Origin of the sequence: Sphingobacterium phlebotomi, assembly GCF_008180195.1 — a bacterium.
Classification (GTDB): domain Bacteria; phylum Bacteroidota; class Bacteroidia; order Sphingobacteriales; family Sphingobacteriaceae; genus Sphingobacterium; species Sphingobacterium phlebotomi.
The window spans coordinates 922743-1038085 of record NZ_VTAV01000001.1; the positions used below are offsets into that span (position 1 = coordinate 922743).

Consider the following 115343-nt stretch of genomic DNA (forward strand, 5'->3'; position numbering starts at 1 on the left):
AGGTGGCCAGCACTACGGATGAGTTTATTGTGGTTGGGATTAAAGATCAACTTTCTTATCAATATCGGATAAACCAGGAAAACAGACCTTTCAACTTTGTCTTGCAGGAAGTGGGGGGTACAAACAATCTCGAAGCTTTTTATGGAGATTATGCTAAAACCGAAGGGTATAATTTTCCACAGAATATAGCGTTAAATATCATAGGGGGGGAAGTTTCGTTAAAAGCACAATTGGGATATAACCGTGTATCTTTTAATGAAAATGTAGACATGCCCTTTTCTGTTTCTAGCAGATACAAAGTAATAAATTAGTGATTATCACAATAAAAGCACAAAATAATCTTTATTTTTGTAGGCTTATTATTGCCGAAATATAGAGAAAAACGGTTCATGGATATAAAAAAAATACTATTTAGTTTCTTGTTTATTTGCAGTGTTGGGATAGGGGTTGTCTCTGCTCAGAGCAGTGCTGAATTAAAAAAGCAACGAGAAAAGATAGATGCAGAGATTGCGGAGTTGATGAAGATTGTGCGGGCGAAAACACAAGAAAAATTACTTTCTCAAAAAGAGGTGAATGCGTTAAGCCGACAGCTAAATCTACGGGAAGATAAAATAAAAACGATAAGTTCAGAATTACGTATCATCAATAATAATATCCAAAAAAATACAAAAGCCGTTAACGAATTAAAGGCCGAATTGGAAAAGATGCGGAAAGATTACGAGAAAATGGTTCTCTTTGCTTTTCGGAATAAAAACGGGTATAATAAACTGATGTTTATTTTCGCTTCGAAAGATTTTAATCAAGCTTTTAAGCGCGTGAAATATTTACAACAGTTTAATGATGCGCGTAAGATAAAAGCGGCTGAAATTGAAGCTACAAAAAAAGAAATAGAACTGAAAATTGCGCAATTGGAGAGAGACAGGGAAATGCAAAATAAACTGTTAAAAGAACAGGAGACAGAGAAAGCCATCATTGCCAAAGACCGGTCTGCACATGCGCAAGAACTCAGCCAGTTGAAAAAGGAAGAATCTGCATATAGAGGCCAACTCAGCCAGAAACAACAAGAAAAGAAACGTATCGATGCGATGATTCAAGCGGCAATCCGTCGGGAAATCGAAGCGCAACGCAGACTCGCGGAAGAAGCGCGAAGAAAAGCTGCTGAAGCAGAAGCCAAACGAACAGGTAAAACGGTAGAAGAGGTCGAAAAATCGACGCCTCGGAAATCAGATAGCGAAGTCCTGCGTTCTACACCAGAAGCAGCGAAGCTGTCAGCGGATTTCAAATCCAATCGCGGACGTCTGCCTTGGCCGGTGTCGCAGGGAAATGTCGTGCGTAACTTTGGTTTCGAAACGGTGGAGCGTAATGTACGTATCGACAATTCTGATGTAGCCATTCGTACAGCTGACAATGCTTCGGTAAAAGCGGTCTTCGAAGGGGATGTTGTACAGGTGATCGGAAGTTTTGTGGTTATCAAGCATGGGGAATATTTTACTTCATATTCCAACCTGAAGAGCGTATCTGTGAGACGAGGTCAAAAAGTAGGGAGAGGACAACAGATCGGTATAGCGGGTGAAGATCCGGATGCGGGGTATTCTATTGTGAACTTTGGGGTCTTTCAGGGACAGACTGCTATGAATCCGGTTTCGTGGTTAGCAAAATAGTTACAGGAAATTCAGAATTTTAATTATATATTTGTAATGCGTTGATAATGAAAGCAACGCTAAGAATTTTAAAACTATGTATACATCGGGATTATTATTTATTGGGACGCAAGAGATTATTATCATAGTGGTTTTGGTTTTGTTACTTTTTGGAGGTAAAAAGATTCCAGAATTGATGCGCGGTTTAGGTCGTGGAGTTAAGGAGTTTAAGGATGGACAACGTGAAGAGCCTAGCGAAAACCAAAGCAACACAAATAACAATAATAACAGCAACAATCCCCAGAACTAACTAGAAGGGTAAAGGAAGAAATAAGAGTTTCGCGGGTAACCCCCCCCCACGGGACTCTTAAACACCAAATACCGTATGATTAAAAACCGTTTGTGGTTAATACCTTTTTGTGTATTCGGATTACAACCATTATTGCATGCACAGGACATGGCCGGTGTAGATACGGAACCTATTCCGTTACATTTGATAGAAGCAGCATCTAACCAGCGGGAAATCATTATTTCCGGATTGGATTCTCTCAAAACGTTGTCTTATTACGATCCATTGCACACGGCTGAAGATTCCTTGGTATTCAATCGTATGCGTAAAATACAGCGCACTATTCCATTAGCCCTAAACGAAAAAATAAAATCTTATATCGATAAATACATCTCACGCAATTACAATCCCTATATGAGTAAGTTGCAGGGGCTAGCGCAGTATTATTTTCCGATATATGAAAAAATATTTTCTGAAAACCAGTTGCCCGATGAAATAAAATACATATCGGTTATTGAATCTTCATTAGATCCACATTTGGTATCCCGTTCAGGGGCGGTAGGCTTATGGCAATTTATGTATCCCACAGCGAAAATCTATGATCTAACGATGGATAGCTATATGGATGAACGTAAAGATCCATACGCAGCTTGTTATGCCGCAAGCCGTTATTTCCTTGACGCTTACGATGAGTTTAATGATTGGCTGTTAGCATTGGCTTCCTATAATTGTGGAAGGGGATGTGTGCGCCGTGCTATTCAACGATCTGGTCTGCAAAACCCGGATTTTTGGCAACTCTCTCCTTACTTACCAAAGGAAACACAAGATTATATACCAAAATTTATTGCGATGACGTACGCGTTGAAACACGCAGATGAATATGGTATATCGGTAGCGGCTACTGATCTCGCTTGGGAAGCAACGCCGATTATGGTTGAAAAACCAGTCAACTTGCAACAAATTGCCCATGCCGTCAATCTACCTGTGGAAACGATTAAAAAATTCAACCCGGCATATAAACGTTCTGTTATAAATGCGAGTACCGAAAAACCCAAACGGTTGATTCTGCCAGATACTGAACATCTGAATGATAGCTTATTATACGCAGCTTTGAATAACCAGTTGGAAGTTTCGACTAGTATGTTAGCAAATGTGGATGATACATCTGCTCCCACCACGCCCAAACGTCCATCAGACAGCGCTACAAGACTGGCTTCGGCTTCTGGGAAATCGACGACAAAGCGTACAGTAACATATACCACTTATACCGTAAGAAAAGGGGATACGTTGTCACATATTGCGGCGCGATATAAAGGCGCTACCGTATCCCAAATAAAAACCGATAACAATTTGAGCACTACCCGGCTTAAAATAGGACAGAAGCTAAAAATTAAAAAGTCTTAACAATCTAAGATAACCAAGCAGCATCTTCTTTTTGGTCAAATTCCTTCAGTTCAACTTCGACGTGTTCCTTTAATATCGTAGAGAGTTTAAGTCCATAATAATCGCTGAATAACGGAAATTGATGATGGGAGCGGTCAATTAATACAGCAGTGCGCATTTTTTTGAGGGGAACATTGAGAAACAAACCTAAGCCATACGCTAACGTTCGACCGCTATTGAGTACGTCATCAATCAAAATAATCACCTTATCTTTTGCTGTCTCAACAGATACGTCAGTAGTGGCTTCCAAACTTCTTTTCGTTTTCAAAATAGAGACTTTGATTAGCTCAATTGTTTTATCTGGAGCGATCTCTTGTAAATGCTGCTGAAGTCTTTTTGCGAACACATAACCCCGATCTGCAACACCCACCAATACCAATGACTTTTCTTCAAAATTGTCTTCAAGAATCTGGTATGCGATACGAATAGATTTTTGATGGATCTGCTCTTTATCGAGAATGAGTGTTCGTTTGTTAGACATATTATACGCTTTGATTACTGCGTATCAAAAATACAAAAAAGGTTCGGATATCTATACATCCGAACCTTTTCTATCATATCATGAGAAAAATTAGTGTAAATTTTTATCTTCATCGTCAGCGCCTGCGTCGGCTAGCATAGCTTCATTTATTTCTGACGGTCTGCCTCCGTTATAGTAATATCGTTTCCAATAAGCTTCGTTAAGGTTGCTGATCATTACCCCTCTGCTAGATGCGGCATGAGCAAACTTGTCATCACCTAGATAAATGCCTACATGCGTAATCTGTCTGCTGCGAATCTTAAAAAAGACAAGGTCACCTGGTTGCAGATCGTTTTTGCGAATAGGTTTTACATTTGCATATTGATTACGGCTGTTGTAGCCTATTGTGGTGTTAAATACATTTTCATAAACAGCAAGTGAAAATTTAGAACAGTCTATCCCTTTTTTAGAATCTCCACCCAAACGGTAAGGCGTACCTAACCACTCGTATACGAACTGATAAAGTTTTGTGTTTGCCATGGCATTAGATGCAACACCCATTATCTGTGAAAAATATTCTTTGGCTAGGTTATCAGGGTCAGAAGAGGTTGATTTTGCTGTTTGTGCCTGAGACACCGCACATAAGCCTACGAAAAGCATGCCTGCTATTAGTTTTTTTGTATTCATTATGTTCGCCTATTTCACTTGATTTACGATACGTTCTAAGTTCTGTCTTATATTTTCTACAGGACTGAAGCAAATCTAATACATAATGTCTAGGCTTCCAAGCATATTCGTCATTATTTTACTGTATTTTAACGAATTTTAACATATTTTTTATTGCTTTTCAGTAATATTGCTTTTTTTTGCCATGTAGCTATGTAGCTACTTTTTATCACAATTCGTTATTAAAATTTTAATGAAAATGAAAAAATATTTGATGGTTTCAAATTAAAACTCCTATATTTAGATCGTTTTTCAAAAATATGGAAAGTTTACACCTTATTATTACAACGATTATTATTACCACCGGCACAATTCATCGGAGGAAGTAATTCTATTGTATAAGAAAGTGTACAGAAAATATAGAGCCTTCCTCCAAATGGGAAGGCTTTTTTGGTTAGTATACACATTATTTTAAATTATAATTAAACTGAAATGAAAGTATTAAAGTTTGGAGGGACATCAGTTGGCAATGTCGAGAGCGTAAAAGCTGTATTAGGCATTGTTAAGAGCTCTTACGACGAGGGAGAAAAACCTTTGGTCGTATTGTCCGCTATGGCTGGCGTAACGAACTTACTGATGAGAATGGCGGAAAATGCAGCTGAGCGTGTCCCTTTTGACGAAGATTTGAAATTATTGGAAGAACGCCATTTCGAAGTGGTAAAAAAGCTCATCGCAGTAAAATACCAAAATCCGGTATTTACGAGATTAAAGCTGATGCTCAATGAATTAGAAGATATCTTACAAGGCATCAGTGCACTTAGGGAACTGAGCTTGCAAAGTAAAGATTTGATCGTTTCTTTTGGTGAGCGATTGTCGAACTATATGGTCTCCAAAATCATGGAACAATATGTTGAACAAGTTGAGTTCATTGATGCTTCTCATTATATAAAGACGGATTCCAATTTTGGACATGCGCATATAAACGAAGAGGTTACGAACCAACTTATTCAGTCGCTTGCACATACCCATGCGGATAAGCTTTTATTTGTCACTGGTTTTATCGGTTCAAATGAGAACGGTCGTATCACCACGTTGGGAAGAGGAGGATCCGATTATACCGCAGCAATTTTTGGTTCGGTGTTGCGGGCTTCTGCCATTGAGATATGGACGGATGTCAATGGCATGTTGACCGCTGATCCACGCATTGTAAAGAAAGCATTCTCGCAACCAACCTTGTCGTATAATGAGGCGATGGAACTTTCTTATTTTGGAGCGAAAGTAATATATCCACCGACGATGATTCCTGCTTTTTTAAAGAAGATTCCGATTGTAATTCGGAATACATTTGAGCCGGAATTTGCAGGTACCGTAATTCAGTTTGAAAGTGGGAAATCTGTTTACCCGATTAAAGGGATTTCCTCTATTGCTGATATTTCTGTTATCAATGTTTCTGGAAGCGGAATGATAGGAAAATCTGGGTTTAGTGGCCGTCTATTTACATTGTTGGCGAGAGAGCAGATTAATGTCGTATTGATAACCCAATCATCTTCCGAACATAGTATTACTTTTGCAGTTCATCCAGACGATGCAACGAAAGCTGTACAGCTCATTAAAACAGAATTCGAGCTCGAATTGGAAGCGAATAAACTGGTTTTGCCTACCGTAGAAAATGAGCTTTCAGTATTGGCAATTGTTGGGGAAAATATGAAACGTACACCAGGTATGTCTGGTCGTCTATTCCATGCATTGGGGAGAAACGGTATCAATGTGCGTGCTATTGCACAAGGCTCTTCGGAACTCAATATATCCGTTATTATTGAGAAAGAAAATATGGCGAAAGCATTGAATACCGTGCATGACGCATTCTTCGCAGAGCTAAAGAAGACCTTGTATGTATTTAATGTGGGGACGGGTAACATCGGTGCGACGTTATTCAAGCAGATTCATGAACAATATGACTTTTTGGTAGAGAACAACGACCTGGAAATTAAAATAGCCGGCATTTCAAATTCGAGGAAAATGCTGTTTAATCCAGAAGGTATAGATTTGACGGATTGGCGTACAACATTGGAGAATCAGGGAGAAGTCGCAGATTTGTCCAACTTTGTGGAACGGATGAAAGCAATGAATTTGCCTAATTGTGTTTTTATAGATAATACAGCGAGTCCACTTCCATCCACGTATTATATAGATATATTTAAATCGAATATTTCGGTTGTCACCTGTAATAAAATAGCCAATTCTGGCGACTATAAGCAATACAAATCACTCCATGACACGGCTCGTAAATATGGGGTCGACTTTTTCTATGAAACCAATGTTGGGGCTGGCTTGCCTATTGTGCGGGTATTGAAAGACTTGATGTTGAGTGGCGACCGTATTGTGCGGATCGAAGCCATTCTTTCCGGAACTATTTCCTATATATTCAATAACTTTACCGGAGATGCTTCGTTTTACGAAGTTGTGAAACGTGCTCAAGAATTAGGGTATACAGAACCTGATCCACGTGATGATTTGGGTGGTATTGACTTCATGCGGAAGATGTTGATTTTGGCGCGTGATGCAGGGCATGTGATTGAACCGTCTGACGTCGATTTAGGTGCTATTCTCCCCCAAGCCTGTTTAGAAGCGACATCTGTAGATGATTTCTATGCAGCGTTACTGAAAGCCGATCAATATTTCAATGCATTAAAAGAAGAAGCGGAAAGCCAAAAGAAAGTAATCCGATATATTGGCAAGCTGGAAGATGGTAAAGTGTCCATTGCATTGGAAATGGTAGACGAAAACCATCCCTTCTACGCTTTGTCAGGAAGTGATAATATTATTTCATTTACAACAGAACGTTATAAGGAGCGTCCTTTAGTCGTAAAAGGTCCTGGGGCCGGAGCGGAAGTGACCGCGGCGGGTGTATTTGCTGATTTGGTCAATGTGGGAGCATAATTAGTTGATAGAATAATGAATCAAAATAAAACAGATAAAAAAATAGATTTCGATAAAATCGCGGATACCGTGCGTGTGTTTGCGCCTGCCACTGTAGCCAATATGATATGTGGATTTGACATATTGGGGTTCGCAGTGGACTATCCGGGAGATGAAGTCCTTATGCACCGCGTTGCAACGCCTGGTGTACGGATCAGATCTATAGTTGGAGACGATGGTAGGCTGCCGTTAGATGCCGATAAAAATACTGTAAGTGCTTGCGTGAAAATGTTATTAGCGCATCTAGCAGTTTCTAAAGAGATCGGTGTAGAGATAGAACTCATCAAGCACATGCCCATTGGTAGTGGTTTAGGTTCGAGTTCCGCCAGTACAGTAGCGGGATTATTTGCTATCAATAGCCTCTTGGGAAATCCGTTGACGAAAGAAGAACTGCTGCCTTTCTGTGTGGAGGGTGAGCGCCTTGCTTGTGGTCATGGGCACGCTGATAATGTAGCCCCGGCATTAATGGGGGGCATTACGTTAATTCGAGGACACAATCCTTTGGATATAATTAAATTGCCAGTACCGGAAGAGCTATATGCGGGAATCGTGTTTCCAAAGGTCGATGTACCTACACGTGATGCTCGACAGCTCATCAAAGAAAAAGTCTTCTTGAAAGATGCAGTGACACAGTGGGGCAATATTGCAGGGTTAATTGCAGGTCTCTATGAAAGCGATTACGAGTTAATTAGCCGGAGTATGCACGATGTGCTCATCGAACCTACTCGTGCCATTTTGATTCCGGAGTTTTACACGATGAAGCAAATAGCATTAGATGCAGGGGCACTTAGTTTTGGTATTTCTGGCTCGGGTCCGTCGGTAGTTGCTATTTCGCGTGGAAAAGAAACCGCCGAAAAAGCGGCTAATCTCATTCAGCAACACTTGACAGATTGTGAGATAGATAGTTTTAAATATGTGTCCCCTGTCAATATAGACGGACCGAAGATCATATAAGTTGAAGAGTGAAAAAAATAAAAACAATGAAACTATATAGTACAAATAATAAAGATCTACGGGTTTCTTTTCAAGAAGCTGTTTTTAATTCATTGCCGGCGGACAAAGGCTTATATATGCCAGAGGATATCCCATCGTTAGATGCCGCTTTTATCCGCAATATTCAACAATATTCTTTGCGGGAGATTGCTTTTGAAGTAGCGCATACGTTAATTGGCGATGATATTCCAGATCATGATTTAAAGGCAATTATTGCGGATGCGATTAATTTTGATGCCCCAGTTCGGTTTTTGGATGCGGAAACAGCCGTATTAGAATTATTCCACGGGCCATCGTATGCTTTTAAGGATTTTGGTGCGCGATTTATGAGTCGTGTGATGGGCTATTTCTCGAAACAAGGGGATCAATTGCTAGATGTTTTGGTAGCCACTTCTGGAGATACTGGCGGAGCTGTAGCGTCGGGATTTTTAGGCGTCGAGGGTACACGTGTAACCATACTTTATCCCAAAGGGAAAGTTTCTAAAGTGCAGGAAGAACAGTTGACAACAAATGGAAAAAATATACGGGCGTTAGAAGTTGATGGAACGTTTGACGATTGTCAGGCGCTGGTGAAAACTGCATTCAATGATGTCGATCTTAATAAAGCGTTAAGATTAACTTCTGCTAACTCCATTAATATCGCTCGGTTGATACCACAAACATTCTATTATTTTTGGGCATACGCACAACTGAAGTCACAAGGCTCTTCCGAAGTAGTCTTTACTGTGCCTAGTGGCAACTTTGGTAATATCGGTGCGGGTTTGTTAGCTTATAAAATGGGTTTGCCTGTGACGCATTTCGTAGCGGGAACTAACGTCAACGACACCGTTCCACGTTTCTTGCAATCGGGTAGCTATGACCCAAAGCCATCTGTACAGACATTGGCAAATGCCATGGATGTTGGTAATCCGAGCAATTGGGTGCGTATTCAGGATATGTTTCACAACAATCTGGAAGAGCTTCGTAGCATGATTTCATCTTACACTTATGATGATGAGCAGACGGTAAAAGCGATGGAAGAACTGTATGATAAATATCAGTATATCGCTTGTCCGCATACGGCTATTGCCTATCTCGCGTCTAATCAATACCGTCAAGATTATCCGGGAACGTATGCTTCTGTGTTTTTATCAACAGCCCATCCATGTAAGTTTCCAGATGCTATTTCTCAAGAAGTGTTTGCAAAAATCGAATTACCCAAAGGAGCAGAAGAATTGGCGGGGAAGCAGAAGCTAGTGACAGAAATACCCGTGGATTACGAAATTTTTAAATCCTATTTGTTGGTCAATAATTAGGAATGTAAGGTTACTTCTTTTTCAAAAACGTAACGTTGATTTAACAAAAAACTGCCGATATTTGTACCCAAATTAATTTGAGTAGACAGGAGAAGATTGCTATATTGTCTCGGCAATATAGCAATCTTAAACGTAAAAATTCCGGCCCTTCGTTATAGAGGCTGGCTATAAGTAATATGACGAATCATTCACATATAGCGTATTGGCAATGTTTTATTCGAGGAGACGAAGACGCGTTTAAGGCCTTATACGACGTGTATGTCAATGCACTTTTTGCCTATGGGATTCGATATTGTTCAGACGAAGAAATTGTAAAAGATAGTATACATGATTTATTCGTTGATTTACATCGATACCGTTCAAGACTGAGTCCTAACGTGAATGTTAAGGCGTATCTGTTTGGTTCTCTTCGTCGGAAAGTAGTGGAAAGTAAAAAAAGGAATATAAGCCGTTCTATTTATGCCGAAAACTATCGTTTTCGATTGGAATTGGAAACGGAAGATTATATTACGTTATCCGATGACAAAGAAGATGAGGTCTTGACAAAACTTCGCGCTGAAATGGAGAAATTGCCCCATCGTCAAAAAGAGGCCCTTTATTTGCGTTTTACCTGCGAAATGTCCTATGAGCAGGTTGCCCAAATTATGGATATTTCTATTGCTTCCTGCCGTACTTTTATATATAGAGCTGTAAAAGATCTGCGTCAGCGGATGGAAAATAACAAAATTTCGCAATTACTATTCATTGCATTTTTACCTGTAGATGCAGAGAAAAGTAATATTTAATCTTTTGCTTTCTTCCGGTATTTTCCGATTTCTTTCTATTATTTTCATTTTTTTTTAATTCCCTGTCTATAAAATGGCAATCTCGTCCTCTATTATATATAGATATAAAAAGGGAATTATTATTATAAATCCAAAAATTGCTAATCGATATACATGGAACGCAAGATAGAAGATATTTTAAGTGGCGAATCTCCTCGTAAAGATCTGGAAAAAGAGGCTGTCAATGACACTAGAAAGATGGGGGAACGCATTTTAAACATACTGAAATTGTCAAAATCCCATAGATTGTCATCGGAGGCGCACGTGGCGGTATGGACACGTATCGAAGAAACAACACAGAAAGCCAGTAAGCGGAATCGTCAAATTAAAATCTTAAGGTATAGTGCAGTTGCCTGTGCCGTTATAGCATTATCATTCTTTTTTTGGAATAAGCAAGACCCTGATATTTCCTATAATTCCTTATTGTATAACGCCATGAATAACCAAAATTTAATAACGGAGGAAGAAGAGGTATCCATGAAACGAGGCGATGGACAACAGGTACGTATTTCCGACGGACAAGAGGTTATTGATTTAAGCTCGGATCAGAAGTATGAGGATGAAAGAAAGAACGCGTCTACATTCAATACACTGACGGTACCTTATGGAAAACGTATCGAAGTCATATTGCCGGATAACTCGAAGGTATGGTTGAATGCGGGGTCGCAATTAACGTTTCCAACCATATTTGATGCTGCTGAAAGACGAGTATATTTAGAAGGCGAAGGGTACTTTGATGTAGAGGGCGATGTAAAACGACCTTTCTACGTTCATACAGCGAATATGATGGTTAAAGTATTGGGGACGACATTTAACATTAGTTCTTATAAAGATGATTCCTTTGCATCAACCGTGTTGCTTAGCGGAGAAATAGAATTGCAAGGAGCAGGGGAAATATCATTTGAACCTCAGGTTCTAAAACCGGGAACTGCTGCGGTATTACGTAAGAATAGTAAACATTTGTCTATTTCACAAGAAGCTGTTGAGAACCATATTTCCTGGACGCGAAAGCAGCTTATCTTGAAAAATACACCGTTAGCGGAAGTTATCGCGCGGCTAGAACGCGTCTATAATACGGATATTACGGTAGAATCTACATCTGGGTCTAATGAAACCTTTTCAGGGAGGTTAGATTTAACGCAACCTTTAACGAGTTTACTGACAACATTATATAACCCACTTGAATACCAACTTCAAAAAGAGGAAAGGAGGATTACAATCCAGAAAAAATAACACGATGTTTAACTGAAATACTAAAAAAAGTCGATAAAAGAAATAGGCAGATGCGGTAACATCTACCTATTTACAGATGTATTAATTAACAAAAGCATTAATTTATAACAATTGTAAATCTATGAAGTTTCTTTACAATAGACAAGCCTTTCTTGTTAAAGAAAGACATAAAAGTCTATACCAAAAAGTAATCCGTATGATAAAGTTAACAGCTCTTTTTTTGTGTTTAGGAATGGTTGCCGTTCATGCAGATACCTACTCACAAAATGTCAGTGTTGATATCAGAAACGGTAAATTGATCGATTTATTCGAAGAAATCGAAGGGCAAAGCGAGTACGTATTCCTGTATAGGGATAAATTGGTTGCCGATAAAAAGATCAATATCACTGCTAAAAATGAAAATTTACAACGTCTACTTAAAAAGACGTTAAACGCTGAAAATTTGGATTACACCATTACGGGTAATCAAATTACCATTATGCCAAGGAAAGAGGCTCAGCAACGCGTTGTTTCTGGTACCGTCACAGATGAAGATGGCAGCCCGCTTTCAGCAGCTAACGTGTTAATTAAGGGCTCTACGGTAGGTACGGTGACGGATGACGCGGGACGGTATCAGATCACTATAAATGGTGAGGTTACCTTGATGTTTAGTATGATGGGCTATCAAGATGTTGAAGAAAGCACGCAGAATCGTACGCGTATAGACGTGGTGTTGCGTTCCGATACAAGGGATATAGATGAAGTGGTGGTGACGGGGTACAGCCAAATCGAAAGAAGGCACGTAGCTTCTTCAGTATCCGATGTGAATATGGACCGGGTCACCAATCGACCGATGTTTAAATTACAGGAAGCCTTCAGTGGTACTGTGCCCGGTGTGATGATGATGCAGAGCAGCAATATGCCGGGAGAAACGCCTGGTGACATATCGATTCGGGGCGTCAGTACATTAAAAGGACAGGCCCCGCTGGTTATCGTCGATGGAATGGAACAGACACTTACCGATATCGATCCCAATCAGGTAAAGAGTATTTCCGTGCTGAAAGATGCCGCATCCGCGTCACTTTATGGTTCTAAAGGAGCAAACGGAGTGATCATCATCGAGACACACCGCGGACAACCGGGGCAGTTTAAAGTAGATCTGCACCACTGGTCGGGTATCAGTTCACAGATCGATAAACCTGATTTCGTAGGTGCTGCAGATTATATGCGTCTGAATAATGAAGCACGCGGCTTGCAGGGACAATCGCATCTTTTTTCGGATGACGATATTGCCAAAGCTGAATCAGGAGAAACACCTTCGGTGGATTGGTTGGATGCCATCGCGGAACGTACCCCATTTAAGCAGAACACCAGTGCCAACATCTCTGGCGGCGGAGGTGTCGGAACGTTTAATCTGATGCTTGGCTATATGGCTGATAAAGGATTGAACAATATTGAAGGATCTGATAAATTCAGTGCACGTTTTAACACCAATATCAATATGGCGGACAAGTTTGTATTGTTGGCTGATTTTTATGCACATCGCTTACAAAATGATCGCCTTATGGCGAATACCAACGGGCACGGGTTGTACCAGGATGCTTGGAAGATGAATCCAGCACAGTCGATATTTTACGATACGGATAGGCCAGATCACTATGCGCTATACAATAACCTTAATCCTGTGGCATCGATTCACCACGGTGGGACACGAAGCAGTATGTATGATCGGAGTACCATAAACTTAAGACCACGCTATTTTATTACTGAAAACTTCTCCATTGATGGAAATGTCTCCTATATGATTAATAAATCTGCATGGAAGCAAGAGCGTTTAACGTACCGTTTTTATGACGAAGAGGGCAAACCTGCCTTGATATGGGGGAACAATGTGGATGCAACCCAGGACGTGAGTTCAAGCCAATTAACAGCCAGGGCCAATATCAATTATCAAGCATCTTTGTTTAATAATAGGGATAAGATTTACCTGATTGCCGGTACCGAAACGATGTCGCATGTTTATACGGACTATCGAGAAATCAATAAAGCTTCGTTCTTCGGAAAGCTAAACTATTCTTTTGATGAACGCTATCTTTTAGAAGTGACAGCAAGAGCCGATGGTAGCAGTAAATTTGCACCGGGTCATCGCTGGGGATTCTTCCCCTCGGCAGCCTTGGCATGGAATGCGCATAACGAAAAATTTATGCAGGGCTTGAAAACTAGTGGTGCTATCAATAACTTAAAATTACGTTTCTCTTATGGTAAAATCGGTAACGAAAATGTAGATCCTTACCTTTGGCAGGAGGTGGTGAATAACTGGGGCTGGTTTATGCGTGTACCAAATCCTGAATTTTCTTGGGAAAAGCAAAACCAGTGGAATATCGGGATGGATTTAACAGCACTGAAAAACCGCTTGAACATAACGGCGGAAGTGTATCATAAACATTCCTACGATTTGATTTACGACAACTTCCCTATTCCTCCGCTGATCGGGGCAAATATCTTGGAATCTAGTGTTAATATTGGTGAAGTAGAAAATAAAGGTTGGGAAATCGGCGCGAGCTGGAGTGATAAAGTAGGTGATTTTTCCTATTCTGTTGGCGGGATGTTGTTTGACAACATAAACCGTGTTTTAAAAGCAGGATATACGACCGCAGACAGTTTGGTATTCAAAGGCAATGAGGATAAAATATGGTACCGAGGCATCGCGATAGATAACTATTATGGATATCAAAGTGATGGTTATTATCAAAATCAGGCAGAATTGGATGCTAATGGAGCGAAACTGGCGAACACGCAGATCGGTGATATTCGTTATGTAGATCAAAATGGAGATGGTATCATCAACGAAAATGACCGAGTAAACCTAGGTGATCCCTTTCCGCATATGAACTATGCTGTTAATGTAGATTTGCGCTATAAAAACTGGGATTTTAGTATGTTGGGGCAAGGTGTAGGTCGTCGGACACAACGTATACGTGGGCTTGAAGCTTATCCGGTATTGATGGACGGAAATGAGAATAGCTTAGGTACACCAAGACAGTACTATATGGATAACCGCTGGACACCCGACAATCCGAACAGCCGCTTTCCGAGGGTATGGACGGGTGCTTCGCCGAATGCCAACCTCAGTGATGTATGGCTGGGTAATGCCTCTTACTTCCGTATCAAGACCATACAATTGGGCTATACCTTTAAGAATATTGGTAAATCGATTCGTAATGTACGCGTTTATGTGAATGCGCAAGATGCTCTTACTTTCACCAAGTGGGAAGGCTTAGAGCCGGAAATTGAAGAGAAAGATTCACCTCGCTTTCAAGGTAACGGTGCCTATCCGCGGATGGCGACATATAGTATCGGTGTTAAAGCAACAATATTGTAGTCTATAAACATGAATAAGATGAAAATGAAATTTGTATATATGATTTCCTTGGTGTTAGTCTTAACGAGTTGTGAAAGTTTTCTGGATAAGCGCGACCCAACAGCGACCACATTTGAGGAGTTTTTTAATACGGAAGCCGATTTGCAACGTGTGACCTATAGCTCCTATTTAGATTTTTTTACACCCCGGGACAATCGTCGTCTTCTCTTCTACATGAAAGACGGACGATCGGATGATGCATATGCCCGGGTGGAAGGTGATCACCATTTGCGTATCGCGAACGGTAATATCAACGCCAATACACGCGCATTTGAATACTATTATACGCTGCATATGAAACATGTGGGGCGTATCAATATGTATATTGCCAATATTGATAAACCTTATTTGGAAAATGAGGCGGTACGGCAAAAATATAAAGCGATCCTCGAAGGATTACGGGTGTGGCATTATTTTGAGGCAACGACACGTTGGGGAGATATTCCATTTCTGCTGGAACCGGCTACCGTAGAGGAGGCGAAGCAACCGCCTTTGCCGCAAACCGAGGTATTAGACAGACTGTTTGAAATGTCGGATGATATCATTAGCCGTTTACCTTCGGGAGAATATTCGACGGATAAGCACTTTTTTAATAAAGAATCGTTCAAGACCCTTGTGATGCGTTATGCTTTATATCACGGACGTTATGAACGCGCAGCCCGTCTGGCACAAGAAGTTATGGAAAGCGGAAGGTACGAGCTTTATCCGAATTATGGTGATTTGTTCCAGTATGCAGGAGCCTCCTCCAATAAGGAATTTATCCAACACCATAACTTGGAAGCCGTGGGAGCGAACAATACCTGGTCGTTTAGGGACTTAGGTCCGCATTTCCGTACCGGGACCGGTCAATCTTACAGTGTACCTACCAAGGCATTGGTCGATGCATATTGGACGCTACAAGGACGTCCTATCGACAATTGTCCCGAGCATACCAAAGAAGAATACGAACTGGATCCCAAGCTGAACCGTGATCCACGTTATACGGCGAGCATCATGGGGCATGGGGATATTTTTTATGGAGAGGAAATAGATATTTATAATACACAAAGTCCGATGTATTACCAAAATGTGCGCGCTAGTAAATCGGGCTATTGGTACCGGAAGTTTGTACCCGAAGAGGATGCCTTTCGTAATGGTAATTTAGTTTTTGGCTTGTCTCGTTATGCCGAAGTACTGTTGACTTATGCCGAAGCTAAGATCATGCAAAACGATATTGATGAACTAGCAAAAGACTGTATCAATCAGGTGCGAAGACGAGCGGGACTGGATATGGATTATGCCGATGTCAAACTATCGGCATACAGTGCTTATACCCAGCAGCAGTGGATTGATTTAATCCGTAACGAACGCCGAACCGAATTTGCAGGAGAAGGGTTTCGGTATGATGATATCATTCGCTGGCGCATTGCCGCGGATGTATTGAGCAAACCGGCATTAGGCCACACACGCGTAATGAGCAACGGGCAAAAACAAAGTCTGCATATTGAAAACAGAACGTTTGCACCACACAACTATTTATGGCCACACCATGCGCTACAGTTGAAAATAGAGCCAGATTTGGTACAGAATCCAGGATACTAATCTGCAGCTATACAGGCGGAAGTTTTTATACTTCCGCCTGTTTTTTTGTTATCTAATAAAATAAAGGTTGTTTTATTAAATGTTTTGCTTCGTTAACGTGTATTTTTGCAGATATGAAGAAAATAACGCTACATCGAGGGAAAGATAAGGCCGCATGGCAGTTGCATCCTTGGGTCTTTTCCGGCGCTATCCAAGAAGTGGATGACAAACCTCGCAACGGTGATATCGTAAAGGTTTTTAATAACGACCGCGAATTTATAGCGTACGGTGTTTACAATGCGCATTCAAGGGTAGCAGTCCGGTTATTGGAATGGAATCAACAATATCCAATAGACGAAGCATGGTGGCGCAATCGGATACGGCGTGCCGCAGAACTGAAAATCCATTTGCTAACGGGTCAGAACAATACCGTGCGGCTGATTTTTGCGGAAGCTGATTTTTTGCCTGGGCTTATTGTCGATAAATTTGGTGATTTCTTATCGGTACAAATACATTCTTCTGGTATAGAAGCGGTAAAGACCATCATTGTGGATGAACTGGTGCAGCTTTTAAAACCCAAAGGGATCTACGAGCGAAGCGACTTAAATGCGCGTCAACACGAAGGGTTGCCTGACACGAATGGCTTGTTGTACGGCGATATGCCATCCGAATTTGTCGATGTCATAGAAAATGATATTCGTTATCAAATCAATATTATTGAAGGACAGAAATCGGGTTTTTATTGTGATCAACGGGATAATCGTTCATTAACGGCGCAGTATGTCAAAGGGAAACGTGTGTTAGACTGTTTCTGTTACTCCGGTGGGTTTACATTGAATGCTTTTAAAGCAGGTGCTTCTTCCGTTGTTTCTGTGGATAGTTCTGCTTTAGCTATAGAAACTTTGCATAAAAATATAGGATTAAATGGTTTTAATCCCACTATGCATAGAGCAATACAGGCCGACGTCAATAAATATCTTCGCCAACTGGGAGAGGAGGGTGAGAAGTTTGATGTTATTATTTTAGATCCTCCAAAGTATGCACCGTCTCGTTCTGCGCTAGATAAGGCGGCTAGGGCATATAAAGATTTGAATAGACGCGCATTGCTCCTGTTGGAAAGCGATGGATTATTGGCTACGTTTTCTTGTTCGGGAGCGATGGATATCGATACCTTTAAGCAAGTTGTCGCTTGGGCTGCATTGGATGCCGGAAAGGAAATTCAGTTTATTAGACAATTTAATCAGCCGGAGGATCATCCTGTTCGGGCATCATTTCCAGAAGGTGAATATTTAAAAGGATTATTGGTTCGGGTAGTATAGAGGAAATGGATATTTGACAAAAACATGAAAATGTTCAAAAAGTAAAGCTTTGATAAGACAGTAATACATGGTAACTTTGTTTGCTATCAAAACTATTTCTTATGGCAAAGAAGTTATATGTTTCTAACGCTACCGAATCTTCTCGGATGTTTAAAAATAATTTTTTGGAATCCTTGACCAAGGTACATTATAGTGTACCTTTGATATTTTGGATTCCGGTAATAGGTTATTTTATCTATAAGGCCTATGCAAAAGGAGAGATGTCTGTCGGAGATATCGCTTTGTATTATTTCGCTGGCTTGGCTTTTTGGACATTAGCAGAATATGTATTGCACCGTTGGATATTTCATTATGAACCAACTTCCAATTGGGGTAAACGTATACACTTTATTTTTCATGGTGTACATCACGATTATCCAAAAGACCGTTTGCGGCTGGTGATGCCGTTATCGGCGAGTATTCCACTAGCCGCTATTATCTATTTTATTTTCAGTCTATTCCTGCCGGAATTTATATTGGCATCTTTTTTCGCTGGATTTCTATTAGGATACCTGATCTATGATGAATGCCATTACGCCATGCACCATGCAAATTTTAAATCGGGTTTATTCAAGAAAATAAAGGATCACCATATGTTACATCACTATTCCGATCCAGAACATGGGTTCGGCGTTAGTTCAGCGATATGGGATGTTATATTCAACTCTGGTTTTAAGAAAAAAAAGAAGAGTACGAGTCTACCACCGTATCAACGCCGATCCCCACGTAAATCCAGCGCCAAAGGCGGCTAAGCAAATAAGATCACCATCTTTGATTTTTCCCTCTTCCCATGCTTCGCATAAAGCAATGGGAACCGAAGCGGCGGTGGTATTGCCGTATTTTTGGATATTGTTAAAAACCTGATCGTCACCCAATCCTAATGTTTTCTGCACAAATTGAGCAATGCGTAGATTGGCTTGATGCGGTATAAGTAAATCGATATCAGTCGATTGTAGATTATTTTTTGCCAGCGCTTCTTGTATAACTTCCGGAAACTTGACGACCGCTTTTTTGAATACTGCTTGCCCATCCATATATGGAAAAGCAGAATCATCTTCCAACATTTCTTTTGTAAAGAGCATGCCACCGAGTTCCTGCTCTGGCCAGTTTGGCTGTTTGTCCAACCACATTCCACCGGAAGTTCCAGGATAATACATAGCAAGTTTTTCAGCCTCAGCACCGTCCGAGTGTAAATGGGTGCTGAGAATACCTTTTCCAGCTTCGGTGGTCGGCTGTACCACAACGGCGCCGGCACCATCGCCAAAGATAACCGAAACTGCACGCCCGCGGGTGGAATAATCCAACGCAAAAGAATGTTTTTCAGAGCCGACAACCAAGATGTTTTTGTACATCCCTGTTTTGATGAACTGGTCAGCAATAGAGAGTGCGTACACGAAGCCCGAACACTGATTTCTAATATCAAGTGCGCCTACCTCTTTCATGCCCATTTCGCGTTGTAATAACACCCCGCAACCCGGAAAATAATAGTCGGGAGAAAGAGTTGCGAATATGATGAAATCAATATCTTCTGCTGTTGTATCTGCCCGTTCGATCGCAATCTTAGCCGCTTCGATCCCCATCGTGGTAGTCGTTTCTCCGATGCGGTCAGCATAGCGTCGCTCTTTAATGCCTGTTCGCTCTTGGATCCATTCATCGCTGGTATCCATAAACCGGGTAAGGTCATGATTTGTATATACATTTTTAGGCACGTAATATCCTATGCCGATAATTTTTGATTGAAACATCTTACTTCCTTTCCTCATGATTAGTCTGTAAAGCTACATATTTTTTAAAATATTAGTTATTTTTGTAGCATGGGTGTACAAACAGAGCAAGAAGCGTTTACGCTGGAAGAGATATTAGCAGCTGTCCAATCTTCAAACCGTCTGATTCTGTGGAATGACGAAATCAATACATTTGATCATGTCATTGATTGCCTAATGAAGCATTTGCAATATTCGGAAGCCCAAGCCGAACAAATCGCATGGAAAGTGCATACAGAAGGTAAATGCGCTGTACTCGAGGGCTCTTTAACCGAGATGGAAGTATACCGGAAAATCCTTAAATCCGAAGGATTGACTGTCTCCGTTGAGTAATTTTTTTGTTTCTTTTTTTGAGGTAATAAAAGAAAACCACATCGTAATAATGCGGTTACGATAGAACGATAGCAGCTTTTATTTTGTTTTTTTGTAGAAAGGACATTTTTTCACATGATATTTACTCGAAACTTGAAGCTGATTTTCTTTATTATTTTTTGCCCGCTATTTCTTTTTGCACAACAAGGGACGATAGAAACGATTATTATTGATGAGGAGACAGACGAGCCTATCATAGGCGCCAGTGCTTCTCTTCTCCAACAATCCAATCAAAGTTATATCCAAGGAGCACAGAGCGACGTCGACGGAAAACTGGTATTTTCTGATGTTGATTTTGGCACCTATGCGATCCGGATTACTTACGTTGGAAAAGAAAATGTTCTTATTGAAAATGTACGCGTGGCGAATCCACAAGCTGTAAAACTGGCTCGGGTATCCATGATGGATGATGGTAAGCTGATTGAAGAGGTCGTCGTGGAGGGACGTGTGCCCGATATGCGTCTGGGAATTGATAAAAAGGTATTTGATGTCTCGCAAAGTCTGGTCAGCGTGGGTGGTTCAGCCAGTGATTTGTTGCAGAATGTGCCCACGCTTGACGTCGATGCCGATGGGAATGTTTCTCTCCGAGGTTCCAACAGCGTGAAGATTTTGATTGATGGAAGAGAGTCCGCGATGGCCGGATCGGATATCAATGCATTGTTACAATCCTTGCCTGCCAATAGCATAGAAAAGGTTGAACTTATTACAAACCCGTCTGCCAAATATGATGCGGAGGGCCAATCGGGTATCATTAATATTATTTTAAAAAAGAACGTGAGAACCGGGTTGAATGGTAGTGCGACGGTATCGGGTGGTTCTTATGATAACTACAATGCTGGGGTGGACTTGAATTACCGAGATCGCAAGTTTAATTTCTTTGGCGGATATAATTATGCGAATAGAGTTCGTCCGGGTGATGATTTTAATGATAATACACAACTCATCGATGGCGTAATTCAGGATAATAGTCCCCGTACCATTAGCACGAGTGAAAATAACCGGAAAGGTAAGAACCATACTTTTCGGTTTGGTACGGATTGGTACGCCGCACCGAAAACTACGTTTAGCTTGGGAGCGAATGTCAGCGTTCGCGATAATGATAGACGTTCGGATATTGATTATCGTTATTTTCATGTCCCAAATCTAGGGGATCGATCTTCTCGAATTTCACAACAGTACGAAGAAGATCTAGGTGTGGATGTAACCTTTGACGTTAAGCAGGAGTTCAAAAGAGAAGGAGAGGAAATTACCGCCAATATTACTTATGGAAATGACACGGAAGATGGGACGAATGATTTTTATCAAACTTATGCAAATGGGCGTGCACCATTCGAGCGTCAGAATGTGACGAGTGAGGCTGGTAAGAATTGGAATTTTCAAGTGGATTATGTCCTGCCGTTCGAGGAAGACCATAAATTTGAAGCAGGTTACCGTACTATTGTGCGCAACAGTGAAGATTCCCAATGGTCGGAAGTATTGGATACCTTGACCGGAAGATTTATGCCGGATTTTGGTGTCAGCAACGATTTTGATCTGACGAATAGTGTGCATGCATTATATGCGAATTATCAACGAAAGCTGACAGAGAAATTAGGTATGCAAGTAGGGCTGCGTGGAGAGCAAACCTATTTAAGGTCTACTTACTATAATTTAGATCCAGACGCACCCGAAGATGAAAAAAGAAATGACGGAAATCAAGATTTCTTTCGTCTTTACCCGAGTGCTTTTTTGTCGTATGAAGTGGGTGATTCCGGTGACAAAGTACAGCTTTCTTATACACGCAGAGTGCAACGCCCACGAGGGTGGCAGGTGAACCCCTTCGTCAACGTAAATGATGAAATCAATTATCGACAAGGTAATCCAAACTTATTGCCCGAAGATATACATTCCTTTGAATTGAGCTTTGCGAAATTTTATGACAAGTGGAACTTTATTAGTTCCGCGTATTATCGTCGCTCAAGTGATATGATGAGTCCGTTTTTGAGGGATCCCGAAGAAATAGCGGATATTGTCGGCGACAGAAGTAACGTGACGTATAGTCGCTGGGAAAACGTTTCGAAACAAAATGCGATGGGACTAGAACTGATATCAAAAGTGAACTTTCTGCGGTGGTGGGATGCAACGGCAAATGTTAACTTGTTTTATGATAAAACCATGCCTTATGCAGAATTCAACACGGGAGATGTAGAGAACTTCAGCTGGAACGGAAACATCAATACCAATGTGAAATTTGCAAAATCTACCACTTTGCAGGCTCGTGGTTTCTACCGTGCTCCCCGAAAATGGGTACAGGGACGGATGCGTTCGATGACGGGGCTCGATGTGGCGGTACGTCAAGATGTGTTGGCCGGTAAAGGGAGCGTGATGTTTAATGTGCGTGATGTATTCAACAGCCAACGGTTCCGTATGGAAAATAACTTGCCTACCCAGTTCAACCAAAGGGAAAGTCGATGGATGCGTCGCATGTTCTCGTTGTCCTTTACTTACCGCTTCGGTATTCAGGATTTGACCAAGAAACGGGAAGATCGTGGAGGAGATAGTGGTATGGATGAAGGCATGGAGGGAGGCTTTTAAAAATTCATATATTTTTCTACCTTTAGCGAACAACTAAAAAGATGCGTTTTAATATGAAGAAAAAATTTATGTATATGGTAGGAATGGTCGTATTGTTGTCCACTACTATTTGTCAGGCACAAGACGCCACTACTGGCGACAATGTTCCGCCGTATGAATTGAATAACCTTCCGAAAGTTGATATTAACAAATTTCAGAAAAATTCGGATGGTGCCTATGTACTGTTTAACGGCACATCGTTGGAAGGTTGGCGAGGGTACAACAAAGAGAAAGTTCCCGGAAAATGGATGATCGAAAACGGTACGTTGAAATTCTCCAGTAAAGGATCTGGATTGACTAAAGAAGATGGTGGAGACATTATCTTTGCGCACGATTTTCAAAATTTTGAACTGGAATTTGAATGGAAGATTTCCCATGCAGGTAATTCAGGCGTATTTTTCTTAGCAAAAGAAGTAAAAGGACAAGCTATATATATATCGAGTCCGGAGTACCAATTGTTGGATAATGAGAATCACCCTGATGCTAAACAAGGGGTCGATGGCAATCGAAAATCGGGATCCCTTTATGATATGATTCCGGCAAAACCACAAAATGGTAAACCAGCGGGAGAATGGAATAAAGCGAAGATCGTTGTAAACAATGGAAAAGTAACACACTATCAAAATGGTAAGAAAGTCGTGGAATACACCATACGGACGCCAGAGTGGACAGCATTACTACAAAACAGCAAGTTTAGCAAAGAAAAATGGCCATTGGCATTTGAATTATTGAAGAATGTCGGTGGAGAATCCAACTCGGGTGTTATCGGGTTTCAGGATCATGGCGATGATGTGTGGTTGAAGAATATTACCGTAAAGGTGTTGTAATATAATAGTTGCAGAGACGCATGCAAATGCGTCTCTACAATTTTAAAAAACCTGTTGCAATTCTCCCAAATCACGAATCATGTGACGGACATCCCTTGGCTGTTCGAGACCAATTGTGTTAAAAAAGATAGCTTCGAGCCCGGCGTTTTGTGCACCTCGAACATCAGCATCAAGGTTATCTCCAATCATGACAGATGTCTTTCTCTCCGCTTCTCCATTCTGCAAGGCATGTTCGAAGATTCTCGGATCTGGTTTATTAACACCGAATAATTCTGAAATAACGACTGTTTTAAAATAGGGTTTTAATTTGCTGTGCTCTAGTTTCTTTTCGCAAGCTTCTTTGAAACCATTCGATATTAGATGTAATTTATATTTGCTCTGCAGATATTCTAATGTTTCGATGGCATTTGGGAAGAGATTAGTCTTGGTCGGACAGATGTTCAGATATTCTTCCTCAAACGCTCCGGGAAACAACTTCGGGTTAACGCCTAGTTGGGTAAAGGTATCGGCAAACCGTAGCCTCCGCAAGGTGGGTTTATCAATTTTTCCATGGTGGTAAAGTGCCCAAAGACGATGATTATTTACGGTGTATGTTTCTATAAAGAGGTCAGAGTCAGCCTTTCCAGTCAATTTATCAAAATGATATTTGTAGTAAAGTTCGTGTAGCGTTTCTTGTGCATTCTTGTCAAAATCCCAAATAGTGTGGTCTAAATCGAAGAAAATATCTTTTTTGTCGAAAAACATAGTACAAAGATAGCACCTTTCTTAACCTATTGTCATAATGCGCCGACTATTTCCTTTGAGGTTAACAAATGGTTATTTTTGCATGACATTAATTTATTGTATGAAGAGAGCTCTCGTACTGTTTTATTTTTTGGTGTTTTATGCCATTACCCAATTGCTTTGGTGGGGATATCTTCTGGTCAATTACGAACCGGAACGCAAAGGAATGATTATTGGTGAGGGAATTTTTTTCTTATTGATTTTTATATGGGGGGCGATGCGGCTGAAAAAACTGTTCAGTGGTGAACATAAACAACAACAGCAGCAACAGAATTTTTTATTGGCCGTGACCCATGAATTGAAATCACCTTTGGCTTCTGTAAAGCTGTATATACAGACTATTCTAAAACGTGATTTAGACAGAGAGCAGCAAAAAGTTTTCCTTTCCAATTCCTTGAAGGATATCGAACGATTGGACGATCTCGTCGAAAATGTGTTGTTGACGACCAAATTGGAGAACCGAAGTTTTAATTTTCCGAAAGAAAATTTTAATTTGACGGAATTGGTGGATAATGTGGTGGATAGGTTGCAGAAAAATGCCTGCAGCTCTCAGGTTATAAGACCGGAACTGGATGAAGAAATTGTTATCCATGCGGATAAATTTGCCATCACCAATGTGGTAAACAACCTCATAGAAAACGCAATAAAATATTCGCCTCCTTGTGCGACGGTGGAAGTGCAATTAAAAGAAAGAGAAGACAAGAAGATTGTTTTTTCTGTAGCAGACCACGGACAAGGTATACCGGAAGAAGAGAAAAAGAATATATTCAATAAGTTTTACCGAATAGGCAATGAGTCTACGCGTAAAACTAAAGGCACGGGTTTAGGGTTGTATATAGTGAAGACAGTATTGCAAAAACACAACGCCTCTATTAAGGTAAAAGATAACGCTCCATCTGGGAGTATTTTTGAAGTAACATTTGAAAATTATGCAAACTAAGCAACGTATACTATTGGTAGAAGACGAGGAGCACTTGTTGGAAGCCATCAAATTAAATTTGGAATTAGAGGGCTATCGCGTAACGACAGCTACAGATGGAAAGAAAGCTTTGAAAATATTTAAGGAAGAGCGCTTCAATCTAATTGTTTTGGATGTGATGATTCCCGAAATCGATGGCTTTCAGGTTGCCGAAACCATCCGTTTACAGAACACGGAGGTACCTATTATGTTCTTAACGGCTAAGAACAGTAGCGAAGATCGCATCACTGGCTTAAAAAAAGGCGCGGATGATTATTTAGTGAAACCTTTCAATCTGGAAGAGCTTATTCTTCGTGTGGGCAATCTAATCCGCAGAGGACTTAAATCAGACGATCTAAAAGAATTTAACTCGTATACTATCGGTGATAAAACGATTTATTTCAACTCATACGAACTTCATCATGCAGACGGAACAGTAACTTCGTTGACGAAAAAAGAAACGATGCTGTTGAAACTGTTGATTGAACGGAAAAATGACGCCGTTTCTCGGGAACAGATATTAGAAACGGTGTGGAATTATGACGTCTATCCATCGACGCGTACGATAGATAATTTTATTTTGACGTTCCGTAAATATTTTGAACCCGACCAAAAACATCCCGTGTATTTTCATTCAATCCGTGGGGTCGGATATAAGTTTACGGATACACCAACATAGCATATAAATGAACACACGATCAAGGATGATTGTCATTGGTATCGCGGTGACATTTCTTCTTTATGCAATTTTCGAGAAGCACTATAATTTCATTGTTTATATTTTAGGGCTGATCGGTTACTTTATATGGAGCCATTACCGGGAAGGTACTGTTTTCTTAGCCACGCAAGCATTTCACAAGCAAGACTATGAGAAAACAAAAGCGTTGTTAGCGGAAATTAAGGATCCTGACAAGCTACGGAAGAAACGCCGGAATTATTATGAATTTATGATGGGAAATATCGCTCTCAAAGAAGAGCGGATTGACGAGGCCGAATATCACTTTCAATTAGCATCCCGCTTACCTTGGAAGCGCGATGCAGAAAAAGGCTTTGTGTTTATTAATCTAGCAAATATCAACTTGCGCAAACGCAATTACGACCGCGTTCCCGTCTATATCGAGCTCGCATCTAAGCTGAAACTTACGGAACGCCAGAAAGCGATTATAGAAAAAATAGAAAAAGAACTAAATAAACAAACCTAGTGAACAAAACTTTACAGAACGATTTATTGATTAGAGCTGCATTATCGCAGTCGACGGAGAGACCTCCTGTTTGGATGATGCGTCAAGCTGGACGTTTTATGCCCGAGTATTGGGAAATAAAGAATAAATACAGCTTTTTGGAAATGTGCAAAACACCGGAAATTGCGGCGGATGTGACCATGTTGCCCGTTGATCTGTTGGATATAGACGCGGCAATCCTATTTTCCGATATTCTCGTAACAGCAGAGGCAATGGGAGGAGAATTGTCGTTCGAACAAGGTGTAGGACCTCGATTCAGTAATCCCGTGCGTACACAAACTGATGTGGATAGACTGGAAGTAGATTGTGTAGGTAAGTTACAGTATGTCGCGGATGCTATCCGTGTGGTACAGGAGCGTTTGGCGGGACGAATCCCCTTGATCGGTTTTGCGGGTGCACCGTTCACGATATTGAGTTACCTCGTGGAAGGAGGATCGTCTAAAGATTTTAAACGAACCAAGTTGTTACTCAATAACGAACCGGCTTTAGCGCACCAGCTTTTGCAAAAAATTGCCGATGTAACGATAAATTATCTGAATATGCAAATCGAAGCGGGTGTGAATGCAGTACAATTATTTGATAGTTGGGCTTTAGCGTTATCCTGGAACGATTATCGTGATTTCTCACATTATTATAACAAATATATTCTCGCCAATATTAAACGCTCTGTTCCCGTGATTTCTTTCTGCAAAGGTTCTTCGGTATTTGCACCGATGATGGCGGAGGCAAACCCGGACGTGATATCCATCGATTGGAATGCTGACTTAAAGAACGTGAAGCAAATGCTTCCGGAGGGAATTGCAGTACAGGGGAATTTAGATCCTTTTGTATTGTATGCGGATAAGCATGTCATTAAGGATAAAATTCTGCAATTGTTTGAGCGTATGCGTGGTGAGAAAGGATTTATCTTTAATTTGGGACATGGTATTATGCCGGACATTCCTTTTGATAACGTGAAGTATGCTATCGACGTAGTGAAGGAGTTCCGTTATTAAAAACGAACAACGAACAAACACATGATATACCTCTACGCAAAAGCGCTGCATATTATCTTTATGGTCTGCTGGATGGCGGGGTTGTTCTACATGCCTCGTTTGTTCATCTATCATACAGAAGCAAAGCAGAAATCGGATATAGAATATCAGGTGTTGCATGAACAATTCGCGATTATGGAACGGAGGCTCTGGTGGATGATTACTACACCGGCGATGTGTATCACAGTTGCTTCTGCATTGACGATGCTTTATCTATCACCTGGTTTGGTAAGTCAGGGATGGATGCATGTGAAACTCACGTTTGTTGCAGCTTTGCTGGTTTATCATTTTAAGAGCCAGCATATTATGAAGCAATTGGCAATAGGTAAATCGACATGGACTTCCTCCCAATTGCGCCTATGGAACGAAGTATCCACCATTATTCTTTTCGCCATTGTTTTTTTAGTTATCTTTAGGTCAACCATCGATTGGATTTATGGTGTGTTAGGTCTGTTAGGTCTTGCTGTGTTGTTAATGATTTTAATTAAGCTGTATAGACGGTATCGAAAATCGAATAAATGAAGAATATATTTTTATTACTAATCCTATCTGTAGTTATTCTGCAAGGAAAAGCACAAGATCACGCATGGGCATTTGGTTTCTATGGTGATGTGCAATTGGAGTCTCCGGGTTATCAAGGAGCTTTTGGTATTCAAGGGAAGTATGATTTTGCGACACACTCAGCAGTACAAGCACAGGTATATGGTCGAAATGGATATGTGGCAGTCGGCGGAGACTACATACTGTCTTTATTAGATAGGACGAAAAGTAATTTTAACGTTTTTCTTGGAGGCGGAATAAGCCAGGATTTTTATCGTTATCAAGAACTTTCTGAAGAGCAGGCTTGGCCGGAAAAGCGTGAGAATTTTACGATGGTCAACGGACAGGTTGGTGCTAGTTATTATTTTCCGACTGTGAATTTATCGTTGTATACCGGATATAAATTGAAATACAATTTTGAGTGGGAAGAAATTGATCCTAATTATCTCATGTTGGGTGTGCGTTACCATTTATGGTAAAACGTCTAGTACCATTTCGGACTAGACGTTTTTTTGTAAAAGGGAGAGGAAAGATTTCTTATTTAACTATTCTTAATTCTTTCGACTGAACATGTGTTTTACCAAACATATCCGTAGCCCGAACTTGTACCGTGTGATTTCCTGCAGGCAATTTTTGTAATTTGGCTTGCCAAAGGTGAGCGGATGGGACCGCATTGGAAGGACGGCGACCTTCAACCAATTTGTCAGCGTTATCAAACTTTAACACTTCATAGAGATAACTGGGATCTTCTGTCGTCACCTGTTCCATTTTTTGCCATTTTTTTCCGTCAAGGCTGTATTCTACTATATCGTCTGCCTTACCCATAAAAAAATTGGTATATAGCGTATACCGTCTCAACTCTTTCTGTTTCAGCTCTGCAGGATAAATAATTTTCAATTGGTAATCTTCCGGCTGACCGGCTACTTTGTAGTCAAATGTATAGGTGTTGCCACTTATATTCAAGATGGCGTAGCCTTTGGGTGTCCCGTCGCGCATCGTTGATGTAGGCACACCTTGTTCATTTTTCAATCCGGAGTACCAATCGCCGGAAGTAGTACCCACATTATATTCATGATGCGGTTTATCTTGTTTCCAACCGTCCGTTTTTGAATAAAAATTTTGTTGCTGGAAATGTGTGTGTGCAGAGAGAGAAAGCGTGTTGGGATAATCAGCCAATAAATCAAACAGACGTTGCCTGTCTTCGTCTCTGAAAACATCGGAGTTTTTGTGTAACAACGGAATATGAAATGCCAGAACAATAAGCTTGTCTTTCGGAACAAATTTCAAATCGTTCTCTACAAAATCCAATTGATCTTTCCGAAATCCGCCTAAATACCCCTTTCCTGTACGGGGGTTGGGATAGATGATATTGTCTAAGATGATAAAGTGTGCGTCGCCGTAGTTAAAAGAGAAGTTGTTTGGTCCAAAGTTCTTTTCATATGTTTCATCGGAGAAGATATCTTCCTTGACATCGTAGTTCATATCGTGGTTGCCCATAACATTGAACCAAGGTAATCCTATTTTTCCTATAGCATTTTTGTAAGCATCGTGTAAGCTTAGGTTGTCACCTACTAAATCTCCTAAACTAAGGCCAAAGGCATATTTTTCCTTATTGGTAATTTCTTGCACAATCCCTTTATGAAAATAATCTATTTCATCGGTAGTATAAGCTTGTGGATCACCAAATACCAAGGCACGGAAGTCCTTTTGCTCGTTGGTATCCTTTAGCAAACCAAAATTTAAAGATTTAGGAAGTTTACCTGTGGGGGTGCTGCCTTGATATTTTAATTCGGGGGACCCTTGAGGTTTGTGAATATAATAGAATTGCGGTATGTTATTTTCATCCAATGGGAACTGGTATCCATTTGGTTTTATAACAAAGAAAATACTGTTATCCCGAACGGGGAGCTCGTATTCTCCTGACCCGTTGGTAAAGACAACGTCAATGCCATTACTGACAGCCACTTGAGCCAGTCCTTTTTCTTTTGATTCCTTTTTACCATTAAGATTGGCATCTTCGTAAATTATTCCTTTTACTATCTCTTGCCCGTAAGCCATGTTTAAAAAAAGTAGCCCGGTAACTAACGTAAGTTTTAAAATCATGTTTTTGATTATTATCTTTTTCTTTTTACAAAAGTCACACCCTAAGATTAACATATCATACGGATAATTTTAAGAATATATTAATTAAAATGATATAGAGATCTTCCCTGTTAACTTGAAGTAAGACGGCGTTTATGTCGAGCCTGTAAAGTTATAAAACGCATAGAAGCAAAATAAAAGGTGAATTTTTTTAATTCACCTTTTATTTTTAGAAATTTCCTTTAGTTGCACGGCATTGATGATAGCAGCTGTCGATGCCGTATTATTGAAATAGATATAAATTTCCTTAAATCCAACTGTATCTACTTCATGATAGAGGGTTTCAACCTCGTCTTTGGTATATTCCGAATAAAATAATTCAGGGTTGCCGTGCATACGTACGTAGCCTATCGACGTAGTTTGTTGGATTGACGTAGGTAATTTAGGGTAATTTACGTTGCAGAAAGTAATGTTATTTTCATGAAGTATTTTGATTACGTCTTGCCGCCACCAGCTTTTATGCCTGAATTCAACAACATTTTTAAAGTCAGCGTTCATCGCGCGTAATACAGATTTCAATCTATCCTCATTATAGCTGAAGCTTGGTGGTAATTGCCAGAGAATGCATGCTAATTTGTTTTTAAGCCCCTCCTGGCTTACCCGATAAAACTCCTCTATTTCCTCATCGCACTGTTCTAGTCTCCTAATATGGGTGATTATTCTGGGAACCTTAAGGCTAAATTTAAAATCGACAGGAACTTTATCATGCCATGCCAATAAATTTTGTACTGTCGGGAACTTATAAAATGAGCCATTAAACTCATAGGTATTAAAGTGTTTGGAATAGTAATTAAACCACTCTTTTTTTGGTAAGTCATCCGGATAAAACAAGGTTTTCCAAGATTGTGTGGCGTAACTTGAACATCCTATATATAGTTTGTTTTTTTTCACGACAGTTTTTATTCTATAACACGGATCACCTTCATGAACCGCTTTTTATAGCTCCCTTGCAACAGTGTTTCTGTAACCGCATAAGCTCTACCAGAACTGGCATGGATAAAACGTAATCCTTCTCCGTTATTGTTTGACATTACAATACCAACATGCCCGATTATCCTTTTTGTCGGGTTGGTACCTGTAAACAAAATAATATCGCCTGCTTTGGCGTCTGATAATGAAATGTTCTTCCCAGCCTCACCAATGGCGGAAGAGCTTCGTGGCAACGTTACGCCATACTGTTTGAAAACATAATGGACAAAGCCGGAACAGTCAAACCCATGAGATGGGCTTGCTGCACCATATTTATATTTGACTCCTAATAGTTTCTTGGCAAAAGAAATAAGCTTTTGTTCAAACTGGTCATCAACCTTATCATCTATATCGGACTTCGTGGAAGAGCCAGCCTTCGAAATGGCTGTGATCAGAAAAAATACCATGAGGCAGGTTTTTCCCAAGTGGTATGCTGCATTCATATTTTCAAAGATACAGAAAATATAATAACCCTCATATGTTGCATTTCCCCTCCAAAAAACTTTTAAGCCACAAGCAGTCACTTATAATCATTAAAGCCTCCGTTATCCCCTTGAAGCTTTCCTATGCCGTAAAACTGGTCTATATAGAATTAATAATTTGTAAATATTGATTTAATTCCGGTTGATTATATTTGTCCGGCTAAAAATAAGCTGACATGAAAGCTGCAATCTACACACGTTATGGCGGCCCGGAAGTGGTGAGCCTTGCGGAGATCCCAGTACCTGTTCCAAAGGGCCATGAGGTGCTGGTCCGAGTTCATGTCAGTACGGTAAACCGAACGGATTGTGGATTCAGAAGTGCCCAGTACTTTATTTCCCGGTTGTTCAGCGGACTGTTTAACCCTAGGAACAAGATCCTAGGCTGTGAATTTTCAGGTGTGATCGAGGCGGTTGGAAGCGATGTCACGAACTTTAAGGTTGGCAGTAGGATTTTCGGTTATGATGATGACTGTCGTGGAGGCTTATCGTTATGTCGAAACGGAGCAGAAAACAGGGAATGTGATTCTAAACGTTTTGGAGTGTACAAGTACTGCGAAAAGTGTAACGCGGAAAAGGAAGAAACCGGGAAGAATCTGATGAGGCTCCCCAAGGAGTGTCGAACCTCGAGAATAAATAAGCTGTTTTGTATAGGGCTTATTTTCAGTAAATTATAAGGAATGAAAAAAGAGGCATACCAGAATTAGGACTGGATCTTGCCTCTTTCGCAACTTAAGTAGCGGGGAGCAGGATCGAACTGCCGACCTCAGGGTTATGAATCCTGCGCTCTAACCATCTGAGCTACCCCGCCTTTTTTGTGATGCAAATATAGCAATAAGTAGTCATTTCCAAAGGTAAAAAATAATTTTCATGGCTTTTTTTTCTTTCCATTTCACAACTTTCTCATTTTTAATTCAATAAAAATAAGGCGTGATTAGTAATGAGAAATGTGCTGATGCGTAGTTTTGCGGACAACGGAAAATTAATTATGTCTTTCTGTTTTGAATCACAAAATAAAATTGTATACTTACGGACAGACAAAATAGCTTGGTTTTATAATTAACCAAAACAAACTATATGGAAAAGAAAGTAGAAATTCACTTAGAGTATATTATAAATTCATCCCCAAGGATCTTGTTCCCATTTGTTCACGAGCCGAATGCATTGGCACAATGGTTTGCCGATGATGTCAATTATAAAGAAGGTATCTATGAATTTATATGGGACGATGAAGTAAATCACGCTAAGTTGGTGTCTGTAAAGGAGAACAAAAGTGTACGATTCAAGTGGCTCGAGGACGAACCCTATTATTTTGAAATAGAGATTATCCAAGATGAGCTTACCAACGATGTGGCACTTGCCATAACTGATTTTGTAAAGCCTGATAATTTGGAAGATAGAAAGCAAATATGGAACAATTCTGTCGGCTATCTGCAAAGTGTTATAGGCGCATAGGCGAAGCTTACTTACCAAAAAAAGTAGTATCTTTGTATCCGTATAGCGATGCGCGATAAGAGGTGATATGAAGAAGATACACTTATTAATTTTACAAGCTTTTATTAGGCCGTTCATGGTATGTTTTTGTATCGTGATGTTCGTACTATTGATGCTTTTTTTATTTAAGTATATCGATGATCTCATCGGCAAAGGTTTCGAGTGGTATGTACTGATGGAACTTATCGGTTATCAGTGCGCCGTTCAGCTGTCTATGGCATTGCCTCTTTCGATGCTACTTTCCTCTATTATGACCTTTGGTAACCTAGGAGAAAGCTATGAATTAGTCGCTATCAAAGCGGCCGGATATTCGCTGCGAAAAGCCATGACCCCACTTATTGTTCTCGTCACGTTATTTGCGGGAGGTTCTTTTCTATTTTCCGACTATATACTACCCGTCGTCAATTTGAAGATGGGTTCGTTATTGTGGGATGTGCGTAATAAAAAAGCTGATTTTCTGATTAAACCTGGGATCTTTAATAAATCTATTCCTGGTTATTCTATTCGTGCTAAAAATAAGAGTGAAGACGGAACGATATTGTATGATTTGATGATTTATGACCATCGAACAGGCAATACGGCGAATAATGTGTTGTTGGCAAAAGAAGGTTTTATGCAGAATTCTGCAGATAACAACTATATGATATTGCGTCTGAAAGATGGTGTTCGATATGAAGAATCTCGAACGAAGAATGCCAAACGGTACGATCCCCGGCAGCAATTCACGCGTTTCCGTTTTGCGGAAACAGAACAAAAGTTTGATATGGAAGCCTTTCAGATGAAAAGGACAGATGAAAGTTTGTTTAAATCGCATCATCAAATGCTGAACTTGAAACAGCTTAGACACTACACCGATTCCAATCGCCTGCAGTTGGATAGCATCTCTCGCCAGATATTATCGGAGACTCGAAGCTATGTTTCTTATTATTCCCCTTATTATCGAACAGATACGGTGCAACAAGTCGCTGTGGGGGAATTTCATAATTTTTTGACGGATTATGTGCCGGAAGACCAGCGTCGGGGTATACTCAGCAATGCTTTAGGTCAGGCACAGCAAATGAGCAGTGTCTTAGAGATGAAAGATATAGAATTTAGAGCTTTTGCCGAGAGAGACATTCGTTACCACATTGAATTTCATAGAAAGTTCACTCTGGCGGTGTCCTGTCTATTGCTTTTCGCAATAGGGGCACCACTGGGCGCGATCATCCGTAAAGGAGGATTGGGATTGCCCGTCGTGGTAGCTATCATTTTCTTTCTGATATATCATATTATATCCACTATGGCCGAAAAAGCTGCAAAAGACGGCAGTATGGACCCCCTAATAGGGATGTGGATGGCGATTATTGTACTTACACCGTTGGCGGTATTTTTGACATATAAATCAACAACAGATTCGGCTTTATTTGATGCAGATCAATATAAGCAGAAAGCGGAGCAGGCCTGGAAATGGGTCACTGCTAAATTTAATAGAAAGAGCGCATAACCATAGAGATTTTGACAAGTTTGTTATACAAAACAGCATAAAGAAATCTATTTTTGCATAGATTAAGCGTATACGAAGATGGATATAAAATTAAATACAATAGAGGAAGCAATAGCAGATATTAAGGCCGGCAAAGTCGTCATTGTCGTGGATGATGAAGATCGGGAAAACGAGGGCGATTTTGTTACAGCTGCCCGAAATGCCACACCGGAAATAATAAACTTCATGGCAACGCATGGTAGAGGGCTCGTGTGTGTGCCACTGACGGAAGAACGTTGCGAAGAATTAAATCTTGGTTTGATGGTGGGGCAGAATACCGCAGTGTACGAAACGAACTTTACTGTTTCGGTGGATTTAATGGGATATGGATGTACTACCGGTATTTCGGCTTCTGATAGATCAAAAACCATTCAAGCGCTGATCAACCCCGATATTAAACCCGAAGAATTGGGGCGTCCCGGGCATATCTTTCCTTTAATTGCAAAAGATGGAGGGGTATTGCGCCGTACAGGTCATACAGAAGCATCTGTCGACTTGGCACGTTTAGCTGGATTTGAACCGGCAGGCGTGTTGGTGGAGATTTTAAAAGACGATGGAGAGATGGCACGTCTTCCGGATTTGATCCCTGTAGCGGAGCGGTTTGATCTCAAAATTGTTAGTATTGAGGATTTGATAGAGTACCGATTGAAACATGACTCTCTTATCCAGGAAGAAGAGACTGTTCAAATGCCGACACAATGGGGCGATTTTAAACTGAAAGCATTTACACAAAAAAATACAGGCGAACAGCATCTCGCTTTGTTCAAAGGAGAGTGGGAGGAAAACGAACCTATCTTGGTACGTGTACACAGTTCTTGCATGACAGGGGATATTTTTGGGTCATGTAGATGTGATTGCGGGCCACAACTTCATAAAGCCATGGAGATGATTCAGGAAGAGGGCAAAGGCGTTGTTGTTTATATGAATCAAGAAGGCCGAGGAATAGGTTTGATAAATAAGCTTCATGCTTATCGTTTGCAAGAGGAGGGAGCGGATACGGTAGATGCTAATCTACAGCTGGGTTTCAAACCTGATTTACGTGATTACGGTGTAGGGGCACAGATTTTACGACATATGGGAATCTCCAAAATGCGCTTAATGTCAAACAACCCTACTAAACGTGCGGGGCTTGTAGGTTACGGCTTGGAAATAGTGGAAAATGTACCAATAGAAATAGAACCGAATCCTTATAATGAAAATTATCTCAAAACAAAAAGGGACCGGATGGGGCATTCTATCATGAAGAATCTGTAAGGAAAAGCGACTAATCATTAATAGTCAGCTCTCCTCGTATATTCTTTTCGACCCAGTAGGCAACGGCTTCCTGGTCGACTAACTGCCCTTGTAAGTACATCAACTTCGTAACGGCAGCTTCAAAAGTCATATCATATCCATTGAGCACACCGAGCGCCTTCAGCCCTTGGGACGTCTCGTATCGTCCCAGCTCTACAGAGCCCACCTTGCATTGGGAAATATCGACAATGTTTTTCCCTTTTTTTACGGTATCTTCCAACATATCAAGAAACCATTTGTCTGTCATGGTATTCCCCGAACCAAAGGTTTCCATTACAATACTCCGTACATTCGAGTCTAAAATAGATTGAACAAAGGCAGGACTGATACCGGGAAACAATTTGAGTACACCTACACGGTTGTCCAACTCGGTATGCATAATAAACGCTTTATCCGTATTATCTAGCAAAGCTTCGTGATTGTAGTTGATGTGTATGCCTGCCTCCGCTAGAACAGGATAGTTGGGCGAGCGGAACGCTTCAAACTTTGCAGAGTTATATTTGAATGAACGGTTTCCTCGAAACAATTTGTTATCAAATAAAATACAAACTTCTTGCACGATGGATTTGCCATTTTCCTTTGCAGAAGCAATTTCCAACGCTGTCATCATATTTTCTCTCGCGTCCGTTCTGATTTCCCCAATGGGAAGCTGAGAGCCAGATAGAATAACAGGTTTTTGAAGTCCTTCCAACATAAAACTTAAGATGGAAGCGGAAAATGACATGGTATCGGAGCCGTGCAAGATAACGAATCCATCATAGTGATCGTGGTTATTTCGGATAATTTCCGCCATTTCTACCCAAATAGTAGGGTTCATATTGGATGAATCAATAATAGGCGTGAACGAATGTACCGTTAATTTATAATCCAACCTGTCCAAGTCGGGAAGGTTCCGGGCAATTAATTCAAAATCAAACGGAACAAAGGTGCCGCTTTCGGCATCTTTTACCATCCCAATGGTGCCACCTGTATAAATGATAAATATATTTTGCATGGTCAATCTTTAAATACCGAATATTTTTTTCGAGTTACTGGTCGTGATTCGAGCTACTTCCGCGATGTCGATTTGATGTATATCAGCTACTTTTTGAGCAACATAGTAAAGATAACTACTTTCATTTTCTTTCCCTCGATAAGGGACGGGAGCCAAGTACGGAGCATCTGTTTCCAATACGATATGTTGCAGGTCTATCTCCTTGACCACGGCGTCTAGACCCGCATTTTTAAAGGTTACAACACCGCCTATGCCTAAAGAAAATCCCAAATCAATAGCGTGCTTCGCTTGTTCGAGTGTCCCGGTGAAACAGTGAAAAATACCGAATAACCTATCGTCTTTCAGTTCCTCCAATAATTCGAAAAGCTCATTAAAAGCGTCCCGGCAATGAATATCGATAGGTAATCCCATAGCCTTTGCCCAACCTACTTGAATGCGAAAAGCATCACGTTGAAAATCTAATGTAGTCTTGTCCCAATACAAATCCAATCCGATTTCCCCAATGGCATATGTACGGTGTTCAGACAGTAGGCGCTCTAATTTTTGTAGCTCCTCTTTGTAGGTCTCTTTAACAGAACAGGGGTGCAATCCCAACATAGGAAAACAATTTGCAGGATAAGTGTGTACAGCCTCCATCACCAAAGGAACAGATTCGGAATCCACATTCGGTAAAAATAAACGTTGAATATTATTATCAAAACAGCGTTTTACTTGCTCGTCCAATTTGGACGTTCCCGCATGGTAATAAATGTGCGTATGGGTATCGGTAAGTATAGAAGGGTCAATAGACGTTGTCATAGCGGGCTAAATTTAGGGTTTTCGTATCAAAAATACCGCATGAAGGCAAAAAAAGTGAAGCTTGTAAGGATAGGAGGCTTTTGTTAATGATTTGCTAATTTTTTCGCGTTCGGTATGAAAATTATCACGACTGTTTACAGGTGAATTTTTTACTTCTCCAAGTTCGGGGATGGTTTGGTTGTCGTTCAGGTATTGTTTGTGCTGTCTAGAAAGCGTACATTAGTTGTCGGAACATAATAAATGCAGTGTTCTGAAATTAGAAATGAATAGAAAAAACATACATATTCCACCTATTGTTTACCTCGGTTTCGTAGCTGTTTTGCTTTTAATAGGCTGTTCACCCAAGTTACGCATGACGGGTGGGGAAATACGGGTGAGAGGCAATGCATCTTACTATGGAGGTAAATTTCATGGGAGAACCACCGCCAGTGGCGAACGATTCAATCAGAATGCTATGACGGCAGCACATAGGACACTCCCTTTTGGTACCAAGGTGAAGGTAAAGAATCTCAACAACGGCAAACAGGTAGTTGTGAGGATCAACGATCGGGGGCCGTCGTCCAAGTCAAGAATGATCGACCTCTCCAAGGGAGCGGCCAAAAAGATAGGGGTGATCCAAGCAGGGGTTGTGCCGGTGGAAATACACTATCATAATGGAGCCGCTGCCGGTAAAAAAATCAAGACGAGAAAACGGCGAAAGTAAAAAATGAAGAAAATATCAACTTGCAAGATACATGTACGTGTAATACTCCGTCAAATACTTGATCGCATGATCCTGATAAGCTTTGGATAACTCCTTAAAATCTCCGAGGTCATAATCTCCGCCATCGGTTGTGCCATCCGGGAAAATCAATTTCTGGTTGGCTTCCATAAAATACTTTATACGTTTCTTATCGACCATAATGACCTGAACGATCGAAGGACTGATGTCGCCTTTGCATGCTGACTGTATCATAAAAAATATTTCTTTGTAACCATCCTTGTCGATATCCGGAAATTGCGGTTCGGCCAGAAATCTAAGTTCCAGATCGATCGGACAATCAACGATACTGTCTTGATACGACCAAGTTTTTGTTAGTGTATTGTTCTCTTTGAGCCAGTGCGTAACGGTAATCCATTGCGAAGATGTTCCCTCGTCTTCATTTCTGACGAGTTCTGATTGCTCCATCAGCAAAAGGTTCTGTCCCTGTTCGTCCCACCAACTAACCGTATCGACCACTAAGGCACTGATGGCGTAAGGTTGGTCTTGGGCAAAGGCATCCGAACAATTAAGGCAAGCATAAATAAGCAAGAAGATTTTGATTGGGTTCATATGATATTTTTATTAATGCCAGAACAAAGTTAATCGTCAATACTCAAAGATAAAATCCCCGATTTTGGGGATTTTCTCCACAGTTTATTTTTTGGATTTTTGTTAGATAGAAAAAATACCACTATGACAGGGATGTTTATAAAAATTTCAAATAGTATTATTGTTGCGTTATCTGTATTGATGCTATTGGCATCATGTGATAATAGGACCAAAGCCCGGAAGCAATTCGTGTGGGACGAAGAAGTAAAAGAACTTACTGGAGAAAATCTATATAGTTGGCTGGAGAAAGCCCCTTTCGATAACGAACTGGAGAGAGCCGCAGAGGGTAAAATCGTCATCACCAATGCAAAGCAAGTATTTCCTTTTATGGGGCGCTATTACAATGCCATAGAGGAGTTGAGGAGGAGTCATGACACGGAGAACGATACGGTGATTTATACCGAACGGGATATTCTCTTTCAAGATTCTATATGGGGAGATTTATTTCTCAGCGCTACGTTGTTGTATGATAATCAAGAGGTTTTTCTGGATGAAAGCTATATCGAAACCGGGAATCCTTTTTTTGGCGGTACAGATGCCGTCATGGATATGCATCGGGCATATTTGTACGAAACCGCTGTGCTGGAAAAGAATTCGAAATATAAAGCCGGAATTTACTGGGTATCTGCAAATTACGATAATTATCTGCTTGGGTTTTATCAACAAGGACAGTTGGTCTTTGAAACGGCCGTGCCTGTATTTAGGGGAGACACATTGGCGACTCTGGATAAATTGCGGGAGGTTAGCCACGCGCTTGGGATGAATATTGCCGAATGGGATAATGCCAAGGTGGCGGATTTGCAACGGGTTGAAGACCCGGAGAGCTTTTGGCAAGACCCTTTTCAGGGAATTTATCCGCGTGAGTATTCATACGATGTTTATCTAAAAATAAAAGACACGCCGTTTATCCAGGACGAAAAACCGCGCAAAGGCGATTATTATTTTGCTTACCAATCGGATGATGGTCTGGTGGAGCTTTATGCTGAAATGCAGAACACCGGCTTAAACAAAGAGGAATTTGTGAAAGAAAGCCAGAAGTTGGGCAGTTACGAGTATATGTATAATGATGTTTTTTATGAAGAACAAAATGAAAAGGGCATTACTCAAGGCATTGCAAAAGTCTATGTGAAAAATCAACAATGTCTGGCATTACATTTTTCTTATGAAGAGAAAGATAATGATGCAAAAAAACAGATACACAGCATTTTGAAGTATGTCAAAGTCCTGAATTACGATGAAAAATGACTCAATGTTATGTATTACGGCATATAATTACCGATTTTATCCTTGACGATTCCCGTTGCCAGATTTACTTTATGTATCCCACCGTCGGATTGGATAATAAGATAATCTCCCACGGTCGTCACATCCGGTAATCCTTCTGCATTATTTGCGATGCAGATATTCCTTGCCGCATACCGTATAATCTCTAATTTCCGATAAAAACGAGTAATACGGCTTGAGACGCTTTTTGAGTCGACGCGGACCATCAGCACGTCATATTGCTGGTTTCCTTTCGGGTATAGAAAAGCATAAAAGGCAGTGTGTTCTTCACTTGGGATTTGATATTGTTTTAGTTCCACTGGTTGGGCGGGGTCGGAAATATCGAAGCAAAAAATCCCAAATGCTTGTCCGTTTCCCAACAGAAATTTCGCGTTATCAAATACCGTCAATGCTGAATACAACCCGCTGATGGCATCCTCCCCCTCATATTGATCCAGTCCGGGATTCAGCTTGTTAGATAGGGTCTTGTTTTTGTAATCAAATAGATAGAGGTGATACCTCGCTGTAATCAGCAACAAATTATCGGAGACTGAATCTTGGAATCCATACATATCCGGATCGTAATAATCATCCAGAAAATAATAGGTTTCCGAATCTTGCCGGTGTATTTTAAGATAAATGGGGGCGTGGACGTAGTAGATGTGTTGCTCTTTCTGAAGAATTTTCGTACGTGCATCATTTGCTTTGTTATGAAGCTTCCTAAGAGACAAGGTGTCTTTCGGTTCATAACAACCGATTTGAAAACTAAGTTGCCGAACACTGTCACGATGCTCCTTGTAGATAACAAACTCGTCTGCCGGAATAGGGAATGCTATCGGCTGAATCTGTCCTAAAACCGTAGAAAGACAGAAGAAAAACAAAATATAGAACCAGATTTTTAACTTCATTTCATTAAAGCATAACATCTTCTACAATCAATACACCATCTGTACTTTCAACGTAGCCGGTTCGTTGTCCGTCGGAAATCCGGAGCCACTTGGGGCGATATTGATACCGTATCGAACTGTCCGCTGCGCTGATAGTGAGCAAGGTGATTTCTGTAGTGCCGGGATGTTCTTTTAGCACCATTAATTTGCTGCCATAGACCAAAGAGTCAATTACTCGGCTTCCGTTGCCCAAGGTATCAAACATCGGAATACCCGACCGGCTCCAGACTTCGTATTCCTGCCCCTGAACGATGGTTACGACGTTCAGCATTAGTACGAACAAATACGTCGCTATTCTTGCCATAAATCGCTTTTTCATTATTTTTGTTTTTTCTGACGGCATGTGGTTGGGTTTAAAGGAGGTTGAAATAATTAAACACTTTCAGTCCTATTATAAACAGAAAAACGATATCGCCCAATAATACCGTAATAAAATAGTTGTCAAGTTTTCTTCGGAAATATAGGGAGATCAGTAAAGTGATTAAAAAGGCCATCGTAACGGATACAGAAGCGATAACCAGACTGCTAAGGTTAAAACGACCTTCGGTATTGATGTTGAAACTATGGATAAATGACTCCCCACGTAATCAAACTGTATAGTATAACAATATTCACTGGAAATAGCAACCAGGTCCAAATATTCGATGGTGAACCGATAATATACGCTTCAAAGAACTCGTCGATGGAAAACCGAAGCTTTACTGCGGCAATACGATGATTTCCGGCGAGGATATCTTCTTTCAGTGCAATGATATAATTTGTAATCGGAATGCGGTTGAGATACTGCGTAATACCCGACTGGAAAAATATCGGAACCGACTGATAGAAACGGTAAACCGTCTTGCTCCAATCCACCGTTTGACGGAGTTGCGCCTGCGAAAGTTCCTGCCGTCCATTAAATGAGCCTTCAACCCGTTGGATAATGTCTTCGCTGATTTTCGTCCGCTGCTCCAAGGTCATATCGTATACCTTCTTGATACTGAGCAGCATGATGTAACGATAAGTAAGATAGCAGGCCAGCATCGTGAAACCGAAGGCAAGCAATACAACCAATACAGAAATACCCATATTTGCCCAAGAAAAACCGGCTGCAGCCAGCTGAACAAGGGCATAGAAAACCAACAGGCAATTGGTCATGCCGAAAACCAATAGAATAAAAATCAGCACCTTGCCTGCGGAGATACCGATTTGGCCGGTTAGTTTTAGGATACCTTTTAATGAAGGACGGTTATTATATAGCTGGTTTGAATTTATCATCGTGTAGTATTAATTTGTTTTTTACTTTTCAACCGCCTCCACAGCACATAAGCCAAATGGATGATGATCGTACCACCTGCACCGAAAACCCAAAAGAGTAAAACAAGTCCCAAGTCCGACATCCCACAACGTAGCCCATCATTCGGGTCGTTTATGATCGTCAGCAACAGCTGCGGTACAGCGAAAAGGTGTAAACCCAAAAGGATGATCAAAACCAGATACTTCCAGGATGACCGGTTTCGCCTGTCCAGTTGTAGGTAACTCATAACCTGTACAGTAAACAAGATGCCGATAATGCTATACGATTCCATGTGATAACAAAGATATAGACTCCTGAGGTATCTTAAAACCCCCAATTTCCGTGATTTTATACTTGACGAACATTGACTAATTTAGTGGTAAGGAAGAAGACTAAAAACAAAAAATGAAAAAGCAATCATTATTATTTTTCACCATGTTATTTTCTGTTTGTGCCGTTGCACAGGAGTGGCAGGAATTTGAAAGTATAGCATACGACCGCTATAATCATCCGTTGGTGAAGGTCACGAAAGAAGGTCGGCAATATTATTACCATCTGGATGGAGCAATACTGGTCGATGAAATCGAGAATCAGGGGATGGGGATGACGGTGGCAATAAAAGATGGTGCTTATGGTGTGATTCGGGACGATGGTAAGCTACTTGTTCCTTTTGTTTACGATGAGATAAAAATGGAAGATGATTATACCGGGCAGTGGTACGAAGACATTCCGTATAACTACAAATTTCTCCGTCTACAGAAAGATGGTTTATACGGTGTGGCAGATAGCAATGGGAATATTTTGTCGGAACCGAAATATGCTACGCTGGAGATTATCAACAAGCATATCATTGCAGTAGCGGAAAATAACCGCTGGGGTTGGTTGGATGGCGAAACGGGTGAATTGTTGCAACCTTGCATCTACGAAGAATTAGGGAAAACATACGTGTACGATGATTGCGTCAATGTCAAACAAGACGGTAAATACGGTATTGCAAAGAAGGATGGAACGATCTTGATTCCGGTGGCATCGAAAAACGCCTTATTTTTTCCACATGCTGAAGAAGCGACCTATATATTAGGTGAAAAAGAAGATGTTTACACATTGTACGATAGTCTCGGCAACGTTCTGTTGGAAGGGGATTATCCAGAGTTGCGCGCGGTGCAGAACGGACATTTACTGTCTTATATAAAAAAAGGATTGACCGGTTTAATAGACCCGAGAAATGGAAAAGTAGTTGTGGAACCACAATTTTCCAGTATCCTCAGCAGTGTGCGCGGCCTGTATATTGTGCGGAAGAAAGATGGGAAGTTAGGTGTTTTGAATGAGCAGGGAAAATGGTTGCTGCCACCTGAATTTAGCCGGGCGGAGTTTATCAATGCCGAAGGGCGTGTCAAGCATAGTGCGCAAATTACCGATATCAGCTTTTACGGCAGATCGGGTAATCCTATCACGTTGGAACATGCCGCTAAAATAGCCTACGAGGCCAAAATAGACAGCCTGCCTTACTATATCCGGGCATACAGGGATGCAACTGTGGGTATCTATGATTGGGAGGGAAAAACATTGCTGTCCACCACGCTCGGTTCGTATGATGGGGTAACGTTGCGTTATTATGATGGGAAGGTCTATTTTGAGACTGTCGATAGTAATCATAAATGGAGTATGCGCGACGCTTCCGGCGAGACGATTTTGCCCACAGGATCATTGCGTGCGGGGAACTACCAGTATAGTGTGACAGAGATTGCAACTGATTATGATCTGCTGAAACGCTATGTTGATGTTGTCTTAGATACTAAAACCGATGATCCATATGCCAATTGGAAGCATGTCGGCCTGTTTGATCTCAAAACGGAAAGGATGGTGGTTGAACCTGCCTCGCAATCTATCGAATGGCTGAGCAGAGATTATTTTAAGGTTATCCCTCGGGCGAAAGAGGAAGAGCCTATCAAAATTTATGATTCAGCGGGAAAAATGCTGTCGGCGTTCGATAAAAATATCGTCGATGTGGAGCTGCTGAACAATGGCCTGGTGCTGGCCGAGAAAAAGGAAGGATATAGTGGCTATGTGCTGCTGTTGATGGATATTGAGGGAAATGTACTTTATGAAAATCCGAAATGGAGTAACCGTGGAAGTTTCGGAAATATTCGTTTTCCTGAAAATAAGCGATGGGTTAACCGTAATTTTCATGGTGGATGGAAGAAGATTTATGCCGATAAAACCAATCTTTTTGTCAACGAGACAGGGCAAGAAAAGTGCTTTTCGGACTATGAACAGGTAGATGGCTTCTTTGCTGGCTATGCACTGGCGGTGAAGAAAGTAACCACGGAAGATGAAGACGCTTTTCGTTTCGGCGGTGATTATTACCACTTTGGCGTCATCGACTCCGCAGGGCAGGAAGTGTTTGCTCCCGAATGGCAGTCGATAGCAGCCCATGGTGATGACCCTTATCTTCTCGTGGTACGGAAAGATAAACAATACGGATTGGTAGACCGACAGGGCAAGGTGATCCTGAAATCGGAATACGATTATATCGAATCGAGTGCTTCCGCACCGTACGTGCAGCTAAAGAAGAATGATAAATTCGGGCTGATGACGCCCAAAGGCGATATCGTGATTGAACCGCGTTATGAGGAGATATGGAAAAGCAGTCAAGGTAAAGAGAAAACCTGGCCGTTGCTCGTTAAGGAGGGCGAGTGGTATTATTTTGTAGGGAGAGATGGTGAACGGTATCCGATTAGAGCAAAGTTAAATGATTAAAAATATATGAAACAACTATACTGCATAATAATGGCATGGCTACTGGCAACGGACAGTATAGCCCAAAATACAACAGCGGTCGTTGATATAAAGCCACCGGCTAACCAGATAATATTGTCACCGTTCAAAAATGGATTCGCCAAAATCGTGGAGGGCGAAGAAATATATTACATCAATACCGGAGGAGAGAAAATAGCGTTTTTTGGAAATACTTATTACGATATGTTGGGTGCAGAACATTCTATCCAAGAGTATGAACGGGAACTGCTTGAACATTCGGAATTACTGCCGAAAACCGTATGGCACTATCGTGATGGGGATGACATTGGTGTTATTTCCCCAAAAGGTGATATCGTGCTGAAAGCAGCATATGATAACGTGGATATGCAATTCCGCACTTTTTGGAAGGTAGCAAAAAATGGGAAAGTGAGCTTTTTCCTCCCCGACAAAACGTTATTTCCTTTTTTTGAGGACATCGGTTATCTGAACGGTGAATATTTTGACGTGAAGCAGGATGGGAAATGGTATTTGTACAGCAAAACGAAAAAGAAAATCGTTACGAAAAACGCTTATGAAGGCTTCGACTACTGTGGGGGATGCGGTCGTAAATCAACTTATGTGTACGCAAAGAAGGGAGGGAAATGGGGCATTGTCAACTGGGACGAAAAAGTGTTGGTTCCCTTTGCGTTTGAGCATGCACACCGCGCTATGCGTAGCGATAATTGGATAGCCTCCTTTTCGCAAAATGGCAAAGATGTGATCGTCAATATCCCTACACAACAGGTATTTGATGCTACTTCACCGAAAACGGGCATTTTTTCTGGCATGTTGGTGACAAGCGAAAAGGGACAATTCGGTGCTTATAATCAGGAAGGAGAACTCGTTGTGCCGTTTGTGTATGATGAGCTGAACGAACCTAATGCTAACTCGTATCTAGGCTATAATGGTGATTACCTGCTCGCTAAAAAAGATCATCAAACGGGCGTGATCCATAGCGAAGGCACGGTGGTATTGCCGGTGGAGTACGATGCGGTGTCTGTTTACGATGATTGCTTTGTCACAAAAAAAGGAAATCAAACCTCCTTATGGCGGAACGGAGAAAGCAAGTCCTTATTGACCGCAGAAAATGCCGAAATTAGCCATGCGAAGGAGTTTTTTTATTCTTCGGGTAGCGATGGCGTTGCTGTTTTCAAGGTTAAACAAAAAGCCTATTACGGGGTGTATTTCGCAGACAGCAGAAAATATATTGAACCGGCTTTTTATCATGTTTCCGTAGTGGAAAGTAGGTTGGCGAAAGACGGTGTGCTCATCGAAGCAGAGAAGCAGGGTATCAAAACGCTTTTTGATACGAAAGGGAATAAGATACTGCCTATGGATGTACAGGACTACGAGCTGTTTGACCTGCGTGACAAATCATTGCTCGCGTTCAAAGCGAAAGGCAAATGGGGTCTGTATGATCAACAACTAACCAAAGAAATCGTTGCGCCGGGATACGAAAAATATTTTAAGGTATTGGATACCGCCATGCGACAGCCCATCATAGCAGCTTATAGCGACGGATTTAATGATATTGACCTGTACGATGTGCAGGGAACTAAACTGAACAATGCACCATTGCGTAACATATCAGCTATTGACAAGCAGTATTACCTGTTGGAGAGTGGTCAACATGGTGAATCGCAATTTGATATCCTCGATGCCGAACAAAAAACAATAGAATCACTAGATTATCCTTTTGTTGATCTGACGGGCGAATCTTCGAGGTTACTAATGGTTTCGGATGGCTTAGGGCAGACAGGCAAGTTGTATGATGTCCATACAAAAAAGGAACTGAAGCGATCGTATGTCTTCTTGGGCATGTTGCCTATGGATGTGGAACCCCAGGATGTGTCGGACGATTGGTGGTTTTATGGTTTCCAGTCGGGCGGGTTCGGTAAGGTACAATCCAAAGAGGGGATAGGCTATATCGATGAGCAGGGCGAACCACTGTTGCCGCCTAAATACGCGAAGGCAAGGCCGGTCGGTGAAGACCATATGTTGGTCAGCGAGGGGAATTATCGCAGTGGTTATCTACTTTCTTACTTCACGGATAAAAAAGGTAATCCAATATTTCCGGAAGGTTATGTTGCCGATGATCTCTTGTACGATAATATAGATTTGCTCCGTTTAGACGATAAAGTGCCTTTGATACGACATGTAAAGTACAACGAATTTGCTTTTGGTTTGGGCGATCTGAAAACAGGAAGGATTTTGATTCCTGCGGAATACGACGAATTGTTCACGTCTGAGATAGACTTTTCGTATGTGATACTGAAAAAAAATATAGGTGGAAACAGTGGGCTATTTAAATTTGGTATAGCCAATACCGACGGTAAAATACTATTCGAACCACAATTTGATGCCATAAATAGTCCCACATTTGATGCCTATTATCAGGGCACGGGAGAACCTTTGTTTCCGCTATTGGTACAACAGGATGGCGAATGGCGCTATATTTTGGAAAACGGTATGTATTTGTCTATCCCTACAACAACCGGTAATCCGTAGCCAGCTTAACCACCACCGCGATGCTGTTCGTTTCAAACTTTTCCATGAGATTTTTCCGATGAGAATCCACGGTATGGCTGCTGATAAATAATTTATCCGCAATTTGTAACGAGGTGTACCCCTCGGCAATCAAAGCGAGAATCTCTTTTTCCCTACGGGTAATGACAGGTACCGCTTCTGGACCCGCACAATGGGCATTATCATATATTTCCCGTACTTGTTGGCAGAGGTATGTTTCACCTTCCACCACATGATGTATAGCATCTACGATTTCATCTCCTGCTGAATTCTTCAATAAATAGCCGTTCACTTTATTTTTTAACACGCTACCAATAACCGCCTTTTCATTATGTATGCTTAAGATGATGATGCGAAGGTCCGGATAGGTTTCACGTAGCTGGCGGCTCAGCTCAATGCCACTCATATCTGGTAAGTTTATGTCGAGCAACAGTACATCGGGAACTTCTTGTTTCAACGCTTCGAGCATATCTGCTCCATTCGTGAAGAGCCCTTTTAGCAGCATATCTTCCTGGGATTTGATTAAGTTTTTTAATCCGTCCAATACGATCGGGTGATCATCTGTAATATAAATTTGTATCATATTCATTTGCGTTGTGAAGTTTTATCAGTGTTATAGGGTAACTTAAATAGGGCAATTTAATATTGTTGAAGTACCTACTTTTGGCGTGCTGTCGATTTGAAGCACACCGTTTAGAAATACGGCTCTAGCTTCTATATTTTGAAGTCCCGCACCCTTTTTTTGTCGTGCCAACGGGATATCGAATCCTATACCGTCATCCTCCACTGTTAATGACAGGTTATCACCTTCTTGGCGTAGTTCCACGAGAATATGACTGGACTTGGCATATTTGATCGCATTGTTGACAAGTTCTTGTGTTATACGATACACAACCACCTGTTTGTTCTTCGATAAGTTATTTTGATAGTTGAAGATTTGGCAAGTGATATTTATTCCAGACCGCTTCAGTGACTGGGAATATTCTCTCAGTGCCTCGTCCAAACCGTACCGTAGCAGAACCTCCGGCATCATGTTACGCGAAATACGCCGAAGTTCATCTACTGCTTGATCGATACGATGTAAACCGTTTCGGATAAGCTTCTGTGTGTTTTCTGTCGCAGGTAGTGCAATACCTCCGGAAAGCTCAATTTTAATACCTGAAAGCAAACCACCTAACCCGTCATGTAGATCACGGGCAATACGTGCCCGCTCATTTTCCTGCCCATCTATCATGGCGGAGAGTAAGGAAATTTTGTGTTCTTGACGGATGTTGTCCAGTTCCATTTGGTGCATGCGCTGTTGTTGTTTTAAGGTTTTAGAACGTTGTCTATAAGCAAAGAATAAGAATACCAGCGCAATGAAAATAGTTGCCGAAAGTAAAATATAAATATGGTTGAGTTTTTTTCGATGTGCAACCTGTTCTTCCAACATCGTCAACTTTTGCTCATTGAGTTCGGTAGCATATTTTACCTCCAATTCTTTCCCTAACGCCATCTTCTCATTGTCGAAACGCTGTTCATAATAGGAAAGGTACTTTTTGTAATATTCCAAAGCGGATTGATAGTCACCTTTTTTTTCCGCTACGGTTGCCAAGGCTTCCATTAAACGGATGAGGGTAGCAAGTTCTGGTATCTCATTCATATGGACATACATCGCTGCTTGATTAAGGTAATGTTCCGCGTCGTCCCATCGGTTTTCTCGTTGCGCGTACTCGTTCAAGATGCCATATACACCGGTAACGACTGTATACTGTTTGGTTTTCAATCCTTCTTTTAACGCAATATCTAAATACTGCTTGGCGGTGTCTTGATAGCTCAGAGGATAAAACTCGGAATATAGATTCGCTAGACCCAACGCATTAAATGGTAATTGCGAGCGGGTCGTAATACGGTTTTCATTCGCCGTAAAAGTGGATACCGATAACTTAAAGTAATATTCTGCCGAATCACGCAAGCGCTCTTCTGCTCGGTTCGCCCGATACTGATCTTCGAAAGTATAGGCTAAAGAATACAATGCGGACGTTAAGGCTTCGGCGTTACCAGCTTTTTGGGCATTATCTAAACCCAATCGGGCATATTTTTCCATATTATCCAAATCTTTCCATGCACCGTAGATACTATACAATTCTGAAAAAATAGAAGATTTAATCGATATATCAGAGATATCTATACTACCATCATAATATCGAAGGGCTTTAATAAAGCTAGCTATAGCTTCCGTAGACTGTTCATCTCGAGCTTCCATCCACCCTTTAGCGTACCATACGTACCCTAGTACACTCGGGTGGGTGTGTTCGGTTAGGTGGTCTAATGCCGATTGTAATATTGCGTTCGCTGTGGAGTCTCCCTGTATGCGCAAATGCATGGCTTGGATGGCTAAAGTCCGGGCAAGATACTGCTTGTCTTCCAAGGTACCCGCCAGCTGTAGTGCTTCATTCAGTAAGCTGTCAGCTGTTGCATCTCCATTATTAAAATAGTAATGGGTTGCGAGTCGTCCTAGTGTGAATATTTTCTCGCCCAACGGTAAGTCTCTCTGACGCAGTATCTGTTCCAATGAATCTTTTTTGGCAGTCTGTGCTTGAGGTAGACTTGGAATAAGGCAGGCAATCAACACGAGCAATGTCGTTGTTTTTAATAAAATATAGTAGGAGGGAGGAGAAATATAATTTGCCATTAGAATTATCTTATAGATGGTATCTTCACAAAAATATCTAAAATATTTTAACGCGGCGTTCAACTGCTGAAGTCAATGAATCCCTCGAGTCGCTTTTCTATTGCATCTTTCCTATTGATGATATCTTCTGCCGAAGGCTGTATTCTTTTTCCGTTGATGTCGATGTAAAAGAATTCTCCATCTTTTTCTACTCGGGTGAAGCCCAACGCATAATCTTCGATATAATCGTATTCGATAGGGATAATCACCTGGAAGCTACTATCCAAAAAGCCGCCCTTTCCGTCGTTGACCACCCATGCCCGATCTTCATAGAGCGGGCCGATACGATCGTACTGCGGCCGACAGAGGATGTGAAAATCGTAGTCCATCACTCCCATCTTATTGCCTCGTCGGAATGTACTGTAGTTTTTATTCCAATAGCCACTTATATAATCGTAATCACTATGCAGTAACAGACGACCGTACATGTCATATATATCGCTGCCTTGTTCCCTTTCCGCATAAATACGATTGTTAATGGAATCTACCGTAGTATTTTTGTATTGCAAAGGTACGAATATACGACCCTTTGCATCGATAATGCCTTTCCGTTTGCTGCTGTCTACTTCTGCATATCCATAACGAAAAGAGCTTACCTTGTCGTAGACGAAGGGGATACGCAATCGGAATTTCTCATCCGCAAAACCCCATTTTCCTTCTTGTTTGACAGCGACACGATTTTGAGTGAAAGTACTGATATCTTCAAATTGTGGGGGTAAGAGCTCCGTAAGTGTCGTATCGATAAGCCCCACGAGCGAATCGATACCTACAGTCGCTAAGTCCTTTCGGTCACTATAGGAGAGGGGGTAGAGCGATTCATAAGGAAACTTCAATTTATTCATCATCAACCCTGTTTCCGGAGAGAGAAAGGTGAAATTGGAACCACTTTTACCGTAAAAAAGCCTGTCTCCAAAAGGCTTCAGATCGTGCATAGAACTCGGCTGGCGATTATACAATGGATAAAACATGGGGCGTTGATTGCCCAGCTGATCGATGGCGATATATATCGGAAGTTGTATTCCTGTGGTGTCGATAATAAATTGACTTGTAATGCCTTCTTTACGTGTACCTACTACGGTTAATCCATATTTGTTGAATCTGTAGGCACTATGGTATTGGGGAGGGATCACCTCTTCTCCTTGGCGATTGATGTAACCATACCGCTTATTGTAGGGATCACTTTCGTCCTTTTGTTCGACAATAGCGAACCCATTGGAAAATATATAACTATGCGCGTAAGGCAACTCTTTGATGATCTGAAAATCGGTATCCATTAATAGCATCTTACCATCTTTTTGCATGCATATTCGCCCTTCAGAAAACCTTGGTTGTATTACTTCGTCGTAGATAAAAGGTAATAAGGTTTTCCCGGTGGTGTCCACAATGCCATATTTGTCGTCTTTCATCGCCACCAGGAATCCCTCATCAGAAACAAACCCTAAAAATGGATATGCTGTGGGTAGAATCACTCCGCCATTAAAATCAAATAAGCCTGCAAAACCGTTTTCAACGGCACGGAGGAAATTGTCCCGCTGTATCGTGATAGCAGTATACATGGTGTCAAGTATAATATGTCCGTTCGGATTGGCTAAGCCGATTTTTTTATGAGCGACGTACAATTTATAAGTTCCTTTTTCCCAAGGTTCAATGCGACGATATTGAATAGGTAAGATTTCTCGTCCGAGTGTGTCAATTAAACCATATTTTCCATTTTTCCGTACAAGAGATAGGTGATTGACGAATGATTTTACGTCCTCATATTGTGAGGGGATGACTATTTCGCCCTGTGTGTTAATAAAGCCGTATTGGTTATCGATTGCAACGGCTGCGCGGTTTTGGGAAAAAGGTAGTGCCCAGTCAAATTGTGGCTTGATAACCCATTTGCCACGATGGTTGATATAGCCCCATTTATCGCCTCGTTGTACCGCGGCGAGACCTTCAGAAAAAGCATAAGCATAAGGAGCTTGGATACGGCGCATCTGTTTCCCGTTCTGATTGACATAGGTATAATGATCTTGATAGTGTACAAGTGCCATGCTGTCGGTAAAATCATCTGCCCAATTAAAAATAGACTGTATAGCCCTCTTGCCATCTTGCGAAACGTATCCCCACGTTTCCGTCATACTATCTAAGCGTATTAATGACCAGCCATGAAGCGTGTCGCCTTGATAAGCGTAGCCTTCTTGTTGTTGATGTGACAAAAGACGGTTCTTCCAGCTAGAACAAGAAGCCAGAAAAATCACCATAATGATAAATAAAACTATATATTTCTCAATTTTCAACTTCTCCTAACAAATAACACAAAAATCTTTCATCAGATATAGCAAGAGCAATAACAAAAGGATAAAAATCGTTCCACCTATTATGGCCCACCAAGCCTGTGTGCTGCGTTGAATAAATAGGCTATATAACCCCAAAACTATAGCCGTCCCGGAGAAAAATAAGTAACTGTAAAAAAGAAATGATTCTACACGTATAAACTGATGCAGCCAGAAAACCGAACCGAAAACCCATAGTAACAAAAATAAAAAGCCGCATATCATACTGATAAGAGCCAGTATGGCGGATGGATAATGGTCTTTTTTCCGTTTTGGGGCGTTCATTGTTGCTGCTGTTTACGTTACAAACAAAATTACGGAAAGCAAGTGGGTAGAAAAATAGCGGAAATTAGGGATAAAAAAAGCTCCGAGGTTTTGAAACCTCGGAGCTTTTTTTATTACATGAATTTATAAAATTAATTTACTGACGTTGAATCCGCAGGAGCTTCTTTTGGGCCAGGTACGATGTCAACCAATTCCACGTCAAACACTAATGGCGCATACGGCGGAATAGTACCACCACCACGTTCGCCATAACCGATGCTAGATGGAACCAATAACGTGGCTTTAGAACCTTTGCTCAATAACTGTAAGCCTTCTGTCCAACCTTGGATGACCGGATCATGGCCCACGCGGAAACGAATCGGTTCATATTGGCGCATTGGATTGAATTTATTCTCTTTTTTCGCCAATTCTGCATCATTCGTATCGAAAATAGTACCATTTACTAATGTACCTGTATAATTAACAACTACTGTGTCACCAACAACCGGCTTGTTTCCAGTGCCTTCTTCTTTGACGATATATTGTAAACCAGAATCTGTTTTCTTAGGCTCTAACTTGTTTTTCGCGATGTAGTTCGCTAGCTTACCTTCCTCGGCTTGTTTCAATGTCTCGATTTCCGCTTTGAAGTATTCATCAACTTGCGCATACATAGCAGAATCCGTTAAATCACCTTTTTTAAAGTGCTTTCTTACCTTCACTTTAAAAGTAGCATACTTGTCTGCAAACTCCGGTTTCGGTTGTCCGGTTTTAGCAGCCATGGTGTCTAGGTTCAAACGGAAAATAGCACTATCGCCTTCTCCTAGCATTTTGAACATCGAATTATAATCACCAGCGTATAACCCTGGGATAGAATCTGGAGCGATGTTTACGATTTGAGGCAAACCGATATCGTACGTACTTTGCAATAAGGAATCCTTACGATCCGATGTTACAATCATGTCTACCGACAATAGATCACCTGCTTGGGCTTTTTCTGCTCCTGCGTCTTTAACAATGTTATATTCAAGACCGCCATCGCCTTTCTTGAAGTTCTGGCAACTGGTTGTAGCTAATAAACCCACAGCAGCCGAAAGGAATAAAATTGATTTCTTCATTCTGATATAGTCACTTAAGTTATGTTGTTAATATTTCTTTATATGCTGGTAATATAGATTTGAACTTGTTTACCGTCTGGCTAAGTGTTTCCGTCGAACTACCCCCAGAAGCGTTTAAATGTCCTCCTCCGTTAAAGTATTTTTTACAAATTTCATTACATGGAATTTCTCCAGTCGATCGCAAAGATAATTTAATTAATTCAGTTCTGTCAATAAATAACGCAGCTAATCGTATGCCTTTAACAGATAGGGCATAATTTACGAGCCCTTCCGTATCTCCCGTGGTCACTTGGAACCGTTCTAAATCCTCTTTTGTAACAGCAAATACCGCTGTGTTGTATTCGGGGATGACTTCCAAACAATTTAACAGGCAATATCCCAAAAATTTTAATCGATTTTCGGTAGAGCTGTTATAGATGTGTTCATGAATCTCCCAATTCCTGGCTCCGGCTTCAATAAGTTTTGATATGATTAAGTGCACGGCTGCGGTAGTGGAGCGGAAGCGAAACGAACCGGTATCTGTCATGATGCCTGCATATAGACAAGTAGCAATTTCCGGTGTTATACCCGTAGCATCTTCATAGATGTCGGTGATAAACGTATAAACCAGTTGGGCAGTAGCCGCCGCCGTGGCATCCCAATAACTAAGGGAAGCAAAATCTTCGGGATCCAGGTGATGATCTATCATCCACTTTTGGCCACTCGCGGCTCGAAGAACAGGCTCTAAAATATTGGTGCGGCTAAGTGCGCTGTAATCCAGACAAAAAATAATATCGGCTTGCTGTATGAGCTGTTCTGCTCGTGTCGTATTATTTGGGAAGATAATAACATCTTCACGCCCCGGCATCCAGTTGAGAAAATCTGGAAAATCAGACGACAATACGACCACTACTTGATGCCCTTTCGTTTTCAACCAATGGTATAAACCTAAAGAAGAGCCAAGTGCGTCTCCATCCGGTTTGTGATGGGTTGTGATAACGATATTCTTAGGTTGAGCCAGTAAGTGTAAATTATTTTCTCCTGTCAGCATAAATCTTGTAAGTGTGCAAACCTACTATTTATTTACGGGTTGTGAAAATTTTTGCTATGATCTCTTTCTTAAAAAATGTTAAGAAAAGTTAAGTTGTTCATACAGTATCAATGCCGAAAGGCATATAATTTTCGGTCTCGTCTCACACAAAGCAAATAAGGCGCGCTATTGTAATCAATTTTTCCATAATAGAAGTCCGGTAATGCCTCAATAGGAAAACCATCCCGTATCGATCCCTTTTCATCAAAAAGATAGATAAGATAGTTTTTACGGGAAGCGATGCCTAATAAAGAGCTATTTGAGCCGTTTGCAAAATACTGTGGGCGATCGGTTATCTCTTGGGTAAACGTAAAATCGAATAATGCACTGCTGTCCTGTATGTTTTTCGTCAATAAATGCTTTTGATCAATAATCGCCATACGATATGCTATGCCGTCCGTGTTGGGAAAATACGAAATCAAGGAACGATTTGCCCCCTGTTCCAGTTTATATGTCTTAGGCTCTTCTTTAAAATCCATGGTAAATGAAACCTGAGCGGTGTCAACGGCATATACCGCGTGTCGGTTTTGCTCCAATCTAGCAATGGCGATCGGGTTTTTAAACTGACTGTCTGTGATAATTTCTTCCTTAAGAAGATTGCCTTGCGCATCGAATTGATAAAAGTGACCGTTTTCTGTGCCAACGAAAACTTGATCGCTGTGCACTTTGATATCAAACAATATTTTTCCCTCCAGATTCTTATCGCCCCAGCTTTCCTCTTTTTTACCGTCTGTTGTGTAGACCAGTAATTTACGACCGGCGGGAATAAAAATCAATTGTTTACCACCGATGTTGCTGATCGTAGGTGTATAGGTCGGTTCGCTATCCATCCCTAATGAAAAACCGGGTAACGAATTACCTTCTGGATCAAATCGATAAAGCCTGTTCCGATCGGTTACTAACACAATAGACCGGTCATCCAATTGTTGGGCTTCACCCACTACGCGTCCGTGAAATACAGTAGACCAAAGCTTGTTGCCGGAAGGATTAATAGCGTGTACCGTGTGGTCTTGCTCTTGTATCAAGATAAATTGACTGGTATCCGAATGTTCGAAAACCTGTGGTGCGGTAATCGGTCGATTATTAAATTCATATATCCAGTCGGCTACAGCACCCAATGCATTCTTACTTTTGTATACACCATAAATACTAGTCTGAAAATTACCATTATTACCCGCAATCTGGATGGACCAGGAATAAAAATCCTGATAACCGAAATCTTCTTTATCACGAAAACTTTCGCGATAGGCAGCTTTTAGGAGACTATTGATGATGGATGAAGATGCTCCTGTACGGACGAAACAGGTGATATTAGCCTCATTTCCTTGTATTCTTTCCGAATTTTTGAAACCTACGGTGTTCGTCAACAGGTTCACGCGTTCCCAATCACGTCGGTACTCGGCCAATAGGCTTTGATAGTTAGCTAATACGAGAATATTTCCCACACGCAAAAAATACGGACGTGTGAACGATTTAAGCGGGTCTCCATAAAGTGCAAATGGGATATTCGAATGGTCGAATCGATAAAGAGAATCCGACACTCTAGTGGCTATTGACGCAATGAATGTCTCTAGTTTGGCAGAATCTGCGATGGAAATAAAAGCCAGTTCGGTTTGGTTACTTTGCTCTACCAAAGCAAATTCCCGACCGAAAATAGGACGTATGTCTTCTTCAAACGAGACATCTTTGCTTTTTTTTATTTCTGCAAACTGTGCCTGCAATTGAGGGAGTTCTTTCCGTTGTTTCAGCAACGCAAGTAAATCTTTTCGGAAGCTATCCGAATCGCTAATAGCGAAAGAAAGATAAGAAGCTGTATTCTCAGGGAAGTAATTATATAACGTTTGTGAAGTCTTATGCTGGTTTCCGAACAGCTCAATATAGTTTTCTTTTCGATGTGCCGTTTCACTTTCACCACTCAATATCAGTGCATCATTCTTGAAACTTAAATTCCATGCAGATTGCCCGCCGAGGTTGTCGAATAGTTTGATAAAGTCGCCTGCTTTTCTGCGCATAAGATGTTGAGCAATACGGGGTATTTGCTCATGAACAAAATATACACTAAGAGGTGAATTTCGGCTATTATTTTCTACAAAGTAATCAATTTCTTCTTTACCCAATTTAGGGGTATGCTTGTCCATTATCTTATATAATAGACTGTCCGAAAAGGAAGCAAAGAAGATGTTTTCGTGGTATACAATATGGAATATGGAATCTTTGATCCCCTTGTCTAGGCTGTAAATGTGATTTTCAAGCGTATCTTTTTCTGTTATGGTATATGCGGACGCAGCATTCTCCAGGAACGAGGTGATTGCTGCTTGGTCAATATGCGTTAACGTGGGGATAGTAAACAAGGTCGTGATGGCTTCGTTTTCCGGATGGAAAGAAACGTATTGGTCGACTCCATTTACATAAGGTTGGATGGCCGCATGTCGTAGAAGTTTCGCCTTTAATATCTGCCACTGCTCAAACTCCTGTCTTCCTATCATGGCTTCGAAGATTTCAAAATCCTTAAAGATGTTGTCCGTTGTCGCATCATTTTGGAACGTGGCAACCAGAAATGTCTCTTTCGGAAGGAAAGTAAGTGGCCGGAGTGTCTCTTTTTTTTCTCCTTCTAAATTTGCAAAATAATATAGGGAAGCACCAATAATGGCGACGAACAGTAAAATGGTAATAATAATCGTATTTCTCATCAAGCACAGCCTCTAACAGACTCAAAATTAAAAAAAATAAAATGTGTTTGTGCCTTTCCATCTTATATTTTGTTACATTTATAGCATAGAAAGAAATATCATTAGAATACAATCTCTTTTATGAATAAACAAATTATATTGATAGCGTCATTTTTCGGATTGACCGCTGTGATATTGGGGGCATTCGGGGCACATGGATTAGAAGGGAAAATCAGCGACTACCATTTGACTACCTGGAAAACAGGAAACCAATATCACTTCTATCATACTTTTGCATTATTGTTTTTGTCCACTTTTTCCAGAGCTAAGAACGCTTCTATACGGGTTTCTTTTATTGCTTTTACAATTGGTATCCTATTGTTTTCGGGTTCTCTATACCTGTTAAGTGTCCGTTCGTTAATTGGACTAGAAGGATTCGGATGGTTAGGTCCGGTGACGCCGCTTGGTGGACTTTGCTTTATGGTAGGATGGGTAGGGTTGTTTGTAGCCGCCGTCCGGAATCGGTCTTAAGATGTCAAATACCTCTTTATTTCATAGTGATCGGGAAACACTATTTGTTGATGTTATTTTACCATTATACATCGCTAAAACCTACACCTATCGCGTTCCTTTGGAATGGAATGCAGAGGTGGCCATTGGAAAGCGCGTTATTGTACAATTTGGGCGTAATAAAATCTACGCAGCGATCATTCATAAAGTTTCTAAAGAGGCGCCACTAAGTTATGAGGCGAAGTATATACTCCATGTCATAGACGAGGAACCGGTGGTTGATTCCAACCAGTTAGCTCTTTGGGAATGGATTTCCAGTTACTATATGTGCTATTTAGGAGAGGTTATGCAGGCGGCTTTACCCGCAGCATTAAAGATGGCGAGCGAAACAAAAATTGTGGTATCAGAAAATGGAAATCTGGATCGTTCGCTTTTGTCCGATAAAGGATATATGGTCATGGACGCGTTGGATGTGGCAGGAGAATTGACAATAAACGATATTGTTAAACTATTAGGGCAGAGCACTGTTTTTCCCCTATTAAAAAAACTTTTTGATCAGGGGTACATTTTAATTTCAGAAGAGATTAAAGATAGGTATGTGCCGAAACGTAAGGCGTGTTTGAGGTTCGCGCCAGAATTTGATGATGCCGAGGGCATACGTAGTCTACTCGATTCTTTAAACCGTGCACCGAAACAACAGGACGCAGTTCTAGGCTTTATTCAACTTCGGAAAACCATGGCCGATATTACGCGACAAGATATTATGGAGGTTACGGGGGTAAGTTCGGGAATCGTAGGGTCATTGATCGAGAAAGGGGTGTTTGTGGTAGAGGAGAAGATCGTCTCGCGTTTAGGAGGTGAGGAAGTAGAAATAACGGCTGATTTTGTATTCAACGAAGTACAACAACAAGCTTTTGACCAGATAGAGGGTTTTTTTGAAAAAAAAGACGTGGTGCTTTTGCATGGTGTCACGGCATCAGGCAAAACACAGATTTACATACGTCTTATTGAGCAGGTCATCAGGGAAGGCAAAAATGCCTTATATCTCTTGCCGGAAATAGCACTGACTACACAGATTACAGATCGTTTGAAACTGCATTTTGGAGATAAATTGGGTGTTTATCATTCGAAATTTAATGATAACGAGCGCGCAGAGGTATGGCATAAGGTGTTGAAAGGTGAATATAAAGTGGTGGTAGGTGCCCGTTCTTCGGTGTTTTTACCTTTTCAGCATTTGGGATTGGTCGTGGTTGATGAAGAACATGAGAATTCATATAAACAATATGAACCTTCTCCTCGTTATCACGCTCGTGATACCGCGATCTATCTGGCGCATCTACAACAAGCAAAAGTGCTGTTGGGTTCAGCTACACCGTCGATAGAAAGCTATTACAATGCTAAAGCTAGTAAATATGGGCTTGTAGAATTGAAGGAGCGCTTTGGAGAATCTCAATTACCCGATATACAAATAGTCAATATAGCAGAAGAGGGACGTAAAGAGCAAATGTTCTCTTACTTTAGTGGGGTTTTGTTACGAAGTATAACAGATGCGTTGGAACGTAAGGAGCAGGTTATCCTGTTTCAGAACAGGCGCGGACATACACCTTTTGTACAATGTAATACCTGTGGCTGGGTTGCCAAATGTGTGAACTGTGATGTAAGTCTGACGTATCATAAATCCACTAATCATTTGCATTGTCATTATTGCGGACACACCGAACCCCCGATACAGGTTTGCCCCGCTTGCGGAATGCCACATATTGAAAGTAAAGGATTTGGAACAGAAAGAGTAGAAGAAGAATTGGAATTGCTGTTGCCACAAGCACGCATAGGACGTTTAGATTTAGATTCTACTAAAGGGAAATATGGATTTGAGAAGATCATTACGGCGTTTGATGAACACGAATTCGATATTCTGGTAGGCACACAGATGGTGGCAAAGGGTCTGGATTTCGGACGTGTGAGTCTGATTGGCATTATCAATGCCGATGCGATGATTAATTTTCCGGATTTCCGAGCGTATGAACGTGCGTTTTCATTGTTTTCGCAGGTAGCCGGACGCGCAGGACGCCGGGAACACAAAGGAACAGTGATTATTCAAACCCATACCCCTCATCATAGGGTGTTGGAACAAGTGATTCAACATGATTATGAAGGGATGTTCATGACAGAAATAAAAGAGCGTAAGAACTATTTATATCCTCCTTTTTACCGTATTATTAAATTAGATGTTCGTCATACAGACATGCAGAATGCTCGTGAGGCGGCTAATCGTTTAGCAAATTTGCTCCGTACGCAACTGGGGAATAGGGTACTCGGACCGGAACCACCTTTAATTTCGCGTATCCGGAATCACTTCATTCAAACGGTTACCTTAAAAATAGAACGTAACAACGTAAGTATCAATCGAGTCAAGGAATTAATCAACCAGGTGATAACGCAATTTGGTATGGAAAAACAGTACAAAGGCGTACGTATTTCCATTGATGTAGATCCTTACTGATCTTTTCGCTCTTTCCACTGTTTGGAAAACGATTTTTCTGCGAGCTTTGGAAGCTTTCGATGCTCTCCCCAAGTTTTCTTGAAAAAAAACTGTAAGAAGAAATTTTTCGTTTTTCCACTAAAAAAATCGAGTAAACCGCGATGTTGGATAGTATAAGTAAATACTTTCCACACACGTTTTTCCTTTTTCGGAATTAAACCCTGCTGTACCGAATCCCGACGATTAAGTAACGCCAACCGGAGGAAGTCGATGCCAACGGCACATGCGTCGAAGCATTTTCCACAAAGTGGTGAAGCGTAAGCCGGATACTTGAATTCCGATACGCTTGTTAAGTTGGGAGGTATAAGTGAATCGATAAGGATTTGATAGGTTGTGTCATACGTTTTTTTAGTAATATTTTGATAGGTTGGACATACACTTAAGCAGGCTTCGCAACAGATGCAATAAAGAGCTTGGCGCTGGTCGTTTTTTTCCAATACATTCGTCCGGCCGTTGTCGAGTAAGATGACATACATTTCTTCTGGGCCATCCGTATCGTGCTCTTGTCGGGGTCCACTTAGAATCGTATTATATGCCGTAAGATTTTGGCCCGTTCCATGTGAAGCTACTAAAGGCCAGAACAGATCCACATCATTGATACTAGGAATGATTTTTTCTATTCCGACTAATGCAATGTGAACCTTTGAAAAGGAAGTGGCAAGTCTCGTATTCCCATCATTCTCCGTAATAGCAATGCTTCCTGTATCAGCGATAATAAAATTTGCTCCCGAGATGCCAATATCTGCCGTTGTGTACTTTTTCCGTAACAATTCACCGGTTTTCATCGCCAGTTGTTCTGCTGATGCATCTGACGGCGTGTCAAAATTATGCTCGAAGATTTCGACATTTTGTTTCTCAAAAAAATGGTTAAGCTCGATTTCCTCCGTTACCATAGACTTGGATTTCACGACAGATTGCGCCTGATGACGTTCCATAATTTTGGAAATCTCCTGACGAGCTTCTTCCGCATCATTAGCCCAAATAACCTGTCCACCTCTTTTGGTAAAGTTGCTTTCAAAATCTAAGAGATAACGCTCTAGATTTTCGATCGTTTTCCACTTGATTAGATTGGCTTTCTTTTTCGAATTTTCCAAATCGAGAAATTTGCTTTTACTACGCTCAAATGCGAGACGATACTTGTCTAGATTGGTGCTGATAATCTCCCGACGCCGTTGGTCAAAGGGTTTGGTAGCACTATCTTTTAAAAACTTATCTGCAACACGCTCTCCCATGAGGTAAAACTAATCTTTTTCCAAAATATTCACAATTAAGCTCAATTCTTCCAGTTGTGTTTGGTCAATGGGCGCAGGAGCATCGATCATGACATCACGCCCTGCATTGTTTTTCGGGAAGGCAATAAAGTCCCGAATGGTTTCCTGTCCACTTAAAATAGCTACCAAACGATCGAGACCAAACGCCAACCCACCGTGTGGAGGTGCGCCGTATTGGAATGCGCTCAATAGGAAACCAAACTGTTCTTGTGCCTGTTCTGGTGTAAATCCGAGGTGTTTGAACATCATCGCCTGTGTTTCTTTATCATGGATACGGATAGAACCGCCGCCAATCTCATTGCCGTTCAGCACCAAATCATATGCATTAGCGCGAACTTTTCCTGGATCAGTATTCAGAAGATGCATGTCTTCTTTTTTGGGAGAAGTGAATGGATGGTGCATAGCATGGTAACGTCCTGTCTCTTCATCCCATTCCAATAATGGGAAATCCACAATCCATAATGGAGCAAACTCATCCGGTTTGCGTAACCCCAAACGGCTAGCCAGCTCCATACGTAAGGCGCTTAGCTGTGTACGTGTTTTGTCTGCCGGACCGGACAGCACCAAAATAAGATCTCCAGCTTTTGCGCCTGTAACTTCCGCCCATTTGGCAAGGTCGGCTTGATCATAAAACTTATCGACAGATGATTTGAATGTTCCGTCCAGTTCGCACTTACAGTATACCATGCCCAATGCGCCTATCTGCGGGCGTCTTACCCAATCGATTAACGCATCGATTTGTTTTCGTGTATAGGAAGCCGCCTCTGGTACAGCTATGCCGACTACCAATTCCGCATTGTTAAACACTGTAAATTCTTTGTGTTGGGTGATGGCATTCAGTTCGCCAAACTCCATGCCGAAGCGGATGTCGGGTTTGTCGTTTCCGTATCTTCGCATGGCTTCGTCATACGTCATGCGAGGAAATTGTGCGATATCGATACGGTGTATCGTTTGCAATAAATGACGTGTCAATCCCTCAAAAACGTTTAGAATATCTTCTTGTTCAATGAAGGACATTTCACAGTCAATCTGCGTGAACTCTGGCTGACGGTCGGCACGTAAATCTTCGTCCCGAAAACACTTTACAATCTGGAAATATTTATCTAAACCACCTACCATCAATAACTGTTTAAAAGTCTGTGGCGATTGGGGTAAGGCGTAGAACTGTCCGGGGTTCATACGGGAGGGAACCACGAAGTCGCGTGCACCTTCTGGTGTGGACTTAATTAAATAAGGTGTTTCTACTTCGCAAAAGTCCAAATCAGATAGGTAATTACGAACCTCTTGTGTTACTTTATGGCGGAAAAGTAGGCTGTTTTTTACCGGATTACGGCGAATATCCAAATAACGGTATTTCATGCGTAGATCTTCCCCACCGTCGGTTTCCTCCTCTATCGTAAAAGGAGGAAGCTGTGATTCGTTCAGTATAGTTAATTCGCTTACAAGTACTTCGATCTCCCCGGTAGAGATATTTACGTTTTTAGATTCCCGCTCGATAACAGTACCTTTTATCTGTATGACAAACTCACGCCCCAATGATCTCGCCTGCTGCATAATGGTTTCATCGGTACGTGCCTCATCAAAGATCAACTGCGTAATACCATAACGGTCGCGCAAGTCTATCCAGATCATAAATCCTTTATCACGTGACTTTTGAACCCAGCCCGCTAATGTAACCTCTTTATCTGCATCGGTGATCCGTAATTCACCGCAATTATGGCTTCTATACATGTTGGCAAAAATATTGGATTTTACGGACAATAAAGATTTGTTTGTTCTTTTTTTGTTCGATAATGATTTCACCACTTTGTGGTTCTCCCACTTTGCCCCACCTGGAAAACTCATCCTTAGTATTATCCCATCCTGTCAAATATCCGCAGCGACGAGATTTGATTCTTTTTTGAGGGAAAAAAGAACGACTATGTAGTATTTCTTCGATGTGGAAAACTTTTTTGTGTTATATTGTGGGGGAAAGTGGGAGAAAGTGTATACTTTTACATTTAAAATTAGATTAGCTGTATAGACTGTGAACTATTTAATCGGAGAATACGAATGCAAGCTGGACGCCAAAGGTAGAATGGTGGTTCCTGTCGCGCTCAAAAGGCAATTGCCTGATGTGGAGCGGGATGGGCTTGTGGTGAACCGTGGCTTCGAGAAAAATTTAGTTATTTATACGCGGGCAGAATGGAATAAGATTTTAAAGCAGTTGTCTAGGCTTAATCAATTTCAGCCCAAGAATCGGGATTTTGTAAGAAAGTTTATGAGCGGGGCGACAGAGTTAATGCTTGATTCGGCGGGGAGGGTTTTATTGCCAAAGAGTCTGTTGGAATATGGAGAAGTAGAGAGTGAGTTAGTGTTGGCTTGTAACTTGGAAAAAATAGAGGTCTGGTCGAAAGCGAAGTACGAAGAACAGTTGGATGCCATATCAGAAGACGATTTTTCGGATTTGGCTGCGCAGGTGATGGGAGGATTTGATCTGGAAGGAGGGCGGGATGGCGAATAATCCTATTGTTTACCACGTTCCGGTGATGCTGGAGGAATGTATGGATGCATTGGCTATTAAGCCGGATGGTGTGTATGTTGACGTGACGTTTGGCGGTGGCGGGCACTCACGGGAAATATTAAAAAGATTAGGTGATAAAGGCAGGTTGATCGCGTTTGATCAGGACCCGGATGCGGTGAAGAATACATTGGATGATCCGCGTTTCACATTGGTGCATCACAATTTTAGGTTCTTGAAAAACAACCTTAGATTAATGGGTATTCGGCAGGTGGATGGGGTTTTGGCGGATTTGGGTGTTTCTTCCCATCAATTTGATTCGCCTGAGCGTGGTTTTTCTATTCGTTATGATGCTGGTTTGGATATGCGGATGGACCAAGTGTCTGATTTAGATGCGAAGAAAGTATTACATACATATGTAGAAGCCGAGCTGCATCGCATTTTTGGCATGTATGGCGAAATACAGAATGCGCGTTCGTTAGCAAAAACGATCGTAACGGCACGGATAAGTGAACCAATTGAAACGGTGAATGCCTTGAAAGAAGTGATTAAGCGTCTGGTGCCGAAAGGAAAGGAGCATAAATATCATGCGCAGGTATTTCAGGCGTTACGTATTGAGGTGAACCGTGAGTTGGAGGCGTTGCAGGAGTTTTTGGAACAAACGGTGGCGGTGTTGAAGCCGGGAGGACGCTTGGTTGTGATGTCTTACCATTCGTTGGAAGATCGGTTGGTGAAGAATTTTATGCAAAAAGGAAAGTTTAGGGGGGAAGTGGAAAAGGATTTCTTTGGAAATGAAATAAAACCGTTTAAAGTTATCAGTCGCAAAGCGGTGACAGCAAATGCGGATGAATTGGCGATAAACAATAGAGCACGTAGCGCGAAGCTGCGTATAGCAGAACGCGGAGCTTAATTTTTGGAGAGATATGTCTAGAAAAAACACGGTCAAAAACAAAGAATTAAGCGAAGAGGTTCAAGAAAAAATGAACGAGTCTGTTGAAGAAAAGGTGGAGGAAACACAGCATTTTCTTCGTTCTATTTTTTCAACAAAGCATTTGTCCAGCTATTTGGTGGCGAGAAATTTGCCTTTTGCGGCGTTTGTGGCGTTGCTTGGTTTATTGTATATCTCTAATCGACATTTGGCGGAAAGAACAGTGCGGGCTATTGATCAATTAGGGCGTGAAGCGAAAGAGTTGAGTTGGGATTATAAATCTTTATCTGCCGAATTGATGAAGCTAACAACGCAAACAGAGATTGCAAAGCGGGCGGATACCTTAGGATTGAAAGAACGCATGGAGCCGCCGATTAAGTTGGAGGTAGTAAAAGAAGAAAAGAAGTAAACAGATAGACACGGAGTCGTATGAATATTAGGAAAACTATACTTATTCGCGTATACGTGGCATTTGGCCTTATGGTGCTTTTTGCGCTAACGGTATTCGGTAAGCTCCTGCATCTGCAATATGTAGATGGTGGGGAGTGGCGTGCGATGGTGGATAGCTTGACTATTCGGGAGCGTGGGATTGAAGCGGCTCGGGGTAATATTTATTCCAACGACGGTAGCTTATTAGCTACTTCTGTTCCCGAATATGAACTTCGTTTTGACGCGATGTCGATTCCATTAGAGGCTAATGATGTGTTTCATTCTAAAGTGGATTCATTGGCAACACGTTTGTCGGCGCATTTTAAAGATAAATCTTCTCGACAGTATTTAACCTTACTGAAAAATGCACGTGCAAAAAAACAACGGTATGTTCTGATTAAACGGAATGTTTCGCATCAGGACTTAAAGGTTATCAGGACTTTTCCTTTGTTTCACACATTCAGGGAGGGGAAGAAACGATATTCTACTAGTTTGGTTACGGTGCGCGAAAACAAGCGGATTTTGCCATTCACCAATTTGGCGGCTAGAACGATAGGTTATAAGAATACGAAAGGGGATACTGTGCTGGTAGGTTTAGAAGGTGCTTATGGAAAATATATCGACGGGACAAGCGGTTCGCAGCTGATGCAGCGTATTGCGGGTGGTGTTTGGGTGCCTGTAAATCGAGAGGTGGAAGTTGCGCCGGTCGACGGTTCGGATATCATTTCGACGTTAGATGTAAATATGCAGGACATGGCGCAGCGGGCATTGGAGAAGCAGCTGATTGCCAGTGATGCGGATAATGGTTGTGTTGTGGTCATGGAGGTAAGGACGGGAGAGGTTAGAGCTATTGCGAATTTTACACGAGATAAAGAAGGTGTTTTTCGAGAAAAATATAACTATGCTATTGCGCAGGGAGCCGACCCTGGCTCAACATTCAAACTGGCGAGCTACTTAGCCTTGTTGGATGATGGCTTTGTGGATACGTCAAGCACAGTGGATATCGGAAACGGAACCTATAAAGTGCCTTCTCATACGATACGGGATTCGCATGCACCAAAAAAATCAGTTTTGACGGTGAAAGAAGCTTTTGAAGAATCCTCGAATGTAGGTGTTGCTAAATTGATAAACACCCACTATGGAGACAAACCGGCGAAATATACGTCGAAGCTGCATCATTTTGGATTGGGCAAACCTTTAGGATTACAGATTCCTGGCGAGGCCATCCCTTGGGTGAAGATGCCGGATAGTAAAACATGGAGTAAGCTATCCCTGGTACAGATGGCGTATGGTTACGAATTGCGGTTGACACCGTTGCAGACGTTAGCACTTTACAATGCGGTTGCTAACGATGGAAAAATGCTGGCTCCTTTGTTTGTAAAAGAAATCCGTCATCTGGGGAATACCGTGGAGCGATTCGAAGCAAAGGTAATTAATAAGCAGGTTGCATCGAAAGAAGCCATCCGTAAAATGCAAGGAATGCTGGAAGGGGTGATGACAGAGGGAACGGGAAAACGGCTAAGTTCCCCATTATATACTTCAGCAGGTAAAACGGGTACAGCACAAATGAACGACGGTGCTAGAGGGTATGGACAACGTCGTTATCAATCATCCTTTGCCGGTTATTTCCCGGCGGACAATCCGAAATATTCCCTGATCGTAGTCATTCGGAATCCAAGAAAAGGATATTATGGTGGGGCGATTGCTGGTCCGGTCTTTAAAGAGCTGGCAGATATGATCTATGCAAATGACTTAACCTTGCATGGAACGCTGGCAAACAGAAAAGTAAATACGGCTGGTTCAAAATTGCCATTGACATTGAGAGGTTCGAAAGAGGCATCAAATACTGTTTACCAAGCGTTAGGATTTAACCCGTCAAATTGGGATACGATAGCACAGACGGCGGATTCATCCACCAAAGCGGCTCCTTTTGTGGAGGCTCAGGTAAAAGAAGGAGTCGTGCCGGATGTATTGGGTATGGGTTTGTCGGATGCGATATTCACCATGGAGAATGCGGGATTTAAAACAAAGATTTCTGGTTGGGGTAAAGTCGTTAATCAATCCCTTGTTGCTGGAACAAAATTAAAGGTAGGTACGCCTATAGAATTGGCGCTGAATTAAAAGATATGAAGCTAAGAGAATTATTACATGCGATTCCGGTACAGCAGCTTGAGGGTAACCTCGAAGTGGAGGTGTTGTCGGTATGCTTCGATTCTCGGAAAATCTCCGCGGGCAGTCTTTTTGTCGCCGTACGAGGGGTGCATACCGATGGGCATTTATACCTCGATAAAGCCATTGAAAATGGGGCCAAAGTATTGGTGTTGGATACCTTACCCGCGCATTTGCAGGCTGAGGTGACTTACGTGGTTGTGGCAGATACATCTTATGTATTGGGTTTATTAGCTTCTAATTTTTATGATGACCCGTCCAAAGCATTAAAACTTGTCGGTATTACAGGAACAAACGGTAAGACGACCATTGCCACGTTACTCTTCAACTTATTTGAAAGCTTAGGATACCATGTAGGATTGCTATCAACGGTGGAGAATAAAATTGGAGATCGTGTTATCGCTGCAACGCATACTACGCCAGATCCAATAGCGCTCAATATGTTGCTTCGAGAGATGGCTGACGAAGGATGTGATTATTGCTTTATGGAGGTAAGCTCACATGCTGTCGTGCAACAACGTATCGCAGGATTACGCTTTGCGGGAGGTATATTTTCCAATATAACGCACGATCATTTGGATTTTCATGGTACGTTTGACCATTACATCAAGGCTAAGAAAAAGTTTTTTGATGACTTGGATAGATTTGCTTTCGCGCTGACCAATATAGATGACCGCAATGGAGCGGTGATGTTGCAAAATACATTTGCCCATAAAAAAACATACGGTTTAAAAAATATGGCGGACTTCAAGGCCAAGATTATCGAAAGCCATCTAGACGGCATGTTGCTACAGGTAGACGGGCATGAAGTATGGGTAAAGCTGGTCGGTGGATTTAATGCTTACAATCTGCTGGCGGTTTATGGTGCAGCGATTTTGTTGGAGCAGGAGACGATGAAAGTGTTGACTGCTTTGAGTGACATTGCAGGGGCAGAGGGCAGGTTTGATGTGGTCCGTTCGGCGAATGGTTTGGTAGGTATTGTAGACTACGCGCATACACCCGATGCCGTAGAGAACGTTCTGTCGACTATCCGGGAACTGCGGAAAAGTGGTCAACAGATTATTACGGTGTTAGGCTGCGGCGGCGACCGCGATAAAACCAAACGTCCTGAAATGGCGGGGGTAGCGGTACGTTTGAGCGATAAAGTTATCATTACATCGGATAATCCGCGGACAGAAGACCCGATGGTAATTATCCATGATATGGAAGCGGGTATAGATTCGAAAGACCGCAAGCATGTTTTCACTATTGCGGAGCGTAAGGAAGCAATCCGTGCGGCTTGCCATTTGGCACAAGCAGGCGACATCATATTAGTTGCGGGAAAAGGACACGAGAAATACCAGGAGGTTAATGGTGTACGACACCATTTTGACGATAAAGAAATTTTAATAGAAACGTTTAACGAACAATAAGAAATACGGATGTTATATTACCTATTCAGTTGGCTACAGGAGCACATGCATCTACCAGGAGCGGGATTGTTTCAATACATCTCGTTTAGGACAGCAATGGCGGTTATTGTTTCGTTAATCATTACAACAGTTTACGGAAGCCGTCTGATCCGTGCTTTACGCAATAAGCAGGTAGGAGAGACGATCCGTGACTTAGGATTAGCGGGTGAGAAACAAAAAGTAGGTACACCGACCATGGGAGGATTGATTATCATCGGTGGGATCTTGGTTCCTACACTGTTATTTGCCAAACTGGATAATATCTACGTTATCATCATGATTATCACGACCATTTGGATGGGTACAATTGGTTTCTTAGATGATTACATTAAAGTATTTCGCAAAAATAAAGAAGGACTTGCCGGACGCTTTAAAATTATCGGACAAGTGGGATTGGGTACCTTGATTGCTATCACGATGTACTTTCATCCTGATATTGTTGCTCGGGAAAAGGTGCAAAATCCGACATCGACAAAAGCGGTGGAGATTATGATGGATACCCAAACGGGGGAACGTTACTATGCGGAAAATGTGAAATCCACAAAAACCAATATCCCGTTCTATAAAAATAATGAATTTGATTATGCCAAAGTGTTGAGTATGTTTGGTTTGAATGGTTACGTAGTCACGTTTGTTGTGTTTTTGATTGTCGTCGTGTTTATTGTTACGGCGGTGTCCAACGGGGCGAATATCACCGATGGGATAGATGGATTGGCAACGGGAACTTCGGCTATTATCGGTATTACGTTGGCTATTTTGGCTTATGTTTCCGGTAACGTGATTTTCTCAGATTATCTGAACATTATGTATATCCCCAACTCCGGAGAACTCGTGATTTTTGCGGGAGCTTTTGTAGGCGCCTGTACAGGTTTCTTATGGTATAATGCCTACCCGGCACAGGTGTTTATGGGGGATACGGGGAGCTTGACCATTGGCGGTATTATCGCGGCATTCGCTATCCTTATCCGGAAAGAACTGTTGATTCCGATGTTGTGTGGTATTTTCTTGTTAGAAAACCTGTCGGTGATTATGCAGGTGTCCTATTTCAAGTATACGAAGAAAAAATATGGAGAAGGGCGAAGGATATTTCTGATGTCTCCTTTGCACCACCACTATCAGAAAAAAGGTTATCATGAATCAAAGATTGTGATGCGATTTTTCATCGTGTCCATTATTCTTGCGATTCTAACGATTGTCACATTAAAAGTAAGGTAAGATGTCCAATATAGCACATACATATTACCCACAATCTGGCTTTCTGGCGATACTAGGCGCGGGAGAGAGTGGTGTTGGTGCAGCTATTTTGGGCAAGGATAAGGGGTTTGACGTATTTGTTTCAGATAAAGGTGCAATAGCCGATGGGTATAAAGCAACCTTAGAGAAAGAGGGGATTGCATTTGAGGAACAACGGCATAGCGAAGATAAGATCATGCAAGCAGCGCTGGTTGTCAAGAGTCCCGGTATTCCGGAACATGCACCACTAATAAAGGCGTTGAAGGCGGCAAATATTCCGGTTATTTCGGAGATAGAATTTGCGGCGCAGTATACAGATGCTAAGCTTTATTGCATTACAGGTTCTAACGGTAAATCAACCACGACCATGTTGACGTATTATATGTTGCAACGTGGTGGCGTGAATGTAGGCCTGGCAGGAAATATTGGAAAAAGTTTTGCGCTACAGGTGGCGCGTGAGAATTATGATGTATATGTGTTGGAGATATCCAGCTTTATGCTAGATGACATGTATCATTTCCGTGCGGACATAGCTGTCATCTTGAACATCACGTCCGATCATCTGGATCGTTATAACCATCGGATGGAAAATTATAGCGCATCTAAATTCCGCGTGATTCAAAACCAGACAAAAGACGATTATTTCATTTACTGTTTGGATGATGAAGAAACGGTAAAGGGACTATCCCTTTTTAAAACAGAAGCGCAGTATTTGCCCTTTACACAAAAACAAGTGGTAGAGCAGGGGGCGTATATAGACGAAGAGAAGAATATTATTATAAAAATACCTAACAAAGACATTTTTGCGATGAATATGGAAGAGTTATCATTACAGGGGAAGCACAACGCATACAACAACATGGCCTCAGGCTTGATTGCGAAGGTTCAGGAATTACGTAATCAAACCATGAAAGAGAGCATGGAATCGTATGTGAATATCGAGCATCGTTTGGAGCATGTTGCTTGCATTGGGGGAGTAAATTATATCAATGATTCGAAAGCGACAAATGTCAATTCTGTTTGGTATGCTTTGGAGAGTTTTTCGCCCGATATTATCCTGATTATGGGTGGAGTCGATAAAGGCAATGACTACGAAATGTTGCGCGATTTGGTAAAGACTAAAGTCAAAGCAATTGTGTGTATAGGTAAAGACACCGTACGTATCCACGAGTCGTTTGAAGATGATACGGATGTGATTGTAAATAGTTCGTCCATGCAGGATGCGGTCGAAATAGCATCCTATTTAGCGAAGAAAGGAGATACGGTGCTGTTATCTCCAGCCTGTGCAAGCTTTGATTGGTTTAAAAATTATGAGGAACGCGGGGAGAAATTCAAGGAAGCAGTAATGTCTTTGTAAAACGAATAAAAATTTGATGAACGATGATGGATCAGATTTTCAGTAAATTAAAAGGTGACAAGTGGATATGGATCATTGTGATTGTCCTATCCGGATGGTCTCTGCTAGCAGTGTATAGCTCGGTAGGTACACTTGCCTATAAAGAAGGCAAAGGTACGGAGCTATATCTGTTCAAACACTTTTCCATTATTGCTGTAGGTTTGGTACTGATGTATTTATCGCACAAATTAGATTACCGCTATTATGCGGGTATTTCCAAGTTATTGATGATCATTACCATACCGCTGTTGCTCTTTACGTTAATTGGGGGGAACAAAGTGAACGAAGCTAGTCGTTGGGTAACGATTCCCGTCATCAACCAAACGTTTCAAACATCGGATTTGGCGAAATTAGCACTGATTACATTTTTAGCCCGTTTGCTGTCCCGTAAAGCGCATGAGATAAAAGACCTTAAGAAATCATTTATTCCCATAATGGGAACAGTATGTTTGGTTTTCGTCCTGATCGCGTGGGCAAACTTATCGACAGCCTTAATGTTGTTTGGTACAAGTGTGTTGCTGCTTTTGATTGGCCGGGTAAGTTTTAAGCAAATTGGTATTGTTTGCGTTGGCGGCGCGTTTCTGTTGTTGTTAGTGATATTGATTGGACCTCGACGCGCTACCTATGTTAGCCGTTTTGAAAGCTTCTTTAAAACAGAACAAACCGTACAGAATACCGTTCCTTTTCAGGAAGATAAAAACTATCAGGCAAACCTAGCAAAGATGTCCATTGCTTCAGGAGAGTTATTTGGTAAAGGCGCAGGGAATAGCGTGGGTAGGAATCTATTACCGCATCCATATTCCGATTTTATTTTTGCGGTTATTGTGGAGGAATATGGCACTATCGGCGGAGCTATCCTACTCTTCTTGTATGTAGCGTTGATGTATCGTTGCATACGCATTGTGACACTGAGTCCACGGGCATTTGGAGCTTTCTTGGCGGCGGGTTTAGGATTTAGCTTGACTATACAAGCATTGGCCAATATGGCTGTTGCCGTTGGATTGGGGCCGGTCACCGGCGTACCATTACCGTTGGTCAGTATGGGAGGGACATCCATTTTGTTCACCAGTGTGGCATTGGGTATCATTTTGAGTGTTAGCCGAAGTATAGAAGAATTGAAGGGAAAAGAAGAATTAAACGAAATTCCGAAAAACCACAAAGTGGTTGTCGGAACGATTTAATCATCATAATAAGAATATAATATGGCTCATAGAGTAATCATAAGCGGAGGGGGCACGGGAGGGCATGTTTTTCCGGCTATTGCGATAGCGAATGCGTTACGTCGTATCGAGCCGGATATTGAAATCCTGTTTGTGGGTGCAAACGGACGTATGGAGATGGAGCGTGTGCCGGAAGCCGGTTACGAAATTGTAGGACTGGATATACAAGGCATTGACAGAAATTCATTGCTAAACAATTTGGCGCTGCCCTTCAAACTGATAGGTAGCTTGATAAAGGCACGGAAAACTATAAAGGAGTTTGAAGCAGATGCTGCAGTGGGTGTTGGTGGCTTTGCATCAGGTCCATTATTGATGGTAGCTAATAATATGGGGCTACCTACACTGATTCAAGAACAGAACTCTTATGCAGGTGTAACCAATAAGAGTTTGGGAAAGAAAGCTAAAAAAATATGCGTAGCGTATGAGGGGATGGATAAATTCTTTCCGGCGGAAAAAATCATGTTGACAGGCAATCCCACACGTCGCGATTCGCTCGCTATAGAGGGAAAACGTGAATTTGCCCTACAAATTTTTGGTTTGCAGCCGCATAAAAAGACCATATTGATTATAGGCGGTAGTTTGGGAGCAAAGCAGATGAATGGTTACGTGCTGGATGTGATACACGAACTAGGTGAAAAGGATGACGTGCAATTTATCTGGCAAACGGGGAGAACCTATTACGAGGATATGAAGCTTATGTTAAAGCTAGATCAGTTGATTCCCGGTAATGTAAAAGTTTTTCCATTTCTGGAACGCATGGATTTAGCCTATGCGGCGGCTGATTTGATTATTTCGAGAGCGGGTGCCGGAACGATATCTGAACTTTGTATAGTCGGGAAACCCGTGATATTGGTACCATCGCCCAATGTTGCGGAAGACCATCAAACGAAAAATGCACAGGCCCTAGTGGCGAAGCATGCGGCCGTCATGATTTCGGAAGCAGATGCCCGAGATACGATGATGTACGTGGCGTTAGAGTTGCTTTCCGATGAAGCTAGATGTGCCTCGTTAAGTACGGAAATTAAGAAAATGGCGATGCCAGATGCAGATGAAGCGATAGCAAGAGAAGTATTGAAACTTATTAAATAGATGATGAACCTTGACCATATAGAACGTGTTTACCTGCTCGGAATCGGGGGGATTGGTATGAGCGGATTGGCTCGTTACTTCAAGCACCTCGGATGTGATGTGCAGGGGTATGACAAAACGGAGACCGAGTTGACACGTGCTTTGGTGCAAGAGGGTATTGCAGTAATCTACCAAGATGATGTAGCGTTATTACCGGAGGCATACAAACAGCCATCTACACAAACATTGTTGATTTTTACACCAGCCATCCCAAAAGACCTCAAACTAAAGGTTTACTTTTTAGAGCAAGGCTTTGTACCGTACAAGCGTTCGGAGGTATTAGGCATTATTAGCGCGAGTCGATTTACGATAGCTGTGGCTGGAACGCATGGCAAGACAACGACATCAACGATGATTGCGCATATATTGAAGGATTCGGGTTATGATTGTTCGGCTTTTTTGGGAGGAATCAGTTCTAATTATAACAGTAATGTGTTATACGGTGAGAATAATGTAGTCGTGGTTGAAGCGGATGAATACGACCGCTCGTTTTTGACCTTGCATCCGAATATTGCCGTGGTTACTTCAGCTGATCCCGATCATTTGGATATCTACGGAGACGAGCGACATCTTATTGAATCTTTCGAGCTGTTTTTGCAGCGTGTGATTCAAGATGGTGTGTCTATCGTCAAGAAAGGATTGCCCTTTAGCGGTGATATAACCTACGCAAAAGAGGAGGTATGTGATGCGTTTGCCCAACGTACCCATGTGGCGGATGGTGTCTTTTATTTTGATTATATCGCTGAACACACGGAAATTCAAAACATACCGTTAGGGATCCCGGGTTTACATAACGTGGAAAACGCTGTAGCCGCTATCACTGTTGCATTACAACTTGGGATAAAGGCGGATAAGATTAAATCGGCGTTGGCTTCTTTTAGTGGAGCAAAGAGACGGTTTGAATATATCGTTAAAACACCTAAGCAGGTGTATATCGACGATTACGCCCATCATCCGGAAGAACTGCGTGCGTTTCTGACATCGATGAAGAAACTTTATCCTGCAAAGAAATTAACGGTGGTTTTCCAACCACATTTATATAGCCGGACGCGCGATTTTGTGGATGGTTTTGCGGAGGTATTGGGAATGGCAGATGATTTGCTATTAATGGATATTTATCCAGCAAGAGAACTGCCCATTGAAGGTGTAACCTCTGCGTGGTTGTTAGAAAAGATTGGTATGGATAGTAAACAGCTCGTGTCGCCGGAAGGTGTTTTGGAAATAGTGAAACAAAACCGACCGGAACTGATCGTAACGGTAGGGGCGGGCGACATTGATAGATTGGTGAAACCCTTAAAAGAGATATTGGAAAATGCTTAAGGCAGCTCGTAACATACCGTGGAGGCAACTAGGTTATGCTTGTTTAGGGCTTATCGCCTTGGCGGGGATAGGCATGTTGATGGGCTTGGTCAAGAAGAAGGATACGGCACAAGTTTGCGCTTCCATGAAAGTGGTGGTGGAAGGAAAAGAAACCTTTATTGACCAGCACGATATTTCTGATTTAGTGAATACAAAATTCGGAGATGTAGTTGGAAAGTCTTTGAACGAGATTCCGATAGACAAAATCGAAAAGGCATTGATGGAGCTTCCTTACGTATCCACTGCGGAGATTTATACGGATATGGATGGAATATTGCAGGTTGTCGTGCAGCAACGGGAAGTTGTTTTGCGTATTGTGAATAGAGCAGGTAAGGAATACTACATCGACACAAAAGGAGCGAAAGTGCCCGTAACGTTAAAATACGTTCCGCATGTTTTAGTGGCAAACGGACATATACAAGAAGGGTATGAAAAGCCATTGGATACTATTCAGACCCAATTGGTGAAGGACTTAGTGGCTATCGTGGAACATGTAAAAGACGACCCATTGTGGAGCAATCAGATTGTTCAGTTTTATGTAGATAACCAACAGGACATTGAGATCATTCCGCGCGTAGGAACGCAACCGCTGATTATCGGTAATGCAGATAAATTAGGCGAAAAGCTAGATAGGTTGGAAGTTTTTTATAAAAATATCCTACCAAAAGTTGGTACAGATGCTTACGAAAAAGTAAATGTGAAGTACGATGGACAGATTATCTGTGAACGACGCGGAGGATGGATGTTGGATAGCTTGCAGATGAAACTAAAAATGAAATAATTAATATTGAATATAAAGCAACAAAATACACAGCATATGAAACCAAGATTAGCAGAAAACGAAAAAGATAGTCCAATCATCGTAGGATTGGATATCGGAACAACGAAGATTTGTGTTACAGTCGGTCGTCGTAGCGGAGCCAACAAGATTGAGCTTTTGGGTGTAGGGAAAGCAGAGTCCTCGGGTGTAAACCGCGGAGTAGTCGCTAATATCCAGAGAACCGTAAGCAGTATTCGGGATGCGGTCTCCATAGCAGAGTCCCAATCCAATGTAGACATCAAAGTGGTCAACGTGGGGATTGCTGGTCAGCATATCAAAAGCATTCAACACCGTGGTATTTTGACCAAACGTGACTACGATGAGGTGACCCGTATTGACGTGGAGCAATTAATCTCCGATATGTATAAGCTGGTGCTTCCTCCGGGCGAGGAAATTATCCACGTATTGCCACAGGAATTCACTATTGATAACGAACCAGGTATCAAAGAACCTATTGGTATGGCTGGGCGCCGGGTAGAAGCTAATTTTCATATTATTTCAGGACGTGTAACCGATATCAATAATATCAAACGTTGTGTAGATAATTCGGACTTGGAAATTTCTTCCCTGGTTTTGGAACCTCTGGCATCATCTGAAGCTGTGTTGGATGACGAGGAGAAGACTGCTGGTGTGGTGTTGGTTGATATTGGTGGTGGTACCACGGATGTCGCTATTTTTCATGAAGGTATTATCCGTCATACCGCGGTTATTCCGTTGGGCGGGAATATCGTGACAGAAGATATTAAACAAGGTTGCTCTGTGTTACGTAATCAAGCCGAACAGTTGAAGGTTCGCTATGGTTCTGCTCTGGCGGACGAGAATAAAGACAACGAGGTGATCTGCGTACCGGGTATCCGTGGTCGGGAAGCCAAAGAAATCTCGGTGAAGAATTTAGCCTATATTATCCAGGCGCGGATGGAGGAAATCATCGAGCACGTTTACTACGAGATTAAATCATCCGGATATGAAGATAAGTTGATTGCAGGTATTGTGATTACGGGCGGTGGTGCGCAATTGAAGCATTTGGTACAATTAGTGGAGTACATTACTGGAATCGGTTGTAGAATCGGTTATCCAAACGAATATTTGGCAAAAACAGAAATGCTGAATAGGCAGGCACTGGAAGAATTGAAGAGTCCGATGTATGCAACTTCTATCGGGTTGTTGATTAAAGGTGTGCAAGCTGTTGAAGAAGCAGAGGCTACCGAACAAGCGGTGGAAGTATCGAGGAAAGGAAGTAAAGTGAAAGAAATTGCGGAGGAAAAGAATAAAAAGGAAAGTTGGTTTTCTAAGCTTCTGTCGGATTTTATCAAGGACGATGCGGGAATTGATGATGACACGTTTATCGGAAGGAAGTAAGTTTTCCACAACGCGTGTTTTTTCCACAAATTCACAAATGTGGAAAACTGTTGTGAAGAATTTGGTATTATTACATTTGAATTGTTGAACCTATCGGGGATTTTCTAAGTGGTTTAGCAAGAGTTAAATAGGGTATTTTTATGTCGATACAATTTGAAATGTTAAAGGAACAATCATCAATAATCAAAGTTATTGGTGTTGGTGGTGGCGGTGGCAATGCCGTAAACCACATGTACAAGCAAGGGATTAGTGGAGTAGACTTTATCGTTTGCAATACGGACGCGCAGGCGTTGGAGTTAAGTCCTATCCCGAACAAGGTACAATTGGGAGCGAGTTTAACAGAGGGAATGGGTGCAGGTGCAGACCCTGATGTAGGTGAAAATTCAGCTATTGAAAGTATTGAGGATATCAAACGCATGTTAGGCACCAATACGAAGATGCTTTTTATCACCGCGGGTATGGGTGGCGGTACGGGTACCGGGGCAAGTCCGGTATTGGCAAAAGCCGCAAAAGAGCTCGGTATCCTAACGGTAGCTATTGTAACTACTCCTTTTACATTTGAAGGTAAGCGACGTCGTGCGCAGGCGGAAGAGGGTATGGGAGAGCTACGTAAATATGTAGACTCTTACTTGGTTATCTCGAATGATCGTTTGCGGGAAATATTTGGTAACCTTACCATGCAGGCGGCTTTCGCGAAGGCGGATGATATATTGACGACAGCAGCGAAAGGTATAGCCGAAATTATTACCATCCCGGGCTACGTGAACGTGGATTTTAAAGATGTGCGTACCGTTATGAATGATAGTGGTGTTGCCATCATGGGGAATGGAATATCTACCGGCGAAAATCGTGCTATTGAAGCTGTAACAGGCGCGTTGGCATCGCCGTTATTGAAAGATAACGAAATTGAAGGTGCACGCTATATTCTACTGAATATTACCTCGGGTAAAAATGAAGTGACGATGGATGAAGTTGCTATTGTTACCGATTATATCCAGGAAAAAGCAGGTTTATCTGCTGATCTTATTTGGGGTAATTGTATCGATGAGAATTTGGACGACGAGTTGTCGGTAACCATCATTGCGACAGGTTTCCAAACGGCGGAAGAGCGTGTCAAAGAAAAAGAAAAGGAAAAAGTTGCATTACCCTTAACCCCAGAACCCACAACAAAGCAATTTGTGAGACCAGTGGCTCAAAATCAGTTTGTAAAGAAAGAAGAGCCTGCTGATACACAACAGCCCTACATTAAACCTCCACAAGATACAACGGAGAAAACGTCCTCTTTGGGAACTCCTGCAACTCCGCAAGGAGATTTGTTTACCTCGCCGAAACCCATTCATGCAGCGGTCGCGAAAAAAGAAGAACCGGAAGTTATCCGCCATACGTTGAGTTTGGAAGAACCGGAGCAAGAGGAAACCCAGGAAGAATCAGGCTTTGAATTGAAAACCTCACCTTCCGTCTTTGAATTTAAATTGCCATCGGTATTTGATACATACAGTAACGAAGTGCAGGGAGTGGAAGAAGTAGAAAATACAGCACAAGACGAACCCGCAGCGCAAGCAGAAATAGCCCATGAAAAGGAAATAGATTTTGAAGACCAGCTCATGAAAACGAAAGAACGTATATTACGTTTGAAAGAATTGAGTATGAAGCTAAAATCGAGCAACGGTTTACAAGAGTTGGAAAACGAACCTGCTTATAAACGTAGGCAAAAATCATTGGAAGATGTACCGCATTCGTCGCAATCACAAGTGTCGCGGTTTACCTTGTCTTTTGACGATGGAGAAACTGAGATTCGGCCGAACAATTCGTTCTTGCACGATAATGTTGATTAATCATCGAGATCAAAATACACTTAAAAGGACAGCAGAAATGCTGTCTTTTTTATTTATATTTACCCAAACAAAAATTAAAATCTAGACGTATATGTTGGCTAAACTAAATAACCCGATATGGGTAATGAGCTCTGCGTATGATAAATTGTCTTTGGACGAACTGATAGCGACTTCCAAGCAGATAGGAGCGCAGGGAATTGATTTGTGTGTGTTTAGAAAAGACGGTACACGTGAAGATCATACTGCTACACATTTGGAATACGAAGGTTTTTCGCCAGAAGACGGGAAGCGCCTTATTGAGAAATTTAATGCAGCGGAATTGAGTTTATCCTTAGGAGCATTTGAAAACATGATTGGTGGCGATTCCGAACAACGTGTAAAAAATCAAAACCACCTGTTGCGTCTTATTCGAATAGCTCACCTTTTAGGGGGAGATAGGAATGATGTGAAAGTAGGAACATTTGTGGGGTACAACCATGACCTCGGAAATGAAATCGACGGGTTTCAGAAGAATTTAGAAGAGTACAAGCGTGTATTCGAACCGATTGTAAAATACGCGGAGGATCTCGGTGTGACGATAGTATACGAAAACTGTCCGATGGAGGGTTGGCGTTCCGCTCGTTATACCTCTACTTATAATAATTTGCCTGCTGTATTGGCAGCAAGAAAATTGATGTATACGCTAATTCCGAGCAAAGCACATGGAGAAATATATGACCCTTCACATGATATATGGCAAAATGTAAATCCCGTGGACGTGATAGAACAGATGGATATCGATCGCTTGAAACGTATTCACGTAAAAACTACGCGTAATTTGAAAACAGAAGCACGCGTAGAGTGGGGAGGAATGTATCCCATGCAGCACGTGGATGCGTCATTGGCGGATCAAGCGGGGGTTACCATTCCGCAGCATGATTGGGATCGCCATCATTATGAAGCGATGCTTCCGGGATTTGGTGGAACAGATCACATGGACTGGAATGATTTCGTTTCGGTATTGCACCGCAGAGGCTTTGACGGGCCTTTCGAAATAGAAAACGAGGCTAAAAATTCGAAAGATACCGGAAATATAGCTGCTACCAATCAAGGATTTGCAAATTGTATTCGTTTCTTATCACCTCTATTGTGGGAGTTGGATAGTGAAAAAGGATATGCGTTTCAACGTAGAAGCTATCTGGAAGAGCCATCTCTGAAGGATATTCCGGAGGTGACGATAGATGATTTGAGGTAAAAAAGAAAAGTGGCTATTTTCAATAGCCACTTTTCTTTTTTAAGCTTCGCTATGCAGTTTGAATAATTCAATGAGTTCGGGGATATTACCCACATTTAATTTCTCGAAAACGCGACTTTTATAGGTGCTCACGGTGGAGGAACTCAATTCCATTAATTTAGCAACTTCCAAAATACCGAGTCCTTTGGTAAGATGTTTTGCTACGTCCATTTCGCGATTGGATAATTTATGCAATGGATTGCTCTTGTCAAAAGAGGACTTACTTGTCGTAAGTTTTTGTATGTAAAGCTCCTTAACCGCATCTGACATGTATTTTCCGCGTGTCATGATACTCTCTATAGCATTTTTAAGCTCGGACATAGCGGTTGTCTTGTTAAGATAGCCACAAGCGCCTGCATTGATGTAACGCAAAGCATAGATGCTTTCCTCATACGAGGAGAAAACTAGTATTTTAGCTTGGGGTTGAATATCCAACAATTCCTTGATAACTTTAATATTATTGCCACCAGGCATGTTGATGTCTAACAGGAGTAAGTCGAAAGATTCTCTACGCAATTGGTCGTAGACCTCATCGTATGTCTGTGCCTGTTGAATATGGGCATCGGGGATGCACTCTTTAATAATCATGGAAGCCCCTAGCCTCACAATGCTATGGTCGTCCGCTATTAATATTTTCTTCATTTACGGTTACTTATGCTAGTATTTGTAAGTTCAATATGTGATGCAAGTCCTGCTTTTATATGGCAAATATAGAAAAAGTCTATTAAGTAAATGTTATAATACCCATGCAGATGAAGTATAATTTTATGTGTGTGTTAAAATATGACGAAATTCTTGAATATTGTAGATTTAATTGTCATTTTTGTTTATTGATTGTTTTTAAATTTAAAATTATGGGATTTCTAAAAGAATTTAAGGAATTTGCCATGCGCGGAAGCGTCATCGACCTTGCAGTCGGTGTGGTAATTGGAGGCGCCTTTGGTAAGATTGTCACTTCCATGGTGGATGATATTATCATGCCACCTATCGGCTACATTACCGGCGGGGTTGATTTCAGCAACATGAGGTACGTGATCACGGAAGCAAATGAGGCTGCAGGTACTACGGAAGTTGCTATTACCTATGGTAACTTTATTAATGTTATTATTCAATTCCTGATTATCGCGTTTTGTATCTTTTTGGTTATCAAAGGAATTAATTCCATGAAACGAAAAGAAGAAATTGCTCCTGAAGCGCCTGCGGCGCCATCGAAAGAAGAAGTGTTGTTGACCGAGATTCGGGATATATTAAGGAGTAAATAGTTTTTGTAAAATTTGCTTCTTTTCTAAAATAACAGTACTTTTGCATTCCCTTGCATAGGGAGGATTGATTAAGATATAAAAAAACAAGTATAATAGCGTCATGAAAAGAACATTTCAGCCTTCGTCAAGAAAAAGAAGAAATAAACACGGTTTCCGTGAGCGTATGAGTACAGCTAACGGTAGAAGAGTATTGGCTGCTCGTAGAGCTAAAGGAAGAAGACGTCTTTCTGTATCAGACGAATACCGTCACAAAGGATAATAATTACGGGCCGGTGACTCCTGCGGGCTTGTGTTTCGGCAAATAGTCACAATGAGCTATACATTTACGAAGGAAGAACGATTATGTAGCAAAAGACTTATCGAAAGTCTTTTCCGTAATGGTTCTTCTTTTGTTGTTTACCCTTATCGGGTCGTGTTTCTGTACACACCGTCGAAACAGCAGGACGTTTTTCCTGTACAATGTATGATTTCCGTCTCTAAACGTCGTTTTCGAAAAGCGGTAGATCGAAATGCTATCAAGCGTCGCATACGCGAGGCTTATCGCCTGCAAAAATCAGATTTATATAACTTTCTTCAGGAACATTCCCTACATTTGCTCTTAGCATTCCAATATGTGGGAAAGGAAGAGGAACCCTATACAATGCTCTATCAACGTATGGGAAAGGTATTAACCAAGCTGAAAGATGAGCATACTCAAATTTTTATGGGAGAAGCTGATTAAAAAGCCATTACAGTGGTTTTTTGTACTTATCATCCGTTTTTATCAACTTTTCATTTCGCCGTTTCTGGGAGCCAACTGTCGGTACACGCCCACTTGTTCACAATATGGTAAGGAAGCCATCCTAAAATATGGACCTTTCAAAGGTGGATATCTGGCGATTCGGCGAATTTTGAGATGCCATCCTTGGGGAGGGCATGGGCACGACCCTGTTCCATAATGTTTATGATTGAGAATACGTACATCTTACAAATAGAAACAGCGACACCGGTATGTTCGGTTGCGATCGGTAAAAATGGTGAAACAATTGCTAAAGTAGAAGCTGACGCCGCTAATTTACATGCGAGCCATCTAACGCTGTTTATTGAACAGGCATTGGACACCGCGGCTATCGCAAGGAATGATTTGGCTGCTGTTGCCATCAGCATGGGGCCGGGCTCCTACACAGGACTTAGGATCGGCGTTTCTACAGCTAAAGGTTTATGCTATGCGCTGGACATTCCATTACTCGCTGTGAATACCTTGGAGGCGATGGTTTACGGATTTGTGTCCCAAAAGGCGGTGGTAAACGAAACGAGCATATTCGTGCCGATGATTGATGCGCGTCGGATGGAAGTGTATATGGCTCAATATAATCGGCAAATGCAATGTGTAGCGGAAACAGCAGCCCGTATTATAGATGAATATTCTTTTTCTGAGGGTTCCGGAAGTAAGGCCTATGTCCTCTTCGGAAGCGGTGCAGACAAATTTGAAACACTGTTTGATGGCCATGATACCGTGCAGGTGGAAACTGGATTCCGTAATTCAGCATCGTTTTTTGATAAATTAGCTTTCCAAAAGTTCCAACAGGGTATTTTTGAAGATGTCGTTTATTTTGAACCCTACTACTTGAAAGACTTTATTGCTACGACGCCGAAGAAGCGGTGAGCATTATTTTTGTCGCCTAACTATAGCCACCTACGCTTTTTAAACCAGTAATAAATAAGTGCGGCAAGAACAGCCATCGCTACCATGATCGCCGGATAACCGTAGTACCATTCCAGCTCGGGCATATTTTTGAAATTCATACCATACACTCCGACAATGAACGTAAGCGGCATAAAAAACACCGATATAATGGTTAGTGTACGCATAATATCGTTGGTATGGTTGGATTCTATATTGAAATACACCGAGAGAAGTTGCGCTGTATTTTCCGATATGTTGCGATATAAAGTTGACGAGCGAGCATAAATATCTTTTAAGTCCTGGGTATAGATGTTCTTAAATGCGGATAGATGGAAGAAATCCACGATATCCTTGTAAAGTGTCAATATAATGCGGATAAGATCGATTTGGCGTTTAATGTAATAAAGCTGACGTAAGAAGTCCTTTTTCCGTCGGTTTAAAAACACCATTTCTTCATAGCTGTCCAGTTGGGTATTCAGTTTGTTGATAACCAGGTTTTCAAAGGTTTTTAGTGCTTCAGAGGTCAGGTGATTGATAAAAAGTTTGCTGGCGTTAAGTTTATGGAAAGGGAAATTGTCAACGAGCTTTTCCAGATATTCGATATTTCCGCGATGGACGGTAATCACAAACTTATCACTAAAAAATACAGATATACGTTCTGTAATCTCGGTTAAGGTATCGGAAAAGTTGTCAAATCGGGAGGGAATGGAACGTATAATGAGGAAATGATAATTTTCGAACTCTTCTATCTTGGGTAACTGTCCTATCTGTAGGCAATCTTTGATAGAAGCTTCGTGCAGTTGATATTTGGTCTTGAGTGTTGCGAAATCTTCAAGTGTTGGTTCGGATATATCAATCCAATCAAAGGAGGCGTTGCCGGAATCTAGGATGGTACGGACCATAGGTGAAATAATATATTCATAAAATTACGAAAACAAATAAGGCTATTCTCAGAATAGCCTTATTTGTTTGAATTTTTCTTATTTCTTTTCTTTCGCTTGCTTATCCTTGTATTCCTTGTTCAGCGCTGCTACTACTTCCGCGGTAATATCCATTTTCTTTTCGGCATATAACACGGTAGGATTAGAAACGGAGTACGTCAATACAAGTTCATAACCTTTCTCTTCCGCATGTTTTTTCAAATACTCGGTGATTGTATTGTATACGTTTGTGAATTCGGTTGATTCATCCTGCGCAATAGATGCGGAGGCGTTTTGGTCTAGGCGGCCAAGCTCATCTTGTTTGCGAGCAAGTCTTTCTTCCGTAGCTTGGCGTTCCGAAGCACTCATGGTAGCTGCTTTTTGTTGGTACTCGGCTACTTCACGTTGAAAAGCTTGTCCTTTGCTTTGTAAATCACCTTGCGCTTTTTTTACCTTTGCTTCTAGTTTCGTTCTAACGTCTTTATAATATTCGTATTTTTCTGATAGGGTATCCGAGTTTATATAAACGATTTTCTCTCCTTTGTTGGCGTCAGCTACGGATGCAGCCGAATCATTTGTCGTATTGGTAGCGCCTGTGTTTGCGTTTTGGTTACAGGAGGCAACGGCTAAGATAGCGACTAATCCTAAAGATACGTGCGATACAGTTTTAAATAGTTTATTCATTCTAATATAGTTTTCAGAAAACAAACCTAAGATAAAAAATCAAATTTTAGAAGTTCTTTGTTATTTCTTCGAAAAATTATACGATTTAAAACCGCTGATTTTGGAATATTTTAGGATAACATACGATTTAAACCGTGGGCTACAACGCGTATATTATCTCTTGATTTTTAGGGAAAAAAATCGTATTTTTGAATGTTAAACGATACTCATTTTAATTTAATTTCATGAGCGAAGAAAATAAGAATCCATCAACGTACTCCGCGGATAATATTCAGGTGTTAGAAGGTCTGGAGGCGGTACGTAAGAGACCTTCCATGTATATTGGTGACACCGGTGTTAAAGGGTTGCACCATTTGGTTTATGAGGTGGTTGATAACTCCATCGACGAAGCCGTGGCTGGGTATTGTTCCAATATAGTCGTCACTATTCATAGCGATAATTCTATCTCTGTTAAGGATGACGGACGTGGTATCCCGACAGGTATCAATAAGAAGGAAAACAAATCGGCTTTGGAATTGGTCATGACCGTGCTCCACGCCGGAGGTAAATTCGATAAAGATACCTATAAAGTGTCGGGTGGTTTGCATGGTGTGGGGGTTTCTTGTGTGAATGCTTTATCCATCCATTTATCGGCTGTAGTGCATCGCGATGGGAAGATTTTCCAACAAGAATATGAAAAAGGTAAACCGTTGTATAACGTTAAGGAAATTGGTGAAAGTAATATCACCGGAACTATAGTCACGTTTCGTCCGGATTCTGAAATTTTTACGATGACAACCACGTATAACTACGATACGCTGGCAAATCGTTTGCGTGAACTAGCCTTCCTAAATAAAGGTGTGCGCTTATCGTTGATTGATGAGCGGGAGATTAATGAAGACGGTTCACGTAAGTCGGATGAGTTTTTCTCGGAAGGCGGTTTGCGAGAATTTGTAAAATTCCTGGATGGTACACGGCAACCCCTTATTTCCGAACCTATTTATGTCGAAGGAATTAAACAAGGAGTGCCGGTAGAGCTTGCTTTGCAATATAATGATACTTATTCGGAAAATGTGCACTCCTATGTTAACAACATCAACACGATCGAAGGTGGTACACATGTGGCTGGGTTTCGTCGCGGGTTGACGCGTACCTTAAAGGCATATGCTGATAAATCTGGTTTATTGAAAAACTTAAAAGTTGATATTACAGGTGATGACTTTCGTGAAGGGTTAACGGCTGTTGTATCGGTTAAGGTTGCCGAACCGCAGTTTGAAGGACAGACCAAGACTAAATTAGGTAATAATGAGGTGATGGGTGCTGTAGACATGGCTGTAGGCGAAATTTTGGGTATCTACCTAGAGGAAAATCCGAGAGAGGCAAAAACTATTGTACAGAAAGTTATTATTGCCGCCCAAGCGCGGGCAGCAGCACGTAAAGCACGCGAACTTGTACAGCGCAAAACGGTCATGGGAGGCTCCGGACTTCCAGGAAAATTGGCAGATTGTTCGGATAACGATCCTGCAACTTGCGAGATTTTCTTTGTCGAGGGAGATTCGGCTGGTGGAACGGCTAAGCAAGGTCGTAACCGTCGTTTTCAAGCCATTATGCCATTGAGAGGTAAAATCCTGAATGTGGAGAAAGCAATGGAGCATAAGATTTATGAAAACGAAGAAATAAAGAATATGTTTACGGCGTTGGGTGTAAGTGTTGGGACGGCAGAAGATTCCAAAGCGCTAAATCTTGATAAATTACGTTATCACAAAATCATTATCATGACGGATGCGGATGTGGATGGTTCGCACATCGCTACGTTGATTTTAACCTTCTATTTCCGTTATATGAAGGAACTGATAGAGAAAGGTTATGTCTATATAGCGACGCCGCCGCTTTATCAAGTAAAGAAAGGTAAGGAGTTTGAATATGCATGGAACGAAGATCAACGCATCGGCGCAATTCAACGTTTGAAAGGTGCCGGTAAGGAAGATTCTGTTCATGTACAGCGTTATAAGGGGCTTGGAGAGATGAATGCGGAGCAGTTGTGGCAAACCACGATGGATCCGGAACATCGTACCTTACGACAAGTAACGATTGAAAACGCTGCAGAGTGTGATCGTATTTTCTCTATGTTGATGGGAGATGAAGTTGCACCACGTAGGGAATTTATTGAAAAAAATGCCAAATATGCGAAGATTGATGTATAGCGTGAATTGATGTGATATAGAAAATCCCGACTTTTAACAGGTCGGGATTTTTTATATCAATTTTTGTTCGATAGCCATTTTCACCAGTACGGCTGTATTTTTTGCACCTAATTTCAATAGAAGATTCTTTCTATAGCCCCGGATTGTTTCGGGGCTCAAAAAAATCTGCTCCGCAATTTCTGTATTCGTCAACCCTTCCGAAATAAGGCGAAGCAACTCTCTTTCACGCGGACTTAGCCAGATGTTTTTTTCAGATGGACGTTTCATAAGTAGGTCTACTTCGTGGCAGAGGAAAATCTCGCCATATGCAACAGCTTGTATTCCCGCCAGCACTTCGTCCGCCATGGCATTCTTAATGAGATATCCGGAAGCGCCGTTGTCCAGCATTTGTCTAACAATAGCATACTCATTATGTGTAGTCAGTGCCAATACCTTGATTTCCGGAAATTGTTCTTTTATCTCCTTACAGAAATCTAACCCATTGATATCGGGAAGTCCGACATCTAATAATAAAACATCTGGTTTCCAAAATCCAAGTGATAATCGACACTCCGAAGCGCTATGGGCTACCCCGACGACCTTGGCTATACCGGAATCTTCGAGAAGACTCTGTAACCCTTCCGTTAGAATTTTGTGATCGTCTACAATGGCTACGTTAATCATTTTCATCTTTTTTTGAGAATTCAAGTTCCACATGAATTTCGGTTCCTTGGTTGGAAGAATAGACATTCATCTTACCTTGGAAAGCATCTACACGTTGTCGCACATTCTGTAGTCCCATACCTTCGATAACCTGTTCTTGATCGAACCCGATGCCATCATCCTGCACGGTAAAGGATATGCGGTCTTCCTCCTGCACCAGTTGCACATTGATATGGTTAGCTTGGGCATGCTTCAAGGCATTATTGACGAGTTCGTGTATACAGCGGTAGACCATGATTTCCAGCTTTTCCGACAGGCGGGTTTCATCGCCAAAGTAATGAAAATCAGCGATAGGGATAGCGGCGCAGAAATCCGTTAGGGATGCCTTTAAACCGTAACGAAGCAATGATTCGGGCATCATATGGTGCGCCACCCGGCGTAGTTCCTGTATGGAATCATCCAGCATGCCGATGGCTTTTTGAAAGCGGGATACATCAATGGTTTCCAATACGGCCGCTTCGTCTTTTACTTCCGGTAAATTGAATTTCACTAGCGAGAGCATGCTACCCAGGCCGTCATGGAGATCTTTTGCCAAACGCGTACGTTCCGCAGTTTCACCATCTAACGTGGCCTGCACCGCCACCAATTGTTTTTCCTGCTTCAACCGCTGCGCTTCTTCTTCGGCTAATTTACGTTTGCTGACCGCTAAACGGTAACGGATAAAGGCAAAGGCCAGCGCAATAAGCAGAATGATTGCCCCAGCAATGCCCAACAAGATATAAAGCTTTCGTTGTTTTTCTAGTCCTTCTATTTTAAGCTCTTTCTTCTCCGTTTGGTATTCCACTTCAAGCAATGCAAGATTCCGTTGGTTTTGTTCGTTGAACAAGGTATCTTGATAAATATATGCTTGGTTTAGCAATTGGTACGCATTTTCAAAATCTTTATTGTAGACATCGACTTGTGCCAAGACCCACGAAGCTACTCTTATATATTCTTTTGCTTGTAATTTTTCGGCTATCCGCAAACCTCTTTCCGCTGCGTTATAAGCCGCTGGATATTGACTGTTCTTCAAATAGGCCTCGGATAAGTTCACGTCAAGACGCATGGTTTCCCATTCATCCTCGACCAGTTTTCCAAGTTCATACGCTTTTTCGAATTGCTGTACGGCCAAAGGTTTATCATTTTTATATTCTATTAGATAACGCCCATAATTCAGATAGTAAAGGAATACTATATATGTATTGTTGTATTTCTCCCCATACGCTAAGACATCCTCAAGCAAAGGAATCACTTCATCATACTTGTTTAGACTAATCAACGTAGAGGCTAGATTAATTTTTCCCCCTGCTTCCGTGAATGGGTCGACAGACCGTTGTCCTAATACGACAGCCTCTCGAGCATATTTTTCGGATTTTTGATAGTCGCCTAGTAATGCGTACAAATTTGAGATATTGATCAATACATGGCCACTTTTTTCTGTACTTCCTGTTTCATCATATAATTTTAACGCTTGAATATAGTAATCAATAGCCGCGGGGTATTCACCTACATCTTGTTTTAACGTGCCGTAATTATTAAAAACGGATGCTTTGGCAGTAATGGCCTCTTTTGAATTCAAGGTGTTGTATAGTTTTTCCGCCTGTTGTAGGTAATAAAAAGTTGAATCGTAATCTGTCTTTATATTGTAATAGCAGGAAGCCATAAATTGATAGCTCCTAGCACGTTCTAACGGGTCTTTCTGTTTCTCCGCAATGCTAAGAACTTTTTCTGCAACCTCTAACATGCTTGAGGGGTTATTGTAGTAATAAGAATCACCACCTTCAGTGAGCACGTCCTTTACATTTACCTTCCCGTTTTTATCGGTGTGCGCTAAAATCAAAGAATCCACAGATTGTCCCAGCAAAGCTATCGGAAGGCAAGCCAGCGTTAGGTACAACAAAAAAAGATATATTTGTCTGGTGTCCTTATTTATATGCCTTTTCATAATGGATATATTAAGAGTTATCAGTGTTTGTTAGTTGTCCTATAGCAAAGGTACGGCATTTGTGATGAATAAAAACCCCCTTTTGGGGGTAAGGGAGGGGGTGAGACCGAGTTATGTTTCCTTGTTCGTCAATTCAAGTTCCACATGAATTTCGGTACCTTGGTTGGAAGAATAGACATTCATCTTGCCGTGGAAAGCATCCACACGTTGTCGCACATTCTGTAGACCCATACCTTCTACAACCTGTTCTTGGTCAAACCCGATGCCATCGTCCTGCACGGTAAAGGATATGCGGTCTTCCTCCTGCACCAGTTGCACATTGATGTGGTTGGCTTGGGCGTGTTTCAAGGCGTTATTGACGAGCTCGTGTATACAACGGTAGATCATGATTTCCATCTTTTCCGATAGGCGGGTTTCATCGCCAAAGTAATGAAAATCAGCGATAGGAATAGCGGCGCAGAAATCCGTTAGGGATGCCTTTAAACCGTAACGAAGCAATGATTCGGGCATCATATGGTGCGCCACCCGACGAAGCTCCTGTATGGAATCGTCCAGCATGCCGATGGCCTTTTGAAAGCGGGATACATCAATGGTTTCCAATACAGCTGCCTCGTCTTTTACTTGTGGTAAATTGAATTTCACAAGCGACAGCATGCTGCCCAGACCATCATGGAGATCTTTTGCCAAACGCGTACGCTCCGCGGTTTCGCCATCTAAGGTGGCCTGCACCGCCACCAATTGTTTTTCCTGCTCCAACCGTTGGGCTTCTTCTTCGGCCAATTTTCGTTTGCTGACCGCTAAACGGTAACGGATAAAGGCAAAAGCCAGCGCAATGAACAGGATAACTGCCCCTGCGATACCCAGCAAGATATAAAGCTTTCGTTGTTTTTCTAATGCGTCTATTTTGAGTTCTTTTTTTTCGGTTTGATACACGGTTTCTAAAAATGCCATCTGTTGTTGATTCGTTTCATCATAGAGGGTATCTTTAAGTAAATAAGCGTTAGACAGCTGTTGGTAAGCAGTTTCAAAATCACGATTACGCGCATTTACCTGTGCCAGCATCCATGAAGCGATTTCTTTTTTATCTTTCGACTGCAACTTTTCAGCTAATAACAAGGTGGTTTGAGCTGCAGAATGAGCGTCTTCATATTGATTGTTCAGAAAATAGGCTTCTGATAGAGCTGAATTGTGTCGCATGATTTCCCATTCATCCCCAATAGATTCGGTAAGTTCCCGTGCTTTTTCATATTCTTTTACGGCTAGCGGGTAATCCTTTTGGTACGCCATGAGATAATGCCCGTAATTGAGATGATATAGAAATACTTTATACGGATCGTTATTTCGCTCTCCATATTCCTTTACTTTTTCCAGTAGCAGCACCACCTCTTCATATTTGCCTTGTTCCATTAATGCGCTCGTTAGTGCAATACTTCCGGTTGCTACCATAAATGCATCATCCGCTTGTTGCGAAAGTAGAATACAATCCCGTGCATATTTTTCAGCTTTTTGATAATCCTTTACAAGGGAATACATGGTAGAAATATTGTTCAATGTGTAAGCATAAAATTTTGTGTTTTCAGCTTCATCAAATAATTTCAAGGCCTGAATATAATAATCGATAGCTGTTACATACTCGCCTTTTACCTGTTCGATCGTACCGAAATTATGCAAAACCATAGCATTACCTTCCGTAGCTTCTTTTGAACGCAGAGAGCGAAATAGCTGTTCTGCCTTTTCCAAATAATGGAAGGACGAATCATAATCCGCTTTTACTTGGAAATAGCAAGTTCCCATGAATTGATAACTCTGTGCTAATGCTAATGGTTCTTTTTGTCTTTCTGCGATACTGATTGTTCTTTCTGCAGTTTTAAACGTTTCCGTGGGATGGCTATAAAAGTAGCTTTTGGATGCTTCTATTACAGCTTTTATATTCACTTTCCCGTTTTTATCGGTGTGTGCCAAAATCAAAGAATCCGCTGACTGTGCGAATAAAGTGAAAGGTAAACCAAAAGCCGTTAGGAAAATTAACCATGACCAATACCGGCTTACCTTTTTATATAAATGGCCGTTCATAATGCTAACTATTAAGGGTTTGTCAATTTTTGTTAGTTATCACGATAACAAAGTTAAGTTATTTATCCCCAATAAAAACCCCCTTTTGGGGGTAAGGAGAGGAGGGTGGTGCGTGTAACTTTGCTTCTACAAAAAGCAATTGCTTATCGCACATTATAAAACTAAATCATAAACAAAATGAAGACAATCATCCAAAAAACAATCTGGCTATATTTTGTCGCTGTGGGAGCTTTAGCTTGCTCCTGCTCAAAAGATGAGGGACAACTTCCGGAAGAGGCTGCCGGATGTGAGGTGGTTCAGGAATTTACCAATACAAGCGTTCAGATTACGGAACCGACCACCTGGACGGCGGACAGGGTTTACCTGTTCAAAAGCACCCACGTAATCATCGAATCTGAATTGACTATAGAACCAGGCACAGTCATGAAATTTGATAATGCTTCGGCGATGTATATTCGCAGAGGTAAGAATCAAGCGCGAATCATTGCTAACGGCACTCCCGACAAACGCATCGTGTTTACTTCTTATACAGATAGCAGGCATTGTGGAAATACACCAACCGATGGAGATGCTTCCCAACCGAAAAGAGGCGATTGGGGAGGCATTGCTATCAACGCCGGAAATAAACATAGCTTTACTTACGTAGATATCCTGTATGCGGGCGGTTCAGCAGGAGAAGGCATGCACTCTGCAATTGAACTTAATTATGATGCCGGTGCCGACTTTACCTTTGATCACTGTGTAGTTGCACATACCCGTGGGGAAGTCCGTGGGTTCAGCAAGGAGGAATACCGGGATCCGAGAAGCCCCGGAATTTATGCAGCTTTCAGCGCAGACTTTCAGTTTGAATTGCCCAATTTTGAAAAATTCCGATTTACCAACAACGTATTTTACGACAACGATGTGCCGCTGATAATCAATTCGTATTATTCGGTAGATGCAAGTAATAAATTTCACAATCCCGATAATCCGGCGGAGAAGAATTATCGAAACGTAATCCACATGTTCGGATGGGCACATCAAGAGGGTGATGTCACTTGGGGGCACACCGAAGTACCGTATGCTTATACGGGGGGGTACACCCACATAGGCAAATCCCAGCACGCTATTACTATAGGGCCAAATGTTATAGTGAAATTTCCGGGTGTTGAAGCCGGTCTTAACAGTTGGGATGACATCCGTGTCATCAACTTACACCCTACAGCGATTTTGACATCCTACCTTGATGATGCACATGGAGGAGACAGCAATGGCGACGGTACAAACTCTTCGCCGGCCAAAAGTGACTGGAAGGGCTTTCTTGCCCGTACATCTGTCTCTAACGATGTTGAAGTATGGGCAACCGGAGATAATATTTTGTATGCAGATCGTCCCTAGTGTGACAACGATGTTGTGATAAATAATTCCTGCCTGCCGAAGGTAGGAGGGTTCAGACAATGAAAACATATTATAAAACTAAATGAAGACAATCATCCAAAAAACAATCTGGCTGTATTTTATCAGCATGATAATGATAGCCTGCTCCTGTTCCAAAGACAACGAAAGCAACGATGAACCTACAGCCGAAAAAGGATACGCCACCGGAAAAGTGGTCGACTGGCAAGGTAATCCCATTGCGGGAGTCAAGATTCTGGTAGACAATATGGCATACCATGATTCGCAGACAAGGGGTGTAACCGATGAAAACGGAAAGTACAAAATCAAAATTTTTCAAGGTGCGTGGAAAGTGTATGCCAATTTTAAAACAACATACAACGGAAAAACCTATTCTATAGAAGCCTATCCGGACGACAACGGCGTTTTGGGCGAAGATGGAGGCATACGCAATTTCACATGGAAACTGGAGGGGATTGATCCGGACAACGATACCTATCGCTATGGTGGTCGGATTACCGTGCATTCGGATAATTATTTTTATGAAGATGAGTCGGATATCGAACTGACTTTTACCCCAAGCGGACCGCTGATTGATGGCTCGGAAGGAAAAACAATCAAAGTTACCGGTGGCGATCATTACTGGTCGGAGTACGGATACATTTATGATTTCCCTGTCGGACGTTATATGGTAACAGCCGTATTGAAAAAGGGGGGAAGCAATACGCCACTGAAAATTCAAAACTGGCACACCAAAGGTGAATTTGTTTCTGAATTACAACTGGATTTTATTCCGGACAACTCCGATTTCAGACCGACTACCGAAGCGTCTATAGTCATTGGATATGATGGTGGATACATTTATTAAAATTATGTGAGATGAACGTTATATTTCAGAAAATTATGGGGTTTTGTTTTATCAGCATGATAATGATCGTCTGCTCCTGCTCGAAAGATAACTCGGCTTCTATCGCTATCGGATATTAGTACGAATGTATATAAAGTCATGTCGTATAGTGTGGAATATAAAAAATAAACAGATGAAAACAATAATTCAAAAGACAGTAGTATTATTTATGGTGGCGGTCGCTTTAGGAAGCTGCACCAGAAACGATGATATCAACCCCGATGGAGATTTACCGGGTGACCTCCTACTCACCGAATCAAAAGTAGATGGCGAATTGCGGGCTCGTTATGATTACGACGCGCAAAACAGGCTCGTTAAACTGTATACGCACCATAATGCTGAGGCTCCCCAAACGACCATAGCATACATCTATAATAATAACGGGCATTTAACCTGGGTGGAGATGGTCAATTCGGATGGGGAGAGTGAATATAATGAGACCTATACGTATGAAAACGGTAACCATCCGGTTTCTTCGAAGACCGTATTTGGACAGGATATAGAAAACGCGATCATCACAACATATACATATGCCGAAAATAAAGTAGTCGAAACGGCTAATATTCCTGGCGGATATACCTCAGAAATAACATATACCACAGATGAAAAAGGAAATCTATTATCCATAGAAACTTCTTCCCAAGAGCAGTGGGTATCGACTACATTGTTCGGAGATTATGATAATAAACATGCCGCGGGAAGGGGAAGAAATCCCTATAGTTGGAAATTCAATAGTCCAAATAACCATCAATCGGAAAAGACAACAGCATCTTATGACACGGGTAACAGAGACAGGATATTAAAATATACGTATAACAACCACGGTTATCCAACAAAAATGGAAGTCTATAACCGAGAGGACAATTCGTTGGTAGAAACACATACATATACCTATAAAGCAGCGAATTAGGTAAACAGGCAGTAAGCCGTAAGTTTCGGGATAGTTCTTCATCGATTAGTTAAAATTAAACTGCCTGTTACGTCAAACTCGAACCTTACGGTTTTTAGAGAAAAAATAATAAAGATCTTAAAACAAATAATATAATGAAAAAATCAATCTTTATTCTTCTGGCGATTTTCGTCGCGGTAACTGCGCAAGCGCAGCCTTTTCAAAAAGGAACAACCACCGCCAATGTCGGTATCGGTCTGGGAACAGTGCTCGGCGGACTCGGAAAAGCACGTCCGGCTATTTCGGCATCCGTCGATCACGGTGTATGGCCTATGGGCGGTCCCGGTGTTATTAGTATGGGTGGCTATATCGGGAACACCGGCTATAAGTACACCGATTTGGGTTACACTGCCAAATGGAATTATAATGTAATCGGTGTGCGCGGAGCCTACCATTACAATGGTTTTACTACAGTGCCAAATTTAGATGTGTATGGCGGCGTGATGCTAGGCTACAATATCGTGAAATATTCGTCTGATAGTGGTGACGATTACCTGTCAGGTAATTATGGTAGCGGTGTTGGATTCTCCGGCTTCTTAGGCGGGCGATGGTTCTTCGGCGATAGCTTTGGCGCGTATGCCGAATTGGGATATGGCGTATCCGTGCTCAATGCAGGATTAACCTTTAAATTTTAGAAAGAGACCGTATCGTATCAAAAAAAGCCCCGGTGCATTTGCACCGGGGCTTTGAAGTATGTAGAAGAATCTAAAATTATTTAGATTTCTTTTCGTCACCTTCCATCTGCTCTTTCAATTGAGCAAGAACGTCTAAATCACCTAAAGTAGATTTCTCAACAGAGTCTTTTACTTTTTTCACAGCTGAATTAGCCGCTTTGGCTTCTTTTTTACGATTATTGAATTCTTCGATACGAGCTTCTGATTTTTTATCTTCCCAGATACGTGAGTGAGAGATAACCAAACGCTTGTTCTCTTTGTTGAATTCAATGATTTTGAACTCAGCAACTTCGTCAACTTTCAATGGGTTACCGTCTTCTTTGATAGAGTGTTTGTTAGGGCAGAAGCCTTCAACACCATATTGTAATGCAACGATATCACCTTTGTCACCAACTTTGATTACTGTACCTTCGTGGATAGAACCTTCTGTAAAGATAGTTTCAAATGTATCCCAAGGGTTTTCTTCCAATTGTTTGTGTCCTAGAGAAAGTTTGCGGTTTTCTTCGTCAAGTTCCAAAACAACAACCTCTAGTGTTTCGCCTACCTTAGTGAATTCGTTAGGGTGGTTGATTTTCTTAGACCAAGAAAGATCAGAGATATGGATCAAACCATCGATACCGTCTTCTAACTCAACAAATACACCGAAGTTAGTCATGTTTTTAACAACTGCAGACTGTTTCGAACCGATTGGATAACGCTCTGTGATGTTTTTCCATGGGTCAGGAGTCAATTGCTTGATACCTAGGCTCATCTTACGATCATCGCGGTCTAATGTTAAGATTTCTGCCTCAATTTCGTCTCCTACTTTCAAGAATTCTTGTGGAGAACGTAGGTTTTGAGACCAAGACATTTCCGATACGTGAATTAAACCTTCTACACCAGGGATAATCTCAAGGAATGCACCGTAGTCAGCTACAGTAACGATTTTACCTTTTACTTTAGAACCTACTGCTAGGTCTTTGTCTAAAGATTCCCAAGGATGCTCTGATAATTGTTTAAGACCTAAAGCGATACGTTTTTTCTCATCGTCAAAGTCTAATACAACCACGTTGATGGTTTGGTCTAAAGCCAATACCTCTTTCGGATGCTCAATACGGCCCCAAGAAATATCTGTAATGTGAAGTAAACCGTCAACACCACCTAAATCGATGAATACACCGAAATCTGTGATATTTTTAACAGTACCTTCCAGTACTTGTCCTTTTTCCAATTTCGCAACGATTTCAGATTTTTGGTTTTCTAAATCGTCTTCAATTAATACTTTGTGTGATACAACAACGTTTTTAAATTCATGGTTGATCTTAACCACTTTAAATTCCATTGTTTTACCTACGTATACGTCGTAATCACGGATAGGTTTGATGTCGATTTGTGAACCAGGTAAGAAAGCTTCTACACCTTTGATGTCCACAATTAAACCACCTTTAGTACGTGATTTAACGAAACCATCGATAATAGCATCATTTTCCAATGCCTCATTGATAGCTTCCCAAGATTTTTGTGTTTTAGCACGTTTACGTGATAATACAAGCTGACCGTTTGCATCTTCCTGAGATTCTACAAACACGTCTACTTTATCACCAACTTTCAAGTCAGGTAAGTCGCGGAACTCCGATGATGCTACAAGGCCGTCTGATTTGAAGCCTACATTCAATACAACATCTTTATTATTGATAGATACGACAATACCTTCAATAATTTCACCTTGGTTGATTTGATTGAATGTCCCAGCGTACTGCTCTTCTAATTTAGCACGCTCTGTGTCACTGTAGTTACCGAACGCTTTTTCATCTAAATCCCAGTCGAAGTCACCTTCTGGTGTGCTCCATGTAGTAGATTTGATGTCGTCGATTAATTTTGAATCTGCTTCAGACTCGATTTGTTCAGTGTCTTTCACTACTTTAGTGTCAGCACCTTGTAGCTCTGCGTTTTTCGCCGCTAACTCTTTTTCTGCTTCTTGTTTTTTTGCCATTAATTATTAATTCTCCTTTTCCCTGCGTTGCAGGGACTGCAAAGATACGAAAAACTTTTATTTACAATAGATTATATTAAAAAAAAGACGCCATCTTTTCTTGGAAAATCTCCGGGGCACGGCAAGGCCTATTTTTTTTTATATCGACAAAGACCAGTTGGGTATAGCCCGTGTTCAACAAGACACCGTCTTGGTTATATATCTCATACTCAAATTTAATGCGTACGACCGGCTTTTCTTTGATATAGATTTTGATTGTGATAAGGTCGTCATATCGAGCGGGCTGATAATATTTGCAGACCAAATCTGTAACGGGTAGCATAACGCCCAAATCCTCCAATTCTTTGTAAGAAATGCCTGTGCTGCGTAACATTTCTGTACGGGCGACCTCATAAAATGCGGCATAATTTCCATAGTATACATAGCCCATTTTGTCAGTCTCTGCATAGCGTATGCGTAATTTGGTTTCGTGTGTAAACATGCCGATCTCCCTATCTCATTATATTTCGTTCATTCAACGCACGTTGAAACTTTCGTGCGTTTACCAGATGCTCTGCTTGTGTTCTTGCAAAATTATGGTAACCGGAAAAATCATCTTTAGCACACATATAAATATAATCATGCTTCTTATGATCAAGGACAGCATCGATGGATGCAATGCTGGGAAGCATAATTGGTCCGGGAGGAAGCCCTTTATATCGATACGTGTTATAAGGATTGTCAATGGTGAGGTGTCTGTTAAGTACACGTCGGATGGTAAAGTCGTTATTTGCAAAGATCACGGTAGGATCTGCTTGCAATAACATACCTTTTTCCAGACGATTGAGATATAGTCCCGCGATATCCGGCATTTCATCGGTATGCAACGCTTCTCCCTTAACGATAGAAGCAAGAACACTGACTTCTTGCGGTGTTAAATGAACAGCCGCTGCTTTTTCTTTGCGTTCAGAAGTCCAAAATTTGTTGTACTCGTCATGAAAACGGGCGACAATTTTGTTTGGCGCGGTATTCCAATATATCTCGTATGTGTTAGGAATAAACATGGTGAAGAAATTCTCCGATGTAAATCCATATGACTCCGCTACTTCTTCATTATCAAGAATTTCGATAAAAGTGGTTGAGTCAGCTTCGAAATTTTTTCCCAAAAGGGCGGCGAAGTTTTCTTTCATTCGGATGTTTTCAAATCGAAATTTGACCGCTTCTTGGTAACCTCCTCGAAGATTGCCTATCAAACGTCTGTTGGACATGCCTTCGGCAAGTTTGTAACGACCTGGTTTTACATTATCCGGATATTCCATGGCTTCTGCTATGTAACGAAAAAATGTAGGGTTTTTTACAATTTGTTGCTCCGAAACCGTACGCATTACATCTTCGAATGTATCTCCTGTCTTTACGTACAGATATTCCTGTTTGTCCGTAATACTTGGACCCATAAAAGCCTGGTAACCTATCCATGCCGCTATGACTCCCACAATCAATAGCAGAATGAGTATGATTTTGAACAATTTCCCGAAACCGCTTCTTTTTTCCGCCATATCTCTTTAATTAGATAATGTTACGTTTACCGAGCTGCCTAAACTTATATACCCTGCAGTAGTATCCGGTTGTTGTGATACAACGGTCGCAGCTAACGAATCTGTCACCATTTCGGAATAGATGATATTGCCTAAGCTCAATCCAATACCTGAAAGTGCGAATCGTGCTTCACTCAAGGATAATCCGATAAGATTAGGGACTTCAATATCATCTGCCCCTTGTCCGTTACCCAATACAATCGTTATCTGAGAACCTTTTGGGATAAGCTGTCCGGCTTTTAACGGTTGACCGCTAAATTTGACATCTAAAACAACATCTCGTGCGATGTCTGCAATATATACTGTATCCGCAACTTTGATGGATTGGTTTCTCAAAATAGCCGATGCTTCTATCCACGTTTTGTCAATGATGTCTGGGAAAGCAACTTCTGGTGGGGTTTCGGTGATGATGGTCAAATAGATTGTTCTTCCGGTCTTTACCTGTGATTTAGGGTCAGGATCTTGTTCGATGACAAGACCCGGTTGTGCATCCATTTGATAAACATAGTCCACCGAATATTCTAAATCCGCTTTCTCAAGCGTCTTAACCGCATCGTCGATGTGTAGGCCTTTTACCTGTGGCACTTCAATCGAAACGCCGTGCTTTGTATACCATTTGAGTCCGAAATAAATACCTAAAAATAGGAGTGCGAATGCGACCAACGCACCAATTAAATTCTTTCTAAACGTATCTGTTCGCAGATACTGTAATAATTTCGACATGTATTGTTCCTATAAATTAAAGTACATGCTATGGCATATACCGAACTTTCCATATAATAGACAAAATTATTCTTTTTTCCCCGTAACACAAGTTATATTTGTTTTCGTTTAACATTAATTAAGATTACAAGATGACAATTGGTCACAAAGCTATAAGGCGTAGCGATATGACGATATAAAAATAAACGACCTAATCGAAAAGAAAATATGAAGACGAAAGTGGCTTTAGTTACCGGAGGTTATACCGGAGAGGCAGAGGTTTCTTTTAAGAGTGCCGCATTTGTAGAAGAGCAGCTCGACAAGGAAAAATATGAGGTATATCCGATCACGATCACGTTGGATACTTGGTTTCACGTGACAGAAGCCGGGATTAAAGTCTCCGTAAACCGGGAGAATTTTTCGTTAGATATTGATGGTCATATCATAACATTTGATGTTGCCTTTATAATCTTGCACGGTTCACCGGGGGAGGATGGTCGATTACAGGGTTATTTCGATATGATTGGGCTACCGTATACCTCTTGTGACATGTTGACTTCGGCATTAACCATGAATAAGGCATATACAAAAGCCATTATAGCGGATATTCAAGATCTTCATGTAGCTAAATCTGTTTTATTGTTTGAAACACACCGAAAGGAAGCTGCGGATATGGTGCAGCGTGGCCTCACCTTACCTTATTTCGTAAAACCTAATGCAGGAGGCAGTAGTATCGGGATGTCGAAAGTGAAGGAATTGTCTGCATTGCAAGTCGCATTAGATACAGCCTTTGAAGCCGCAAATACGGGTTGTCAGGTTCTCGTCGAGGAATTTGTAACTGGACGTGAATTTTCGCAAGGTATTTTTCGAAATGTACAAGGAGAGCTGATCGTGTTGCCCGCTACAGAGGTTCGCACGACACGTGAGTTTTTCGATTTTGAAGCAAAGTATGTGGCCGGTTTAACCGAAGAAATCACGCCTGCTGACTTGACAACGGCACAACAGGAGCGGGCTTCCCGGATTATTCGGGATATCTATGTCCGTTTGAATTGCAAAGGTATGGTACGTGTCGATTTCTTTTTGGAAACGAATACGGACAAATTTTACTTTATTGAAATCAACACGATCCCTGGTCAGACAGCACAAAGCTTCATTCCACAGCAGGTCCGGGCATTCGGTATGAAAGAAAGTGATTTTTATGCGGAATTAATTGACGTGGCTATATCGCCCGCTCCCAAACTTCAAAAGTAAAATCATAAGCATGACGCTCGTCCTGTGCATGCCTTTCTTCGCTTACCTTTTTCCACTCCGTTTGAGGAAGTTCTGGAAAATAGGCATCTCCATCCAACGTGGTGTGTACCCGAGTCAACAGTACGCGCTGCGTAATTGGAAGCACTTGTTGATAAATCTTGGCACCACCAATGATGAAGATTTCTCTTTCATCCCGACAATATGTTAGCACCTCATCGAGTGAGTTGGCCACATCAACGTCTTCAGCTGACCAATTCAAATCTCTTGTCAGGACAATGTTGCGTCGTTGTGGCAATGGTCTGCCTATGGATTCATATGTTTTTCGACCCATGACAACCGAATGGTCTAACGTCTGCTGCTTGAAATATTTAAAATCATCCGGAAGATGCCATAACATTTGATTGTTTTTTCCAATAGCATTGTTCTCTGCAGCAGCTACAACGAGGGTTATTTTTAAATCACTCATACGGCGACCGGTGCTTTGATGTGTGGGTGAAACTGATAATTCTCCAGTTCAAAATCTTCAAACTTAAAATCGAAAATATTTTTCACATCTGGATTTATTTTCATCGTCGGAAGAGGTTTCGGCTCTCTGCTCAGCTGCAGCTCCGTTTGCTCAAAATGATTGCTGTATATATGGGCATCTCCTAATGTGTGTACAAAATCACCAATTTCCATATCACATACCTGTGCAACCATCATCGTTAATAAGGCGTATGATGCGATATTGAAAGGGACACCCAAGAAAATATCGGCACTTCGCTGATAAAGTTGACAAGAAAGCTGCGGTTTCAAGATACCCTTTTCAGGTTGAGCGGGTGCGACATAGAATTGAAAAAAAGCATGGCAAGGTGGTAACGCCATGTTCTCTATTTCCGCAACATTCCATGCAGACACAATAATCCGACGGGAATCGGGTGATTTTTTAAGTTGTTCAATAACCTGCGTTATCTGATCGATGTGGCGACCATCCGGTGTCGGCCAGGAGCGCCATTGCGAACCGTATACCGGACCTAAATTGCCGTTCTCATCTGCCCATTCATCCCAGATGCTCACACCATTTTCTTTTAAATATTTGATATTCGTCTCACCTTTTAAGAACCAGATTAGTTCGTGTATGATAGAGCGAAGATGTAATTTTTTCGTGGTGACTAACGGAAAACCATCGTTTAAGTTGAAGCGCATCTGGTAACCGAAGACACTGCGCGTCCCGGTACCCGTACGATCCGTTTTATCAACCCCGTTTTTATATACATGCTGCAGTAAGTCCAAATATTGTTTCATATTGATTACGAAGATAGGTCTTTTTAATCTTTTTTTTCCGCAAAAAAAGATAGAAAAAACGCTCCACTTAAAAATTTTGAATTGGGGATAGTGAATCAAAAGTATTTCTACATATCTCAAAATTTTCGATGTGGAATTAAGTAGTTTAAGGAGGGGATATTACAATTGCACCACCCCTCCCTTAACTTTTTCAGGTCGCATCCAAATGTTTTATAACTGCACGAATCTATTTTTAGCACTATCCTAGATGTAAAACATTTGAAGCGACGCTTTTTTGGTTCTTTTTTCTAAAAAAAGAACAACATATTTTTTAGTAACTTTGCAGCATTATCATGAACAAAAAAGTAGCTTTTTATACGTTAGGGTGTAAACTGAATTATTCAGAAACGTCTTCTATCGGCAGGATTTTCAAGGAAGCAGGCTATGAAACCACACCGTTTAATAGCCAGGCTGATGTATATGTCATCAATACCTGTTCGGTAACCGATCATGCGGATAAGAAGTGTCGTAAGGTCGTGAAAGAAGCGTTAAAGCATTCTCCGAATGCCTACATTACTATTGTAGGATGCTATGCTCAGCTAAAACCACGGGAGATAGCCGAAATCCCCGGGGTAGACATGGTACTGGGAGCCGCCGAGAAGTTTAATATTATCGAACATATCAACGACCTAACGAAGCAGGAAAAAGCGGTTGTTCATAATGCGCCAATCGACGAGACACACCAATTCGTTTCTGCTTATTCCATAGGCGATCGTACCCGTACATTTTTGAAAGTACAAGATGGTTGTGATTACTCGTGTACGTTCTGTACGATTCCATTGGCGCGTGGAGCAAGCCGTTCGGGTAAGATTGAAGATATTGTGCGACAAGCGGAAGAGATCGCGGCTTCGGGTGTGAAAGAAATTGTACTGACAGGCGTCAATATTGGCGACTTTGGGATACGTGATGGCAAACGGCAAGACCGTTTTCTGGATTTGTTGAGAGCGCTGGATGAAGTGGAAGGGATAGACCGTATACGTATTTCGTCTATTGAACCAAACCTACTAGCGAATGAGATCATAGAATTTGTGGCACAATCTAAAAGATTTGTACCGCATTTTCACATGCCGCTACAGTCCGGGAACAATAAAGTGTTGGCGAAAATGCGCCGACGTTATAAACGCGAGCTTTATGCAGAACGCGTAGCGAAGATAAAATCGTTGATGCCGGATTGTTGCATAGGAGTTGATATTATCGTGGGATTCCCGGGTGAAACACGGGAAGATTTTCTCGATACGTATAATTTTTTGAATGAAATGGATATTTCCTACCTGCACGTCTTTACATATTCAGAAAGAGAAAATACAATCGCGGCACAGATGGAAGGAGCTGTTCCCGGAGCACAGCGTAGTGACAGGAGCAAAATGTTACATATCCTTTCCGAGAAAAAACGACGTGCATTTTATGAAAAGCAGCTCGGTAAGATCGGAGACGTACTGTTTGAAAGCGATGTTAAAGATGGTTATATGCATGGTTTCTCCAAAAACTATGTGAAGGTACGTTCGTTGTATGACCCCTTATTGGTCAACGAAATTGTACCTGTTAAATTCACCGCTATCACGGATCAATGCGAAGTGGAGATACAAGAATTGCCCGAGTTGTTGGCACATTCGTAAGATAGTTTAACGTTTTCGGATATTAAGCAAAATGACTATCACCAATATACCGGCCACCCCTATAAATTGTCCTATCGAAACGTGTTCCTTTAATACGATATAGGACATACACACGGCGACGGGCAGTTCAATGTAACTCAGGATATTTCCGAGTGATACACCTGTTTTTGGAATTCCATAAGAAAATAGAAGAGGGGGGAGGACGGTTCCGAAAATGGAAAGTAACAATCCGTAACGCCATAGTGAAGAAAAAACCGAAGACGTAAAAAGGGTAAGCGGTTGTAATAAAATAAACACCAGAAGAAAAGCGCCGACAATCATGTAGGCACTTTTTTGAAGAGGATGATGATCGCTGCCGACACGACCACTCACGATAATAAATATAGCGTAGGCAGTCGCGGCAAGAAGTCCATAGCCGATACCTACGAGACTAACAGATTTAACGTCATGCTCTAATAAACCCGTAGCAAGAACAGTACTTCCTAAGATGGCAACGATACCTATCGCTTGTTGTGGTGTAAGCTTTGTTTTGAAGAAAATAAATTCGATCAGTTGCCCAATCCAAATATATTGCATCAAGAGAATAATGGCCAAGGAGGCAGGAACGAGTTGTACACTTTTGTAATACAAAATACTGACGGCACCTGTGGATAATCCGCTGACGATGATATGCCATTTCGGTGACGTGGAAGGATATTTGGAAAAGTAGCCTTTGTTTATGATAAACATCATTCCGATCAGCATCCATAAGAGCAGCATGCCAAAAAGTGCTTGGATACCTGTCACCTCCCCCAAAGTGAAGCCTTGCGCATAGGCTTTTTTTACAAAAGTGGATAATATACCGAAACTGGCAGCACCCAATACAACCGCAATAATACCTTTTATTTGTTCCCTGTCCATGATGGCGCGCAAGATACAAAATCATTAGTCAAACTTTGTTAATCACATATGGATGCTTATTTTTGTTTTATGCAGCATCAATCACATCGATATATTACGCTATTATGTTGGGTTACGGCAGTTTTTCTATTGACATCTTGTGGGGCAAAAAGAAAGGTGCTCTATGGAAATCATACCCATCATGGTTCACCGAACACGAGCAAGTCCATTCCTACGGATGCGAGTGATGCGCGAAATAAATCGTTATCCGGGTCAAAAATGGATAACTATGCTGCCATATTGGGTGTTTCCGCACGAGATTTGAACAACAAATCGCTTTATTCTTTCATCGATAAATGGTTGGGGAGTCCGCATCGCCTCGGCGGAACAAAACCTTCAGGTATAGACTGTTCTGGTTTTGTCGGAATTTTGTACCATGAAGTGTACGGGAAAAACCTGCCTCGTACTTCTCGGGATATGGGGGATCAAGTCAAAAGAAAATACGAAAGGCAACTTCGAGAAGGAGACTTGGTGTTTTTTTCCTTTAGTGGAAGAAATATAGATCATGTGGGCGTGTATCTGCATAATAATAAATTTGTACACGTATCCACGCGTAGAGGCGTGATTATTTCCGATATAAAAGATAGCTGGTATTACAAATACTTTGTACGTGCCGGTACACCAAAAATCTAACATTCAAATTACAATACCATTCGAATAAGAGATGCTCTTTTGTGTTTTAGTTCTATCTAATGTGTATTTTTGCGACAAATTGATTTGTCATGAGTAAAAGAACGAAGACCATCTTTCTAGGACTGTGCATTATTGGTTCTTTTTTTATCTATTGTGTTTATTATTATTCCAACATGATAAAGAATGCACCTTTTCGTTATTCAGATTTTGAGTATATTTCCATTCAATACGGGGTGCCGGATTCTATGTTAAATAGTTACAACTCAGCCAGCCAGCAGTATCAATATCTTAATCGAGACAATGAAGTGGTTGAAAAGAAACTGAAGCTGACCGATGACGATTTGCTTTTTCTGCATCGGAAAGCCATGGAGATGGGATTTTGGAATGTGGATGATGATATGACAACTCCGAGAACGGATTCACTTGAAGGCAGGAACGTTCCACGGTATGTGCTGGAGTACAAATACAAGGAAAAAGGAAAAACCGTTATATTAGATGCCGACTATTCGGGCAATCAAAAAATGAAAGATGCTGCCAAAACAACCATTGAGAAGGTTTTGGAAATGATCAATATTGCAAATGCACGGTAGAAATAGCATAGTAGCAATATATTCTCTTTTTAACATAAAGCTAATGAGCACTTCACATTAAAAGTTCATCTTTGTGATGAGTAATTTTTGTTCGTCATTAATGGTTAGTTAATGGTTAGTGTTTATGTTAAGGCTTGTTGTGAAATATGCCGAAAGCAAAAGGGTTGTCCCCACTAGGACAACCTTTTTATTTTTCTTATATGCAGCGTTCACTCCTTTAGTTCTAGCTGTTTCCCTTCTCAGCTGATATAAAATCTGTTCCCGAAAGAAGATGACGCAAATCATCAGAAGCCGGTAGTTCAAACACTTCAAGGTGAAAATACTTGATAGCTGCGAATAAATGATCGAATACATCGGACATCGTGTTTTCGAAAAATGCCCATTGTGTACCATTTGTAAACATATACAATTCCAGTGGCAAACCATGCTCATTTGGTGCCAATTGGCGGACCATTAATGTCAATCCTTTATGAATATCGGGATTATGCTGTGCATAGGCATTGATATATGCCCTAAACAACCCTACGTTGGTCATACGTCTACCATTTACCAATACAGATTCATCCACTCCCGTGCGCTGATTGTAGGTATGAATCTCTTCTTCTCGTTTTGTAATGTAGGGTGCCAATAGCTCAATTTTCTTTAGTTCTGCAATTTCTGTTTCCGTGAGGTATCGGATGGAGGAAATCTTGATGTTGATGGAGCGTTTAATCCGCCTACCGCCCGAATCCTGCATGCCTCTATAGTTTTTGAAAGCATCGCTGAGAAGTGTATAAGTAGGAATAGTCACGATCGTTTTGTCAAAATTCTGGATTTTAACGTTGTTGAGATTGATTTCTAATACATCGCCGTCCGCGCCGTATTTGCTCATTTCAATCCAATCTCCCACCCGAACGGAATCATTAGCCGACACCTGTATACTGGCTACAAAACCGAGAATGGTATCCTTAAAAACTAGCATTAGGATAGCTGATGCGGCACCCAACGAAACAAGAAATGACCAGGGAGAATTACCTGTTAGTATAGAGACAATGAGTGTACCGATGACGAAAATCAAAAATATCTGTACGACCTGTAGATAACTGTCAAGAGGCTTATCTATAAATGCCTTTGATGTACGTAAGATATCCCGTCCTGTCTTCAGTAGGCTGTTGATGAATGCATACACCGATAGGATAACTAAGATGTTCAGAAATTTATAAAGTCCAGCGGTGAAATTTGGAAAGCCAACAAAAATAAAGGGTATCATCTGTTGCGCAATAATAACAAGAATAAGCTGGCTAAGCTTATTTAATACCTTATTTGTCAGCAGAAAATCATCCCAGCTTGTCTTCGTTTTCTTAATAATTCTCGTCAAGACAGAATTAAATATCGCACTGATAATAAAGTTCACGATATACAGTATCACAAAGACGACGATAAGCAGGCTGGCAGAGGTGAAAATATGCGCAGGTTTGTCTGACAGCCCAATATTTTGAATGATGTTAAATGTCCAGTCGTAGAGTGCACTGGTTTGCTGTGCGGCGATGTTAATGATGTCTTTTTTTTCCATATTAACAGACAAATATAGGGAAATTAACCTACATTTCTATCGTGTTTATGCTTAAACAAAAAACTGAATAAAATGGCGACGACCAATGTGTAGCCTGCGAAAGCTAACCATATCTGGTGCCAGTCTTTTAACAAAACATGGTCACTAAGGAGACCATGAGCTGATACCGATATTCCGCGTGAATTAATAAATTGAAGCAAGTTGCTATTAGAGGTTTCGGTTTGTAGATAGGTCGCTAGCGTTTCCAACGAGGAAAATTGTAGCGTAAAGTAATGGTCTATCACCCATCCCGATATAAGACTGCCCAATATCGCTCCAAAACCATTGGTCATCATCATAAAGAGACCCTGTGCCGCACTACGGATATGAGCCGTTGTTGACTTTTCGACAAATAAAGATCCCGATATGTTAAAAAAATCAAATGCCATTCCATATACGATGCAAGAAAGGATGATCATCCATAAACCTGCCTGGGGGTCACCGAATGCAAATAATCCAAATCGTGCTACCCATGCCCACATGGCGATGAGCATCACCTTTTTGATGCCAAATTGTTTCAAGAAAAACGGGATGGCTAAGATAAAGAGCGTTTCCGAAATCTGTGAAATGGACATGATGAGTGTAGAATACTTAATCGCGAAAGAATCGGCATATTTTGGGTAAAACTTGAACTCATCCAGAAATACATCGCCATAAGCGTTAGTTAGTTGTAATGCGCCTCCCAGAAACATGCAGAAGATGAAAAAAACAGCCATTTTGTAGTCTGCAAACAACTTAAATGAATCGAGTCCAAGTGTTTTCGTCCATGATTGCTTTTCCTGATGTTGTCGGTTCTTTGGTGGACATTTAGGAAGCGTTAACGCATATAAGCCTAATCCCATTGCGGCTATTCCGGCGATGTAAAACTGGTACGATGTCGCTTTATTACCTGTTAGATTCACTACCCACATGGCTGCGATAAAACCTATCGTGCCCCATACCCGTATCGGTGGAAAAACGCTGACTACATCATATTCTTGAGCTACAAGTGTCGTATAAGAAATAGAATTTGATAATGCCAGCGTGGGCATATAGAAGCACATCGCCAACAGCATGACATAAAAAAATGTCTGCGGATTATCAACCTGAGGCAAATAAAACAACGTTACCGCGTATAGCAGATGTAGAATACTGTATAATCTTTCAGCATTTATCCATCGGTCGGCTAGGATACCCATGAGCGTAGGCATGAAGATGGCTGCAATGCCCATCGTCGAAAAAATTGCACCAAATTGAGTGCCATCCCATTGTTTGGTGCCAAACCAATAATTAGCGATGGTGATTAGCCAAGCTCCCCAAACAAAAAATTGGAAGAAGCTCACAACGGTCAACCGTAACTTGATAGGCATAGGGGTGATTATGTCGTTAAATTATCCGTTCTTTCTTCTGTCGATTTCGTCACGTATTTTAGCCGCTGTTTCGTATTGCTCAGCTTCTATCGCTTTCTTAAGATTAGCCTCTAGTTGATCATCACTCATATTAAAGTAAGGTGACGTTGGTGAATGTTCCTTTTCCGTTGGGGTGGGTGTGGCGCTTGTCATGGTGTTTTCTTTAGGAAGACCTTCCAGATTTTCCAAAAAAGCGAAGTCATTACTTTCAATGACGATGCCGGCAGCATCCATAATAAAGTCGTAAACGTATATAGGTGCGCCAAAACGTACCGCTAACGCAACAGCATCAGAAGTGCGGGAGTCGATGTCGAAAGTCTTATCACCGTTAGAGCAAACCAGTTTTGCGAAGAAAATGCCATCTATCAAATTGTAGATTAGCACTTCCTGAATATTAATCTGAAAGTTGTCTGCAAACGTCTTGAAGAGATCATGTGTTAACGGGCGGCTAGGTTGCATTTTTTCGATTTCTACTGCAATTGCCTGTGCTTCAAAACCTCCAATGATAATGGGTAACCGACGATTACCCCCCAACTCCCCCAAAACCAGTGCATAAGCACCAGATTGTGTTTGACTATACGATAACCCCACGATATCTAATTTGATTTTCTTCATTCTTAACCCCTAACTATAGTACAAACATATATAAATTCATTTTTATATGCAATACAATACCGCATAGCATAAAAAATGGCCAGGCTATACGATAACCCGACCATTCTACTTTGTTTCAATTGTTTGTTTAGTGATTCTTATATGTTTTGAATGCGTCGATCAGCTTAGGAACAATTTCAAAAGCATCCCCTACGATGCCGTAATCGGCTACCTTAAAAAAGGGCGCTTCGGGATCGTTATTAATCACGACGATAGTTTTGGACGAACTTACGCCGGCGAGGTGTTGGATAGCGCCAGAAATGCCTATAGCGATATAAAGGTTTGGACTGACCGCTAATCCCGTTTGTCCTACGTGTTCTTCATGTGGACGCCAACCTACGTCGGATACCGGTTTAGAACAGGCTGTGGCCGCACCTAAAATGTCTGCCAATTCCTCAATCATTCCCCAGTTTTCGGGACCTTTCAATCCGCGTCCGGCAGACACGACAATATTCGCTTCGGGCAACGGTATTTTGTCTGTTGCCTGCACAATATCTTTGACTATCGTCGATAAATCCGTCGCTACAACTTGCGGTTGAAAAGCTTCGATTTCTACCGTTGTCGGAGCTTCCACAGCTTCTATGGTATTTGGTGTCAAGGCGATAACTTTGACAGGAGCAGTAAGTTCCGCCGTAGCGATAGCTTTGCCAGAGAAAGCAGACTTTTTAACTTTCCAGGCGTCTCCTGTTATGGTAGGTAGTGTAATCGCTCCGTCGGCAAGTGCAGCGTCCAATTTGGCTGCGATACGTGGAGCTAGTCCTTTCCCACTAAAGGAATTAGATAAGACGACAGTCGTTGCCTGTATACTTTTGGCGACTTCCGCGATAACAGCAGCATACGCTTGATTGACGAATTGGTGCAGCTGTTCGGTATTCACTTCTATTACTTTGTTCACACCGTAGCGACCGATATTTTCTAAGGATGTGGCGTCTACGTTTCCGATACTGAGTGCCGTTACCGGCTGACCGGTAGCGTCTCCGATAGCTTTCGCATAGGACACCGCCTCATATCCGGATTTTTTAAATGCTCCCGCTATATTTTCGATATATACTAAAATGGCCATAATAAACGCTTTAATGAAGATTTATATAACTTTTGCTTCGCTGTGTAACAACTCAACCAGTTGAGCGATGTCGTCCTTGTCAACAAGCTTAACGTTGCCCCGAGCAGGAGGCGTGTCAAAATGGGTAATATGAGATAATGCGGGCACATCAATGGCCGCGATAACTTCGAGTGGTTTTGACCGTGCACTCATAATCCCCCGCATATTCGGAATTTTTGGTTCTGCTACACCTTCTGCTGTTCCTATGACGGCTGGGAGCGGAATCTGTATCACTTCTTTACCACCCTCGATTTCACGTTCCACCGTAGCATTTGTACCGTTTATATCCAACTTTTTTGCAATCGAGACGGATGGTATGCCCAACAGTTCAGCAATATACCCCTGCACCAAGCTACCGTTATAATCGATGGATTCGCGTCCGGTTAAAATGAGGTCAAAGCCCTGTGTTTTCGCATAAGAAGCTATTTGATTGGCAACGAACCACGCATCGCGCGGTGGCGCATCTATCCGGACAGCATCATCTGCGCCGATTGCTAGTGCCTTTCTAATAGTGGGGTCTGCAGAAGCTTCACCTACGTGAATAACCGTTATGGTACCTTGACCATTACCGGCAAGTTCAACAGCCCTAGCCAAAGCAATCTCGTCATACGGATTAATGATATATTGAATGCCAGCGGTATTGAACGCTGTATTATTATCCGTAAAGGTGATTTTGGATGTTGTGTCGGGCACATTACTTATACATACAAGTATCTTCATTGGAGTGTATTTTTTTAGCCTTCACACAAACCTATCAATTTCATTGACCAAAAACAAGAAATGAGTTTGTATAAGCGGTCAGTAAACTGTCATTTTTCTATGCATGCATAGTAATGCGGTGTGTGATGGATTGAGAATTGAAATTCCTACTTTTGTGATTACCATGAGTAATAGACTAGAAGAATTACAACAGTTTTTGCAGGACAGCCCTAATGACCCTTTTTTAAAATATGCGATAACCATAGAGTATAAAAAAATGGGTGATAATAAAAATACGCTGGCTGGTTTTCAGGATTTACGGGCAAACCATCCGGATTATGTAGGAGCATATTACCATTTTGCTAAATTTATGGAAGAGCAGGGGAGGAAAGAAGAAGCGTTGGAAATTTACAAGGTAGGAATGGAGGTTGCCCAACAACTACGAAATCGTCATGCCTATGGTGAGTTGTTGAGTGCTTATAATTTAGCTATAGGGATAGAAGAGGACGACTGGGACGACTAAAACGTTAAATAAGATAGGAAGTGCGTTTTGTGGTATCTTTTTTGTTATTTATAACAAAAATCTGATGTGATGCGCTTTGTTGTATATATATGTGGACTGTTTTTGTTAGGGCTCCTAATCATTATTGGTTGTGTGAATACCCGAACGAATGCAAGTATAGAAAACAATAAGTTTGGCAAAGTAACAGAGGGTCGGTTGGTAGGAACTTATCGAGGCAATCTACCTTGCACGGATTGTGATGCTATCGCCACTTCACTAACGTTGGCAAACGATAAAGCTTACACCCTGGAATATACATATATGGGGAAAAGTGCAGAGCCTTTTTCTAAAACGGGAACTTGGGAATTGGAAGACGGAGAGCTTAATTTGGAAGGCTTGGACTATAAATACAAAGTGGAGACCGACCAGTTAAGACAATTAGACCTATCCGGAAAAGAAATTCGGGGTGAATTGGCGGAGCGATATATACTCCGGGTTGCGAATTGATACCCCCTTATTATTGTCCGTGTTCTTCACACAACTCTTTTAGCTTTTTCACCACAAAATCAATTTCCTCTCTTGTGTTGTATTTGCTGAATGAAAAACGGACAGCTGGTTTGTCGGCGTCACTACCCAATGCTTCAAGCACATGGCTGCCCAGTTGAGAACCAGAGCTGCACGCACTTCCTCCCGACGCAGAGATACCGGCAATATCTAAACTAAACAGTAACATATCTGCAATCTCTGTACACGGAAGTGATACATTGAAGACGGTGTACAGTGAATCTTCAGCAGCGATATTTCCGTTAAATGTGATTTCGGGAATGTTTTTTTGCAATTCCGTCCGCATATAATCTTTTAGCCCTTGAATATAAATCCGGTGGGTTTCCATGTTTTGGTAACATAATTCCAGTGCTTTAGCTAATCCCACTATGCCGTACACATTTTCTGTTCCACCTCGCATATTACGTTCTTGAGCACCTCCATAAATGAACGGACGGATTTTGTTTTTTCCGTTAATATAAATAAAACCCACTCCTTTTGGTCCGTGAAATTTATGAGCCGCACCGGTCAGGAAATCGATATGCAGTGTAGACAGATCGTGCTCATAATGGCCCATGGTCTGTACGGTATCCGAATGAAAGACAGCATTAAACTCCTGGCATAGTTCGGAAACTTTATGAATGTCGGTCAGCGTGCCGATTTCGTTATTGGCATGCATCAACGATACAAAGGTACGTGGGTTTTGAGATAACAACTCCCTTAGATGATCCAGTTCTACATTGCCTCGTTCGTCTACACGCACGAAATCCAATTGTATAATGCCCCGTTGTGCTAAATCCTCCAGGGTATGCAAAACCGCGTGATGTTCTAAAGGTGAGGTGATCGAATGTGTAATCCCCAGATCGGCGATTGATCTTACGATAGCCATGTTATCAGCCTCCGTACCACCCGAAGTGAAGAATATTTCGGACGGAGAAGCCTTCAATAAGCCGGCTACCGTTTTTCTAGCCTTTTCTACAATCGTCTTTGCTTGACGACCGTGTGCGTGGATAGAAGAGGGGTTGCCAAAATGCTCCTGCATGGTCTCTGTCATGGCTTTTATCACTTCCGGATCTAATGGCGTAGTAGCGGCATTATCAAAATATACTTGCATACGGCAAAATTAAGGAATTTTTATGTTCTTTTCTTCCTAAAAAAAGAACCAAAAAGATCGTCGCTCAGATATTTGAGACAGTGGATAATGCTAAGCATAAATAGTTAATAGTTCAGACAATATTGTTTTTAAATGTT

Annotated in this window: 103 protein-coding genes and 1 tRNA gene (1 of these 104 only partly in view); 62 read left to right on the plus strand and 42 right to left on the minus strand. The window is 41.4% G+C overall.

The window, feature by feature from the left end:
* The 4 genes from FXV77_RS03545 to FXV77_RS03560 form a co-directional block, all read left to right on the plus strand.
* A protein-coding gene (locus FXV77_RS03545; protein ID WP_148917794.1) for a DUF4292 domain-containing protein crosses the window boundary here: on the plus strand, positions 1–311 show its end. 472 nt of this gene lie to the left of the window's left edge; 311 of the gene's 783 nt are visible here — the last part of the coding sequence; the start codon falls outside the window, past its left edge; the stop codon is at positions 309–311.
* Positions 312–389: 78 nt separating this feature from the next.
* On the plus strand, positions 390–1661 hold the full coding sequence (locus FXV77_RS03550; RefSeq protein WP_148917795.1) for a murein hydrolase activator EnvC family protein: 1272 nt from the start codon (positions 390–392) through the stop codon (positions 1659–1661).
* A gap of 76 nt (positions 1662–1737) precedes the next feature.
* On the plus strand, positions 1738–1950 hold the full coding sequence (locus tag FXV77_RS03555; RefSeq protein WP_148917796.1) for a twin-arginine translocase TatA/TatE family subunit: 213 nt from the start codon (positions 1738–1740) through the stop codon (positions 1948–1950).
* Positions 1951–2025: 75 nt separating this feature from the next.
* Entirely contained in the window at positions 2026–3333 is a 1308-nt protein-coding gene (locus tag FXV77_RS03560) for a lytic transglycosylase domain-containing protein (protein ID WP_148917797.1), read from the plus strand.
* A 4-nt stretch (positions 3334–3337) separates the two neighbouring features.
* Here the strand turns inward: FXV77_RS03560 and FXV77_RS03565 are convergent, their stop codons facing one another.
* Both FXV77_RS03565 and FXV77_RS03570 read right to left on the minus strand, forming a co-directional pair.
* On the minus strand, positions 3338–3853 hold the full coding sequence (locus FXV77_RS03565; RefSeq protein ID WP_148917798.1) for a phosphoribosyltransferase family protein: 516 nt from the start codon (positions 3851–3853) through the stop codon (positions 3338–3340).
* A 90-nt stretch (positions 3854–3943) separates the two neighbouring features.
* Positions 3944–4519 carry a C40 family peptidase gene (locus FXV77_RS03570; RefSeq protein ID WP_148917799.1) on the minus strand — a complete coding sequence of 192 codons (576 nt, stop codon included), beginning with the start codon at positions 4517–4519 and terminating at the stop codon, positions 3944–3946.
* Between the two features lie 471 nt (positions 4520–4990).
* Here FXV77_RS03570 and thrA point away from each other — a divergent pair, with 471 nt between their 5' ends.
* From thrA to FXV77_RS03615, 9 genes are all read left to right on the plus strand, one after another.
* Positions 4991–7438 (plus strand): bifunctional aspartate kinase/homoserine dehydrogenase I, encoded by a 2448-nt coding sequence (gene thrA / locus FXV77_RS03575; RefSeq protein WP_148917800.1) that lies wholly within the window; start codon positions 4991–4993, stop codon positions 7436–7438.
* Between the two features lie 15 nt (positions 7439–7453).
* Complete coding sequence (locus FXV77_RS03580; protein WP_148917801.1) at positions 7454–8431, plus strand: homoserine kinase; 978 nt, start codon at positions 7454–7456, stop codon at positions 8429–8431.
* A gap of 26 nt (positions 8432–8457) precedes the next feature.
* Positions 8458–9765, plus strand: a complete 1308-nt coding sequence (thrC, locus tag FXV77_RS03585) for a threonine synthase (RefSeq protein WP_148917802.1) — start codon at positions 8458–8460, stop codon at positions 9763–9765.
* Positions 9766–9941: 176 nt separating this feature from the next.
* Positions 9942–10550: an RNA polymerase sigma factor gene (locus FXV77_RS03590; RefSeq protein WP_148917803.1), complete on the plus strand. Its 609-nt coding sequence runs from the start codon at positions 9942–9944 to the stop codon at positions 10548–10550.
* 153 nt (positions 10551–10703) lie between these two features.
* Positions 10704–11822, plus strand: a complete 1119-nt coding sequence (locus FXV77_RS03595; protein ID WP_148917804.1) for a FecR family protein — start codon at positions 10704–10706, stop codon at positions 11820–11822.
* A gap of 196 nt (positions 11823–12018) precedes the next feature.
* Entirely contained in the window at positions 12019–15183 is a 3165-nt protein-coding gene (locus tag FXV77_RS03600) for a SusC/RagA family TonB-linked outer membrane protein (RefSeq protein ID WP_148917805.1), read from the plus strand.
* An 18-nt stretch (positions 15184–15201) separates the two neighbouring features.
* The gene (locus tag FXV77_RS03605; protein WP_148917806.1) at positions 15202–16803 is read left to right on the plus strand and encodes a RagB/SusD family nutrient uptake outer membrane protein; all 1602 of its coding nucleotides are present in this window, start codon (positions 15202–15204) and stop codon (positions 16801–16803) included.
* 113 nt (positions 16804–16916) lie between these two features.
* Positions 16917–18101 carry a class I SAM-dependent rRNA methyltransferase gene (locus FXV77_RS03610; protein WP_148917807.1) on the plus strand — a complete coding sequence of 395 codons (1185 nt, stop codon included), beginning with the start codon at positions 16917–16919 and terminating at the stop codon, positions 18099–18101.
* A 101-nt stretch (positions 18102–18202) separates the two neighbouring features.
* On the plus strand, positions 18203–18892 hold the full coding sequence (locus tag FXV77_RS03615; protein WP_246162191.1) for a sterol desaturase family protein: 690 nt from the start codon (positions 18203–18205) through the stop codon (positions 18890–18892).
* Here the strand turns inward: FXV77_RS03615 and FXV77_RS03620 are convergent.
* A complete protein-coding gene (locus FXV77_RS03620; protein WP_246162193.1) occupies positions 18839–19903 on the minus strand; it encodes a 3-oxoacyl-ACP synthase III family protein in 1065 nt (354 codons plus the stop codon). The genes FXV77_RS03615 and FXV77_RS03620 overlap by 54 nt on opposite strands.
* A 51-nt stretch (positions 19904–19954) precedes the next feature.
* Here FXV77_RS03620 and FXV77_RS03625 point away from each other — a divergent pair, with 51 nt between their 5' ends.
* The 3 genes from FXV77_RS03625 (at position 19955) to FXV77_RS03635 (ending at position 23715) form a co-directional block, all read left to right on the plus strand.
* Positions 19955–20236 (plus strand): ATP-dependent Clp protease adaptor ClpS, encoded by a 282-nt coding sequence (locus tag FXV77_RS03625; RefSeq protein WP_148917809.1) that lies wholly within the window; start codon positions 19955–19957, stop codon positions 20234–20236.
* 114 nt (positions 20237–20350) lie between these two features.
* The gene (locus FXV77_RS03630; RefSeq protein ID WP_148917810.1) at positions 20351–22849 is read left to right on the plus strand and encodes an outer membrane beta-barrel protein; all 2499 of its coding nucleotides are present in this window, start codon (positions 20351–20353) and stop codon (positions 22847–22849) included.
* A 53-nt stretch (positions 22850–22902) separates the two neighbouring features.
* The gene (locus tag FXV77_RS03635; protein ID WP_148917811.1) at positions 22903–23715 is read left to right on the plus strand and encodes a 3-keto-disaccharide hydrolase; all 813 of its coding nucleotides are present in this window, start codon (positions 22903–22905) and stop codon (positions 23713–23715) included.
* Between the two features lie 42 nt (positions 23716–23757).
* Here FXV77_RS03635 and FXV77_RS03640 read toward each other — a convergent pair whose 3' ends face one another.
* Positions 23758–24459, minus strand: a complete 702-nt coding sequence (locus FXV77_RS03640; RefSeq protein WP_148917812.1) for a YjjG family noncanonical pyrimidine nucleotidase — start codon at positions 24457–24459, stop codon at positions 23758–23760.
* Positions 24460–24559: 100 nt separating this feature from the next.
* On the opposite strand from FXV77_RS03640, the gene FXV77_RS03645 reads away from it, so the two are divergent.
* The 6 genes from FXV77_RS03645 to FXV77_RS03670 are packed head-to-tail and all read left to right on the plus strand — an operon-like array spanning position 24560 to position 28750.
* Positions 24560–25438, plus strand: coding sequence for a sensor histidine kinase (locus FXV77_RS03645; RefSeq protein WP_148917813.1), 879 nt, complete (start codon positions 24560–24562; stop codon positions 25436–25438).
* Positions 25428–26135, plus strand: coding sequence for a response regulator transcription factor (locus FXV77_RS03650; RefSeq protein ID WP_148917814.1), 708 nt, complete (start codon positions 25428–25430; stop codon positions 26133–26135). Before FXV77_RS03645 ends, FXV77_RS03650 begins: the two co-directional genes overlap by 11 nt.
* A gap of 7 nt (positions 26136–26142) precedes the next feature.
* Entirely contained in the window at positions 26143–26658 is a 516-nt protein-coding gene (locus tag FXV77_RS03655; protein ID WP_148917815.1) for an FUSC family protein, read from the plus strand.
* A complete protein-coding gene (gene hemE / locus FXV77_RS03660; protein ID WP_148917816.1) occupies positions 26658–27692 on the plus strand; it encodes a uroporphyrinogen decarboxylase in 1035 nt (344 codons plus the stop codon). The genes FXV77_RS03655 and hemE overlap by 1 nt, the downstream gene beginning before the upstream one ends.
* A gap of 21 nt (positions 27693–27713) precedes the next feature.
* Positions 27714–28253, plus strand: coding sequence for a protoporphyrinogen oxidase HemJ (hemJ, locus tag FXV77_RS03665; protein WP_148917817.1), 540 nt, complete (start codon positions 27714–27716; stop codon positions 28251–28253).
* Positions 28250–28750, plus strand: coding sequence for a hypothetical protein (locus FXV77_RS03670; protein WP_148917818.1), 501 nt, complete (start codon positions 28250–28252; stop codon positions 28748–28750). Before hemJ ends, FXV77_RS03670 begins: the two co-directional genes overlap by 4 nt.
* Positions 28751–28808: 58 nt before the next feature.
* On the opposite strand, the gene FXV77_RS03675 is transcribed toward FXV77_RS03670, so the two are convergent.
* From FXV77_RS03675 to FXV77_RS03685, 3 genes are all read right to left on the minus strand, one after another.
* Entirely contained in the window at positions 28809–30374 is a 1566-nt protein-coding gene (locus FXV77_RS03675; protein WP_148917819.1) for a calcineurin-like phosphoesterase C-terminal domain-containing protein, read from the minus strand.
* 195 nt (positions 30375–30569) lie between these two features.
* Positions 30570–31304 (minus strand): DUF72 domain-containing protein, encoded by a 735-nt coding sequence (locus tag FXV77_RS03680; protein WP_148917820.1) that lies wholly within the window; start codon positions 31302–31304, stop codon positions 30570–30572.
* Positions 31305–31312: 8 nt separating this feature from the next.
* Positions 31313–31825, minus strand: coding sequence for a C40 family peptidase (locus FXV77_RS03685; RefSeq protein WP_148917821.1), 513 nt, complete (start codon positions 31823–31825; stop codon positions 31313–31315).
* A 215-nt stretch (positions 31826–32040) separates the two neighbouring features.
* Between FXV77_RS03685 and FXV77_RS22655 the strand changes: the two genes are divergently transcribed.
* Positions 32041–32538, plus strand: a complete 498-nt coding sequence (locus FXV77_RS22655; protein ID WP_148917822.1) for an alcohol dehydrogenase catalytic domain-containing protein — start codon at positions 32041–32043, stop codon at positions 32536–32538.
* 60 nt (positions 32539–32598) lie between these two features.
* On the opposite strand, the gene FXV77_RS03695 is transcribed toward FXV77_RS22655, so the two are convergent.
* A tRNA-Met gene (locus FXV77_RS03695) sits at positions 32599–32672 on the minus strand.
* A 266-nt stretch (positions 32673–32938) separates the two neighbouring features.
* Between FXV77_RS03695 and FXV77_RS03700 the strand changes: the two genes are divergently transcribed.
* The 3 genes from FXV77_RS03700 (at position 32939) to FXV77_RS03710 (ending at position 36131) form a co-directional block, all read left to right on the plus strand.
* Positions 32939–33316 carry an START-like domain-containing protein gene (locus FXV77_RS03700; RefSeq protein ID WP_148917823.1) on the plus strand — a complete coding sequence of 126 codons (378 nt, stop codon included), beginning with the start codon at positions 32939–32941 and terminating at the stop codon, positions 33314–33316.
* Between the two features lie 67 nt (positions 33317–33383).
* Positions 33384–34838 (plus strand): LptF/LptG family permease, encoded by a 1455-nt coding sequence (locus FXV77_RS03705; protein WP_148917824.1) that lies wholly within the window; start codon positions 33384–33386, stop codon positions 34836–34838.
* Positions 34839–34916: 78 nt separating this feature from the next.
* Positions 34917–36131, plus strand: coding sequence for a bifunctional 3,4-dihydroxy-2-butanone-4-phosphate synthase/GTP cyclohydrolase II (locus FXV77_RS03710; RefSeq protein ID WP_148917825.1), 1215 nt, complete (start codon positions 34917–34919; stop codon positions 36129–36131).
* A 10-nt stretch (positions 36132–36141) separates the two neighbouring features.
* Here the strand turns inward: FXV77_RS03710 and FXV77_RS03715 are convergent, their stop codons facing one another.
* Together FXV77_RS03715 and FXV77_RS03720 are read right to left on the minus strand one after the other, a co-directional pair.
* On the minus strand, positions 36142–37164 hold the full coding sequence (locus tag FXV77_RS03715) for an asparaginase (protein WP_148917826.1): 1023 nt from the start codon (positions 37162–37164) through the stop codon (positions 36142–36144).
* A 9-nt stretch (positions 37165–37173) separates the two neighbouring features.
* The gene (locus FXV77_RS03720; RefSeq protein ID WP_148917827.1) at positions 37174–37962 is read right to left on the minus strand and encodes a TatD family hydrolase; all 789 of its coding nucleotides are present in this window, start codon (positions 37960–37962) and stop codon (positions 37174–37176) included.
* 262 nt (positions 37963–38224) lie between these two features.
* Between FXV77_RS03720 and FXV77_RS03725 the strand changes: the two genes are divergently transcribed.
* The gene (locus FXV77_RS03725) at positions 38225–38665 is read left to right on the plus strand and encodes a septal ring lytic transglycosylase RlpA family protein (protein WP_148917828.1); all 441 of its coding nucleotides are present in this window, start codon (positions 38225–38227) and stop codon (positions 38663–38665) included.
* A gap of 15 nt (positions 38666–38680) precedes the next feature.
* On the opposite strand, the gene FXV77_RS03730 is transcribed toward FXV77_RS03725, so the two are convergent.
* A complete protein-coding gene (locus FXV77_RS03730; RefSeq protein WP_148917829.1) occupies positions 38681–39274 on the minus strand; it encodes a M949_RS01915 family surface polysaccharide biosynthesis protein in 594 nt (197 codons plus the stop codon).
* Between the two features lie 123 nt (positions 39275–39397).
* Between FXV77_RS03730 and FXV77_RS03735 the strand changes: the two genes are divergently transcribed.
* Positions 39398–40558: a hypothetical protein gene (locus FXV77_RS03735; protein WP_148917830.1), complete on the plus strand. Its 1161-nt coding sequence runs from the start codon at positions 39398–39400 to the stop codon at positions 40556–40558.
* 14 nt (positions 40559–40572) lie between these two features.
* Here the strand turns inward: FXV77_RS03735 and FXV77_RS03740 are convergent, their stop codons facing one another.
* From FXV77_RS03740 to FXV77_RS03755, 4 genes are all read right to left on the minus strand, one after another.
* Positions 40573–41484, minus strand: a complete 912-nt coding sequence (locus tag FXV77_RS03740; RefSeq protein ID WP_148917831.1) for an LVIVD repeat-containing protein — start codon at positions 41482–41484, stop codon at positions 40573–40575.
* 4 nt (positions 41485–41488) lie between these two features.
* Positions 41489–41842, minus strand: coding sequence for an SH3 domain-containing protein (locus FXV77_RS03745; RefSeq protein ID WP_148917832.1), 354 nt, complete (start codon positions 41840–41842; stop codon positions 41489–41491).
* A gap of 242 nt (positions 41843–42084) precedes the next feature.
* Positions 42085–42780 (minus strand): hypothetical protein, encoded by a 696-nt coding sequence (locus FXV77_RS03750; RefSeq protein WP_148917833.1) that lies wholly within the window; start codon positions 42778–42780, stop codon positions 42085–42087.
* Positions 42777–43091, minus strand: coding sequence for a hypothetical protein (locus tag FXV77_RS03755; protein ID WP_148917834.1), 315 nt, complete (start codon positions 43089–43091; stop codon positions 42777–42779). Before FXV77_RS03755 ends, FXV77_RS03750 begins: the two co-directional genes overlap by 4 nt.
* A 113-nt stretch (positions 43092–43204) precedes the next feature.
* Here FXV77_RS03755 and FXV77_RS03760 point away from each other — a divergent pair, with 113 nt between their 5' ends.
* Both FXV77_RS03760 and FXV77_RS03765 read left to right on the plus strand, forming a co-directional pair.
* Positions 43205–45559: a WG repeat-containing protein gene (locus tag FXV77_RS03760; RefSeq protein WP_148917835.1), complete on the plus strand. Its 2355-nt coding sequence runs from the start codon at positions 43205–43207 to the stop codon at positions 45557–45559.
* 30 nt (positions 45560–45589) lie between these two features.
* Complete coding sequence (locus tag FXV77_RS03765) at positions 45590–48106, plus strand: WG repeat-containing protein (RefSeq protein ID WP_187443989.1); 2517 nt, start codon at positions 45590–45592, stop codon at positions 48104–48106.
* On the opposite strand, the gene FXV77_RS03770 is transcribed toward FXV77_RS03765, so the two are convergent.
* The 6 genes from FXV77_RS03770 to FXV77_RS03795 form a co-directional block, all read right to left on the minus strand.
* Positions 48084–48707: a response regulator gene (locus FXV77_RS03770; protein WP_148917952.1), complete on the minus strand. Its 624-nt coding sequence runs from the start codon at positions 48705–48707 to the stop codon at positions 48084–48086. The two genes, FXV77_RS03765 and FXV77_RS03770, sit on opposite strands and share 23 nt — an antisense overlap.
* A 42-nt stretch (positions 48708–48749) precedes the next feature.
* A complete protein-coding gene (locus FXV77_RS03775; protein WP_148917837.1) occupies positions 48750–50798 on the minus strand; it encodes a sensor histidine kinase in 2049 nt (682 codons plus the stop codon).
* A 59-nt stretch (positions 50799–50857) separates the two neighbouring features.
* Positions 50858–53038: a WG repeat-containing protein gene (locus FXV77_RS03780; RefSeq protein WP_187443990.1), complete on the minus strand. Its 2181-nt coding sequence runs from the start codon at positions 53036–53038 to the stop codon at positions 50858–50860.
* Between the two features lie 533 nt (positions 53039–53571).
* Entirely contained in the window at positions 53572–54534 is a 963-nt protein-coding gene (locus FXV77_RS03785) for an FKBP-type peptidyl-prolyl cis-trans isomerase (RefSeq protein ID WP_148917839.1), read from the minus strand.
* 19 nt (positions 54535–54553) lie between these two features.
* Positions 54554–55564: a DHH family phosphoesterase gene (locus tag FXV77_RS03790; protein WP_148917840.1), complete on the minus strand. Its 1011-nt coding sequence runs from the start codon at positions 55562–55564 to the stop codon at positions 54554–54556.
* A 107-nt stretch (positions 55565–55671) separates the two neighbouring features.
* Complete coding sequence (locus FXV77_RS03795) at positions 55672–58293, minus strand: NHL repeat-containing protein (protein ID WP_148917841.1); 2622 nt, start codon at positions 58291–58293, stop codon at positions 55672–55674.
* A gap of 120 nt (positions 58294–58413) precedes the next feature.
* Between FXV77_RS03795 and FXV77_RS03800 the strand changes: the two genes are divergently transcribed.
* Both FXV77_RS03800 and priA read left to right on the plus strand, forming a co-directional pair.
* Complete coding sequence (locus tag FXV77_RS03800; protein WP_148917842.1) at positions 58414–58803, plus strand: DUF423 domain-containing protein; 390 nt, start codon at positions 58414–58416, stop codon at positions 58801–58803.
* A 1-nt stretch (position 58804) separates the two neighbouring features.
* Positions 58805–61285 (plus strand): replication restart helicase PriA, encoded by a 2481-nt coding sequence (gene priA, locus FXV77_RS03805; RefSeq protein WP_148917843.1) that lies wholly within the window; start codon positions 58805–58807, stop codon positions 61283–61285.
* Here priA and FXV77_RS03810 read toward each other — a convergent pair.
* Complete coding sequence (locus tag FXV77_RS03810) at positions 61279–62556, minus strand: LUD domain-containing protein (RefSeq protein WP_148917844.1); 1278 nt, start codon at positions 62554–62556, stop codon at positions 61279–61281. The genes priA and FXV77_RS03810 overlap by 7 nt on opposite strands.
* A 9-nt stretch (positions 62557–62565) precedes the next feature.
* Positions 62566–64326: an aspartate--tRNA ligase gene (gene aspS / locus FXV77_RS03815; protein WP_148917845.1), complete on the minus strand. Its 1761-nt coding sequence runs from the start codon at positions 64324–64326 to the stop codon at positions 62566–62568.
* 295 nt (positions 64327–64621) lie between these two features.
* On the opposite strand from aspS, the gene mraZ reads away from it, so the two are divergent.
* From mraZ to FXV77_RS03885, 14 genes are all read left to right on the plus strand, one after another.
* Complete coding sequence (mraZ, locus tag FXV77_RS03820; RefSeq protein ID WP_148917846.1) at positions 64622–65098, plus strand: division/cell wall cluster transcriptional repressor MraZ; 477 nt, start codon at positions 64622–64624, stop codon at positions 65096–65098.
* Positions 65088–66005, plus strand: a complete 918-nt coding sequence (gene rsmH / locus FXV77_RS03825; protein ID WP_148917953.1) for a 16S rRNA (cytosine(1402)-N(4))-methyltransferase RsmH — start codon at positions 65088–65090, stop codon at positions 66003–66005. Before mraZ ends, rsmH begins: the two co-directional genes overlap by 11 nt.
* Before the next feature lie 13 nt (positions 66006–66018).
* The gene (locus FXV77_RS03830; RefSeq protein WP_148917847.1) at positions 66019–66432 is read left to right on the plus strand and encodes an FtsL-like putative cell division protein; all 414 of its coding nucleotides are present in this window, start codon (positions 66019–66021) and stop codon (positions 66430–66432) included.
* Between the two features lie 20 nt (positions 66433–66452).
* The gene (locus FXV77_RS03835; RefSeq protein WP_148917848.1) at positions 66453–68573 is read left to right on the plus strand and encodes a penicillin-binding protein; all 2121 of its coding nucleotides are present in this window, start codon (positions 66453–66455) and stop codon (positions 68571–68573) included.
* A 5-nt stretch (positions 68574–68578) separates the two neighbouring features.
* Positions 68579–70033, plus strand: coding sequence for a UDP-N-acetylmuramoyl-L-alanyl-D-glutamate--2,6-diaminopimelate ligase (locus FXV77_RS03840; protein ID WP_148917849.1), 1455 nt, complete (start codon positions 68579–68581; stop codon positions 70031–70033).
* Positions 70034–70042: 9 nt separating this feature from the next.
* On the plus strand, positions 70043–71287 hold the full coding sequence (mraY, locus tag FXV77_RS03845; protein WP_148917850.1) for a phospho-N-acetylmuramoyl-pentapeptide-transferase: 1245 nt from the start codon (positions 70043–70045) through the stop codon (positions 71285–71287).
* A 1-nt stretch (position 71288) separates the two neighbouring features.
* Positions 71289–72662 carry a UDP-N-acetylmuramoyl-L-alanine--D-glutamate ligase gene (murD, locus tag FXV77_RS03850; RefSeq protein WP_148917851.1) on the plus strand — a complete coding sequence of 458 codons (1374 nt, stop codon included), beginning with the start codon at positions 71289–71291 and terminating at the stop codon, positions 72660–72662.
* Between the two features lie 26 nt (positions 72663–72688).
* Positions 72689–73882 carry an FtsW/RodA/SpoVE family cell cycle protein gene (locus FXV77_RS03855; RefSeq protein ID WP_148917954.1) on the plus strand — a complete coding sequence of 398 codons (1194 nt, stop codon included), beginning with the start codon at positions 72689–72691 and terminating at the stop codon, positions 73880–73882.
* 21 nt (positions 73883–73903) lie between these two features.
* A complete protein-coding gene (gene murG, locus FXV77_RS03860; RefSeq protein WP_148917852.1) occupies positions 73904–75010 on the plus strand; it encodes an undecaprenyldiphospho-muramoylpentapeptide beta-N-acetylglucosaminyltransferase in 1107 nt (368 codons plus the stop codon).
* Positions 75011–75013: 3 nt separating this feature from the next.
* Positions 75014–76369, plus strand: a complete 1356-nt coding sequence (gene murC / locus FXV77_RS03865) for a UDP-N-acetylmuramate--L-alanine ligase (protein WP_148917955.1) — start codon at positions 75014–75016, stop codon at positions 76367–76369.
* The gene (locus tag FXV77_RS03870) at positions 76362–77189 is read left to right on the plus strand and encodes a cell division protein FtsQ/DivIB (RefSeq protein WP_148917853.1); all 828 of its coding nucleotides are present in this window, start codon (positions 76362–76364) and stop codon (positions 77187–77189) included. The genes murC and FXV77_RS03870 overlap by 8 nt, the downstream gene beginning before the upstream one ends.
* Positions 77190–77225: 36 nt before the next feature.
* Complete coding sequence (ftsA, locus tag FXV77_RS03875; protein WP_148917854.1) at positions 77226–78587, plus strand: cell division protein FtsA; 1362 nt, start codon at positions 77226–77228, stop codon at positions 78585–78587.
* A gap of 140 nt (positions 78588–78727) precedes the next feature.
* Positions 78728–80422, plus strand: coding sequence for a cell division protein FtsZ (gene ftsZ, locus FXV77_RS03880; protein ID WP_148917855.1), 1695 nt, complete (start codon positions 78728–78730; stop codon positions 80420–80422).
* 91 nt (positions 80423–80513) lie between these two features.
* Positions 80514–81656, plus strand: a complete 1143-nt coding sequence (locus FXV77_RS03885) for a sugar phosphate isomerase/epimerase family protein (protein WP_148917856.1) — start codon at positions 80514–80516, stop codon at positions 81654–81656.
* A gap of 39 nt (positions 81657–81695) precedes the next feature.
* Here FXV77_RS03885 and FXV77_RS03890 read toward each other — a convergent pair whose 3' ends face one another.
* The gene (locus FXV77_RS03890; protein ID WP_148917857.1) at positions 81696–82337 is read right to left on the minus strand and encodes a response regulator transcription factor; all 642 of its coding nucleotides are present in this window, start codon (positions 82335–82337) and stop codon (positions 81696–81698) included.
* 212 nt (positions 82338–82549) lie between these two features.
* On the opposite strand from FXV77_RS03890, the gene mscL reads away from it, so the two are divergent.
* The 5 genes from mscL to tsaB all read left to right on the plus strand — a co-directional run bounded on the left by mscL (position 82550) and on the right by tsaB (position 84602).
* Entirely contained in the window at positions 82550–82957 is a 408-nt protein-coding gene (gene mscL / locus FXV77_RS03895; RefSeq protein ID WP_148917858.1) for a large-conductance mechanosensitive channel protein MscL, read from the plus strand.
* Between the two features lie 100 nt (positions 82958–83057).
* Positions 83058–83216, plus strand: a complete 159-nt coding sequence (gene rpmH, locus FXV77_RS03900; protein WP_148917859.1) for a 50S ribosomal protein L34 — start codon at positions 83058–83060, stop codon at positions 83214–83216.
* Positions 83217–83267: 51 nt separating this feature from the next.
* The gene (locus FXV77_RS03905; protein WP_148917860.1) at positions 83268–83678 is read left to right on the plus strand and encodes a ribonuclease P protein component; all 411 of its coding nucleotides are present in this window, start codon (positions 83268–83270) and stop codon (positions 83676–83678) included.
* Complete coding sequence (gene yidD, locus FXV77_RS03910; RefSeq protein ID WP_148917861.1) at positions 83641–83895, plus strand: membrane protein insertion efficiency factor YidD; 255 nt, start codon at positions 83641–83643, stop codon at positions 83893–83895. Before FXV77_RS03905 ends, yidD begins: the two co-directional genes overlap by 38 nt.
* 5 nt (positions 83896–83900) lie before the next feature.
* Entirely contained in the window at positions 83901–84602 is a 702-nt protein-coding gene (gene tsaB / locus FXV77_RS03915; protein WP_148917862.1) for a tRNA (adenosine(37)-N6)-threonylcarbamoyltransferase complex dimerization subunit type 1 TsaB, read from the plus strand.
* A gap of 20 nt (positions 84603–84622) precedes the next feature.
* Here the strand turns inward: tsaB and FXV77_RS03920 are convergent, their stop codons facing one another.
* Together FXV77_RS03920 and FXV77_RS03925 are read right to left on the minus strand one after the other, a co-directional pair.
* A complete protein-coding gene (locus FXV77_RS03920) occupies positions 84623–85525 on the minus strand; it encodes a CorA family divalent cation transporter (RefSeq protein ID WP_148917863.1) in 903 nt (300 codons plus the stop codon).
* A gap of 78 nt (positions 85526–85603) precedes the next feature.
* Complete coding sequence (locus FXV77_RS03925) at positions 85604–86227, minus strand: OmpH family outer membrane protein (RefSeq protein WP_148917864.1); 624 nt, start codon at positions 86225–86227, stop codon at positions 85604–85606.
* 224 nt (positions 86228–86451) lie between these two features.
* Between FXV77_RS03925 and gyrB the strand changes: the two genes are divergently transcribed.
* Positions 86452–88410 carry a DNA topoisomerase (ATP-hydrolyzing) subunit B gene (gyrB, locus tag FXV77_RS03930; protein ID WP_148917865.1) on the plus strand — a complete coding sequence of 653 codons (1959 nt, stop codon included), beginning with the start codon at positions 86452–86454 and terminating at the stop codon, positions 88408–88410.
* A 51-nt stretch (positions 88411–88461) separates the two neighbouring features.
* Here the strand turns inward: gyrB and FXV77_RS03935 are convergent, their stop codons facing one another.
* From FXV77_RS03935 to FXV77_RS03945, 3 genes are all read right to left on the minus strand, one after another.
* Entirely contained in the window at positions 88462–89079 is a 618-nt protein-coding gene (locus FXV77_RS03935) for a response regulator (RefSeq protein ID WP_187443991.1), read from the minus strand.
* Positions 89066–91036: an ATP-binding protein gene (locus FXV77_RS03940; protein ID WP_148917867.1), complete on the minus strand. Its 1971-nt coding sequence runs from the start codon at positions 91034–91036 to the stop codon at positions 89066–89068. Before FXV77_RS03940 ends, FXV77_RS03935 begins: the two co-directional genes overlap by 14 nt.
* A gap of 111 nt (positions 91037–91147) precedes the next feature.
* On the minus strand, positions 91148–93109 hold the full coding sequence (locus tag FXV77_RS03945) for a tetratricopeptide repeat-containing sensor histidine kinase (protein ID WP_148917868.1): 1962 nt from the start codon (positions 93107–93109) through the stop codon (positions 91148–91150).
* 177 nt (positions 93110–93286) lie between these two features.
* Here FXV77_RS03945 and FXV77_RS03950 point away from each other — a divergent pair, with 177 nt between their 5' ends.
* The 4 genes from FXV77_RS03950 (at position 93287) to FXV77_RS22400 (ending at position 96974) form a co-directional block, all read left to right on the plus strand.
* On the plus strand, positions 93287–94486 hold the full coding sequence (locus tag FXV77_RS03950; RefSeq protein ID WP_148917869.1) for a hypothetical protein: 1200 nt from the start codon (positions 93287–93289) through the stop codon (positions 94484–94486).
* An 82-nt stretch (positions 94487–94568) separates the two neighbouring features.
* A complete protein-coding gene (locus tag FXV77_RS03955) occupies positions 94569–95351 on the plus strand; it encodes a carboxypeptidase-like regulatory domain-containing protein (RefSeq protein ID WP_148917870.1) in 783 nt (260 codons plus the stop codon).
* A gap of 172 nt (positions 95352–95523) precedes the next feature.
* Positions 95524–96300 (plus strand): hypothetical protein, encoded by a 777-nt coding sequence (locus FXV77_RS03960; protein WP_148917871.1) that lies wholly within the window; start codon positions 95524–95526, stop codon positions 96298–96300.
* 134 nt (positions 96301–96434) lie between these two features.
* Positions 96435–96974 carry a hypothetical protein gene (locus FXV77_RS22400; protein WP_246162196.1) on the plus strand — a complete coding sequence of 180 codons (540 nt, stop codon included), beginning with the start codon at positions 96435–96437 and terminating at the stop codon, positions 96972–96974.
* Positions 96975–97050: 76 nt separating this feature from the next.
* Here the strand turns inward: FXV77_RS22400 and rpsA are convergent, their stop codons facing one another.
* The 4 genes from rpsA to FXV77_RS03985 form a co-directional block, all read right to left on the minus strand.
* Positions 97051–98985 carry a 30S ribosomal protein S1 gene (gene rpsA / locus FXV77_RS03970; RefSeq protein WP_148917872.1) on the minus strand — a complete coding sequence of 645 codons (1935 nt, stop codon included), beginning with the start codon at positions 98983–98985 and terminating at the stop codon, positions 97051–97053.
* Between the two features lie 76 nt (positions 98986–99061).
* On the minus strand, positions 99062–99466 hold the full coding sequence (locus FXV77_RS03975; protein ID WP_148917873.1) for an acyl-CoA thioesterase: 405 nt from the start codon (positions 99464–99466) through the stop codon (positions 99062–99064).
* Between the two features lie 10 nt (positions 99467–99476).
* Positions 99477–100520, minus strand: a complete 1044-nt coding sequence (gene mltG, locus FXV77_RS03980; protein ID WP_148917874.1) for an endolytic transglycosylase MltG — start codon at positions 100518–100520, stop codon at positions 99477–99479.
* 6 nt (positions 100521–100526) lie between these two features.
* Positions 100527–101282 carry a PASTA domain-containing protein gene (locus tag FXV77_RS03985; RefSeq protein WP_148917875.1) on the minus strand — a complete coding sequence of 252 codons (756 nt, stop codon included), beginning with the start codon at positions 101280–101282 and terminating at the stop codon, positions 100527–100529.
* 207 nt (positions 101283–101489) lie between these two features.
* Between FXV77_RS03985 and FXV77_RS03990 the strand changes: the two genes are divergently transcribed.
* On the plus strand, positions 101490–102512 hold the full coding sequence (locus FXV77_RS03990) for a D-alanine--D-alanine ligase family protein (RefSeq protein WP_148917876.1): 1023 nt from the start codon (positions 101490–101492) through the stop codon (positions 102510–102512).
* Here the strand turns inward: FXV77_RS03990 and FXV77_RS03995 are convergent.
* Together FXV77_RS03995 and FXV77_RS04000 are read right to left on the minus strand one after the other, a co-directional pair.
* On the minus strand, positions 102481–102978 hold the full coding sequence (locus tag FXV77_RS03995) for a dihydrofolate reductase (RefSeq protein ID WP_148917877.1): 498 nt from the start codon (positions 102976–102978) through the stop codon (positions 102481–102483). The two genes, FXV77_RS03990 and FXV77_RS03995, sit on opposite strands and share 32 nt — an antisense overlap.
* Positions 102975–103796 (minus strand): thymidylate synthase, encoded by an 822-nt coding sequence (locus tag FXV77_RS04000; RefSeq protein WP_148917878.1) that lies wholly within the window; start codon positions 103794–103796, stop codon positions 102975–102977. The genes FXV77_RS03995 and FXV77_RS04000 overlap by 4 nt, the downstream gene beginning before the upstream one ends.
* 332 nt (positions 103797–104128) lie before the next feature.
* Between FXV77_RS04000 and mtaB the strand changes: the two genes are divergently transcribed.
* Positions 104129–105451, plus strand: a complete 1323-nt coding sequence (gene mtaB, locus FXV77_RS04005) for a tRNA (N(6)-L-threonylcarbamoyladenosine(37)-C(2))-methylthiotransferase MtaB (RefSeq protein WP_148917879.1) — start codon at positions 104129–104131, stop codon at positions 105449–105451.
* A 6-nt stretch (positions 105452–105457) separates the two neighbouring features.
* Here the strand turns inward: mtaB and FXV77_RS04010 are convergent, their stop codons facing one another.
* A complete protein-coding gene (locus tag FXV77_RS04010; protein WP_148917880.1) occupies positions 105458–106351 on the minus strand; it encodes a DMT family transporter in 894 nt (297 codons plus the stop codon).
* Positions 106352–106420: 69 nt separating this feature from the next.
* On the opposite strand from FXV77_RS04010, the gene FXV77_RS04015 reads away from it, so the two are divergent.
* Together FXV77_RS04015 and FXV77_RS04020 are read left to right on the plus strand one after the other, a co-directional pair.
* On the plus strand, positions 106421–107023 hold the full coding sequence (locus FXV77_RS04015; RefSeq protein WP_148917881.1) for a C40 family peptidase: 603 nt from the start codon (positions 106421–106423) through the stop codon (positions 107021–107023).
* Between the two features lie 89 nt (positions 107024–107112).
* Positions 107113–107613, plus strand: a complete 501-nt coding sequence (locus FXV77_RS04020) for a hypothetical protein (protein ID WP_246162198.1) — start codon at positions 107113–107115, stop codon at positions 107611–107613.
* A 223-nt stretch (positions 107614–107836) separates the two neighbouring features.
* On the opposite strand, the gene FXV77_RS04025 is transcribed toward FXV77_RS04020, so the two are convergent.
* The 5 genes from FXV77_RS04025 to FXV77_RS04045 form a co-directional block, all read right to left on the minus strand.
* A complete protein-coding gene (locus tag FXV77_RS04025) occupies positions 107837–109165 on the minus strand; it encodes a mechanosensitive ion channel family protein (protein ID WP_148917882.1) in 1329 nt (442 codons plus the stop codon).
* 23 nt (positions 109166–109188) lie between these two features.
* Positions 109189–110553, minus strand: a complete 1365-nt coding sequence (locus FXV77_RS04030) for a nucleoside permease (protein ID WP_148917883.1) — start codon at positions 110551–110553, stop codon at positions 109189–109191.
* Between the two features lie 21 nt (positions 110554–110574).
* Entirely contained in the window at positions 110575–111207 is a 633-nt protein-coding gene (locus FXV77_RS04035; RefSeq protein WP_148917884.1) for a bifunctional nuclease family protein, read from the minus strand.
* A 127-nt stretch (positions 111208–111334) separates the two neighbouring features.
* Positions 111335–112309, minus strand: coding sequence for an electron transfer flavoprotein subunit alpha/FixB family protein (locus FXV77_RS04040; RefSeq protein WP_148917885.1), 975 nt, complete (start codon positions 112307–112309; stop codon positions 111335–111337).
* Between the two features lie 21 nt (positions 112310–112330).
* The gene (locus tag FXV77_RS04045) at positions 112331–113068 is read right to left on the minus strand and encodes an electron transfer flavoprotein subunit beta/FixA family protein (RefSeq protein WP_148917886.1); all 738 of its coding nucleotides are present in this window, start codon (positions 113066–113068) and stop codon (positions 112331–112333) included.
* Between the two features lie 163 nt (positions 113069–113231).
* On the opposite strand from FXV77_RS04045, the gene FXV77_RS04050 reads away from it, so the two are divergent.
* Together FXV77_RS04050 and FXV77_RS04055 are read left to right on the plus strand one after the other, a co-directional pair.
* The gene (locus FXV77_RS04050; protein WP_148917887.1) at positions 113232–113570 is read left to right on the plus strand and encodes a tetratricopeptide repeat protein; all 339 of its coding nucleotides are present in this window, start codon (positions 113232–113234) and stop codon (positions 113568–113570) included.
* Positions 113571–113639: 69 nt separating this feature from the next.
* Positions 113640–114056, plus strand: a complete 417-nt coding sequence (locus FXV77_RS04055) for a copper resistance protein NlpE (RefSeq protein WP_148917888.1) — start codon at positions 113640–113642, stop codon at positions 114054–114056.
* Between the two features lie 10 nt (positions 114057–114066).
* Here the strand turns inward: FXV77_RS04055 and FXV77_RS04060 are convergent, their stop codons facing one another.
* Positions 114067–115206 (minus strand): cysteine desulfurase family protein, encoded by a 1140-nt coding sequence (locus tag FXV77_RS04060; RefSeq protein WP_148917889.1) that lies wholly within the window; start codon positions 115204–115206, stop codon positions 114067–114069.
* Between the last annotated feature and the right edge of the window lie 137 nt (positions 115207–115343).

Bases quoted from the DNA above. Each gene is read 5' to 3' on its own strand.
- FXV77_RS03550 (WP_148917795.1), top strand. From the start codon at position 390: ATGGATATAAAAAAAATACTATTTAGTTTCTTGTTTATTTGCAGTGTT.
- FXV77_RS03555 (WP_148917796.1), top strand. From the start codon at position 1,738: ATGTATACATCGGGATTATTATTTATTGGGACGCAAGAGATTATTATC.
- FXV77_RS03560 (WP_148917797.1), top strand. From the start codon at position 2,026: ATGATTAAAAACCGTTTGTGGTTAATACCTTTTTGTGTATTCGGATTA.
- FXV77_RS03565 (WP_148917798.1), bottom strand. From the start codon at position 3,853: ATGTCTAACAAACGAACACTCATTCTCGATAAAGAGCAGATCCATCAA.
- FXV77_RS03570 (WP_148917799.1), bottom strand. From the start codon at position 4,519: ATGAATACAAAAAAACTAATAGCAGGCATGCTTTTCGTAGGCTTATGT.
- thrA (WP_148917800.1), top strand. From the start codon at position 4,991: ATGAAAGTATTAAAGTTTGGAGGGACATCAGTTGGCAATGTCGAGAGC.
- FXV77_RS03580 (WP_148917801.1), top strand. From the start codon at position 7,454: ATGAATCAAAATAAAACAGATAAAAAAATAGATTTCGATAAAATCGCG.
- thrC (WP_148917802.1), top strand. From the start codon at position 8,458: ATGAAACTATATAGTACAAATAATAAAGATCTACGGGTTTCTTTTCAA.
- FXV77_RS03590 (WP_148917803.1), top strand. From the start codon at position 9,942: ATGACGAATCATTCACATATAGCGTATTGGCAATGTTTTATTCGAGGA.
- FXV77_RS03595 (WP_148917804.1), top strand. From the start codon at position 10,704: ATGGAACGCAAGATAGAAGATATTTTAAGTGGCGAATCTCCTCGTAAA.
- FXV77_RS03600 (WP_148917805.1), top strand. From the start codon at position 12,019: ATGATAAAGTTAACAGCTCTTTTTTTGTGTTTAGGAATGGTTGCCGTT.
- FXV77_RS03605 (WP_148917806.1), top strand. From the start codon at position 15,202: ATGAAAATGAAATTTGTATATATGATTTCCTTGGTGTTAGTCTTAACG.
- FXV77_RS03610 (WP_148917807.1), top strand. From the start codon at position 16,917: ATGAAGAAAATAACGCTACATCGAGGGAAAGATAAGGCCGCATGGCAG.
- FXV77_RS03615 (WP_246162191.1), top strand. From the start codon at position 18,203: ATGGCAAAGAAGTTATATGTTTCTAACGCTACCGAATCTTCTCGGATG.
- FXV77_RS03620 (WP_246162193.1), bottom strand. From the start codon at position 19,903: ATGAGGAAAGGAAGTAAGATGTTTCAATCAAAAATTATCGGCATAGGA.
- FXV77_RS03625 (WP_148917809.1), top strand. From the start codon at position 19,955: ATGGGTGTACAAACAGAGCAAGAAGCGTTTACGCTGGAAGAGATATTA.
- FXV77_RS03630 (WP_148917810.1), top strand. From the start codon at position 20,351: ATGATATTTACTCGAAACTTGAAGCTGATTTTCTTTATTATTTTTTGC.
- FXV77_RS03635 (WP_148917811.1), top strand. From the start codon at position 22,903: ATGAAGAAAAAATTTATGTATATGGTAGGAATGGTCGTATTGTTGTCC.
- FXV77_RS03640 (WP_148917812.1), bottom strand. From the start codon at position 24,459: ATGTTTTTCGACAAAAAAGATATTTTCTTCGATTTAGACCACACTATT.
- FXV77_RS03645 (WP_148917813.1), top strand. From the start codon at position 24,560: ATGAAGAGAGCTCTCGTACTGTTTTATTTTTTGGTGTTTTATGCCATT.
- FXV77_RS03650 (WP_148917814.1), top strand. From the start codon at position 25,428: ATGCAAACTAAGCAACGTATACTATTGGTAGAAGACGAGGAGCACTTG.
- FXV77_RS03655 (WP_148917815.1), top strand. From the start codon at position 26,143: ATGAACACACGATCAAGGATGATTGTCATTGGTATCGCGGTGACATTT.
- hemJ (WP_148917817.1), top strand. From the start codon at position 27,714: ATGATATACCTCTACGCAAAAGCGCTGCATATTATCTTTATGGTCTGC.
- FXV77_RS03670 (WP_148917818.1), top strand. From the start codon at position 28,250: ATGAAGAATATATTTTTATTACTAATCCTATCTGTAGTTATTCTGCAA.
- FXV77_RS03675 (WP_148917819.1), bottom strand. From the start codon at position 30,374: ATGATTTTAAAACTTACGTTAGTTACCGGGCTACTTTTTTTAAACATG.
- FXV77_RS03685 (WP_148917821.1), bottom strand. From the start codon at position 31,825: ATGAATGCAGCATACCACTTGGGAAAAACCTGCCTCATGGTATTTTTT.
- FXV77_RS22655 (WP_148917822.1), top strand. From the start codon at position 32,041: ATGAAAGCTGCAATCTACACACGTTATGGCGGCCCGGAAGTGGTGAGC.
- FXV77_RS03700 (WP_148917823.1), top strand. From the start codon at position 32,939: ATGGAAAAGAAAGTAGAAATTCACTTAGAGTATATTATAAATTCATCC.
- FXV77_RS03705 (WP_148917824.1), top strand. From the start codon at position 33,384: ATGAAGAAGATACACTTATTAATTTTACAAGCTTTTATTAGGCCGTTC.
- FXV77_RS03710 (WP_148917825.1), top strand. From the start codon at position 34,917: ATGGATATAAAATTAAATACAATAGAGGAAGCAATAGCAGATATTAAG.
- FXV77_RS03715 (WP_148917826.1), bottom strand. From the start codon at position 37,164: ATGCAAAATATATTTATCATTTATACAGGTGGCACCATTGGGATGGTA.
- FXV77_RS03720 (WP_148917827.1), bottom strand. From the start codon at position 37,962: ATGACAACGTCTATTGACCCTTCTATACTTACCGATACCCATACGCAC.
- FXV77_RS03725 (WP_148917828.1), top strand. From the start codon at position 38,225: ATGAATAGAAAAAACATACATATTCCACCTATTGTTTACCTCGGTTTC.
- FXV77_RS03730 (WP_148917829.1), bottom strand. From the start codon at position 39,274: ATGAACCCAATCAAAATCTTCTTGCTTATTTATGCTTGCCTTAATTGT.
- FXV77_RS03735 (WP_148917830.1), top strand. From the start codon at position 39,398: ATGACAGGGATGTTTATAAAAATTTCAAATAGTATTATTGTTGCGTTA.
- FXV77_RS03740 (WP_148917831.1), bottom strand. From the start codon at position 41,484: ATGAAGTTAAAAATCTGGTTCTATATTTTGTTTTTCTTCTGTCTTTCT.
- FXV77_RS03745 (WP_148917832.1), bottom strand. From the start codon at position 41,842: ATGAAAAAGCGATTTATGGCAAGAATAGCGACGTATTTGTTCGTACTA.
- FXV77_RS03750 (WP_148917833.1), bottom strand. From the start codon at position 42,780: ATGATAAATTCAAACCAGCTATATAATAACCGTCCTTCATTAAAAGGT.
- FXV77_RS03755 (WP_148917834.1), bottom strand. From the start codon at position 43,091: ATGGAATCGTATAGCATTATCGGCATCTTGTTTACTGTACAGGTTATG.
- FXV77_RS03760 (WP_148917835.1), top strand. From the start codon at position 43,205: ATGAAAAAGCAATCATTATTATTTTTCACCATGTTATTTTCTGTTTGT.
- FXV77_RS03765 (WP_187443989.1), top strand. From the start codon at position 45,590: ATGGCATGGCTACTGGCAACGGACAGTATAGCCCAAAATACAACAGCG.
- FXV77_RS03770 (WP_148917952.1), bottom strand. From the start codon at position 48,707: ATGATACAAATTTATATTACAGATGATCACCCGATCGTATTGGACGGA.
- FXV77_RS03775 (WP_148917837.1), bottom strand. From the start codon at position 50,798: ATGGCAAATTATATTTCTCCTCCCTCCTACTATATTTTATTAAAAACA.
- FXV77_RS03785 (WP_148917839.1), bottom strand. From the start codon at position 54,534: ATGAAGAAATCAATTTTATTCCTTTCGGCTGCTGTGGGTTTATTAGCT.
- FXV77_RS03790 (WP_148917840.1), bottom strand. From the start codon at position 55,564: ATGCTGACAGGAGAAAATAATTTACACTTACTGGCTCAACCTAAGAAT.
- FXV77_RS03795 (WP_148917841.1), bottom strand. From the start codon at position 58,293: ATGAGAAATACGATTATTATTACCATTTTACTGTTCGTCGCCATTATT.
- FXV77_RS03800 (WP_148917842.1), top strand. From the start codon at position 58,414: ATGAATAAACAAATTATATTGATAGCGTCATTTTTCGGATTGACCGCT.
- priA (WP_148917843.1), top strand. From the start codon at position 58,805: ATGTCAAATACCTCTTTATTTCATAGTGATCGGGAAACACTATTTGTT.
- FXV77_RS03810 (WP_148917844.1), bottom strand. From the start codon at position 62,556: ATGGGAGAGCGTGTTGCAGATAAGTTTTTAAAAGATAGTGCTACCAAA.
- aspS (WP_148917845.1), bottom strand. From the start codon at position 64,326: ATGTATAGAAGCCATAATTGCGGTGAATTACGGATCACCGATGCAGAT.
- rsmH (WP_148917953.1), top strand. From the start codon at position 65,088: ATGGCGAATAATCCTATTGTTTACCACGTTCCGGTGATGCTGGAGGAA.
- FXV77_RS03830 (WP_148917847.1), top strand. From the start codon at position 66,019: ATGTCTAGAAAAAACACGGTCAAAAACAAAGAATTAAGCGAAGAGGTT.
- FXV77_RS03835 (WP_148917848.1), top strand. From the start codon at position 66,453: ATGAATATTAGGAAAACTATACTTATTCGCGTATACGTGGCATTTGGC.
- FXV77_RS03840 (WP_148917849.1), top strand. From the start codon at position 68,579: ATGAAGCTAAGAGAATTATTACATGCGATTCCGGTACAGCAGCTTGAG.
- mraY (WP_148917850.1), top strand. From the start codon at position 70,043: ATGTTATATTACCTATTCAGTTGGCTACAGGAGCACATGCATCTACCA.
- murD (WP_148917851.1), top strand. From the start codon at position 71,289: ATGTCCAATATAGCACATACATATTACCCACAATCTGGCTTTCTGGCG.
- FXV77_RS03855 (WP_148917954.1), top strand. From the start codon at position 72,689: ATGGATCAGATTTTCAGTAAATTAAAAGGTGACAAGTGGATATGGATC.
- murG (WP_148917852.1), top strand. From the start codon at position 73,904: ATGGCTCATAGAGTAATCATAAGCGGAGGGGGCACGGGAGGGCATGTT.
- murC (WP_148917955.1), top strand. From the start codon at position 75,014: ATGAACCTTGACCATATAGAACGTGTTTACCTGCTCGGAATCGGGGGG.
- FXV77_RS03870 (WP_148917853.1), top strand. From the start codon at position 76,362: ATGCTTAAGGCAGCTCGTAACATACCGTGGAGGCAACTAGGTTATGCT.
- ftsA (WP_148917854.1), top strand. From the start codon at position 77,226: ATGAAACCAAGATTAGCAGAAAACGAAAAAGATAGTCCAATCATCGTA.
- ftsZ (WP_148917855.1), top strand. From the start codon at position 78,728: ATGTCGATACAATTTGAAATGTTAAAGGAACAATCATCAATAATCAAA.
- FXV77_RS03885 (WP_148917856.1), top strand. From the start codon at position 80,514: ATGTTGGCTAAACTAAATAACCCGATATGGGTAATGAGCTCTGCGTAT.
- FXV77_RS03890 (WP_148917857.1), bottom strand. From the start codon at position 82,337: ATGAAGAAAATATTAATAGCGGACGACCATAGCATTGTGAGGCTAGGG.
- mscL (WP_148917858.1), top strand. From the start codon at position 82,550: ATGGGATTTCTAAAAGAATTTAAGGAATTTGCCATGCGCGGAAGCGTC.
- rpmH (WP_148917859.1), top strand. From the start codon at position 83,058: ATGAAAAGAACATTTCAGCCTTCGTCAAGAAAAAGAAGAAATAAACAC.
- FXV77_RS03905 (WP_148917860.1), top strand. From the start codon at position 83,268: ATGAGCTATACATTTACGAAGGAAGAACGATTATGTAGCAAAAGACTT.
- yidD (WP_148917861.1), top strand. From the start codon at position 83,641: ATGAGCATACTCAAATTTTTATGGGAGAAGCTGATTAAAAAGCCATTA.
- tsaB (WP_148917862.1), top strand. From the start codon at position 83,901: ATGATTGAGAATACGTACATCTTACAAATAGAAACAGCGACACCGGTA.
- FXV77_RS03920 (WP_148917863.1), bottom strand. From the start codon at position 85,525: ATGGTCCGTACCATCCTAGATTCCGGCAACGCCTCCTTTGATTGGATT.
- FXV77_RS03925 (WP_148917864.1), bottom strand. From the start codon at position 86,227: ATGAATAAACTATTTAAAACTGTATCGCACGTATCTTTAGGATTAGTC.
- gyrB (WP_148917865.1), top strand. From the start codon at position 86,452: ATGAGCGAAGAAAATAAGAATCCATCAACGTACTCCGCGGATAATATT.
- FXV77_RS03935 (WP_187443991.1), bottom strand. From the start codon at position 89,079: ATGAAAATGATTAACGTAGCCATTGTAGACGATCACAAAATTCTAACG.
- FXV77_RS03940 (WP_148917867.1), bottom strand. From the start codon at position 91,036: ATGAAAAGGCATATAAATAAGGACACCAGACAAATATATCTTTTTTTG.
- FXV77_RS03945 (WP_148917868.1), bottom strand. From the start codon at position 93,109: ATGAACGGCCATTTATATAAAAAGGTAAGCCGGTATTGGTCATGGTTA.
- FXV77_RS03950 (WP_148917869.1), top strand. From the start codon at position 93,287: ATGAAGACAATCATCCAAAAAACAATCTGGCTATATTTTGTCGCTGTG.
- FXV77_RS03955 (WP_148917870.1), top strand. From the start codon at position 94,569: ATGAAGACAATCATCCAAAAAACAATCTGGCTGTATTTTATCAGCATG.
- FXV77_RS03960 (WP_148917871.1), top strand. From the start codon at position 95,524: ATGAAAACAATAATTCAAAAGACAGTAGTATTATTTATGGTGGCGGTC.
- FXV77_RS22400 (WP_246162196.1), top strand. From the start codon at position 96,435: ATGAAAAAATCAATCTTTATTCTTCTGGCGATTTTCGTCGCGGTAACT.
- rpsA (WP_148917872.1), bottom strand. From the start codon at position 98,985: ATGGCAAAAAAACAAGAAGCAGAAAAAGAGTTAGCGGCGAAAAACGCA.
- FXV77_RS03975 (WP_148917873.1), bottom strand. From the start codon at position 99,466: ATGTTTACACACGAAACCAAATTACGCATACGCTATGCAGAGACTGAC.
- mltG (WP_148917874.1), bottom strand. From the start codon at position 100,520: ATGGCGGAAAAAAGAAGCGGTTTCGGGAAATTGTTCAAAATCATACTC.
- FXV77_RS03985 (WP_148917875.1), bottom strand. From the start codon at position 101,282: ATGTCGAAATTATTACAGTATCTGCGAACAGATACGTTTAGAAAGAAT.
- FXV77_RS03990 (WP_148917876.1), top strand. From the start codon at position 101,490: ATGAAGACGAAAGTGGCTTTAGTTACCGGAGGTTATACCGGAGAGGCA.
- FXV77_RS03995 (WP_148917877.1), bottom strand. From the start codon at position 102,978: ATGAGTGATTTAAAAATAACCCTCGTTGTAGCTGCTGCAGAGAACAAT.
- FXV77_RS04000 (WP_148917878.1), bottom strand. From the start codon at position 103,796: ATGAAACAATATTTGGACTTACTGCAGCATGTATATAAAAACGGGGTT.
- mtaB (WP_148917879.1), top strand. From the start codon at position 104,129: ATGAACAAAAAAGTAGCTTTTTATACGTTAGGGTGTAAACTGAATTAT.
- FXV77_RS04010 (WP_148917880.1), bottom strand. From the start codon at position 106,351: ATGGACAGGGAACAAATAAAAGGTATTATTGCGGTTGTATTGGGTGCT.
- FXV77_RS04015 (WP_148917881.1), top strand. From the start codon at position 106,421: ATGCAGCATCAATCACATCGATATATTACGCTATTATGTTGGGTTACG.
- FXV77_RS04020 (WP_246162198.1), top strand. From the start codon at position 107,113: ATGAGTAAAAGAACGAAGACCATCTTTCTAGGACTGTGCATTATTGGT.
- FXV77_RS04025 (WP_148917882.1), bottom strand. From the start codon at position 109,165: ATGGAAAAAAAAGACATCATTAACATCGCCGCACAGCAAACCAGTGCA.
- FXV77_RS04030 (WP_148917883.1), bottom strand. From the start codon at position 110,553: ATGCCTATCAAGTTACGGTTGACCGTTGTGAGCTTCTTCCAATTTTTT.
- FXV77_RS04035 (WP_148917884.1), bottom strand. From the start codon at position 111,207: ATGAAGAAAATCAAATTAGATATCGTGGGGTTATCGTATAGTCAAACA.
- FXV77_RS04040 (WP_148917885.1), bottom strand. From the start codon at position 112,309: ATGGCCATTTTAGTATATATCGAAAATATAGCGGGAGCATTTAAAAAA.
- FXV77_RS04045 (WP_148917886.1), bottom strand. From the start codon at position 113,068: ATGAAGATACTTGTATGTATAAGTAATGTGCCCGACACAACATCCAAA.
- FXV77_RS04050 (WP_148917887.1), top strand. From the start codon at position 113,232: ATGAGTAATAGACTAGAAGAATTACAACAGTTTTTGCAGGACAGCCCT.
- FXV77_RS04055 (WP_148917888.1), top strand. From the start codon at position 113,640: ATGCGCTTTGTTGTATATATATGTGGACTGTTTTTGTTAGGGCTCCTA.
- FXV77_RS04060 (WP_148917889.1), bottom strand. From the start codon at position 115,206: ATGCAAGTATATTTTGATAATGCCGCTACTACGCCATTAGATCCGGAA.